Source organism: Mesorhizobium sp. CNPSo 4684, assembly GCF_057784315.1.
Genome location: NZ_JBWLUX010000020.1, coordinates 1 through 112,229, shown reverse-complemented (window position 1 = coordinate 112,229; position 112,229 = coordinate 1). Strand labels below are relative to the sequence as shown.

Genomic DNA, 112,229 nt, shown 5'->3' with positions numbered 1-112,229 from the left:
AAAAGCCTGGAAATGATGATTGGCGGGCTATTGGAAGCCACGCAGAACATGCAGCGCGACATCACCGAGATCCGTCGCGACATCAAGGACAGCGATGCGCGTGCCGCACTCAGCTATGAGCAATCGGAACAGCGCGCCGCAGCTAGTCGCTCAAAGATTTACGCCAAGACCGACCAACTCGTTGACCGCGTCACTGCGACCGAGACCGCAGTAAGCAAACTGAACGAGGACATGACCAGCGTTAAGGAGGTGACGGCCGAAGTGACGCGCTGGAAGTTGATGGGGCTTGGAGCTCTCGGCGTCACTGGCATGGCTGCGGCCGCACTTGCCTCCCTTGTCACGGCCTACTGGTCGGACATTTGGCGGTTGATTAGGGGTGGATAGTCACCAGAACAGCGGTTCCTGGCAAGGATCCGGCAGCCCCGGGCCGACTAGACTTTTGGCGACAAGCCGTTTTCATAGGATGGATTAAGTCGGGGAGGGTTGAGTGGCAAGAAAATGTAGGGCGAATGCTTATCTTATCGAGGTGCGCAGCCTATATGCAAAGTCAAATGAGAATTTGAAATTCGGGAAATTTGACGGCGCGACTGACCTGAGGGCCGCGATAGCGAAAATTCTCAATAAAATGACGACCTTCAGCAAAATCCCGCTGCATCAAAAGGTCTTCAGTATCGAGCCGAAATGGGGGAAAACCGGCCCCTTGATCGGCTTTCTCAACGCCGGCGATTACGGGTTCGCCTCGGACATCATCGATACTGACAGTGGTAAGGTCGCCTACAACAAAAAGAAAACTGAGTCGCTTCCAGACCCATTTTATTTTCATCTCGAGCTCCCCGAGAACGAGCGAAGGGGTATCCTCTGCATACAATCTTGGGGATTAAGTGGTGTCAGGAGTCTTTTTGAGACTGCTGTTACCGGGCAATTTGACAAGCTATATCCCGAGTTCCGGCTGCATATCCGGAGCCTGACTATCGCAGACGCTTTGTCGGACCTGCTGAAAACTGGTACGGTAGAGGAGATCATTGTGGAAAAGCACGAGATCCCCGCCGATATCGCTGACCGGTTTGGCGGAAACAAGACTGTGCAGCCCGGCAAGTTTGTCTATTCGATTCAGCCCGCTGACAAGGGCATGTTTAAGCGCGACGGTCTGATCGCCTTTGCAAAAGGTGAGAAAAAACTCGATGAGGTTTTTGATTTCGACGAAAACGGTTTCGACGTGGTCAAGACAAAAATCAAGGTCGGTGGCGAATTGAAAACCATTAACCTAACCAAGCCCGAAAGCCTTTCAACCTCGTATGACCTGACCGAGGACGTGAAGATCGGTCAAGACGGATTTCCAACCTTCGCGAGCCTGAAATCAGAGTTCGGGAAAATCGTAGAGGACATCGCGAAACGCGGAGGTATCGAGTTATGACGAGCAAAATCGATATTCGGATGATCGTCGAAGATCACTTCTCAACGTTCAAAGATGAGGGCACACAGAAGTATAGCTCAGAAGATTTTGCGATAATGGCCGGCGTTCCGTTGTTATTCGCCATCGCGGCATTTGCCTTTGGTCTTTCGGTTGGCGACACAAACATCGGCACGCTTATATCGGTGTTTGCAATTTTTTCGGGGCTACTGTTCAACGTTCTGGTGTTGATTTACAGCTTTTCAGACGGTAATTCAGACGGGAAAAAGAGCGTTCGGGATCGATTGCTCAGGCAAAGCTTTGCCAACATCTCTTATACCATTCTCGTTGCTCTGGTCGCGGTAATCGTCTTGACCGGATTGTTATTTGTCGATGGCCTAATTCAAAGGATATTGGAGGCCGTAGTTGTGCTCCTATCAACAAATTTTGTCCTATCGCTTCTTATGGTCCTAAAGCGAATTCATGTCCTCCTTCGCGATAAATTCCCTACCTGAGAACTCGCGCAACCAACATCCCCGCCGCTCGTTGACATTTGCTGGCTCGCTCCAGCTACTCCAGACCAATTGCCGGCTGGCTCGCGCCGGCGGGCTTTTTTATGCTCGCGCACCCAGAGAACGCCGCTGTTTCGGCCCGCCGCCCCATGGTTAACCCAATCTAAGGGAGATGCTGACAAGATTTACTGAACAAAGTGGGGATTTCCCGTGGTCAATCAACTGTGGTTCGGTGACAACCTCACCGTTTTACGGGAACAGGTAAAATCTCAGAGCGTGGATCTTGTCTATCTAGATCCGCCTTTCAATTCGAACGCCACGTACAACATCCTATACAAAACCCCTGTCGGCGGTGACGCTCAGGTCAAAGCGTTTGAAGACACATGGAGTTGGGAGGACGGCGCCTCGAAAGCTCTCGATGATCTGAGCCGTGAGGATATTACCACTTTTAATATGCTCCGCGCACTCCAGACTTTTCTTGGAAGAAGCGACATGATGGCTTACCTCGCCATGATGGCTGTCCGTCTGGTGGAGCTCCGCCGCATTCTTAAACCCACTGGGTCGATCTATCTGCACTGCGACCCGACAGCCTGTCACTATCTCAAGATATTGATGGATGCCGTTTTTAACGGCGAAGGGTTCGTCAACCACATCTCCTGGAAACGGTCGCATGCACATAGCGACGGGCGACAAGGGGCAAGGCATTTCGGCCGCAACTCCGATACCATCTTGTTCTATGCACGGTCGGCGGAACGCGTTTTCAATGTCCAACATATACCGTATTCAGCCGAGTATTTGGATCGCGACTATCGTCGGGTCGAAGAAGACGGTCGACGCTATCGGCTGGACAATATTCAGGGTCCAGGTGGGGCGGAGAACGGCAACCCGTTCTACGAGGTGATGGGGGTCGAGCGCTATTGGCGATACTCCAAAATCAAGATGGCCGCACTGATCAAAGAAGGAAGAATTGTCCAGACCAGGCCGGGGGCGGTTCCGCAGATCAAGCGATATCTCGATGAGATGCCAGGCGTCCCGGTCCAAGAGATTTGGACGGACATCCCAATTATTAGCAATCGATCGAAAGAGGCGCTCGGCTACCCAACACAGAAACCCCTGGCGCTGCTTGAAAGAATTGTCGCGACATCGTCGAACGAAGGCGATGTGGTGCTGGACCCGTTCTGTGGCTGTGGCACTGCCATTCATGCCGCTGAGAAACTAAAACGGCATTGGATCGGTATCGACATCACGTATTTGGCTATCCAGGTCATAGAGGATCGTTTCAAGACGTGGCTGCCTGGTGCATCGTACAAGTTGAACGGAATTCCGGCTGACGAAATGTCTGCCCGAAAGCTCGCATCACACGATCCGTACACATTTCAGCAATGGGCAGTTGGAAGAGTTGGCGGTCAGTCGCGGGGCAAGGGAGCTGACGGCGGAATAGATGGTGAAATTGTCTTTCAGACCGGTAGCCAGACCTACGGTAGAGGATTGGTGTCGGTTAAAGCTGGCCGCCATGTTGGCCCCGATATGATAAGGTCGCTCTGCGCCGTTGTTCAACGCGAGCAGGCAGAGATCGGCGTATTCGTCTGCCTCGATGAGCCGACTAGGGACATGAAATCTGAAGCTCACGGATTCGGACGAATCGACCTACCGGGCGGCGATCGACCGCGCATCCAGATCGTGACTGTTTATGATCTCGTTCGCGGCCCGAATTTGGGGATACTGACCGCGCTAAACATCGTTGCTTCTGCCGAAGCTGCCCGTGCGGTCGCACGGAAGAAGCCTCCAAAAAGACCGTCGCCCGAAGAACTGCGTACCCGGCCTGAGTTGCCACCAATGCCAATTTCGGGCGGACGGGTCGCAAAGGGGCAGCCGTCATTGCCTCTGGACGAGCCCTTGCTTTCACATCCGCAACCAACCCATCGGCGCAGCAGCAAGCGGATCTGAAAATCACTGGCCCGTAGCATCAGGGCAGGTGACCTTTGTCGTTTTGGGAACTATTTCAGCGCATGCTGATTTAATCCCCGGGTGGTGGGTGAGTTTCATGCGTCTGAAGTTCATCGAGCCTTTGTTGCCGACCCTTGTCGAGAAGCCTCCCGAAGGCGACGGATGGATTCACGAGGTGAAGTTCGACGGCTACCGCTCCCAGATCATCATCGACGACGGAGGCGTTCGCATCTTCACTCGGCGCGGGCTCGACTGGACATCGAAATATCGCGACTTGGCCAAGGCCGGTGGTGATCTTGGCGTCGAGAGCGCAATCATCGACGGCGAGATCATCGTCCTGAATGAGGCTGGCCTGTCCGAAAGGCGATCACCCGCCGGCAGCACGACCTGTATTTCGTGGCGTTCGATCTTCTCCACCTAAACAGCCACGACCTGCGGGACCTGCCGCTGGAGGACCGGCGCGAGATCCTGGCCGAGATGATCCCGAAAGGCAGTCGCATCCAATTCAGCGAAGCTCTGCCGGGCACCGGCGCCGGGGTCTTTCACCTTGTCGACCAAGCCGGACTCGAGGGCGTGGTGTCTAAACGAAAGGATAGCCGGTATCGCAGCGGAACGTCGACCAACTGGCTGAAGGCGAAGTGCCACGCGATCGGCGAGTTCGATCTGCTCGGCGTCGAGCGTGAACCAGGCAAGCCAGCCTTCGCGTTGCTGGCCGAGCGCGGAACTGGTCGCTATGTTGGCTCGGCCTTCATCACCCTGAACCGCGAAATGCGCGAACGGCTCTGGAAACGCGTCCAGGAGCACGCAGGGCCGGCGCCGTAGAGCATGAAGCGACCGGCAACGCAGTGGGTCAAGCCAGGGCTGATCAGCCGTGTGAAGCACTTGCGCGGCGAATGGTTTGTCCGTGTGGTCGAGGAAGACCAGGAACTTACCCGATCATTCGAGCTTCAAAGCTACGCGCTCGCCTTCGCTGAAGGCCAGCGGATGCGACTAGGACTCGCCGACTTCAAACGACTCTAAGGCTTCTTCACCATGCGCGCTTCGCGCAAGAGCGACGACCAGTTGTACGGGCCAAGGAAGCTAACAAGCTCTGTGGCTTGTGCAGGGGTGATACCGGTGTCAGTCACCAGACGCCGCGCGGCAATGCCGCTCGCTGTTTCGGGCGGCTTGCCCAACTCGTCAACCATGTTGGATGTCCCTTCCAACTGACCCTACGTCAGCCGGCAGGGAATGGTTCCGGAGGCGGGCGCGGCTAGCCACTTGCCGCCTGGCGCCCTGGTCAAGGGGAGGCTAATCTATCCTACGAAGGGGTTTGTAAGTTTGACAGACCCAGCCACAGGTAGGAATATCCGAGCGGGGTGGATATGGGGCATGGCCTTTCGTCGTCTAGGCGCGATTGCTTTTGGTGTGGCGTCCTTCTTCGGTAGCGCTCACGCCCAAGATTCCTGTGACCCTAACTACACCGGGGCCTGTGTTCCGATCGCCAGCGATGTGGATTGCTCCTCTGGAAAGGGAAATGGTCCGGCATATGTGCGCGGGCCGGTCACGGTCGTTGGCTCGGATATCTATGACCTCGACCGTGACGGCGACGGGATAGGCTGCGAAAACGGCTAGAGGTTACGCCGCCAGCCCTGGGGTGAGCACAAGATGCGCGAAACCTGAATTCTAAAGAGGGGCCATGAGCACCCGGCATTAACTTCCTCGACCGATGGATGGTTGAACACCTACCAGATGCCATCACAGATAATCCCGGTGCCATCACCGATCTCGCTGACCAGGCAATGCAAGCCGCCGACAAAGAAGGCATCGCGGCCGACGAGATCAGCGAAGAGGTCGGTAGCGTCTTTCAAGCGATGCAGAACCGCGCCGATGGCCTGGCGGGTTGACTTGCTCTCTCTCCGTTCCCCATGTTGGCCGTTCCCCGCCACCATGGAGCGGTTGCTGAAATGTGTGGACGAGTTTTCGTCAAATCGACAATCCCCGACATGGTGGAATTCGCGCATGCCGGCGATATCGAGCGGCTGGGCAATGGCTTTCCGATTTGGAATGGTGCGCCGAGCCTGATCTTTCCGATCATCATCCGCGAAGAGCTGTCCACCAGCATGGCCGGTTTTGTTTCGGCCAAATGGGGCCTGGTGCCTGGCTGGGCGCGCGACGGCGGCGGGATGGCTGCCGCGGTCGCGCAAAGCCGAAGCCCGTATCCTTGCCACAGCCGGGATGCTCGCATGCATGATTTTCGACGCGTCGTCCCTCGCGTGGGACAGGATATTGTACCGGGTTGCCTTGCCCAGCGTGTCGATCGGTTCATGCGCGCCTGAAGTTCGACTGCAGCCGATGCAAGCGGAATATCAAGATCACGCTGCTGGAAGTTCACCCTGAGCATCTGCCCAAGCGCCTGGTCATTCACAAGCCGATGAAAATTGACGGGAAGATCGTCTGGCACACTGAGAGGTTTCGCGCGTGAGAGGACCGTCATGACAGAACGGTTGGAGGTCGAAGAAACCGATGGCGGCTTCCGGGTGATCGATCAGGCGGGCATCGAGTTGGCTCATGCTTTCCGGCGCTCCGAGGCTTTCGCCTTCGCGCGCGATAGAGGGGCACGGGTGCACCTCAAGTGGGAGCGGACCGTTATCGGCGGACGCGAGGTTCCCCAAGACTTTTCGGCCCGTCACGGCGACCACGGAGCCGGGCGCATCATGCCCACGGTCAGCGGTGATAAACCCGGCAGCTGGGCATGGTTCGTCAACGGCACCGATCCCGACACGGGTCGAGGCTGCAGCTTGGGCGGACGAGAGAGTTCAAAAGACCAGGCAGTCGAGCAGCTGGAGGCGGCCTACACCGAATTTATTGCCGATGGCGACAAATATGGACGCCGGCTCAAGAATGGCTGACAGCATGGCAGCTTTGGCTAAACTGCTCGCCGACAATCCCGGACCTGTCTCGATCGCCGCCGGCATTACAGCATTGCGAGCGATCGGCGCCGCAGAACCTTACGACGATCTTCAAGCCGATAGGCAGTTACGCCGCCGAAGGGTGGCGCTCGATCCGCTTTGACCGCGTGGCGGCTGGAAGGGGAGCTGAAGCAGGTCCACGATCAAACCCTGTGGTTTCTTTAATTGCACGGCGTTTGCCGATCCAGGGCCGTGCCAGCCTCTCGGGGCGATCCTGATCTCGCCAACGTCGCGGCCATCGACGTCAATCGTCGCCAGCGTGCGGCTATGGCGATCCTTTTTGGCGATATATTTGACAGACCCGCAATCCGATATCGTTGACAAAGGAAGTATCACGGTGATACATGGACCTATGTGATTCACCCCGTCTCCCTAGGAGCACCGTGCTCCGGAAAGGAGGTGATGAGCATGAGCAGGAAGACGATTACGATTGGCCGCAGTGCGGTCTCGGGTCGGTTCACGACTGTTACGACTGCGGTTCGCAAGCCGAACACGCATATCGTGACGCACATCAAGAAGTGATAAATAGGGCGCCCTTACCTCCCAGGGCGCCCTTTTCTATCGTGGAAAGATTTTTTACCAAAATTACAAATTTTTAGGGAAAGGGACACTTTTAAAATGTATCATAGTGATATACCTAATATGAAACCAAGCGGGCATGGGGGCGTTGTAGTCCGTGGTTGTGATTGGCCAAAAGGACAAGCAACGGACGAAATACGCGCAATCGCGCGTTCGAAAGCGCTTACCATTTCCTATAAGCGCCACGCGATCGAGCGTATGGCCGAACGAAACATCATCATGGGGGACGTTTTGTACGTCCTCAAAAATGGCTTTGTGCATATGGAGCCAATGGAGAGTACGCGACCGGCGTACAAGAAATATGCGATGGAAGGTCTCTGTCCCAACGGCAATAGCCGAACTCTGAGAGTGATAGTCGTTCCTGAAAAGACCGGCACCTTCCTAAAAATTGTTAGTGTTATGTGGGTTGACGAGCCGTCTACCCGCGCAGGTTCGTTGAATGGAGAATACGATGAATAGCCACCACTACACCGAATGCGGACTGAAGAACGTTTTCATTAGCGGTCTTGATTTCGTGAACGACGATGAAGGTGACGAAATCATCACCATCCCGGCTGTTAATGAACTTCATCGTGTAATCGCTCTTGGCATTGTCTCACACGAGCATGGGATTAGCCCTGACGAGCTTCGTTTTCTAAGAACAGAGATGGGGTATACTCAAGCTGAGCTTGCAGTGCTTGTTCACCATGACAAGCAGTCGGTAGGACGATGGGAACGAGGCGAGTTTGTGATCGACGGGTCGGCGGAGACAATCATCCGGCGCCTGGCGATTGAAAAACTTGATCTAGCTTCCGGAGCTGGCATGGATGAGCTGTCGCGTCGGAGCGTGCACACCCTGAAGCCGCAACCGATCAAAATTCAGCACAGCAATGATGACGGGTACCAGCTTCTGGCTGCCGCATAATTAGCGGGGGTCGGCTCTCCACTCAGTGGAGAGCCGACGAATCGCTACCATCAAGGATCTTGGAGGTGCGCTCAGGTAAGCGCCGCGAGTAGACGGGCACAAGCGGCACGTTGGCGGTAACGGATGTGAATGAAATCAAAAGGTTACTGTTAAGGGCGGGTTAAGTCGGAAAAATTCAAGGCGATTGATAATCAAATGCCTAGGGTCCGGCAGTGATCGCGCTGTTCGAGCCCCTGATTTTGGCGCTGGCAAGCAGTCGCGCCCGCCGCGAAGGAACAATCCTCGCATGGCATTTTGTCCGGGCGGCAAGGCCCAAGCCATTCTCAGCCGCGATCAGGCAGTCGCGGACATGTTCCGGGTTGGGGCGCGATCGCAAATGGTCGCAGCTTCGCGTTCGACCGCGCCCCAAAATCACCCGTCACCAGGTAATCACCTGGTGGACATGCGTCAGCCGATCGCCGCACGAACCGAGAGCGCTGCCCTGGACGATTGCATAACCTCGCCGACATGGCAGTAGCAGACGATCTCGTGCAGTTGGTGGTCGGTCAGCTCGAAGAAGCGCTTGGCTTCGCCATAGCTGTCGTCTTTCAGACCTTCGTCGTGCAATATGGGGTCCGTGAAGGCAACCGCTATCGGCGAGCCGTCGCCTCGCATGACATCGCGCTCCGGCGGGGCACGGTATTCAGTCCCGGCGAGCGCGGTCAGGAGCCGGCTGGGCTCACGTTCAAGAAGCTCGGCCCAACGTACGAGACGTTGGGTTCGGCTCATTACCGGCTGTGTGTTGACCTCGGCCACTGCATGCAGTTGGTCCAGTGTTTGGTGTTTCATGGCAACCTCCTAGTAATAGGTTGGTTGACCCCAAACGCCCTGTATCGACATCATAGCGCCGAAGCGTCGATCCGTCATTCGAATTCCATGTCGGGGCAATCGCGGGAGACCTCGCCAATGCCTTTTTACATGCAGCCAGCCGACGCCCGCCGCCGTCGACGGCAGGCTCAGTTCTGCTGGATCGAAATGCCCTTGTCGTCGATCTTGAGCTCGACGCCTTTTGGCTTGGTCTGTTCGTGATAGACATACGCACCGAGCGCGATGACCACGACAACGAGCGCGCCAATAATGAGATAGAGCGTGTTCTGCTTCATGGCGCGCCCTTTGTCGTCTTGAGCCTCATGCTCGCTTCAGGACCTTGACCAGCACCAGAAGAATGACGGCGCCGATCGTGGCGTTGATGATGGCAGCGAGAATGCCGCCGCCGATGGCAAAGCCGAGCCTTGGGAAAAGCCAGCCGGCGATCAAGGCGCCGATAATGCCGACGACGATGTTGCCGATCAGGCCGAAGCCGAAGCCCGAGACGATGAGGCCAGCGAGCCAGCCGGCAATGGCGCCGATGATCAGGAAGATGAGAAGGCTTTCGATGCCCATGGCGAGTCCCTCCAGAATGAGAGGCGGCTGCGGAGCGGACGGCCCCGAATCGGCCTCATTTTCAACGGCTTCACGCTATGCGAAAGCACATCAACCCGCCAGCGGGCTCACGGGTCGTCGTCATCGTCACTGGAGGCAGGCCGCCAGCTCGTCGGCTCGACCTTTTTCTGGGTATCGCTGTCGGTGTAGACCCACCAGGCGCCGTCGCGGTACTGCCCGACGGATTCGCTGACGACACCGGCGCCGTCCTTCCACAGGACAGTGACCTTGGACCCGTCCGTCGGGGCGGTTGCTATCGGCTTTCGGTCTGCCATGTCATCCCCTCTCGTCGCACTTCCATCCGGAATGCGCAGAACAACGCCGCCACCCCCATCCGGTTCCAGCGGAACGAAGGGCCCGAACCATCAGCTGTGCGCAAAAATATCCTCTTCGCCCCAACCCATCAGATCGAGCTTGGCACGCGTCGGTAGGAAGCGGAAGCAGGCGTCGGCTTCCTTGGTACGCCCGTCCCGCGCCAACCGCCCGGCCAGCACATCGCGCAGCCGGTGCAGATAGAGCACGTCGGACGCGGCATATTCGAGCTGTTCGGGCGACAAGGTGTCGGCCGCCCAATCCGACGATTGCTGCACTTTGGAAAGTCCGACGCCGAGCAGTTCGAAGCAGATGTCTTTCAGCCCGTGCCGGTCGGTATAGGTGCGGGTCAGCCGCGAGGCGATCTTGGTGCAGAACACCGGCTCCGGCATGACGCCGAAGGCATTGTGGAGCACGGCGAGGTCGAAACGGCCGTAGTGGAACAGTTTGGTGATGCCGCGGTTCCTGAGCAGGCTGACAAGGTTCGGCGCCTTCTTCTGGCCGGGCGCGATCTGGATCACGTCGGCGGAGCCATCGCCCGGCGAGATCTGCACCACGCAGAGCCGGTCGCGGTGCGGGTTCAGCCCCAGCGTCTCGGTGTCGATGGCCACTGCGTCGACATTGTAATGGGACAGGTCGGGCAGATCGTTCTTGTGGAAGCGGATGTCGCTCATTGTCTTCTCCGGATCGCGGCCTGCAGCGCCGCGCATCTCTTGAGATGCGCAAAGGACGCTGCAGCATATTAAACTTGTCGGTCGTCCTCGCCGCGATCCGCTGAAAAATCAACCAGAAACTGGTTTCCCGCTGCTTCAGCGCGTCAGCGCATCGAGAATGCGCGCCCAGGAGCGCTGGCCCTTGTGGAAGGAGGTCAGCTCGTATTTCTCGTTGGGCGAGTGGATGCGGTCGTCGTCGAGGCCGAACCCGACAAGCAGCGATTCCATGCCGAGATAGGTCTGGAAATCACCGACGACAGGAATGGAGCCGCCGGCGCCCGTGGTTACCGCCGGCTTCGGCCATTCATCCGACAGCGCGTTCTTGGCCTTGGCCAGGAATGGCGAATCATAGGAGAGCTGGATCGCCGGCGAACCGCCATGGGGATGGAACTCGACCGAACAGTCCCCAGGAATCCGCTCCCTGACGAATTTCTGGAACGCCGCGCGGATCGTCTCGGGATTCTGCTTGTGGACGAGGCGGAAGGAGATTTTCGCCGACGCCTCCGCCGCGATCACCGTCTTGAACCCTTTGCCCGTATAACCGCCGATAATGCCGTTGAATTCGGCGGTCGGCCGCGCCCAGGTCAGCTCCAGCACGGAGCGGCCTTTTTCGCCTGATGGGATCGACAGGCCGATAGGCCCGAGGAAGGTCTCGGCGGTTTCGCCCAGCGTCTCCCACGATTTCAGGATCTGCGACGGCGTCTCCTCGACTCCGTCATAGAAGCCGGGAATGGTGATGTGGCCATTCTCGTCATGGATGTCGGCGAGGATTTTCGCCAGGATGCGGATCGGATTGGCGGCAGAACCGCCATAGGCGCCCGAATGCAGGTCGCGGTTGGCCGCCTTGACGGTGACCTCCTCGCCGACCATGCCGCGCAGCGACACGCAGATCGACGGCGTCTCGCGGTCCCACATGCCGGTATCGCAGACCAGCGCGAAATCCGCCTTCAGCTCGTCGGCGTTCGCCTCCAGGAACGGTTTCAGTGACGGCGAGCCTGACTCCTCCTCGCCTTCGAACAGGATGGTGACGCGGCACGGCAGATTGCCATGCACCTGCTTCCACGCCCGGCATGCCTCGACGAAGGTCATCAACTGTCCCTTGTCGTCTGCCGAGCCGCGGCCGGTGATCACCTTGTGGCCGGGCTCGATCTCCTTAACCGCCGGCGCGAACGGATCGTTCTCCCAAAGCTCGATCGGGTCGACCGGCTGCACGTCGTAATGGCCGTAAAACAACACATGCGGCGAACCCGCCGGCCCCTCATGATGCGCCACCACCATCGGATGCCCGGGCGTGTCGCGCACGGAGGCGTCGAAGCCGATCAGCTTGAGTTCGGCCACCAGCCATTCGGCAGCCTTGCGGCAGTCGGCGGCATAGTCGGAATCGGTGGAGATCGACTTGATGCGGAGCAGGCCGAACAGGCGCTCCAGACTCTGGTCGAGATTTTTATCGATACGGTCGAGGACGGGGGAAATGGTGGACATTATTGCGGGCCTTTCTTTTCGGTGCCGGGACCGTAAGGGCAGCGCATCAAAACGAAAAGCCCGCGATCATTAGACCACGGGCTGGAATTTGCTTGTTGAAAGGCAAAAAAGAGCCGCCGTGGTGGAGGGGAAACCACGGCGGCCTTTACTCGAAACGTTGCGGCAGCCCGGAGAGGGGGGATAGGCTGCCGCAGTTGTCCGGGATAGGCGGGGGACGGGCCTTGCTCCGGACTCGGCGAAAACTGCCGATGACATGTATTTGTGTCTTCGAACGTGGCGTTTCAAGGGCACGAAAATTACACTTTTGTAACATGGTTGTGAGCGGCCGAGGTCCATAACGAGGCATTCACAGGCAGCCTCTGTCAGGATGGCCCCGCAACGCCTGTTGGAAGCGTGCCTTTGCCATGGACCGCGCCGCCCTGCCGCGCTATCCCTGCCGGCATGAAAAAAGGCGATCATCTCTTCCTCATCGACGGCTCCGGCTACATTTTTCGTGCCTATCACGCACTGCCGCCGCTGACCCGCAAATCCGACGGCCTGCCGGTCGGCGCCGTTTCCGGCTTCTGCAACATGTTGTGGAAGCTGATGCAGGACGCCCGCAACACCGATGTAGGCATTGTGCCGACGCATTTCGCGGTCATTTTCGATTATTCGTCGAAAACCTTCCGCAACGAGCTCTACCCGGAGTACAAGGCCAACCGCAACGCGCCGCCCGAAGACCTGATCCCGCAATTCGGCCTGATCCGCCAGGCTACCGTCGCCTTCAACCTGCCCTGCATCGAGATGGAAGGGTTCGAGGCCGACGACCTCATCGCCACCTATTGCAAGCTTGCCTGCGAGGCCGGCGGCGACACCACCATCATCTCCTCGGACAAGGATTTGATGCAGCTGGTCGGCCCCACGGTAGGCATGTACGACCCGATGAAGGATCGCCAGATCGGCATCCCCGAAGTCATCGAGAAATGGGGCGTGCCGCCGGAAAAGATGATCGACCTGCAGGCGCTCACCGGCGACTCCGTCGACAATGTTCCGGGTGTGCCCGGCATCGGGCCGAAGACGGCAGCGCAATTGCTGGAACAGTTCGGCGACCTCGACGGGCTGCTCGCCCGTGCCAGCGAGATCAAGCAGGACAAAAGGCGCGAATCCATCATCGCCAATGCTGACAAGGCGCGCATTTCGCGTCAGCTGGTGACGCTGAAGAACGACGTGCCGGTGACCGACGGGCTCGACGATTTCGTGCTGCACGCACCGGACGGGCCGAAGCTGATCGGCTTCCTCAAGACCATGGAATTCACCTCGCTGACCCGCCGCGTGGCCGAGGCGACCAGCACCGAAGCCGGCGATGTCCAGGCCGTCGCTGTCACCGTCGAGCGCGCCGACACCGCGCATGGCCCCGATGTCGGGTCGGGCGCACCAGCAGTTGCTCGGGGCGGCGGAACCAACGAAGCAGCACAAGCTGAAGCCAAGGCCGATACCGCCAAGGCTGGCGATACCCCTTCTTTGCTTTCAGCACTTCGTCTCGAAGCGGCATCCGCCGCCAGGATCGACCCGGCCGCCTATGTCGCGATCCGCGACACGGCAATGCTCAAGACATGGCTGGCCCAGGCCAAGGAGACCGGCATCGTCGCTTTCGACACCGAGACCACGTCGTCGGACCCGATGCTGGCCGACCTCATCGGTTTCTCGCTGGCGGTTGGCCCCGGCCGCGCCGCCTATGTGCCGCTCGCCCACAGAACCGGCGCAGGCGACCTGCTCGGCGGCGGCGCGCTGGAGAACCAGATTCCGGTCCGCGAGGCGCTGGCGCTGCTGAAGCCGCTGCTTGAGGACAAATCGGTGCTCAAGATCGCCCAGGACGCCAAATACGACATCGTCGTGATGAGCCGCCACGGCATCGACATCGCGCCCTTCGACGACACCATGCTGATCTCCTATGTGCTCGACGCCGGCACAGGCCACCACACTTTGTCGTCGCTTGCCGACAAATGGCTTGGCCATGCGACGACCCCGCTCAAGGATCTCGCCGGTTCCGGCAGAAGCTCCGTTGGTTTCGAGCAGGTCGATATCGACAGGGCGACCGCCTACGCCGCTGGCCATGCCGATGTGGCGTTCAGGCTATGGCAGGTGCTGAAGCCGCGGTTGGCCGCCAAGGGCCTGGTCTCGGTCTATGAGCGGCTGGAGCGGCCGCTGGTGCCGGTTCTGGCCCGCATGGAACAACGCGGCATCTCGGTCGACCGCCAGATCCTGTCCCGTCTTTCCGGCGAGCTGGCGCAGGGTGCGGCGCGGCTGGAAGAAGAAATCTACGGGCTTATCGGCGAACGCATCAACATCGGTTCACCAAAGCAGCTCGGCGACATCCTGTTCGGCCGCATGGGCCTGCCCGGCGGCTCCAAGACCAAGACCGGACAATGGTCGACCTCGGCGCAGCTTCTCGAAGACCTTGCCGCCGAAGGCCACGAACTGCCGCGCAAGATCGTCGATTGGCGCCAGCTGACCAAGCTGAAATCGACCTACACCGACGCCCTGCCCGGCTTCATCCACCCGGACACCAAGCGCGTGCACACCTCCTATGCGCTGGCGGCGACGACGACGGGCCGGCTGTCTTCGTCCGATCCCAATCTGCAGAACATCCCGGTGCGCACCGCCGAAGGACGCAAGATCCGGACCGCCTTCATCGCCGACAAGGGCCAGAAACTGGTCTCGGCCGACTACAGCCAGATTGAATTGCGCGTGCTCGCCCATGTCGCCGAGATACCGCAGCTGACGCAAGCTTTTGCCGACGGCGTCGACATCCATGCCGTCACCGCCTCGGAAATGTTTTCCGTTCCGGTCGAAGGCATGCCTTCGGAAGTGCGCCGCCGCGCCAAGGCGATCAATTTCGGCATCATCTACGGCATTTCGGCCTTTGGCCTCGCCAACCAGCTGTCGATCCCGCGTGAGGAAGCCGGCGCCTACATCAAGAAGTATTTCGAGCGCTTCCCCGGCATTCGCGACTATATCGAGGCGACCAAGGCCTATGCGCGCGAACATGGCTTCGTCGAAACCATCTTCGGCCGCCGCATCCACTATCCGGAGATCAGGTCGTCAAACCCGTCGATCCGCGCCTTCAACGAGCGCGCCTCGATCAACGCCAGGCTGCAAGGCACCGCCGCCGACATTATCCGCCGCGCCATGGTGCATATGGACGAAGCGCTGGAAAAGGCCGGCCTGTCCGCCCGCATGCTCCTACAGGTGCATGACGAACTGATCTTCGAGACGGTTGAAGCGGAAGTCGAGGCGACGATCCCCGTGGTGCGCCGCGTGATGGAAAACGCGCCGATGCCGGCAATCTCGATGTCGGTGCCGCTGCATGTCGACGCGCGGGCGGCCAACAATTGGGACGAGGCGCATTAGCGTCTCGCCGTAGGTGCGTGCCTAGGCAGCCTCAGCCCTACACTTCGCACACGTCCCGCGAAACTCGATCACCGCCTTCTTGGCGGCAAACCCCGTAGAGCGCACCCACTCATCCAGCCGGTGGTCGACATCATGGTCCGACATCTCCGTCACCTGCCCGCAGGTGTCGCAGATGGCAAAAGCGGTCATCGAATGGCTGTGGTCATGCGGCTCGGCGCAGGCGACGAAGGAGTTGAGGCTTTCCAGCCGGTGCACGAAGCCTGACTTCACCAGGCTGTCGAGCGCCCGGTAGACCTGCAGCGGCGCGCGGAAACCGCGCTCGCGCAGCTGGTCGAGCAGCGTATAGGCGCTGAGTGGTCCGCTGGCGGCCTCGAGCTTCTCGAGCACGCTCAGCTGATTCTTCGTCAGCACATCCCTTGCCGCCATGATCCTGTTTCCGATCTTTCCGCACCGCCTGCACGGCATGCGGCGGTCTCAATTCCCTTGAGATAGCGATGAACCGGGCTTTTTGCCACTGTTTCCGTTATCGCCATCGACACGTCGACCGCCACCGCCGGTTGACGGCACTAACCACATTCAAAATACTGACAAAATTCTCAACGAGGGGTAGCGCACTTGGAAATTCGATCGGGCTTGGGGAAGCAATCATGATCAAATTGACACGACGGACGCTGCTCGTCGGCACGTCGGCGCTTGTGGCCGCCGGTACGGTTTCGTTCCGCACCCTCGCCGCCTCGCGCACCTATCATGCGCTGCTGGTTGCCTGCACCGACTATCCGAACCTGCCGCAGAAGAACTGGCTGATCGGACCCAAGAACGATGCCGGCCTGGTCCGCGACTATCTCTTGAAGAACACGCCCGATCCGGTGAAATTCTCGGCCGAGAACATCACCTTGCTCGCCAAGGATGTCGAAGGCGCCAACGGTCCGCCGACCCATGCGGCGATCAAGGCCGCCCTTGCCGATCTCGCCGGCAAGGTGCAACGCGACGATTTCGTCTATCTGCATTTGTCGGGCCACGGCGCCCAGCAGCCGCAAGCCAAGGCCGGCGACGAGACAGATGGCCTCGACGAGATTTTCCTGCCCTCCGACATCGACAAATGGATCAACCGCGAGGAAGGCGTGCCCAACGCGCTGGTCGACAACGAGGTCGGCACCGCGCTCGACGCCATCCGCGACAAGGGCGCCTTTGTCTGGGTCGTGTTCGATTGCTGCCATTCCGGCACTGCAACGCGTGCCGCGGAAGTTGATGACGAACTGGACCGCAAGGTTGAATTCGCCGATCTCGTCGGCGGCGACGATGCGGCCAGGGCTGCAGCCGTGAAGGCCTATGATGACATCACGGTCAGCGCATCGCGCGGTTTCGACGAGAATGGCGGCCGCAAGCCGGCCTTCAACCTGACGCCGACCGGCGCCGAGCCGGTCGCCAGGGGTAAGCTGGTTGCCTTCTATGCCGCGCAGACGGTCGAAACGACGCCGGAAATGCCGCTGCCCAAGGGTACGCCCGACGCGCCGCGCTTTGGCCTGTTCACCTTCACCATCCTGTCGAAGCTGGCCGAGAACCCCAACGTCACCTATCGCCAGCTCGGCCAGGCCGTTCTGCAGCAATATTCGGCTGACGGCCGCACAAGGCCGACGCCCTTGTTCGAGGGCGAGCTCGACGCCCGCGTGTTCGGCACCGACAAGACCGACGCAATCATGCAATGGCCAATTGCCGTCAAGGATGGCGATGTCGCGATCGGCGCAGGGCTGCTGCAGGGGCTTACCCCCGGCAGCAAGCTCGCCATCCTGCCTTCGGCGCTGTCGAAACTGTCCGACGCGGTCGGCTATCTGGAAGTGCAATCGGCGAGGAACCTGGAAAGCAACCTCAAGCCGGTCGAGTTCGACGGCAAGCCGGCGCTTGCGCCGACGGCGGTACCCGCCGGCGCCTATGCACGCGTTGCCGAACTTGCCGTCGACTACAAGCTGCTGGTGGCAAAGCCGGCGCCGACCGCGGGGCTCGAAAAGGAAACCGGGCTGGTCAATTCGGTTCTGGATGAACTGGCGGCGAAGCCGAATTCCGGCTTCCACATCGCGCTGGTCGAGCCCGGCAAGAGCGCCGATTTGCGGCTGGCGGTTCTGCGCGAAAAGTCCATTGCCGGCGCTGCCGCCGACGCCAGCGATGAGCCGGCGCTATGGTTCCTGCCGGCGTCGGGCGACATCAGCCTGAAGGACGGCAGCAAGCCGCCGCGCATCGTCATCCATCAGGATGGGCGCGACAAACTCGCGGAAAACACCGCCAAGAACCTGACCACGATCTTCCGCGCCACCGGCCTGTCGCGGCTCGCCGCTGCTTCCGACTACCGGCCGGACGAAGTCAGCGTCCAGTTCCTGATCAAGCGCCAGGACAGCGGCGCGATGGAGCCGATCGAATCCTCGACCGTGCCGCGCGTTTCGCCGGGCGACCAGGTGCACATTGCGGCCAGGAACGAGTCCGACGAGTTCGTCGACATCAACGTGCTCTATATCGGCAGCGACTATTCGATCACTCACATCGTCTCCGAGCGGTTGGCGCCGATCAACCAGCAGGCAGACCAGGGCCTGAAGGAAGGACTGCTTGCCTTCACCGACACCAGCTTCGGCATGGAGCGGATGATTGCCGTGCTGACCGAGGCGCCGCCGCAGAGCGAAAAAGAGGATCTGAGTTTCCTTGCCCAGGACGGCGTCCGTGCCGTGACGCGGGCTGCCTCGGGGACGCCGGGCTTCTCAGACATGCTCGCAGACATCGGCATGGCGCCGGCGACGCGCTCGGTGATGCGGCTTGCCGACAAAAGCGGACCAAGGGGCGCGGTGATGATCTTCCCGATGGAGACGGTGCCGCGCGCCTGAGCTGCAACGGACCGACATCCTTTGTCGGCTCTTGCGCCAAGGCCGTGATATATGAACATTTCCCGGTTCGAAGCGCCTCGATGTGCCGAAGCGGAACGCAACAGATGAGGACATCAGTGACTATCCCCGTGCTTTCCTGGCGTGCAGCGATCACCGGCCTTGCCGCCGGCTTGTTGCTGGTTGCCAGTGCCTCGGCGGACGAAACCTGCGGCTTGTGCGTCAAGCAGGTCGTCACCAATTCCGAGCTCGCCACCTGCTTTCTCGACCAGTATGACCAGATCGCCAAGACCGGCAGCACGGCCGTCGTCGTCGATCTCTCCAGCTGCGCCTCGCGCGGCGTGGTCGAGCCCTTGCCGTCACCCAACAAGGCGGCTGTCGAACCGGACGTGCAGTTCATGATTTCGCGCACGCAGCTCGATTGCCTGAAAAAGAAACTGGAGGCGCCCGGCATCGTGCTCGATCCCTCCGCCACCATCCAACTGGACAGCTGCGGATGAAAAAGCCGGGGGGCACTGCAACACAAAAACGGCCGGCCCTGCCGGTGCCGGCATCGAACAAGAAGCCGGAGACCTTGCCGGAAACCACCGAAGGTTTTCCGTGGCCGAGCAGCCACGAGATCAAGAAGGAATCCAACCCGTTCACCGACCGCGACTGGCGCATGCTGGCCTATGCCTGGTCGGGCCTCGCCGTGCGGCTGGCGATCATCTTCACCCTCGCCTTCTCGGTCTTCCAGTTTCTGGCAAACCAGGAACAGAAGCGCGTCGAGCAGACGATGTCGCTGGTCGAGCTCTGGGAAAGCAAGGATTTTCAGCAGGCACAACGCGCGCTCAAGGAGCGGCTGGCGGCGCTCAACGCCAAATATGACAATCTGCTCAGCGCCACGCCGTCGCCGACCGAGGAACAGGTGTTCCGGCAACGCATCGGCATCGAGGCAATGACGGCCGGGGGCGGCACCATGCCGATCGCCGATTTCAACGACAATTTCGACCGCATCGTCTATTTCCTCAACCGTCTCTCCATCTGTGTCGAGGGAAAGCTCTGCTCGCGCGATGTTGCCGACGCCTATTTCCGCGACTATGCGGTGTCGTTCTGGAGCTACTTTGCCGGCTACATAGAAAAGGAGCGCAAGACCGGTTCCGCGAACTATGCCCAGGCGATCGAGAACTATGTACGCCACGGCTCGCCTCCCGCTGACTCCAAATAGCGGCGCAATGAAGGTGCCGGGCAGCTCTTATCCCTTGCGTGCTTTCCGGTGACTGATCGTGGTCGGTCTTCTGGCGCTGGCGTCGATCGCGCGTGCCGAAGACCTCGATTTCCATCTCGATCTCAACACCGGTGGTCACAGTGCGAGGGTGACCGACCTTGCCTTCACGCCGGACGGCCAGGAACTGGTCTCGTCGTCGGACGACAAGACCATCCGAATCTGGGACTGGCAGAGTGGGGTAACGCTGCGCACCATTCGCGGCTATCTCGGCAACGGCAATGCCCCACCTTGATCGGCCATAGCGGAAAAACATGTCAGTGCGGCCAGCATGGATACGGCCGCCATCACCCTGACCCCGAAGATCATTCCTGCCCGCGCCATCCTTCCCAACCCTTGGATCGCCTGGCGTAAGCGCCGCCGCAAAACTGTGCAAGGGAGCGATTTCGATGCAAAAAACGGCGACGGGAAGGGTCCCGTCGCCGGTTTGGTACTGCCGGTTCTCGCCGCTGTTTGCCGGCGAAAGATCGGGTCTTATTTGTACAGGCTGTTGATCCACTGCACGTTGGCGGCGTTCAGGCGCACGGCGGTGTTGGCATTCGGGCTTTCAGCCACGTTTACGCCGGTGACGACGCGCTGCTTGGCGCCATTGTCATAGGCGTAGACCGAGCTGCCGCTCGACCCCGGATAGGTGTCGCAGTCGTATTGGAAATACTCCATACCGATGTTTTCGGCGTGCACCTCGCAGGTCGCCTTCCACATCGTGCCCATCGGCTTGTCACCGGGATAGCCGATGATGTTGGCGGTGAAATCGCCGAGATCCTCATAGTTGGCATAGCCCAGCCAGCCGAGATTGGTGCCGATATCCTGCTTCAGCGTGATGATGCCGAGGTCCCACGGAATGACCGAGCCGTAGTAGCCCTGATAATTGTCGATGAAGCCCTGAAGGATGTAGACGCTCTCATAGGAGAAAGCGCCGAACGGTGCATCGTCTGCGGTGTTGCCGTTGAGCGACGGCACGAAGATGACGTCGTCGAGCCAGGCCTTGTCTTCATTGCTGTAGAGGCAATGCGCGGCGGTGAGCACCGTGCGCGGACCGATCAAGGTCCCGGAGCAGCTGCCATAACCGCTCTTGGCTTTGCCTTCGATATAGCCGATCGCGGTGAACGGGTAGGTCTTGGTGTTCTTGATCTGCTCGCGGTCGTCTGCCCCGAACACCTGGCGGCCGGCTTCGTCGCCGCCCGTCAGCCCCGTCTTGTCGGCATTCGGTGCGTTGGCCGGCGCATTCAGTTCCTTGATGACAAGGTCCTTCAGCGTCTCGCCGGCATCGATCTTGATGTCCTTGCCATCCGAGGAACGGCCGACGATGCCATAGGATTTGACCGCCGTTGCCTCGTCGGTCAGCGGCGCTGCCCGGCTGGCTTCGTCTTCGGTCAGCTTCGGCGGCGCGATCGGTTTTGCCCGGCCAGGCTGGTAGTCGCCCGTCCCGACATCGCGCATGCTTTCGCCGTTGCCGGCATTCGCGGAGCCGGGATCGGCGGCGAAGGCGGGCATCGCCCACAGTGCGGTGGATAGCAATGCGGACGCAATGATAGTGCTTGTCAGTTTTGTCATGGTGAGACTCTCCCAAAAGTCAGCAAGGAGTGGATCAAAATACAGAAATATTGTCGAGATCGTGGTGGCGTTAAAAAGTCAGTTTGGTTACCCGCCCGTGTCGGATCATCGTTCCGAACGGCCTCGTTAAAGTCCTCCGCCAAACACATCCGCGTCGATATACTGCCTAAAATAATCCAACATTGGCAATGACAAATCGCTCCCACGTAGCCCGTGGGGGGCTATAGGGTTTGGGTGGGCTCTGCCCGACGGGCACGATTAGCAAAAGTGGTGTTTCGGTTTTATGACCGCTCGCGCGCCGTTCGATATGGCGCAAGATGCGAGCGGCGTACCGGTTCGCCCAGGCTGATTTTGCGCTAGCTTGGCATCGCCCGCCAATTTTCATTCAGGAGGTTTCAAGGTGAACATTTTCCATCGGTTCAGGCCGCTCGCCGCTGCATCGCTGTTGGGCATCGCGGCTGCTTTTCCCGCCGTCAACGCGCTGCAGGCGGCTGACGCCGCGGTCAGGCCGGAAGCGGCGGTCTCGCCGATGCAACGCGTCGCCGAAGCCAGGGACAAGGCCAAGGCTGAGAACCCCGACGGCGCCGACCGCGTCTATGGCGGCAAGGAAGCCGACAAGGGCGCCTATCCATTCCAGGTCGCGCTGCTGACCACCGCCCGGCTGGATCCCAGCCCGGCCTCACAGCCGAATGCGCAATTCTGCGGCGGCAGCCTGATCGCGCCGCAATGGGTGCTGACAGCGGCGCACTGCCTCAACGACAAGGGCCGGCCGATTTCGCCCGAGACGGTGACCGTGCTAACCGGCGCCACCGATCTCACCGAAGGCAAGCGCTACAAGGTGGTCGAGGTCATCGTCAACGAGAACTACAGCGAACAGACACTGGACAATGATCTCGGCCTGCTCCGGCTGGCCGAGCCGGCTGACGCACCGGTCATCAAGATCACCAATGAGCCGACGCCTGACAGCGGCAAGACCACTGTGATCGGCTGGGGCAAGATGCAGGACGGGACTTTCCCGACCGCGCTGATGGTCGCCGATCTCGATCTCGAGCCGAGCGCTGCCTGCAACAGCGGCATCAAGTCGATCTATGCACGCGACCTCAAGGCGGCGCTCAGCGACCTCTCGCACCGCATGCGTTATTCGGAAAAGGGCATCGATGCCGCTGCCGATGCGATTGCCGCCGACATGTCGGATCCGCTGACCAACAACATGATCTGCGCCGGCACCGACAGCGGCGAACGCGACGCCTGCAACGGCGACAGCGGCGGGCCGCTGTTCATGACCGGCGCCGACGGTCCGGTCCAGGTCGGCGTCGTCAGCTGGGGCGAAGGTCCGTCCGACGGCACCGCCGCCTGCGGCCACAAGAACGCCTACGGCATCTACACGCGGCTGGCCAACTACACCGGCTGGATCGAAGCCAAGATGAAGACCCTCGCTCCGGCCCCCGCGGCAGCGCCCAAGGCTGGTCTCGGCACCGCCAAGAAGCCCTGAGGCAAGAACGGTTCATCGTCTCATGAAAATGCAAAACGGCGGGATCCTCCCGCCGTTTTGATTCGTATCGTTTGCCGGCTGTGCTTACTTCCTCGGCGGGCCTTTGCGCTCCGCCGAAGCCGCCCACAGATTGATGTCGGACTCGCGCGCGTAAGTGTCGATCTCGGCGAGCTCGGCGTCGCTGAACTCGAGCACCTTGAGCGCACCGACGCAGTCCTCGACCTGTTCAGGCCGGCTGGCGCCGATCAGCGCCGAGGTCACCCGGCCCTTGCGCAGCACCCAGGCCAGCGCCATTTGCGCCAGCGTCTGGCCACGCTTGCCGGCGATCGCGTTCAGCGCCTTGATGTTGGCGATGGTCTTGTCGTTGATGAAGGCGGGACGCAGCGACTTGCCTTGGGCAGCGCGGCTGCCCTCGGGGATGCCGCCGAGATATTTGTCGGTCAGCATGCCTTGCGCCAGCGGCGAGAACACGATCGAGCCGACGCCGAGCCCTTCCAGCGTATCGAGCAGCCCGTCCTCTTCGACCCAGCGGTTGAGCATTGAATAGCTCGGCTGATGGATGATGCAGGGCGTGCCGAGCTGCTTCAAGATGTCGGCCGCCTCGCGCGTGCGCTGCGAATTGTAGGACGAGATGCCGGCATAGAGCGCCTTGCCCGAACGCACCGCATGATCGAGCGCGCCCATCGTTTCTTCCAGCGGCGTATCCGGGTCGAAGCGATGCGAATAGAAGATGTCGACATAGTCGAGCCCCATCCGCTTCAGGCTCTGGTCGAGGCTGGCCAGCACATATTTTCGGCTGCCCCATTCGCCGTAAGGACCGGCCCACATCTCGTAACCCGCCTTGGTCGAGATGATCAGCTCGTCGCGATAGCCGGCGAAATCGGTGCGCAATATGTCGCCGAAGGCGATCTCGGCCGAGCCGGGCGGCGGGCCGTAATTGTTGGCGAGATCGAAATGGGTGATGCCGAGATCGAAGGCCTTGCGCGCAATCGCCTGCTTGGTCTTGTGCGGCGTGTCGTTGCCGAAATTGTGCCACAGGCCGAGCGAGATCGCCGGCAGCTTCAGGCCGGATCGCCCGCACCTGTTATAGACCATTTTCTCATAGCGGTTTTCAGCCGGCTGCCAGCGCATGGGTACATATCCTGGATTGAATGGGTGTCGGCGCGAGCGCGCCGACACCCTTCTACCTCATTTCTTCTTCGCCAACAGCCCTTTTGCGTCCTTGACGCCGAGTGCAGCCGGCCGCTCGCAGGTCGTCTGCATGGCGACGAACTTGCCGGTCTCGCCCGACCGCAACAGCCCGGTCATGACGTCGACCGCATGCAGTGCCAGTTCCATCGAGCAGCGGTGCGGCCGGCCCTCGGCGATTGCCAGCGCCATGTCGGCAAGGCCTGCGGTGCGGTAATTGGCCATCATGCCCTGCCCGTGCATTTCGTTCGGCACGCCGAACGGATGCTTCCATTTCGGCAGTTTCTTCACCGGCTTGGTAGCCTCGGTGATGCGCACGTCGCCGCCGAAGAAATTCGGATCCGGCACATAGACCGTACCCGCCTCGCCATAGAGTTCCATCGGCGCATGACCGTGGGCCCAAACGTCCCAACTGGTGTTGAGCGTGATCACCGCGCCATTCTCGAACTCGAGCAGGCCGTGGATGGTCGTCGGCGTGTTGACCGGGATCCTTTCTCCCGCACGCGGCTTTGAGCTGATGGTGCGTTCCTTGGCAGGGGTCGTCGCAACGGCCGCCACCTGTTTTACCGGGCCGATCAACTGGATCAGGTTGGTGATGTAATACGGTCCGATGTCGAGCACCGGACCCGCACCCGGCTGGAAGAAGAAATCCGGATTGGGGTGCCAGTGCTCCATGCCGTGACCCATGACGTGGCAGGTGCCGCTGGTGATCTTGCCCAGCGTGCCATTGTCGATGAGGTTGCGCGCCAGCTGGTGCGCGCCGCCGAGGAAAGTGTCCGGGGCCGAGCCGATGCGCAGACCCTTCTTCTCGGCGCGGCTCTTCAGGTCGAGCCCTTCCTTGATCGACAGCACGAACGGCTTTTCCGAATAGACATGCTTGCCGGCGTCGAGGATCTGCTTCGACACCTCGTAATGCACCGCTGGGATGGTCAGGTTGACGATGATGTCGATCTCGTCGTCCTTGAGCAGTTCGTCGACAGTTTCGGCGCGCAGCTTGAACTCTTTCGCCCGTGCCTTCGCCGCGTCCATGTTGATGTCGGCGCAAGCGCGCATCTCGATGCCGCGAAACAGCGGCGCCAGCGAGAAATACGCCTTCGAGATGTTGCCGCAGCCGATGACGCCGATACCCAGTTTCTTTGCCATGATGATTGTTCCTAGTAAGCCTTGACGGAAGCGAGCGAGCGGCTGGCGAAGCGCTCGATGTCGTTGGGGTTGTCCTGTTCCATGACGTAATATTTGGCCGCGCTCTTGGCGCGCAGTGTCTTGATCAGGCCGGCCCAGTCAATGGTGCCGTGGCCGACATCGGCCCAACCATCCTCGTCAAGCCCTTCGCCTGCTTTGGCCATGTCCTTGACATGGACGGCGCTGATGCGTTTGCCGTGCTTTTCGATCCAGGGCAGCGGATCGACGCCGCCGCGGATCACCCAGGCGACGTCCATCTCCCAGCCAATGTCCGGTGCGGCCGACAGGATGTGGTCCTGCGGCACCGAACCGTCGGCGAGCTTCTTGAACTCGAAATCATGGTTGTGCCAGGCAAAGCCGTAACCGGCCTTTTTTGCGGTTTCGCCGACCTTGGCAAGGCGCTCGCCAAAGCCGCGCCAGCCGGCGGAATCGGCCGGCCGTTGTTCGGCCATGAGATAGGGGCAGATGACCAGCGTGATGCCGAGCGCGTCGGCCGTTTTGCGCACGCCGTCGAAATCGTTCTCCAGCGCATCGATCGAGAAATGCCCGGTCGGCATCGCAAGCCCGTTCTTGTCGAGCTCGGCGCGGAACGCCTTGGGGTCGTCATAGACGCCGCCGAAGCCTTCGACTTCCTTGTAGCCGACCTTGCCCAGCATTTTGAGGATGCCGTCCCAGGGCAGAAAATTGCGGGCGCTGTAGAGTTGGAATGACCAGTTCATCGTCTTTATCCGTTTCTTGGTTGGTTACGTCTTGGGGGATCGTTCTTGGGGGATGTGATTGGGATGATTTTCAAAAATTACAGCCGATTGCCGGTCGCCGCGTCGAACAGCGAGGCGCGCGCCGGATCGAAACCGAACTGGACCGGATCGCCGCTGCGCAGCGTCCGTTCCGCCTCGACGCGGAACGAAAGGTTGCGGCCGCCGAGCTTGGTCCACACCAGCGTGTCGGAACCCATCGGCTCGACGATCTCGACGGAACCGCTGGCGGAAAACGGCATCGACTTCGCCGCGTCACCGAAGGCGATGTGTTCGGGCCGGATGCCGAGCACGCAAGCGCCGGTGGGGCGCTCCGTACCGTCAAAGGCATAGCGCTCAAGCGGCACCGAAACACCGTCCGTCTTGAACGTCGGACCGGCCTCCAGTTCCCCTTCGAGGAAATTCATCGCCGGCGAGCCGAGAAAGCCGGCGACAAAGCGGTTGACCGGCCGGTTGTAGATCGTCTGCGGCGCGTCGAGCTGCTGAATGACGCCGCCGCGCATGACGGCGATGCGATCGGCCAAAGTCATCGCCTCGATCTGGTCGTGGGTGACATAGATCATCGTGTTCTGCAGCTTGCGGTGCAGAAGCTTGATTTCGACGCGCAGTTCCGAGCGCAGCTTGGCGTCTAGATTGGACAGCGGCTCGTCGAACAGGAAGACGTCGACGTCACGCACCAGCGCCCGCCCGATCGCCACGCGCTGGCGCTGGCCGCCGGACAATGCCGCCGGCTTGCGCTGCAGCAGCGGCTCGATCTGCAGGATCTCTGCGGCGCGCGCGATGCGCTTGGCGATCTCGTCCCTGGGCACGCCGGCAACGCGCAGGCCGAAGGACAGGTTCTTCTCCACCGTCATTTGCGGGTAGAGCGCATAGGACTGGAACACCATGCCGATGCCGCGGTCCTTTGGCTCTTCCCAGGTGACGTTCTTGCCCTTGATGAAGATGCGGCCATCGGAAATGTCGAGCAGCCCGGCGATGCAGTTGAGCAAGGTCGACTTGCCGCAGCCGGACGGGCCGAGCAGCACGACAAATTCCCCTTCGGCGACATCGAGATTCAGCGTGTGCAGCACGGACACCGCGCCGAAACTCAACGACAAATCCTGGATCGATACGCTGGTGCCGTTCTGCGCCATATCCACTAGCCTTTCACCGCGCCGGCGGCGATGCCGCGCACGAACCACCGTCCGGAGACGAAATAGATGATCAGAGGGACCGCCGCCGTCAGAATGGTGGCCGCCATGTTGACATTGTATTCCCTCACGCCCGTCGTGGTGTTGACGATGTTGTTGAGCTGCACCGTCATCGGCCAGTTGGGCCGCCCGGCAAACACGACACCGAACAGGAAGTCGTTCCAGATGCCGGTGACCTGCAGGATAACGGCGACGACAGTGATCGGCACCGACATCGGCAGCATGATGTAGAAGAAGATGCGCCAGAAACCCGCACCGTCGACGCGCGCTGCCTTGAACAGCTCGACCGGTATCGCCGCGTAGAAATTGCGGAACAGCAACGTCAGGATGGGCATTCCGAAGATCGTGTGCACGATGATTATACCAGGCAGCGACGCGAACAGCCCGACCGAGCTCAGGCCGATGATCAACGGATAGATCACCACCTGATAGGGCACGAAGGCGCCAAACACGAGCAGGCCGAAGAGCAGGTTGGCGCCCTTGTAAGGCCAGAAGGTCAGCGCGTAACCATTGATCGACGCGCAGATGATCGAGATGACCACGCTAGGCAGGGTGATCTTCACCGAATTGTAAAAGCCTGGGCTGAGACCGTTGCAGTCGCGGCCGGTGCAGGCATGCAGCCAGGCATCGGCCCAGGGCTGAAAGGTCGGCTCGCCCGGAAGGTTGAAAAGATGTCCCAGCCTGATCTCCGGCATCCCCTTCAGCGAGGTGACAATCATGATGTAGACCGGGATGAGGAAGAAGAGAGCCGCCACGACCAGGAAGGCATAAAGGCCGATGCGGCCGGCCGATATCTGTCGCGGTTTCGGCCCGAAGGGCTGCGCGGCCTGGTCCGCGGCTTCTTGCGTAGGCTGAATTGTGGTGATCTGGCCGGCGGTCATGTGATCGCTTCCCGATTTCGCCGCCATAGTATGATTCCGCCGAAGGCCAGCACGACCAGGACCGGCAGCAGCATCATCGTTGCCGCAGCCATGCCTTGGCCGACGTTCTGGCGCACAGTGATGAGCTGGATGACGTAGACTGCCGGCATGGACGTGGCGATGCCGGGACCGCCGCCGGTCATGGCGATCACCAGGTCGTAGACGCGCACCACGCTTACGCACTGGAGAACGAAGGCAGTGGCGAACGCGCCCTTCATCATCGGCGCCACGATGGAAAGGTGCGTGCGCCAGGTCGGGATGCCGTCGACCCTCGCCGCTTTCCAGATATCCTCGTCAACGCCGCGCAGGCCGGCAAGCAGGATCGCCATCGTCACGCCCGAGCCCTGCCAGATGCCCGCCACGACCAGCGCGTATATTGCGGTCTCGGCATCGACCAGCGGAGCGAAACTGAAGCTCGACCAGCCCAAATTGCGGAGCGCCGCCTGCAGGCCGAGGTTGGGGTCGAGCACCCATTGCCAAACCAGCCCGGTGACGATCAGCGACATGGCGAATGGATACAGGAAGATCGAGCGGAACAGGTCTTCCTGGCGGATGCGCTGGTCCATGAAAACGGCAAGCAGGTAGCCGAACACCATGTTGCAGGTGATGGACATCAGGCCGAAGAACCATATGTTGTTGACCGAGACGAGCCAGCGGCTATCGGCCCAAAGGCGCCTGTATTGCGCCAGACCAACGAAATCGTAGGTGGGGAAGAGCTTGGAGCTGGTGAACGACCATAGCACTGAGAAGCCGATTCCGATCACGAACACGCCGACGGCGACGAGAATCATCGGTATCGTCCCGATGACGGCGGGCAGGTGAAATCTGCGCCTCCAGCTCTTCTGCATCGTCATTCTTTCTCCGCTTCAGCCGACACTCGGGGGCAGTCTGCCGACGTGAACGTCAGCGCTGTCCGAACCACCGGGCTCGGACCACTGCTGCTTCCCGTCCTGCGATTGTCTGCCCGTAGGCCACAGAGGCGCCGCCGCAAAGGGCGGCGCCTCTGTGTACTGATCGGCTCCTAGTCGGAATTGCCGATGACGGTAGCGAACTTCGCAGTGGCGTCGTCAGCTGTCATGGAGTCGTCCGCGAAGTATTGCGCGACGAGCTCATTGATCTGCTGGTTCGTGTTCTCTGTGATGAACCGGTTCGTCGCCGTGACGATGTTGGCCGGGTCTTCCACCGCTTTCAGTGACTTCTGCATGCACGGGTCGGCCGTCGACATGTCGACATCGGCCCGCACGGGCATCGACCCCTTGGCGTTGTTGAAGGCGACCTGCACCTCCGGGCTGATGAGGAGCGCCGCAAGACGCTTCTGCGCGGCTTCGACGTCTGGATTGTTCTGCTTGAAGAAAACGATGATGTCGCCGTCGGTGCTGACCACCGGCTTGGCCTCGTTCAGGCCGATCATGCAGCCGAAATCCTTGACGCCGGTCATGCCGGCGGCCGCGAATTCGCCGCGCGCCCAGTCGCCCATCACCTGAAGTCCGGCCTTGCCGGTGATCACCAAATTGGTGGTGTCGTTCCAGTTGCGGTTGGCGTAGCCGTTGTCGGTGAACTGCTTCAGGGCCCTCAACTGCGTGAAGACGCCTTTCATCTCGGGGCTGCCGGCAATTTCGGCGCTCTTCTTGGTATACATCTCGTCACGCTTGGCGACACCGAGAGCCTCGGTAACCATGTCCTGGAAGAGCAACTGGATCTGCCAGCCGTTTCCATCGCCGCCGATGGCGAAGGGAATGAAGCCTGCCTCCTTGATCTTGGGCGCCGCCGCGATGAAATCGGCCATGTTCTTCGGCTCCGGCACACCCGCTTTCTCGAACACCGGCTTGGAGTACCAGGCCCAGTAGTTCGAATGAATGTTGACCGGAACGCACCACCAGTGACCGTCAACGAGGCAGGCGCTGCCGATCGCCTTCGGGCGAATGATCTGGTCCCATTTGCCGGCGGTCGCGACATCCGTGAGGTCGAGCAGTTTCCCGCCCGAGATCAGTTCCTCGTACTGCCGTCCGGGATTGAATTGAGCCGCACCAGGCGGATCGCCGCCGAGCACGCGCTGCATAACGGTCGAGCGGGCGGTTTCGCCCAGGGCAATCGCGCTGTCCACCCACTTGTCGCCATGGCCGTCATTGTCGAAGGCCTTTGCGAACTGCGAGACCGCCGCCGACTCGCCCTTCGACGTCCACCAGTGGATAACCTCCAGGTCCGCGGCCCTGGCCTGGCCGGCAAATTGCAACGCGGCCGTCGCGGCAAAGGCAGCGGTCAAAAGTTTATAGCGCATTTCGGTTCCTCCCAGAATCTGAAACGTTACAGATTTTCGATACGGCAATTGTGCGGTGCGCGCAACCCCTCGACGTAAGCTGGTTTGATATTTTTTCGAGACGCGAACAAATTCCTTGCGCGTAAGTCGGCAAATCCAGAACAAAACCCGCTGCTGCGCTGCAAAATCATGCTGCAGTGCAAGAAATTCACCCTAGGCCTCGTTTTCTCGCGTGGCTTCGGCCCGGTCCGAAAACACTACCGGCACCATGAATTAGGGGGCCTGCGGTGGCAAGATTGGCAATCTGTAACGTTTCAGTATACTGACGCTCAACGAGTGAACCGCCGTGCCACATCGTCATGGAAGCGATTGTCGGCAGAGCCGGCGGCTGCTATGCCCCTGACGGGGCGGGACGAATGGACAGGGACCAGACGGACAAGGACGACGAGGCGTCGGCGCATGAGCGCCCGACGTTGAAGACGCTTGCCTTCATGACCGGGCTCGGCGTCACCACCGTCTCGCGTGCGTTGAAGGATGCGCCCGAGATCGGCGCCGAGACCAGGCGGCGCGTCCAGCTCGTCGCCAGGCAGATCGGTTACCGGCCAAACCGTGCCGGCGTGCGCCTGCGGACCGGCAAGACCAATGTCATCAGCCTCGTGCTCAACACCGAGCGCGAGATCATGAGCTTTGTCTCGGACATAATCTACGGTGTCTCGGAGGTCATTGCCGACACGCCCTATCACCTGATCGTCACGCCCTATTCGCGCTCGCAGGATCCGCTGGATCCGGTGAAGTATCTGGTCGAGACGGGATCGGCCGACGGCGTCATCATTTCGCGCACGCAGCCCAATGACCCACGCGCCCGCTACATGCTGGAGCGCGGCATTCCCTTTGCCACGCATGGCCGCACCGATATGGGGCTCGTCCACCCCTATCATGACTTCGACAATTACGCCTTCGCCGCCGAGGCGGTTCGCCATCTGGCCGGCATCGGCCGGCGCCGGCTGGCGCTGGTGACACCGCCTGTGGGGCTCACCTATTACGGCCACACGGTGAACGGCTTTGTCGATGCGCTGGGCGAGGTCGACGCCAGCGAAGTGCCGTTCAACACCGTTTCAATCGACCAGTCGATCGATCAGATCAGGACGCGGACTGCCCAGCTGATGCGCCGGGAGGTCAGGCCGGACGGCTTCGTCAGCAGCGCCGCCGCCGCGACGCTGGCCGTCGTCGCCGGAATCGAGGATGCCGGCCTGAAACTCGGCCGCGACGTCGATGTGGTTTCGAAACAGTCGTCGGAACTGCTGCATTTGTTCCGCCGGGAGTTGCTGATCGTCAACGAAGACTTCCGCCTCGCGGGCACCGAGCTTGCCCGCGCCGTGCTGGGCTGGATAGGCGGCGCGGCACCGGGCTCTTTGCAGACCGTGGTCAAGCCAGGCGACGTGGTCGCCTATCAAAGCTGACTGGCACGACTCTACCCAGCAGCACCGCTGCCCCACGGTCCATGGAAAGCCCCCTGCTCGCCGATGCGCTCGAAGCCATGCGCACCGAAGAAATCGCGCTGCGCCTGGATCAGGTTTGAGGTACCGCGGCCCTGGCGGTAGCTGTCGAAATAGGCGAGCGCCGACGCCAGAGCCGGGACCGGCGAGCCGGCCTCGGAAGCCTTGGCGACGATGCGCCGGAGCGACGGATGCGCCTCCTGCATCATGGCGATGAAGGCCGGCGCCATCAGGAGGTTGGTGGCAGCGCCGCCGGAGCCGAAGGCTTCCGCCATCGTGTCGAGCATCTGCGAGCGGATGATGCAGCCGGCGCGCCAGATCTTGGCGATGGTCGGCATCGGCAGGTTCCAGTTAAACTCCTTCGAGGCGCCGCTCATCACCGCGAAACCTTGCGCATAGGCGGCGATCTTGCCGGCGAGCAACGCCAGCTCCAGGTCTTTCAGAAGTGCCGTCTTGTCGCCGGAGATCCTGGTCACGCCGATATTGCCATAGGCCTTTTCCGCAGCCTGGCGCTCATCCTTGATCGACGACAGCACGCGTGCCGCCACCGCTGCTTCGATCGCCGTCGCCGGAATGCCGAGCTGCTGCGCCTCGATGACCGACCATTTACCGGTGCCTTTCTGGCCGGCGCGGTCGAGGATGATGTCGACCACCGGCTTGCCGGTCTTCGGATCGTCGGCGGCCAGCACCTTGGCGGTGATCTCGATCAGGTACGAATCGAGCCGGCCCTTGTTCCAGTCTTCGAAGACCTTGTCGATCTCCTTCGGCCCCATGCCGAGGCCGTCACGCAAAATGCCGTAGATCTCGGCGATCATTTGCATGTCGGCGTATTCGATGCCGTTGTGGATGGTTTTCACGAAATGCCCGGCGCCATCAGTGCCGAGCCAGGCAGCGCACGGTTCGGCCTTGAATTTGGCCGAGATCGCGGTCAGCACGCTTTCGACGCGCTTCCAGGATTCTTCGGTGCCGCCGACCATGATCGACGGCCCGTGCCGCGCGCCTTCCTCGCCGCCGGACACACCCATGCCGATGAAGGTCAGGCCCGAGCCCGACAATTCGGAAAAGCGCCGCATCGTATCGCGGAAATTGGCGTTGCCGGCATCGATGACGATGTCGTTGGCCGACAGCACGCCGCGCAGCGCTTCGATCTGCTCGTCGACCGGCTTGCCGGCCAGCACCATGATGATGATCGGACGCGGCGGCCGGATGGCTTCGGCGAGTTCCTCGAGGCTGTAGCAGGGCACTACCATGTCCCTGAGTGCACCGGCGCTTTCGAGGAAGGCATCCGTGCGCGCCTTGGTGCGGTTGAAGACGGCGATGCGGTGCCCGTGCTCGGCAATGTTGAGCGCCAGGTTGGAGCCCATCGTGCCAAGGCCGATCAGGCCGATTTCGGCTTTTTCCATCGTTTCTTCCCTGTTTTCGAATTTTGTTTGTTTGAGCCCGCGATTTGCGGGGATGATTGACGGCCCTTTCGGGCCGCGTCAACCGCCTCGCCGATTTGTGTTGGGTGGATTGTCTCGCCCAACTCGCGCGGTGCCGTATGGCAGTCCGGCTTTACGGCCGGATATCGATCGGCGCCTCTATCTTCACGATGTCGAAGTCCGAAACCAAAATGTCGAGCCGCGCCGTCCAGCGGCCGGGTACCGGGATGACGAGATTGTCGACCCGCCAGGTGCCGTCGCCGGGTTTGGTTGCCGGCCGTTTTATCGGCTCGATGCTGGAATCGGGCTTGGACAGCACCAGCGTCACTTCCTTGGCGTCGAGCGGTCCGAAATCCCCGTCCATGATGACGATGGAGGCAGCAACCTGTCCGGCATGGCCGGGCGTGATGTCGATGTCGGCCATCGCCTTCAGCGTGTGGATATGGGTCGATGTCGGCTGCGCCGCGGCGATCGCCAGCGCCCGTGGCGGCGGCGTGAAGCGCCAGCCGGCGGCAACGCCGAAGATCAGGAGCACGATCAGCATTTCGACTGAGATCGAGCGGCTGAGCCGTCGCCGCACCTCCGTCGCTCCGGCCTCGGCCAAGGCGGTGAGCCGCCATCGATTGACCGCTGCCAGCGTGAACAGAAACACCAGTAGCGCCAGCTTGATCAGCAGCAGCCGGCCATAGGCGGTGTTGACCAGTGCCGCCGGAGTCTGCACCTGGATGATAGCGAGCACGATGCCGGCAACAGCCAGCACCGCCACCACAGGCATGATCGTGCGTGAAAACCGCCGCAGAAACACGCCGGCGTCGGCCGATTGTCGGTTCAGCGCCAGGCCGAGCGGCAGCAGCGCCCCGGCCCAGAAGGCGATGCCGGTGCCGTGCAGGAACATCATCGGCCGCGTCAGCCATTGCGGTTCGACCGCACTGGCATGGCCGCTGGCGGCAAGGGCTGCGCCGACACCCACAAGTCCGGCGAGCGCCAGCGGCCTGGCGCCGGCGCGCGGCCCGACCAGCGACAAAAGACCAAGCCCAAGCGCCGCCAGCGAAATCAGCACCGTCCAGCCGAAGCTGGTGCCGAGTCCGGTCCGCCAGACCACCGGTTGCGCCAGCCGGGCGAGCGGTGCGCCCAGCGCATTCAGCCCCTGGAACCCGAGCGACAGCGGGGCGGCTACCAGACCGCAGAGGATTGCGGCAATGACGAAACGCTGGCCTGAGTGCACACCTTGCGCCAGCCATGTCAGCGCGAAGGCGCCGCCGACGCCGAGGAAAAGCCCGATGTAGAGAAGAACCTTGCCGGTCCAGATCGCCGACCACAGATCCATGTCGACGGCCTCCGCCACTGCCGGCGCCGCGCTTGGCGCGCCGACGGAAAACAGCACCGAGCCCGCGACCGGATGGCCATCGGCGGAAATCACCCGCCAGCTCAAGACATGTGTGCCCGGCTCGAGTTTTTGCGGATTGTCGATCGCGACCGTCTGGTCGTTGAGCCGGAACGAGGTCAGCGCAACAGGCGTACCGTCGGGCCGGACTAGGGCCAGCACCAGCGGCGACACGGGCTCGCTGAAGGTCAGCGAAAATTGCGTCGGCGTTTGCGCAAGCACAGCGCCGTCGGACGGGTCGGCCTTGATCAGTGCCGCATGGGCAAAGGCCTGGTTTGGCGTGGCGAGGACGGCAAGAAGCAGGATCGTGGCCAGCAGGCCGAAGCACCTGCCGACTGTCCGTTCTATCCGCTGGAAACAGGCCACGCTCATGCCATCCACCAAAACAGTGGCGCGCCGCTTCGAAGCAGCGCGCCGCCAATGCATCACTTCTTGGGCAGCAGGTTGAGGCCGGGCGCCGGATCTTCCAGCGCATCTTCATCCTGGCCAGCAGCCGGAATCTCTATCCAACGCGTAGTGGCGCCATCGCATTCCTGCACCACCGGAAAATAGAGTTTTTGGCCGACCGGCAGATCGGCGGCCAGCGTGCCGCGGAAGACGAATTCGTCGTAAAATTCATCCGGCAGGCTGCCGCCGCTCCAGTCGACTTCCTTGACGCCCGACGTCACCGCCTCGCCATAGAGCTGATAGGATTTCTCGTATTTGCCGTTCTTGACCTGCAGCGTCCAGCCGGGCTTCGGCATCGGCTTCACCGCGATCACCCCTTCCGGGATCTGCACGCGCACGGCAATCGTCGCCTTGCCGTCGCAGCCATGCGGCACCCGCAGCACGGCCTTGTAGGTCGAGCCGACCGCGGCCTCCTGCGTTTCAAGCGTGATATGGGCGAAGGCGGCACTCGTCCCCAGGACAAGGAATACAGCGGCCGGCAAAAGATACTTGTTCATGATGGTCCCTCTCGAAAATCGGTTGGCAATAATTGGTCAGTCGTTGTCTTCCTGAGGCGGTGCGCTGCCTATGGCTTGCACGGCAAACTCGACAGTCACCGCTCCAGCTTTCTCGAAGGTCAGCGTGGCGGCAAACATCTGGCCCTCCTTGGGCGGCTGCTTCAGATCCATGAACATTATGTGGTAAGCGCCGGGTCCCAGCGTCACCTTGCCGCCCGCCGGGATGTCCAGGCCACCTTCGACCGGGCGCATGGTCATGACGCCATCCTTCACCCCCATTTCATGCAATTCGGCCTTTGCCGAAATGTCGGAGGCAATCGACAGCAGCCGGTCCGGCGCGCTGCCCTTGTTGACGATGGTGAAATAGCCGCCGGCGACCTTGGCGCCGGCCGGCGTGGCGCGCGACCAGGGATGCTCGATCTCGATGTCACCGACCTTGAACTCATGCGCGAAGGCGAAATGGGCGCCGCCTGCGAATACAAGTGCAAAGGCGAGCGCGGCGGCACGAAGAAAATGGGGCATGGGTAGGCTCCATGAATATGAGGTCGCGCCGTTTCCGGTCGCGAACGATATCGGTCATTGGATGATTGTCATTCGCGCAGGTTACGCGAGATGCCGCAGTTTCAGGCCGTAACCGGCGGCGCGCGCGGATTGGCCGGAGAACGCTCGCGTGTGAAATCGAGATGCCTGGTTATCGGAACGACAAAGGAAACAGTCTCGAAGGACAGGCTGACCTGGACCAGGCCGACATCGGGCGGCGGCGCATAGGCAACCGAGGCCATGCTGCAGCCAAGCATGCAGCATGCCGGCATATGCTGCTGGTGCGGATCGCCTCCGGGAAGCTGGACCGCTCCCTCATGGGTGCAGATGACGTTGCCGAAGGCGTCGAGCTGCGAGGCATCCGGCGCCGTGCCGAAGGCAAAGGCGCCGAGCGTCGACTGGAGCAGCAATACACAAGCCGCGACAAACGCGGCCGTCATGCTCCATCTTTGGCGCCGGATGTTCAAATACCTGCCTCTTCACGCAGCAACGGCAGATACCTAGCACGCGTTACGTGGCCGGAAAATCGCCAAATCATCGCTGCGGCAACGCGGCGCGTTAAGAAGCGATCCGACCGATTTCCGGAATCGAGGTCAGCAACGTGTTGCGCGCCGACTTCAGATGTTTGCGGCAGGCGGCATCGACCTTGCCGAGATCGCGCGATTTCAGGGCTACGATATAGGCCAGATGCTCGCCAACCGCGACTTCGTTGCGCTCGCGCTCCTGCGCCTTGTTCCACTGGTAGTGGTAGTGGAAGATCATGGCGATGACGTCGTAGAAATCGACGATGAAGCGATTGTGCGAGGCGCGGTGGATCAGCCGGTGAAAGCGCTCGTCAAGCTCCGAGAATTCGTTGAAGCGGGTGGCGATCTCGCTGGCCAGTAGCCGGTGCTCGTCCTCCAGGCGGTCGAGATCGGCCCACACCGGGCTGTCTTGCGGCAGCGCCGCAAAGGCCGCCGCCGAGCGTATCTCGAACATCTCGCGGATTTCGGTGAGTTCGAGCGCGAAGGCGCGCGTAAAGCCTTTCAGCACCCAATGGCTGTTGCGTCGCTTCTCGATCAGGCCGAAGCGGGAGAATCGGATCAGGAATTCGCGCACGCTGGTGGTGCCAACACCGATCTCGCGCGCCAGCTCTAGCTCGTTGATCTGCATGCCGGCCTCGGCGCCGCCGACGAGCAGCCTGCGCATGAACGAGCGCTCGATGATCTGAGCCAGCGTGTCGGTCTCTTCCTCGGGGAAGAAATCGTCAGGCTTCGGCGCCCTGAGCACCGTTTTGTTGCGCTTGTTCCAGGCGATCAGCCCGGTCTCTTCCATGCGCGCCAGGATGGTGCGCACCGTGGTGCGGCTGACCCCAAGCAAAGTGCCAAGCTCCGGCTCCGACGGCAGGCTCTGCGTTTCATCGAGCAGCCGCAGACCCCTGTTGTAAGCGTCCTTGTAGACGTTGTTGCTCTTCGACATCCCTGGCCCGTTGCGCGCCGGCGCTTGCTGTGGCTGGCTTGAAGCGCGATATCACTATGTCCTAGCGCATGACCCGGCAAAGCAAAACGCTTTGCGTGTCAGACGCGGCTCCCTACAAGCCACGCGTCCATCGGATGCATGGTCTCCTCCTGAAAAAACAATTGACGCACAAATGTTTTTTCCCGATAAAAGACATTATATGGAAACAGACGCGTGTCAATCCGCGCATCCCCCCAGGAACAGACCCAGGAAACTGCCCGTGAACGCCTCGAAAAGCATTCTTCTGTCCCCCGCCGACAATGTCGCGGTCGCCAATGGCCGCATCGAGATCGGCACCGCCCTGCCCGGCGGCGCCGTCGCCACGGCCTTGATTGAGCCCGGCCACAAGGTGGCGATCAAGCCTATCGCCGCCGGCGAGGCGGTGGTCAAGTATGCCCAGGCCATTGGCCGTGCCACGCAGGACATCGCGCCCGGCGACCATGTCCATTCGCACAATCTGGTTTTCGAGAGCGGCCGCCTGCCGGTGGTGCCGCCGAGCGAGGCCGTGCACGCGACGGAAGCCGATCGTGCCCGCACCTTCATGGGCTATCGCCGCGCCGACGGCCGCGCCGGCACCCGCAACTTCATCGGCATCATTGCCAGCGTCAATTGCTCGGCCACCGTCTGCCATGCCATTGCCGACGAAGCCAACCGCACGCTCTTGCCGAAATATCCGGGGATCGACGGCTTCGTACCGATCGTCCATGGCCAGGGCTGCGGTATGAGCGCCACCGGCGATGGCATGATGGTGTTGCATCGCACGCTCGCCGGCTATACCCGCCATCCGAATTTCGGCGGCGTGCTGATGGTCGGTCTCGGCTGCGAGGTCAACCAGCTCACCCTTTACGGCCAGAAGGGTGCGGCCGCCGGAAAACGCCATTTCAACATCCAGGACGCCGGCGGCTCGCGCAAATCGGTGGAGAAGGCGATGGGCGTGCTCGCCGAGATCGCCGAGGAAGTCGGCACATTGCAGCGTGAGCCGATCCCGGTCAGCGAGATCGTTGTCGGCCTGCAATGTGGTGGCTCCGACGGCATGTCGGGCATCACGGCCAATCCAGCACTTGGTGCGGCCGTCGACATCCTGGCCGGCGTCGGCGGCATCGGCATCCTGTCCGAGACGACGGAGATCTATGGCGCCGAGCATCTGCTCGCCTATCGCGCGGCAACGCCGGAGATCGCCAAGAAGCTCGACGGTTTCGTCAAATGGTGGGAGGACCACGTCGCCAAGCATGGTGCCTCGATCGACAACAACCCTTCGCCCGGCAACAAGCGCGGCGGCCTGACCACCATTCTGGAGAAGTCGCTGGGTGCGGTCGCCAAGGGCGGCCAGACGCCGCTCAACGGCGTCTTCGGCTATGCCGAGAAGGTCACCGGCAGCGGCCTGGTGTTCATGGACACGCCCGGCTACGATCCGGTCTCGGCGACCGGCCAAGTGGCGGGCGGCGCCAACATCATCGTCTTCACCACCGGCCGCGGCTCCTGCTTCGGCTGCCGGCCGACGCCGTCGATCAAGGTCGCCACCAACTCGACCATGTACCACCAGATGGAAGAGGACATGGACGTCAATTGCGGCGTCATCGCCTCGGGTGAAAAGACCATCGCCGGCATGGGCCGTGAGCTCTTCGAACTGATCGTCGAGACGGCGTCGGGCCGCAAGACCAAGAGCGAGGCGTTCGGCTACGGCGACAACGAATTCGTGCCGTGGCACCTCGGCGCAACACTCTAAAACACTGACCAAAAAACTACGGGCTGCAAAAGTGAGTCCGCAAGGGGAGGCTTTGGATGGACAAACGCCGCATCGGCACGACTGCGCTCGAGGTCACCGAGATAAGCTTCGGCGGGGCGGCGATCGGCGGCCTCTACCGGGCCTGCCCGCGCGAGGCGGCGATGGAGACGCTGCAGACCGCCTGGGAAGCCGGCTTGCGCTATTTCGACACCGCGCCCTTCTATGGCTTCGGCCTGTCGGAACGGCGGACCGGTGATTTCCTGCGCTACAAGCCGCGAGACTCCTATGTTCTGTCGACCAAGGTCGGGCGCCTGTTTCACCCCGTGCCGGAAGATCAGGTTCCCGATCATTCCTACGTCGACCCGCTGCCTTTCGCGCTCGACTACGACTATTCCTATGACGGCATCATGCGCTCGGTCGAGTTCTCCTATGCGCGGCTCGGGCTAAACCGGATAGACATCCTGTTTGTTCACGACATCGGCACCTACACGCATGGTGTCGAGAAGACGAAAGTGCATTTTCGCCAGCTGATGGATGGCGGCTTGAAGGCTCTGGAAGAGCTGAAATCGTCCGGCGTCATTTCCGCCTATGGGCTCGGCGTCAACGAGGTGCAAATCTGTCTCGACGTGCTGCGCGAAGCCCCGCTCGACTGCATCCTGCTCGCCAGCCGTTATTCGCTGCTCGATCGCTCGGCCGAGGCCGACCTTTTGCCGCTCTGCCGGCAGCGGCAGATTTCGCTGATCATAGGCGGCGTCTTCAACTCCGGCATCCTGGCGACCGGCCCCGTACATGGCGCGCATTTCGACTATGCGCCGGCGACGGAGGACATCTTGGAGCGCGTCGGCGCGATGGAGAAAATCGCCACCGAGGGTGGCTATCCGCTGGCGGCGGCCGCGCTGCAGTTCCCGTTGTACGAACCGGTCGTGGCCAGCGTACTGACCGGAACAGCCAAAGCCGCCAATCTGACACGCAATCTCGACCTGTTCGACATCGAGGTGCCGCAAACGGAATTCGCAAAATATGCTCCTTACACCGTCGTTCAGGAACTCGGATGACGACGATCGCGTGATTCTCAAGAAAGAATGAACATTCCATATTGACTAGATGATGGAATTAATATTCCATCAAGGAGGGTCGGGAGCGTCTGGACGTGGCATTGAGGATCGGCAAGGAGGCTTCTCCGCCGAGCCATGCGCAGGCTGATATGAAACACCGCTTGCGTCGACTGGATCGATGCACTATCAAAAAGCGGTAACTGTTTTTTATTGATAAAGTTCTGTTTGGGCCGCGCCTATCCGAATGGAGCTTCCGTAACCTTCACCGGGCGATCTAGGGAGGAACCCTCATGAAGTTTGTGACCAGCATTCTCAACCGCCGCTCACTCGTCGCGCTCGCTGCCGCCTCGATGCTTGCCGGTGCGCTGCACACGGCGCCGGCTTCGGCGGCGGATGTGACCATTCCGATCATCGTCAAGGACACCACGTCCTTCTATTGGCAGATCGTTCTGGCCGGCGCCCGCAAGGCCGGCAAGGACCTCGGCGTCAACGTGCCGGAACTCGGCGCCCAGGCTGAGACGGACGTCAACGGCCAGATCTCGATCCTCGAGAACGCCGTTGCCGGCAACCCGGCTGCCGTCGTCATCGCCCCGACCGAGGCCAAGGCGCTCGGCAAGCCGATCGACGAGGCCGCCACCAAGGTCAAGGTCATCGGCATCGACTCCGGCGCCGACTCCAAGGCCTTCACCTCGTTCCTGACCACCGACAACGTCCAGGGCGGCCGCGTCGCAGCTGACGGTCTTGCCGCTGCCATCGGCGCCGCCAATGGTGGCAAGGTCGAGGGCAAGGTTGCACTGATCACCGCACTGCCCGGCGCCGGCTCGCTCGAACAGCGCGCACAGGGCTTCAAGGAACAGCTCAAGGCCAAATATCCAGGCCTTGAACTGGTCGCCGACAAGTATGCCGACGGCCAGGCCACCACCGGCCTTAACATCGCCACCGACCTGATCACCGCCAATCCGGACCTCAAGGGCATCTTCGCGTCCAACCTGATTATGGCGCAGGGCGTCGGCCAGGCGATCGCCGAGAACAACCTTGCCGGTAAGGTGGGGCTGATCGGCTTCGACAGCGACGAGAAGCTGATCAAGTTCCTCAATGACGGCGTCATCTCCGGCCTCGTCGTCCAGGACCCCTACCGGATGGGCTATGACGGCATCAAGACCGCACTCGCCGCCTCGAAGGGCGAGAAGGTCGAAGCCAATGTCGACACCGGCGCCAATCTGGTGACCAAGGCCAACATGAAAGAGCCGAAGATCGACGCGCTGCTCAACCCGAAACTCTGAGCCGCATCCATCTCGAAAAATTGTTTCCGGGGCTCCTCGCGCGCCCCGGAAACATCCCGCAAGCTGCCATAACCGGCTTGGAAATTCATGCGCTTGGGCTAGGCTGTTTTTGAGGCGTGTCCATGCCACGCCACGTGCCAATCGCAAGGCCAATCTGGGAGGATTGTCATGACGTCGACGGCGCAGGAACTGCACCCGCACCCAACGCTGGAGCCCGGCAGGACAATCCTCGAACTGCACGGTCTGGAAAAGCGCTATCCTGGCACGCATGCCCTGAAGCCGGTCCACCTCGCCTTCAAGGCTGGCGAAATCCACGCCATCGTCGGCGAAAACGGCGCCGGCAAATCCACCCTGATCAAGCTTCTCACCGGCGTCATGCCGCGTACCTCCGGCGACGTCATCTGGGAAGGCAAGCCGGCGGCGCTCGCCACCCCGCACGAGGCGATGGCGCTCGGCATCAATGCCGTGCACCAGGAAGTCGTGCTTTGCCGCCACCTCACCGTCGCCGCCAACATGTTCCTCGGCGAGGAGGAGTCCCGTTTCGGCATCCTCCAGCAGCGCGCCATGGTCAAGGATGCGCAAAAGATCATAGACGGTCTCGGTTTCGACCTGCCGGCGCATGTCGTGCTCGGCGACCTCACCATCGGCCAGCAGCAGCTGATCGCCGCCGCCCGCGCCACGGTGCGCGGCACCAAGTTCCTGATCTTCGACGAGCCGACCGCCTACCTCACCCGCAAGGAGGCCGACCAGCTGTTCAAGCTGATCCGCCGCCTCAAGGGCGAAGGCGTCACCATCATCTACATCAGCCACCGCATGGAAGAGGTGTTCGAACTCGCCGACCGTGTCTCGGTGCTGCGCGACGGCACGCTGGTCGGCACCAGGAACATCGCTGAGACCAACGACGCCGAGCTGGTCAAGATGATGATCAACCGCTCGATCGAGCAGGTCTACCACAAGGAGCATTTCACGCCCGGCGCGATGATCGTCGAAGCGAGGAACCTGTCCGGCAAGGGCTTCGAAAACGTCTCGATGACCGTCCGCGCGGGCGAGATCGTCGGGCTCTACGGCCTGATCGGCGCCGGCCGCAGTGAGTTCGTCACCACGCTCTATGGCCGCCATCGCAAGTCGGCCGGCCAGATTCTCTGGGAAGGCAAGGAAGTCCAGGTCAACTCCGAGCACGACGCGATCAGGCTCGGCATGGCGCTGGCGCCTGAAAGCCGCCGCGACCAGGGCCTGTGCCTGAACCTGCCCGTAGGCCTCAACCTCAATCTGCCGATCTACAAGCGCATATCCAGGAACATGCTGATCTCCGGCGCAAAGGAGAAGGCCGAGGCCGATCGCCAGATCGCCGACCTCCGGATCAAGACGCCGACACGCGGCGCCCTCGCCTCCAGCCTGTCGGGCGGCAACCAGCAGAAGATCGTCATTGGCAAGTGGCTGGCGCACGGCGCCAAGCTGTTCATCTTCGACGAGCCGACGGTCGGCGTCGATGTCGGCACCAAGGCCGAGATCTACCGCCTGTTCGGCGCGCTTTTGTCCAAGGGCGCCGGCATCATCCTGATCTCGTCGTACCTGCCGGAAGTCTATGAGCTGGCCGACACGCTGCATGTGTTCCGGCGCGGCAAGCTGGTGGCCACGCACGGGTTCCGCAGCGCCGACCACGAGGAAATTCTCTCTCAGGCGCTCGCCGAGAAACAAGAAAAAAAGGGAGGTCAGACATGAGCACCGAGGCCATTGCCGCCGAAAAGCCGAAGCGCAACTACAACGCCCTGTTCGGGTTGACGCTGCTGGCGCTGCTGGTTCTGCTTTGGATCATCCTGTCGGTGTCGACGCAGAGCTTCGCCTCGGCCAACAACATCTCGAACCTGCTGCGCCAGGGCTCGATGATCGCTATCCTGGCGGTCGGCCAGACCTTCGTCATCATCACCGGCGGTATCGATCTATCCGTCGGCGCCGTGGTCGGCTTCGCCACCGTCATCGCCGCCATGCTGATCAACGCCGGCATGCCGGTTTTCCTCGCCATCCTGATCACGCTTCTGGTCGGCGTCGCCATCGGCATGTTCCACGGCTTCGGCATCGTCAAAATGGGCCTGCCGCCTTTCATCATCACGCTGGCGACGCTCACCTCGCTGCGCGGCATCGGCCTGTTGATGACCAACGGCAACTCGATCTCGATCAACAACGACGCCTTCCAGGAATTCTCGCGCAACTCCTTCCTCGGCGTCCCCAATCTGTTCTGGATGGTGATCTTGGTCGGCATTCCGGCCTATATCTTCCTCCACCACAGCCGCTGGGGCCGCTATCTCTTCTCGGTCGGTTCCAACGCCGAGGCCTCGCGCCTGTCGGGCGTCAATGTCCAGCGCACGATCTACATGGCCTACACGCTGTCGGGCCTGTGCGCCGCCTTTGTCGGCGTGCTGCTGGCCTCCCGCATTGGTATCGGCAACCCGACCCAGGCCGAGGGCTGGGAACTGCAGGCGATCGCCTCCTCGGTGATCGGCGGCACCTCGCTGTTCGGCGCCGTCGGCTCCGTGCACGGGCCGCTGCTTGGCGCCTTCATCCTCGCCACCATCAACAACGGCGCCAACCTCTTGAACGTCAACGCCTTCTGGCAGCGCATCATTACCGGCGCGCTGATCATCATCATCGTCTATTTCGACGGCCTGCGCCGTCGCGGCAAATAGTCCTCCCTGACCTTTTCGCCGGTCCGCTCGACGGACCGGCGCCTTTTTTGAACACTGGAATTGCTGAATGAAAGCCGTCGTTTGCCGCTCGCCTGGCGACCTTGTCCTGGAAGACCGCGCCGCACCAGGCGCACCACCTGCCGGCTGGGCGCTGGTCGCGGTCAGCCATATCGGCATATGCGGTACCGACTACCACATCTTCGAGGGCAAGCACCCGTTCCTTGCCTACCCCCGCATCATGGGCCACGAAGTGTCGGGCACGGTCATCGAGGCCGGCGAAGGGGTTGACCTCTCCGTCGGCGAGCCCGTCATCATCAACCCCTATCTCGCTTGCGGCAAATGCATCGCCTGCCGGCAGGGCAAGCCGAATTGCTGTGTGCGGATCGAAGTGCTCGGCGTGCATCGCGACGGCGCCATGGCCGAGCAGATCCTGGTGCCGGCGCAGAATCTTTATCCGGCAAACGGCCTGTCGCTGGCCGATGCCGCTGCCGTCGAATTTCTTGCGATCGGCGCGCATGCCGTGCGCCGTGCCCGCGCTGAACCAGGCGCCCGCACGCTGGTCATCGGCGCAGGGCCGATTGGGCTTGGCACGGCGATCTTCGCCCGCATTGCCGGGCTCGATGTCAGCCTGCTCGACATGAGCACGGAGCGGCTGGATTTTGCCAAAGGCGAAGTCGGCTTCGCCACGCTCGACGGCTCGCAAAAGGCGGCAGCCGAACTGGTGCGCGATGCAACCGGCGCCGAAGGCTTCGACGTGGTTTTCGACGCCACCGGCAACACCGCCTCGGTGCAATCTGCCTTCTCCCACGTCGCGCATGGCGGCACGCTGGTTCTGGTCAGCGTCGTCAAGGACGACATCGTCTTTTCCGACCCCGAATTCCACAAGCGCGAGATGACCTTGGTCGGCAGCCGCAATGCGCTCAGGGCCGACTTCGACCACGTCGCCGCCTCCATCCGCAACGGCGCCGTGCCGCTGGCGAAACTCGTCACCCATCGCACGACGCTGGCCGATACGCCGCACGATCTCGCCCGCTGGGCGCATGAGAAATCCGGGCTGATCAAGGCTGTGATCGAGATCGCGTAGGGCCAGCAGACGGGCTTACAGCGCCGACAGTTTCAGCTCCACCCGCTCCGCCGGAAACCGCGTTTCGGAGAACTGGACCGGTCGGCCATCCGTCGTGACGTTGACGGCGACGGCGACCAGCACGATGGCCCCCGGCTGCAGGTTGAGGTCGGCAAGGTCGGCGGCATCGGCATGGCGTGCCGACAGAACCGTCGATTGCCTGAGATAATCATCCACGCCGAAACGCCGGAGCGAGGCGGTGATCGAACCGGTCTCCGCCATCACGGCATCGATGCCTGCGAAACGCTTTGCCTCGTACCAGCTGGCGGCGCGCGACACCGGCCGGCCGTCGGCTTCGCCGCGCGTCTCCAGCCGGATCACCTCAGTGCCCCTCACAAGCCCAAGCCCGTCGGCGACGCGCTGGCTGGCCGGTTCGACCGCTGATGTGAGCAGCACGATATGGCGTTCCGACGTCTGCCCTTGCAGGCCCGTCGAAAACCGCGTGCGGGCGCCGATCGGGTAGGACAGCCGCTTGCGCGACAACACGAAGGTGCCGCGCCCCTGCTCGGCCCGCAGCACGCCTTCCTGAACCAGCGCCGATATGGCGCTGCGCACTGTGTGGCGGTTGACGCCGTAGCGCTCAGCCAGCGCCACTTCCGGCGGCAGCGCGGCATTCTCGGCAAAATCGCCGGCGGCGATCGAATGCAGGATCTGGTCGGCGATCTGCCGCCACAATGAGACGCCGCTGCGCCGTTCAATGCTGCTCGCCATCTGTTGCCCGGCCATTTTTGCCCGATCACGCCCATGTCATCCACCCGTCATGGACACGGGTTAGATAATAGGTATAATTTGTATAGTTGTCTATATCACTAGACAAATTTTACACATTCGGGGAGTTGCTGCATGCGAGGACAGGAAGCCCGCGACCAGGCCGAGCGCAAAGCCGTCATGGCGACGCTGGCGCAGGCGAGCGGCGACGACATCGCCCGCCTCTGGAACGAGGCCGGCCTGACCTCGGAAGCCGAGCTTTTGCGCGGGCCGGAAACCGGCCTGGTCACCGTACGCGGCCGCATCGGCGGCGGCGGCGCGCCCTTCAATGTCGGCGAGACCACGGTCACCCGCGCCACCGTGCGGCTGCCGACCGGGCAGGTCGGCCACAGTTACATGCTCGGCCGCGACCGGAAGAAGGCGAAGCTGGCGGCGATCGCCGACGCGCTCTGGCAGGACCCAGCCCAGCGTCAGACGGTCGAGACCGCGCTGGTGGCGCCGCTGCGGGCCGCCCAAGGCGAGGCACGAGAAAAGCGCCGCGCCGAGACGGCGGCAACGAAAGTGGATTTCTTCACCATGGTGCGCGGAGAAGACTGATGGACATCGCAGCCCAATCGATCGACGGTGGTTTCGCCGATCCGGTGTTCAACGCCCGGACCGTCTTCCGCGCCGTCATGGACGCCATGGCGCGGCCGGGCAGCGTTCAGCCTCTGCCGGCCTTCACCCGCCCGCCGGCGCCGCTGTCGGCCACCGCCGGCGCCATCGCGCTGGCGCTGTGCGACCACGACACCCCGCTCTGGCTCGACCCAGCTCTGCAGGCTTCGGCCGCGGTAAAAGCTTGGCTCGGTTTCCACGCCGGCGCCCCGCTTGCCAACACGCCGGCCGATGCGCATTTCGCCTTGATCGCCAACCCGGCGGAGATGGCGGCGCTCGACGGTTTTTCGCAAGGCACGCAGGACTACCCCGATCGCTCGACGACGCTGATCCTGCAAGTCGGCAATCTCGTCTCTGGCGCGCCGCTGCTGCTCGAAGGTCCCGGCATCGAAACCACCGCGACCATCGCGCCGGCGCAGATGCCGCGGCACTTCGTCGAACAGTGGAAGCAGAACATCAGCCGCTTTCCGCGCGGCGTCGATATCATCCTGGCGGTGCCTGACGGCGTCGCCTGCCTGCCGCGCACGACACGCATCAAGACGATGGAGGCGTAAAAATGTATGTCGCGGTAAAAGGCGGTGAAGCCGCAATTGCCAATGCCCACAGCCTGCTCGCCGACCGCCGGCGCGGCGACCGTTCGGTGCCGGCACTGCGCCTCGACCAGATCGTCGAGCAGCTGGCGCTCGGCGTCGACCGGGTGATGAGCGAAGGCTCGCTTTACGACCGTGAACTGGCCGCGCTCGCCATCGCCCAGGCGCGCGGCGACCTGATCGAAGCGATCTTCCTGGTTCGCGCTTACCGAACTACGTTGCCGCGCTTCGGCTACACCAACGCCATCGATACCGGGGCGATGCTGGTCGAGCGGCGCGTGTCGGCGACCTACAAGGACCTGCCCGGCGGCCAGTTGCTGGGACCCACCTTCGACTACACGCACCGGCTGCTCGACCCCGAGCTTGCCGCCGGTGCGGATGTCGCCGAGCCGCTGCAGCGCGAGACGGAAGCGCAGGCGATGCCGCGCGTTTCGGCGATCCTTGCCCGCGAAGGCCTAATCGAGCCGGACGGCGAGATGCCGCAGGACCATGTTCCCGGCGACATCACCCGTGAGCCGCTGGAATTTCCGATGGCGCGCGACATCCGTCTGCAGGCGCTGTCGCGTGGCGATGAGGGTTTCCTGCTGGCGCTCGGCTATTCCACCCAGCGCGGCTATGCCCGCAACCACCCGTTCGTCGGCGAGATCCGCATCGGCGAGGTCGAGCTGGAGCTCGACGTGCCGGAACTGCGCTTCGCCGTGCCGCTCGGCTCGGTCCGCGTCACCGAATGCCAGATGGTCAACCAGTTCAAGGGTTCGGCCAAGGCGCCGCCGCAATTTACGCGTGGCTATGGCTTGGTCTTCGGCCAGAGTGAGCGCAAGGCGATGGCCATGGCGCTGTGCGATCGCGCGCTGCGCGCAACGGAACTTGGCGAGGATGTCGTCGCCGCCGCGCAGGACGAGGAGTTCGTCATCTCGCACTCGGACAATGTCCAGGCGACTGGCTTCGTCGAGCACCTGAAGCTGCCGCATTATGTCGACTTCCAGGCCGAACTCGACCTCGTGCGCCGCATGCGCGCCGAATACGAAGCGCGAGAGAATCCCATCGCGATGGACGAAAAGAAGGAGGCCGCGGAATGAACGCCCAACCGACCGACATTGCCACCTACAACTTCGCCTATCTCGACGAACAGACCAAGAGGATGATCCGCCGCGCCATTCTCAAGGGCATCGCCATCCCCGGCTATCAGGTGCCGTTCGCCTCGCGCGAAATGCCGATGCCCTATGGCTGGGGCACTGGCGGCGTCCAGGTCACCGCCTCGATCATCGGCCCCGACGATGTGCTGAAGGTCATCGACCAGGGCGCCGACGACACCACCAATGCCGTCTCGATCCGTGCCTTCTTCAAGAAGGTCGCCAATGTCGCTGTCACTACCGACACTGCCAGCGCCTCGATCATCCAGACCCGCCACCGCATCCCCGAACATCCGCTCAGCGCCAGCCAAATTCTGGTCTATCAGGTGCCGATCCCCGAGCCATTGCGCTTCCTCGAGCCGCGCGAGACCGAGACCCGCAAAATGCATGCGCTTGAGGAATACGGCCTCATGCATGTGAAACTCTATGAGGACATCGCAAAGCACGGCCGCATCGCCACCACCTATGCCTATCCGGTCAAGGTCGAAGGCCGCTATGTCATGGACCCGTCGCCGACGCCGAAATTCGACAATCCCAAGATGCACCGCTCGCCGGCCTTGCAATTATTCGGCGCCGGCCGTGAAAAGCGCATCTATGCGGTGCCGCCCTTCACCGATGTCGTCAGTCTCGACTTTGAGGACCATCCGTTCGAGGTGCAGACCTTCGACCAGCCCTGTGCACTGTGTGCGGCCGAGAATGTCTATCTCGACGAGGTCATCCTCGACGATCATGGCGGCCACATGTTCGTCTGTTCCGACACCGACCATTGCGAGAAGCGGCGGGCAGACGGCCATCGCGGCCACCTTGCCCCCGAGCCCCATCTCGCCGCGGAAAAAATGGAGCCGGCGCAATGACCGACGAACCGCTGCTGCGCGTCTCGGCGCTGTCCAAATTCTATGGCTCTCGCGTCGGCTGCGAGAACGTCACCTTCGATCTCTGGCCAGGTGAAGTTCTGGCTGTCGTCGGCGAATCCGGCTCCGGCAAGACGACGCTGCTCAACTGCCTGTCGACGAGGCTGCTGCCCTCTTCCGGCACCGCCAGCTACCGCATGCGCGACGGCCAGTTCCGCGAGCTCTACCGCATGAGCGAGGCCGAACGCCGCTTCCTGATGCGCACCGACTGGGGCTTTGTTCATCAGAATCCCGCCGACGGCTTGCGCATGACGGTGTCTGCCGGCGCCAATGTCGGCGAGCGGCTGATGGCGGTCGGTGACCGCCATTACGGCAAGATCCGCGCCACCGCCGTCGACTGGCTGTCGCGCGTCGAGATCGACGAGGACCGCATCGACGACGAGCCGCGCGCCTTCTCCGGTGGCATGCGCCAGCGCCTGCAGATCGCCCGCAATCTGGTCACCGGCCCACGGCTGATGTTCATGGACGAGCCGACCGGCGGCCTCGACGTCTCGGTGCAAGCACGCCTGCTCGATCTGCTGCGCGGCCTGGTCACCGATCTCGGCCTCGCGGCGATCGTCGTCACCCACGATCTCGCTGTGGCGCGGCTTCTGTCGCAGCGCATGATGGTGATGAAGGACGGCCGCGTCGTCGAAAGCGGCCTCACCGATCGCGTCCTCGACGATCCGCGTGCGCCCTATACGCAATTGCTTGTTTCCTCGATCCTGCAGGTGTGAGAATGCCGACGCCCCTCGTTGTCTCCGACGTCGCCAAGAGCTTCACCATGCATCTGCGCGACGGCATCAAACTGCCGGTTGTCGCCGGGGTCTCATTCGCAATCAGAGCCGGCGAATGCGCCGTGCTCGGCGGCCCCTCGGGCGCCGGAAAGAGTTCGATCCTGAAAATGCTCTACGGCAATTACGCCGTCGATGAAGGCCAGATCATCGTCCAGCATGAGGGCGGCCTGATCGACCTCGCCACGGCCAGCCCGCGCACGGTGCTCTCGGTACGCCGCCAGACGATCGGCTATGTCAGCCAGTTCCTGCGCACGGTACCGCGCGTCTCGGCGCTGGACGTCGTGGCCGAGCCACTGGTCGAGCGCGGCGAGGAGCGCGAAGTCGCGCGAACGAAGGCGCGGTCGCTTTTGGCGCAGCTCAATCTGCCGGAAAAACTCTGGGCGCTGCCGCCGGCAACCTTCTCCGGCGGCGAACAGCAGCGCGTCAACATCGCGCGCGGTTTCATCACCGAGCATCCGGTCCTCCTGCTCGACGAGCCGACCGCCTCGCTCGATGCGAAAAACCGCGACGTGGTTGTTGCGCTGATCGCCGCCAAGAAGGCGGCGGGCGTCGCTTTGCTCGGCATCTTCCATGACCTGGATGTCCGTGATGCCGTCGCCGATCGCATCATCGACGTCACCTCTTTCGCCGCTGGAAGAATCGCCGCATGAGCAGGAAATTGTCGGAGGCGCCATTCGTCCACGAAACGGCGCAGGTCGAAAACTCGACATTGGGCCGTTGGACCGAGATCGCCGACCGCAGCCGGGTGTCCGAGAGCATCCTCGGCGACTATTCCTACATGATGCAGGACTGCGCCGTCTGGTGCGCGACGATTGCCAAGTTTTCCAACATCGCAGCAAGTGTGCGCATCAACGCCACCAACCACCCGACCTGGCGGCCGACACTGCATCACTTCACCTACCGCGCCTCCGACTATTGGGACGACGCCGAGCACGAAACGGAATTCTTCGCCCAGCGCCGTGCCAAGCGCGTCACCATCGGCCACGACACCTGGCTCGGCCACGGCTCGACCATCCTTCCCGGCGTGACTGTCGGCGACGGCGCCGCGGTCGGCGCCGGCGCTGTCGTGTCGAAGGATGTCGCCCCCTACACCATCGTCGGCGGTGTGCCGGCAAAGCCGATCCGCGAGCGCTTCGACCGCCGCACGGCGGAGCGCTACCAGGCGCTTGCCTGGTGGGATTGGGACCATACCAGGCTGCGCGCCGCGCTCGACGATTTTCGCGAGCTGTCGGCGGAGGCTTTCCTGGAGAAATATGGCGACTAGCCCCAACCGTTGCGCGTTTCGCCGATGTTCAGGAAAATGCGTTGATGCTAAAATACGGGATGTTTGAGGGTTTCATGCAGCCCTTGCGAAGGGACACTCCCGCACCTCCGGCCTCTGGCGTGAAGCCCGGAATCGTGACAGCCTTTGTCGTTCTGATCTTTTTCGGCATCCTTGCCGCGATCTGGCTTTAGTCCATCCCACGCGGGTTCCTGACCGTGCCGACCATTCGTCCCGCCACACCGGCCGACGCAGATGCGATCTGGTCAATTCTCGAACCCGTCCTGCGGGCCGGCGAAACTTATGCGCTGCCTCGCGACTGGAATCGCGACCAAGCGCTGGGCTACTGGTTTTCCGATGGGCACGACGTGTTCGTGGCGGAAGAAGCCGGCGATGTGATTGGCTGCTATTATCTTCATGCCAACCAACGCGGCGGCGGCGCGCACGTCGCCAATTGCGGCTACGTCACGTCGGCGGCTTCGAGCGGCCGCGGCGTCGCCACTGCGATGTGCGAGCATTCCTTGCAACGCGCTGCCGAGCGCGGCTTCCGCGCCATGCAGTTTAACTTTGTCATCAGCAGCAACGAGCGCGCGGTGAAGCTGTGGCTTCGGCTGGGCTTCGACATTGTCGGCACGATCCCGCAAGCATTCGACCATCCGCGGCTGGGCTATATCGACGCTTTCGTGATGCATCGCATGCTGTAGAGGCGTGCAGTTTCACACCCTTGACACATGACTCGGACAGGACGCCATCTCCCGAAGGAGATCGCCCATGCTCGCCACAGTCAGACCCTCGCTCGCCTCCTTCTTCGAAGGCGCCAATCCGACGCCACCCACCCATCTCGGCACCCGTTACGACGCGGCTGGCAATTTCCTCCTCGAGCCCGGCAATACGGTCGTCAGCCATCTCGTCAACGGGTCGCCTTCCGAAGCTGTTGTCATCGAGGTGCGCGAGCGCATGCGCGCCATGCCGGATGCCGACCGGCTGGCCTTCACGCCCATCTCCAGCCTGCACATGACGCTGTTCCAGGGCATTATCGAATATCGCCGCCGCCTGCCTTACTGGCCGCAGGACCTGCCGCTCGACACCAGCATCGACGCCATGACCAGCCTCTATCTGGAGCGCTTGAAAGGCTTCCGGGGCCGCGGCCCATTCAAGATCGAGGTGATCGAAGTCGTGCCGACCGGGCTCACCGTTGCCGGCGCGACGGAGGAGGACCGGCGCGTCATGAGCGCATGGCGCGACGCGCTGTCGGTGCCGTTCGGCTATCGCCACCCCGATCACGACGCTTACGCCTTCCACATCACCTTTGCCTACCAGATCCAGCGCCTCGCTGATGACAGGGCCGCCGCTTGGCAGGACCTCTTCGACGACAGTCTCGCCGAGTTCGCCCGCAGGGCGCCGGTGATCGAGTTGCAGCCGCCGGCCTTCTGCAACTTCAAGGACATGAAGCATTTCGAGGAGTTGCTGGTGCTGGGCTGACCACCGGCACCACCGGCGGCGCAGGGTCTGTGGGCGGTAACAAAACTGACATCAATCCGACACCGCAGGTTCATGCGGCTGCGCTAGCGAGGGTTAACACACCTTCAAACTGCGACCGGACTGAAAGTTACGCCATGTCAGCAACGCTCGAAATCCGCGGCGTGTCCCGCCGATTTGGCAAGAACACCGCCGTCAGCGCCATCGACCTGTCGATCCCGCAGGGCCAGATGGTCGGCATCATCGGTCGTTCCGGCGCCGGCAAGTCCACCCTTCTCCGCATGATCAACCGTCTCATCGACCCCAGCCAGGGGTCGATTTTTTTTGACGGCGCCGAGGTTTCCCAGCTGCGCGGCTCACCTTTGCGGCGCTGGCAACGCGACTGCGCCATGATCTTCCAGCAGTTCAACCTTGTGCCGCGCCTCGACGTCCTGACCAACGTGCTGCTTGGCCGGCTCAATCACCGTTCGACCGTCTCCAACCTGCTCGGCATGTTTACCCGCGCCGAATGCGCCGAGGCGGTCGCGGCGCTCGAACGCCTCGATATCGCCCGCACCGCACTTCAGCCCGCCGGCACGCTGTCCGGCGGCCAGCAGCAGCGTGTCGCCATTGCCCGCGCCATGATGCAGCAGCCCAAGGTGCTGCTCGCCGACGAGCCGATCGCCTCGCTCGACCCGCTCAACGCCAAGGTGGTGATGGACTCGTTGCAGGACATCAATCTGCGCGAGGGCATCACCGTCGTCACCAACCTGCACACGCTGGACACCGCGCGTGCCTATTGCAACCGCATCATCGGCATGGCCGCCGGCAAGGTCGTCTTCGACGGCGCGCCGGAAGAGCTCAACCGCGAAGCGGTGCGCCAGGTCTACGGCGCCGACAGCAATGGCGCTGAAATCTCCGAGGCCATCACCTCGACCAGCATCGCCTACAAGCAAAAGATCGAAGCATCCGCCAGCCCGCTCGAGCCGGCATTCCCGGGATACTGAGCGGCTGGGATCGTCAGCCCGCGTCAAGGGCATCTGTCAAATCAAGAACGCTGCCGGCGCGGGGCCGGAACCTACAGGAGAGATAAAATGTTCAGGAAGATGGTTTTCAGCGCCGTTTCGGTGCTCGCCATGGCGACCAGCACTGCTCATGCGGCCGACATGAAGGAATTCCGCGTCGGCATCCTCGGCGGCGAGAACGAAACCGACCGTCTGCGCAACTACCAGTGCCTGGCCGACCATCTGAAGACCGAATTCGGCTTCGAAAAAGTGTCGCTGTTCCCGGCCGCCGACTATGACGGCGTCATCCAGGGCCTGCTCGGTGGCACGCTCGACTTCGCCGAACTCGGCGCTTCCGGTTACGCCAGCGTCTACATCAAGGACCCGAAGGCGGTCACCCCGATCCTCACCACCCAGCAGACCGACGGCGCCACCGGCTATTATTCGATCGGCCTGGCGCTGAAGTCCTCGGGCATTACCGACATCAAGTCGGCCAAGGGCAAGAAGCTCGGCTACGCCGATCCGGATTCGACCTCGGGCTACCTGATCCCGCTGACCCAGATCCCGAAGGACACCGGTGCCTCGAACGACGCCTACTTCGCCTCTACCCAGTTCAATGGCGGTCATGAGAACAACATCCTCGCCGTGCGCGACGGCAAGGTCGACGTTGCGGTCGACGATTCCTCGGGCATTGGCGACTTCAAGAACGGCTACACCTCCGGCACCTTTCACAAGGTAACCGCCAAGGGCGCCGTCGACCCCAACGACTTCGTCGAAGTCTGGCGTTCCGGCCTGATCCCGAACGGCCCGCTGGTCGTGCGCACCGCGCTCGGCGACGACATGACCGCCAAGCTCACCGCGTTCTTCACCGACCTGCCGAAGAAGGACAAGGCCTGCTTCGAGGGCGTCGAAGGCGGCGACTTCACCGGTTACGTTCCGGTCAAGCCTGACTTCTACAACGTCATCGTCGAAGCCCGTAAGGCAGCCATCGGCGGCTAACGGCGAAATCGAAAGGGGCGGTGCTCAGCGCACCGCCCTTTTTGCATCTCCGATCATGACCCTTTCCGTGACAGCGCCCCAAGGCGTCACCCATCAGATGGCCGATGCCTGGCGGCGCCAGACATCGCTGCGTCGGCTCTACACCGTGCTCGGCGTCGGCCTGCTGCTTGCCGCGATGCTTTCCAGCATGTGGTTCGCCGACGAGGCCAACGCCGGCCACTTCTGGGACCGGCTGCCGCACATCCTCGATTTCCTCAGCTGGCTGATCCCCAAGGACTGGAACGACGTCTGGCGGGCGCTGTTCGACATCGCCTCGCCACATGACACCGGCACCCAGGAATTCAACTTCCCGCTCGGCCGCGTCTATGTCTGGGGCGGTTTCTACATCCCCGAATATTTCGAGCTGATGCTGACCACGGTCAACGTGGCGCTGGTCTCGACCTTCATCGGCTTCATCTTCGCCGTGCCGTTTTCTTTCATCGCCGCGCGCAACCTGACGCCGCATCCGGCGCTGCGGCTCGTCGTCAAGCGCTTCATGGAACTGCTGCGCGCCTTTCCGGAGATTGTCATTGCTGGCCTGTTCGCGGCCATCGTCTCGACAGGCCCGATCGCCGCCATCATCGCCATTGGCCTGCATTCGATCGGCGCGCTCGGCAAGCTGTTCTACGAGATCAACGAGAACATCGACATGCGCGCCGAGGAAGGCCTGAAAGCGGTCGGCGCCAACTGGTTCGAGCGGGTGCGTTTCGCCGACCTGCCGCAGGTACTGCCCAATTTCATGTCCTACACGCTGCTGCGCGTCGAAATTAACGTACGCGCCTCGACCATCATCGGCGCCGTCGGCGGCGGCGGCATCGGCGAGGAATTGAAGCTCTCCATCTCGCGCGGCTTCGGCGCCAAGACACTGGCGCTGGTGCTGTTGTTGTTCACGACCATCTTCATCATCGACCAGTTTTCCGCCTGGCTGCGCCGCAAGCTGGTGGGTGAGCACGCTTTCCTGATGGGCGGGGCCTGACTATGGCGATGACTGTCGACGAGATCAAAGCCATCGAGGACCGCTATCCGCACGTGTTCCATCGGCCTTTCCACCAGCGCTTCTGGCCGCTGTTCCTGGTCGCCGGCACCGTGCTTTACCTCATTTACGCCTTGTGGTTCTTCAACCTGCCGCAAGTGATGCGGGAATCGCATTGGGAGCGCCTGCCGCTCTTCCTGTCGCAATGGATCAGCTACGATCTGCAGCCGGAATTCCGCCTCGACCAGCCCGAGATCAGGCCGAAATACCCGCGCTTTTCCGCCCTTGGCGACAGCCCCAATCCCGACTGGGTCGTCAGGAACGCGGACGGCACCTTCACCGTCCTGATCGACGGCCAGGCCAAGTCCGTCACCTTCGACAAAACCAGGGCGACGATTGTCGCCAATGGCGAGACGGTGCCCGTCGCACTGACCAGCGGCAAGCCGGTGATATCGGGGCCGGTACCCGACTGGATCACCGCGCATGACGACGAGATCGTCGCGAAGATGGGCTTTGTCGGCGAAGTGCGCGTTACCGTCGACCGTGTGAAAGTCCGCAAGCGCTTCCTCGGTTGGGCGAATTTCGTCTTCGACACGCGCTCGCCCTTCTTCGGCAAATCGGCCGGTGAGGTGATCTCGCTGATCTGGTCCGGGCCTGAGCTGAAGCCAGGCACTTCCAACCTGGCGCTCGCCGGCGACAACATCTGGAACAATGCGCAGTGGCAGCATGGCGACGTCTGGACGAAACTTCTGCAGACCATCGTCATGGCGTTTCTCGGCACGCTGCTCGGCGGCCTCGTCGCCTTCCCGCTCGCCTTCTTCGCCGCCCGCAACATCACGCCGAGCGGATTGCTCGGCCAGGTACTCAAGCGCTTCTTCGATTTCATGCGCTCGGTCGACATGCTGATCTGGGCGCTGTTCTTCACCCGCGCCTTCGGCCCCGGACCGCTCGCAGGCAGTGCTGCCATCTTCTTCACCGAGATCGGCACGCTCGGCAAAACCTATTCGGAAAGCCTGGAAAACATCGACGACAAGCCGCGCGAAGGCATCAAGTCGACCGGCGCCAATGGCCTGCTGGTGCAGCGCTATGGCGTGATGCCGGAAGTGATCCCGGTCTTCATCAGCCAGACGCTCTACCAGTGGGAATCCAACACCAGAGGCGCCACCATCATCGGCGCCGTCGGCGCCGGCGGCATCGGCCTGAAACTCTGGGAAGCGATGCGCACCAATTCCAACTGGGCGAACGTCTTCTACATGGTGCTCTTGACGCTGGCCGTGGTGTTCGTCTTCGACAACATCTCGAATTTCCTGCGCCGAAGGCTCAGCCGGACGATCCACGATTACAACAGGATCCAGGCTGAGCAGGGGTAGCCTTGTGACGCCGAACACGGCGAGAGGTTGGCGGGACAGCGCCCCCCTCTGCCCTACCGGGCATCTCCCCCACTTGGGGGGAGATCAGCCGTCACCACAACCTTCGCCAATCTTCAACGCTGCAGAATTGAGCGAAGCGCGGAAGCTGCCAATCTCCCCCCTCGTGGGGGAGATGTCCGGTAGGACAGAGGGGGGCGCTGAGGATCGCCGGCGCTTGTTGAACGGCGCGCTTACGCCGCCTTCTTCCACCCATCCCTGATATGCCTGTACCCCTCCCGATAAACCGCCTCCGGGCTCTCCGAAAAATCCCTCCACACCTTGGTCGCCGCCGCCAAATCCTTGAGCGACCTGCCAAACGCCTCGATCGTCAACCAGTCGTCATAGCCGCTCTTGCGGATCGCCGAAAACGTCTCCTTCCACGGGATGTTGCCGCGTCCCGGCACGCCACGGTCATTCTCCGAGATATGGATATGCACGACGTTCCGCCGATGCTTCGTATAGGCGCCGATCGGGTCGGCCTCCTCAATATTGGCGTGGAAGGTATCGTACATCGCCTTGATGTGCGGCCGGTCGATCGTATCGATATGTTCCGACAGGTCGGCCATCGTGTTGAGCAGGTAGCACTCGAAACGGTTGAGCGCCTCCAGCCCGATGGTGACGTTCCTCTTGCCGGCATGGTCGCCAATGGCGCGCTGCGAGGCGACCGAACGTTTTTTCTCGGCCGCCGTCGGCCCACTGCCGGAAAAGGCGCCGAGCGTCGAATGCAGTGGTCCACTCAGCTTGTCGCAACCGAGTGCCACGCTGCAGTCGATGGCCCATTTCATATAGTCGATGCCAGCCTTGCGGGTCGCCGCATCCGGCGAGATCAGATTCATCCCCGGATCGCCCATCGCCGTGACAGCCGTGCGCTCCAGCCCGATGCGGTCGAGCAGCTCGCCAAGCATCTTGTAGTCGTCAGGAACACCGGCAAAGACGGGGATTTCGACGCCGTCGAAGCCTGTCGCCTTGATGTCCCTGAGCAGCGCCTCATGCTTCTTCGAGACGCTGGTCGTCCACAAGAACATACACATGCCGATTTTCATCGACATTCCCTCCCCATGTGACGGCGCGCGCTGGTTTCTGTCGCCAACTTCGCGCCATGCCCCCTCATCCGGCCGCTTCGCGGCCACCTTCTCCCCTAGGGGAGAAGAGACTTGGCGTCGGCGCCACCTCCTCCTCTCCCCTAGGGGGATAGGTCGGATTGTCCCGAATTGCCCTTTGCAATTCGGCTGGCAATCCGGGTGAGGGGGAGGCGCCGCCTAAAGCTTCGTCCACGCCCCATTCTTCTTCGACGACTTCACGCAGGCTTCGATAAACGCCATGCCTTCGACGCCGTCCTCGATGGTCGGGAACACCACATCCTTGCCCGGCTTGCCGCCCTTCTTGCGTGCAGCCCGGATCGCCCGCGCGGCTTCCTGATAAATGTTGGCGAAGCCTTCGAGATAGCCCTCGGGATGGCCCGACGGCACGCGGCTGACGCGGCCGGCGACCGGCAGCGCGCCGGCGCCATTGCGGGTCAGCAGCTGCTTGGGCTGGCCGAACGGCGTGTACCAGAGATAGTTCGGATCGGCCTGCACCCATTCCAGCCCGCCCTTCGAGCCGTAGATGCGCAGCTTCAGCCCATTCTCGTGGCCGGGCGCCACCTGGCTCGCCCAGATCATGCCTTTGGCCGGATGCGTCCTGCCGACCGGTTTGAAGCGCAGCATGACGTTGACATTGTCGTCGAGCTGCCGCCCCGGCACGAAAGCGTCGAGATCGGCCGACAGTGAATCGAGTTCCAGCCCGGAGACGAAGCGCGCGAGATTGTAGGCATGGGTGCCGATGTCGCCGAGCGCGCCGCCCGCCCCTGCCTGCTTGGGATCGGAGCGCCACGCCGCTTGCTTCTGGCCGGTGGCGGCAAGGTCTTCGGTCAGCCAGTCCTGCGGATATTCCGACTGCACGATGCGGATATCGCCAAGCTGGCCTTTGGCCACCATCTCGCGCCCCTGGCGGATCATCGGATAGGCGGTGTAGTTGTGCGTCAGCACGAATACCTTGCCGGTCTTTTCGACCAGCGCGGCAAGCTTCTTGGCCTCAGCCAAAGTCGTCGCCAACGGCTTGTCGCAGATCACGTGGATGCCGGCTTCGAGGAAAGCTTTCGCCGCCGGGACGTGCACATTGTTCGGGGTGACGATGGCCACCGCCTCGATGCCGTCCGGACGCTTGGCTTCGGCCTTGGCCATCTCGGCATAGGAGGCGTAGCTGCGCGCCGGGTCGAGACCGAGTTCGGCGGCGGAAGCCTTGGCGCGCTCGGGATTGGCCGACAGCGCGCCGGCCACCAACACGAAGTCATTGTCCATGCGCGCCGCGATCCGGTGCACGGCGCCGATGAAAGCGCCCTGGCCGCCACCGACCATGCCATAGCGGATCGGGCCGCCTCCCGTTTCAGCTTTCGATGCGCCGACCATGATCGTCTCCCTCGTCTTGTGCGTTCTGCTTTTGGCGTCTGCCACTGCCGGCGAAGCCGGTCAGATCCCCATCATCGCGCGCAGCATCTTCTTGTCGGTTGTGCCGCCGGCGAAATCGTCGAATGCCTTTTCCGTCACGCGGATGATGTGGTGCTGGATGAAGGGCGCGCCTTCGGCCGCGCCGTCTTCCGGATGCTTCAGGCAGCACTCCCATTCCAGCACCGCCCAGGAATCGTAGCCATACTGGGTGAGCTTGGAGAAGATGCCGCCGAAATCGACCTGTCCGTCGCCCAGCGAGCGGAAGCGGCCGGCGCGGTTGGTCCAGCTCTGGTAGCCGGAATAAACGCCTTGCCGTCCCGTCGGGTTGAACTCGGCATCCTTGGCGTGGAACGCTTTGATCCGCTCGTGATAGATGTCGATGAATTCGAGATAGTCGAGTTGCTGCAACAGGAAATGCGACGGGTCGTAATTGATGTTGCAGCGCTTGTGGCCGCCGACCGCGTCGAGGAACATTTCGAAAGTGGCGCCGTCGAAGATGTCTTCGCCGGGATGGATCTCATAGCCGACATCGACGCCATTCTCGTCATAGACGTCGAGGATCGGCTTCCAGCGTTTGCCAAGTTCGACGAAGGCTTCCTCGATCAACCCGGCCGGCCGCTGTGGCCAGGGATAGAGGTACGGAAAGGCCAGCGCCCCGGAAAACGTCACCGAAGCCTTCAGGCCCAGATTCTTCGACGCCTTGGCGCCGAACTCCATCTGCTCGACCGCCCATTTCTGCCGCGCCTTCGGGTTGTTGTGCACCGAGGCCGGGGCGAAACCGTCGAACTGCGCGTCATAGGCGGGATGCACCGCCACCAACTGCCCCTGAAGATGCGTCGACAGTTCGGTGATCTCGACGCCGGCATCGGCACAGATGCCTTTCACCTCATCGCAATAGGTCCTTGAAGACGCCGCCTTCTTGAGGTCGAACAGGCGTGCGTCCCAGGTCGGGATCTGTACGCCCTTGTAGCCGAGACCAGCCGCCCATTTGGTGATCGAAGCCAGCGAATTGAATGGCGCGGCATCGCCCGCGAACTGCGCCAGAAACAGCCCCGGACCTTTCATTGTCGACGGCATCGGCATCCTCCCAATTCATTTTTCCAGGGACCAAGCATAGCGCCTGATGAAAGCAGGGCCAGCCTCTTTGGTCTTTTGTGATGTGCATTCTCGACTTGCCATTCTGGTATTACCAAATAGCGGAAATGGGTCAAGCCATTTGACTCGCAAGTGCAGCCGGCGGCGCACCCCGAAATAGGGAACATATACAAGCATAATCAATACAGTAAAGGGATGCCGCGATCGCACGGCGGCAGTTCTTGCCGCGTGACAAAAATTGCTGTAGACCTCCATTCAGGCCCAATTGGTCGAACCAGTTTGCGTAAAAATGCTGGAGCGCCTTGGGGAGGAATCATGAAGCGCGCTTCAGTGAGGCGCATCGCAGGCGAACTGGCACAGACGAATTCTGGGAAGGATAGACCATGCATCTTTCGACGCACAACTGGATGCGCGCGGAGCCGTTGGAGGTGACGCTGAAGCGCATCAAGAAATTCGGCTACGAATCGATCGAGATTTCCGGCGAGCCCGAGCAATACAAGACCAAGGAGACCCGCGCGCTGCTGAAAGAACATGGCATACGCTGCTGGGGTGCGGTGACGCTGATGCTTGGCGAACGCAACCTCGCCGCCAGGGACCAGGGTCAGCGCGAACGCTCGGTGCAGTACGTCAAGGACGTGCTGACCATGATCAGCGAGCTCGACGGCGAGATCATCACGCTTGTGCCCGCCACCGTCGGCAAGGTGGTACCAGACGGCACCGAGGAGGAGGAGTGGAAGTGGGTGGTCGACGCCACCCGCGAATGCTTCACCCATGCCAAGAAAGTCGGCGTCAAGATCGCCGTCGAGCCGCTCAACCGCTTCGAGACCTATCTGTTCAACCGCGGCGCGCAGGCCCTCGCCCTGGCCGATGCGGTGAGCCCCGAATGCGGCGTCTGCCTCGACGCCTACCACATCCACATGGAAGAATTTAACGTCTATGACGCCATCCGCCAGGTCGGCAAACGCCTGTTCGATTTCCACGTCGCCGACAACAACCGCTTCGCCGCCGGCCTCGGCCAGATCGACTGGCCACGGATCGTGCAGACGCTGAAGGAAGTCGGCTATGATGGCGCGCTGACCAACGAGTTCGTCGCGCCTGTCGACCGCACGCCGGCCGCGCCCTATCCCGACATGGTCGAGCGCCACCCGGTCGACATCTCGCCGGAGCAGTTGAAGTTCATCCAGGATCACGGCTCCAGCGTGCTGACGGAGAAATTCTACACCGACCAGATGCGCATCACCGCCGAAACAATATTGCCGCTGATCAAGTAGCCGATCCGATTTGGAATGCGCCCTTCCGCCTGCCGGCGGCGGGGCCGGGGATGACCATGCGCATTAGAAACGTCCAGGCCTGGTGGGTCCGCATACCGATCGAAGCCGCGAAGCAGCATCGCAGCGACTTCGGCCAGGTGACGACCTTCGATGCCGCCATCCTGCGCATCGAGACCGATGACGGGCTGGTCGGCTGGGGCGAAGGCAAGAACGCCGCCGGCAGCGCCGGCAGCTATGGCGCGCTGGTCCACATGCTGAACCATGAGGTCGGGCCGCAGCTGATCGGCCGCGACCCCGCCGACATCGGCGTCATCTGGGAGATGCTCTACAATGGCGTGCGCCACGAGACAGCCGCGCATGCCGGCCACGCCATGCCGCAACTGGCGCGGCGCGGCATGAGCGTAGCGGCAATCAGCGCCGTCGACATTGCGTTGTGGGATATCCTCGGCAAGTCGCTGGGCCAGCCCGTGTGGCGACTTATCGGCGGCCGCAAGCTCGATCGCATGCAGGCCTACGCCTCCGGCGGCTGGGCTGCCGCCGACGCCATCGGCGAGCAACTCAAATCCTACATCGCCAAGGGCGGCTTCAAGGCGCTGAAGATGCGCGTCGGCGCCATGGACGGCGCCCCGCACATTTCCGCCGCCCGTGTCCGTGCCGCCCGGCAGGCGCTCGGCCCCGATGTCGAACTGATGGTCGATGCCCACGGCACCTATACGGTTGCCGAAGCCAAGCGTTTCATCCACCTCGCCGCCGATCTCGACCTCGCCTGGTTCGAGGAGCCGGTCATCGCCGACGACAAGGCTGGTATGGCAGAAGTACGCGCCTCGGGCTCGATCCCGATCGCCACCGGCGAAAGCGAAGCGACGCGCTACGCCTTCCGCGATCTCGCCGTGCTGAAATCGGCCGACATCTTCCAGCCGGATCCGGCCTTTTGCGGCGGCATCAGCGAAGCCATGAAGATCGGCACCATCGCCAGCGCCTTCAATTTGCGCTTTGCCCCGCATCTGTGGGCCGGCGCGCCATGCTTTTTTGCCGGCCTGCATGTCTGCGCTGCTTCGCCGGCCAGCTTCACCGTCGAATATTCGCTCGGCGCCAACCCGATGATCCACGATCTTGTCGAAGAGACTGTCGAAGCAAAAGACGGTATGATAGCGATCCCTGAAAAGCCGGGTCTGGGATTCACCATTTCGGAGCGGTTCCTGGAGGCGCACGCGCAACGCAGTTGACGATGAAAGAAAAGAACCTTCTCGCCGAACTCGCCGCCTATCTGTTCTCCCATTCGGACAAGGAGACCGGCCGCACGCCTTCGGAGCGCGAACTGGCGGAGCATTTCAGCGTCAGCCGCGGCCAGATCCGCGAGGCGCTGGCCATTCTCGAAGCCATGCGCATCGTCGAGCGCCGCGCCAAATCCGGCATCTATGTCGACACCAGGCAAGCCAGCGTAGAAGCCTTGGCCCTTTTCGCCCGCGCGGGCCTGCCGCTCGATCCGGTGCAGATCTACGAGACCGTCGAACTGCGCAAGATCCACGAGATCAAGGCCGCCGAACTCGCCTGTTCGCGCGCCACAGAGGAGAATTTCGAGCGCCTGCGCGAGATCCTGAAAGCCTCGGAGGAGCGCATCGCCGCCGGCGAGGGTCTCGCCAAGGAGGACCGCGAATTCCATCTCGAAATCGTGCGGGCGACCAAGAACGGCGTCTTCCACAACATCTGCAGCGTCTACTATCTGATGGGCGAGCTGCGCCTGCCGATCTACTTCAACGACCCCGAGCGCTCGGTGCGCTCGCATGCCGAGCACATCCAGATCTACGAGGCGCTGCTGCGCCGCGACGGCAATCTCGCCCAGGCGCTGATGAGCGCCCATCTGCAAGGCGCGGAAAGCTACTGGAAGGGGATCATCGAGGGCCGGGGCATGGAGCAGAAAAACTCCACGCTCGAAAAGGTCTAGAGCAATTCCAGGAAAAGTGTGAAACGGTTTTCCCGGGAAAAGCGCGCAGCGCCTTCCCTTGGGAATTGCGACTAAGAACGAGAGCTCCATGCCCAGAATCCTGTCGACGCACACGCTGCATCCGCGTGCCTCCGCCATGCTGGTCGGTGCCGGCGAACTCGTCGTCGCCTCCGCGCTTGACGCAGAAACACTGACCGCGGAAGCGAAGAACGCCGACGTCATCATCGTGCGCGCGCCGCTGCCGCCGGCGCTGTTCGAAAACGCAACGAAGCTTCGGGCAGCAGTCCGTCACGGCGCCGGCCTCGACATGGTGCCGATGGAGGCCGCCGCCGCGGCCGGCGTGCTGGTCGCCAATGTGCCGGCGGTCAATGCGCGCTCGGTCGCCGAATATGTGATGTTCGCAGCCCTTGCTTTGCTTCGCCGCTTCCGCTCGGTCGACCGCGACCTGCGCGCCAAGGGCTGGAATGCCGGCCGCGACCACGCCAGCCATGCCAGCGAGCTTGCCGGCAAGACGATCGGCATTATCGGCTTCGGCGCCATCGGCCAGGCGGTCGGCCATATCGCCGCGCACGGCTTCGGCCTCAACGTGGTGGCGACGACGCGCAGCATGCAGCCGGCTCCCGACAGGATCGGCTTCCTGTCGATCGACGCGCTGGTCGAACAGAGCGACATCATCGTGTTGTGCTGCCCGCTGACGCCGGAGACACGCGGCCTGATCAACCGCGAGCGCATCGCCCGCATGAAGCCCGACGCGCTTTTGATCAACATTTCGCGCGGGCCCGTGATCGATGACGACGCGCTGATCGAGGCCTTGCGCAAGGACCGCATTGGCGGCGCCGCGCTCGACGTCTTTGCCACGCAGCCGCTGCCGGCAAATCACCCCTATTTCGGCTTCGACAATGTCATTGTCACCCCGCATATGGCGGGCATTACCGAGCAGTCGATGATGCGCATGGGTGTGGGTGCTGCCGGCGAGACGCTGCTGGTGCTGGCCAACCGGCTGCCAGTCAATCTGCGCAATCCCGACGTGGTCGAACATTACCGCAGGCGGTTTCCGGCAGACACGTGAGCCGTATCGCGCTTTCGCCCCAATTCTCCGGGACGTTGAACCATGTCCAGTCTTCGCCCCGCCCTCCTCGCTATCGTCACATCTTCGATCACGGCATTGCCGTCGATCGCTCTGGCCGACAGCGGTTATGTCTATTGCAGCAATGGGATTGTCTGCATGATGGCGCCCTGCCCGTCGGGCAATGCGCTCGATCTGACCACCGGCAAGATCATTAAAGGCGTTTCTCTCAACACCACCGAATTGCCGCCACTGGACAGATCGGCACCTGACCTCTCGGACAAGCTCCATGCAGGAAAGCTCGTCGTTCGAGGATCGATCCAGCATCGCGGTGAGGCGAACGATCCGCCGATGCTGGTCGCTACCAACATCGAACGCGCTTCCAGGAAAACCGAGCGCAAGCGCTGCGCGGCGCGCTGACGCCAGTCACGACCCGAGCAGCCTTTCGACTTCAGCCGCGATGCGCAGCAAATGATGGTCATGGCCGTTGCGCGCCACCAGCATCAGCCCGGCCGGCAACGTCATATCAGGCATCGGCAGCGAGATGGCGCAAAGGTCGAACTGGTTGGCAACCTGGGTGTTGCGCAACAGCAGTCCCTCGCACTTGTTGCGCAGCGCTTCGTCGCTGGCCATTGTGGCGATCGAGGGCGCGACGATCGGCACGGTCGGCAGGGCAAGCACGTCGATCGACGCCAGCCGTTCGGCCATGGCGGCGGCTAGCTCGCCACGACGGCGGATGGTCCTGATATAGACCGAAGCAGGGATAGCGAGTGCTCGCGAAAGCGGCCCGCTGACATGCGGGTCCACCGGCACCGATGCTCCGACGGACAGCCAGTCGGCATGAACCTCGGCACCTTCCATCGACGCGATCGAGGCGCGTTTGGTCGCCGTGCGCATCTCGGCAATCAAGTCGTCGATCAACAGGTCGACGACGTGCACGCCGCTTTGCTCCAGCGCGCGCAAGCATCGCTCGAAGCCTGCCGCGACCTCCGGTTCCGTCTCGTCGAACAGTACACCGCGCGGGACGCCGACGCGGAGGCCGGCAATTGACAGCGGCAGATGCAGCGGCGGGAGTTCGTCCCCTGACATGACGGCGTCGGCGACCGCGCAGGCAGCGACGCTCAGCGCGAGCGGCCCAATCGAATCCAGCGTCGCTGACAGGGGATAGGCGCCGGTCAACGGCACCCGCCGCGCCGTCGGCTTGAAGCCGACGACGCCGTTCAGCGACGCCGGGATGCGCACCGAGCCGCCGGTGTCGGAGCCGATGGCGATGTCGCACGTGCCCTCGGCCACGGAAACGCCGGCGCCCGAGGACGAGCCGCCGGGAATGCGGCTGGCGTCGGCGGCATTGCCGGGTGTGCCATAGTGCAGATTGTCGCCGATCGCGGTGAAGGCGAATTCGGTCATGTTGGTCTTGCCGATGATGACAGCGCCGGCCTGCCGCAGCCGGTTGACGATTGCCGCGTCGTGCCGGCGAGGTGCGGTGTCCCTTAGCATCAGCGAGCCGGCCGTGGTCGGCTCGCCGGCGACATCGAACAGATCCTTGATCGAGACAACGGTGCCGTCGAGTGGCCCGAGGCTCACGCCGGCCCGTTTGCGAGCATCGCTGGCATCGGCCGCGGCCCGCGCGGCTCCGGCATAGACCTTGGTGTAGACCTTCTCTTCTGCCGCACGATTGGCAAGACGTGACAGGATGATTTCGAGATGATCGCGGATAGATTGCATGTCGATGTCGGACTCCGCCAGGATGCAACGTCTTTAAAGCAAGCACAGAGAGTTCAAGCGGCCGGTTGGGCCTGCGGAAGGGATAACCCGGCCAGCGTGCCTTTGCACCTGCCAGCGATAGGAAGAGACTGATGCTGTACAAAGGCAGCTGCCACTGCGGCAAGGTGGCGTTCGAATTCAAGGCAGAGCTGACCGGCGCCGTGCGGTGCAATTGTTCGATCTGCTCGCGCAAGGGCGCGCTTCTATGCGCTATCCCGCATGCCAGCCTGACCGTGCTGGCCTGGGGTGATGATCTCGGCACCTACACATTCGGCAATCATGCGATGGCGCATCGCTTCTGCCGCACCTGCGGCATCCATCCCTTTGCCGAGGATGTTCGCGAAGGCAGTGAACGCAGTGCCTATATCAACATCCACTGCGTCGCCGATATCGACCCATCCTCCCTGCCGGTCTTCGACTTCGACGGCCGCTCGGTCTGAACAGTCGGTAACCTCTCAACAACGGCCCGACAACCGTGATGGCTGTCGGCCGTTGCTTGAGACTGTGATGGATTTTGGCTGAGGTTATTGGGCACTTTTCGGGCCGCGCGCGAACACCAGGATCGCCGCCAGCAAGGTCGCAGCGCCGCAATAGGCGAAGGCGCTGGCCACACCGGCATTGTCGACCAGCAGGCCGCCGAAGACAGCGCCCAGCGCAATCGCCACCTGGAAGGTCGACACCATCAGCCCGCCCGCGCTTTCGGCCTGGTCGGGCGCCGCCCGCACCAGCCAGCTCTGCAGCCCGACCGGAACCGCGCCGAAGGCAAGGCCCCAGGCCATAACCGAAGCGGCAGCGATCGTCGGCGAAGCGCCGAAGACCAGCATCGAGGCTGCGGCCAGAGCAATCAGCAGCGGCGCGAGCGCCACAGCCGCCTTGAGGCTGCGCTCGGCCACGATGCCGCCGACGATGTTGCCGAAGAAGCCGCCAATACCATAGGCGAGCAGCACCAGCGAGATCGTTTCGATGTGCAGCACGGGAACCTTCTCAAGGAACGGGCGGACATAGGTGAAGCCGGCGAAGTGGCCGGAAGCGACGAGCAGAACGACCAGCAGCGCCACCCGGATCGACGGCCGCTCCAGCACTTCGAGCAAGGTGTGGAAGCTCGCCACCCCCACGGGCGGTAGCCGCGGGATCGTGACCAGCTGCACCAGCAGCGCCAGCCCGCCGACGATGGTCGCGATCATGAACGCCGTGCGCCAACCCCAGATGTCGCCGACATAGGCGCCGACCGGCGCGGCGGTGACGGTGGCCAGCGAAACGCCAGTCAGGATGATCGACATGGCGCGCGGCATCAGCCGCATCGGCACCAGGCGCAGCGCCATGGCCGCCGACATCGCCCAGAAGCCGCCAAGCGCAACGCCGAGTATGACGCGGGCGATAAGCAGCATGGGCAGCGACCAGGCAAAGGCCGCAAGAAGATTGGAGACGATCAGGAAGCTCGACAGCATCCACATCACCAGCCGGCGGTCCACTCGCCTGGTGATGATGGCCATGGTGGGTGCGGCGATGGCGCCGACGACAGCAGTCGCTGTCACCGCCTGTCCGGCCACGCCTTCGCTGACGCCGAGATCGGCAGCCATTGGCGTCAACAGGCTGGCGGGCAGGAATTCTGCTGTAACGAGGCCGAACACACCAAGCGCCAGCGAGACCACGGCGCCCCAGACAGGCTCGGTTCGTTCATGGGCTTCCGCGGGGTTCAGAAGCGTGGCGTCGATGACGCCTGTCGAGGAGTCGGCCATGGTCAGTCTCCGGTCTGTTTGCGGCGCAACATTTGGCTGCACTGCAACATAGGGAGTGACGGTCTGGAGTTTCCATGTTAGAAACACCGAAATGAACTACAATTCGTCCAAAGCCGTTTTACCCGCGTCCGGCGACCCGCTGACCGACATGCTGCGCGGCTTGCGCCTCGACGGCGTCGACTATGGCCGCTGCGTGCTTGGCGCGCCCTGGGCCGTATCCTTTCCCGCGCAGAAAGCGGCGCGGTTCCATTTCATTGGACAGCAAAGCTGCTGGCTGTTCTCGCCGTCGAAGGAGTGGATCGAACTGTCGGTCGGCGACGCGCTGCTAATCCCGCGCGGCGACGAGCATATTCTGGCCAGCGCGCCAGGCGTGCCACCCGTTCCGATCGGCCGCTACTCGATCGAACCGGTATGCGAGAACATCTACGACGTCTCCAACGGCTGCGATGGCTGCAAGACGTTGTTGTTCTGCGGCAGCATGCACTTCAACCTCGACGGCTCGCACCCGCTGCTCGACATGATGCCCAATCTGATGCAGGCGCATAAGCTCATGACCAACGCGCCGGGCATCCAGCATTTGCTCGATGCCATGGCCGGTGAAGTGACGATGGACCGGGTCGGCTCCGGCGGCATTCTGGCGCGTCTTGCTGACGTGCTCGCCGCCACCATCATCCGCTCCTGGGTGGAGAATGGCTGCGGCGATGCCTCCGGCTGGATTGCCGCCGTGCGCAATCCCGATGTCGGCAAGGTGCTCGCCGCCATTCACCTGCAGCCCGACCGCGACTGGACTGTCGAGGCGCTGGCAAGGCTGATGGGCGCCTCGCGCTCCGCCTTCGCCCAGCGCTTTGCCACCGTCGTCGGCGAAACGCCGGCCAAATATGTGCTGCGCGTGCGCATGCACCAGGCCCGGCAATGGCTTACTCGCGACGGTTTGAGAGTGTCGGTGGCAGCGGCGAAGCTGGGTTACGATTCGGAAGCTTCCTTCAGCCGCGCCTTCAAGCGGGTGATGGGCGTGGCGCCGAGCCATCTGCGCAACACCGGCGGCGGCGACATCCACCCGTAAGATTCGGGGACGTCTCGCCAGCCCCTCTGCGGCTGGAGAAATTGCCAAACCTTTTGGACGGCATGTCATTGCAGGCGAGACCAACCTCCATAGTCTGGCAGGCGGAGGAACCCACCATGTCCAGTCGCTCTGCGTTTCTAGCGCTCGCCATTCTGTGCATCTTTCCCGCTCGCGCCTTCGCCCTCGAGGACAGCTACCTGCCGGCCGACAAGATCCCCTATGTCGCCGAAGTGCCGGACCAGCCGCATCGCCTTGGCCCATTATGGGGCGAGCGGGCCAAGGGGCCGGCCGGCACCTTGCTGAAAGTTCCCGGCAACTGGCGCGCACCGGTCCATGCGCACACCGCCGACTACCGCGCGGTGGTCATCAAGGGGCTGTGGGCGCACTGGCAGATGGACAGCGGCGAAGCGACCAAGGTCGAACTGCCGCCAGGGTCCTACTGGACCCAAAAGGCCAATGAGATGCACGACGACGCCTGCCTGTCGGAGACGGAGTGCGTGATCCTGCTGATCAACGACACGCCCTACGAGACCTATTTCCAGAAATAGAAGGCGCCTGCAGATTTTCGCCAGCGGATTGGCGCCGGCTTAAGTCTGCAGGAGCCTAGCTGGCGTGGCGCAGGCTTACGCCGCTGCCCTTGTCGAACAGCACGACCTTGTCCGCATTCCACGCGAAGCGCACCGATTGCTCGATCGCCACATCGGTCCTGGCCGGCACGGTGGCGCGTAGCGTCGTGTCGCCGACCCGCAGCGTCAGGATCTTTTCCACGCCATGGTTCTCGACATCGTGGACGCGCGCCTCGACCGGTGCACCACTCTCCAGATAGACGTCTTCCGGACGGATGCCGAAGACGAGCGGGCGCCCTTCGGTCGCCGCGCCCGCTTTCGCCCCTCCAAAACCCTTGGCTCCCCCTGAAAGCGGCAGCTCGAAATTCATCGGCGCCATCACCGCGCGATTATCCACCAGCCGGCCGTCGATGAGGTTCATCGGCGGCGAGCCGACGAAGCTCGCCACATAGGTATCGCGCGGATTGTTGTAGATCTCGTGCGGCGTGCCGGTCTGGACGATGCGGCCGTGGTTCAACACCCCGACCTTGTCGCCCATCGACATCGCCTCGATCTGGTCGTGGGTGACGAACAGGAAGGTGGCGCCGAGCTGTATCTGCAGGTTCTTCAGTTCCGTGCGAAGTGCCTCACGCAATTTGGCATCGAGCGCCGACAGCGGCTCGTCCATCAGGAACACACGCGGCTTGCGCACGATGGCGCGGCCGATCGAGACGCGCTGCATCTCGCCGCCCGAGAGGCGATCGGTCTTGCGGTCGAGCAGATGTTCGATCCGCAGTGTCTTGGCGGCTCGCGCAACGCGGTCCTTGATCTCGGCATCGGGCAGCCGGCGGATCTTCGGCTTCAGCGGGAATTCCAGGTTCTCGCGCACGGTATAGCGCGGGTAGAGCGAATATTGCTGTAGCACAAGCGCCACGTCGCGCTCGGCCGCACCCCAGTCGGCGACATCGACGCCGTCGATGAACACCTGGCCTTCGCTCGGCTTTTCGAGGCCGGCGACCATGCGCAGCGTCGTCGTCTTGCCGGCTCCCGTCTCGCCGAGCAGCACGAAGAACTCGCCATCGGCGATCTCGAGATTGAGCCCGGTCAACGCCGTGTGGTTGCCGAAGCTCTTCGAGATATTCTTGAGCTGGATATGCGCCATCAGAGCCTCACTCCAAGCGACTTGCCGCTTGCCGTGTCGAAGAAATGCGCCTGCGTCGGATCGATTCGGGCGAACACTTTCTCGCCAGGCCCGCCGACGAAGCCGCTCTTGGTGCGGGCGCGCAGCATCTTGGTGCCGACCTTGAGGTCGACAATGTCGAAGGAGCCGAGGGGCTCGACGATCTGCGTCTCGACCGGCAGGAAGCCCTCCGCCGCTTCATGGCGCACCAGCACGCCTTCAGGCCGGATGCCGAGTGCCAGCTGGCCACCGGCATGGCCGTTGAGCCTGGACAGAAGAGCCCGCGGGAATTCGAAACCGGCGGCAGCACCACCGACCGTGACCGAGGCCGAGGACGCTGTTTCTGCGACCGACGCATCGGCGACATTCATCACCGGGCTGCCGACGAACTGCGCCACGAACAGATTGGCCGGATGCGAATAGACCTCGTCTGGCGAGCCGACCTGCTGCAGCACGCCCTCATGCATGATGACAATGCGATCGGCGAGGCTCATCGCCTCGATCTGGTCATGCGTGACATAGATGGTGGTCGAGCCCTGCTTGATGTGCAGCCGCTTGATCTCGGCGCGCATCTCCTCGCGCAATTTGGCGTCGAGCGCGCCGATCGGTTCGTCCATCAGCATCGCCTTCGGGCGCCGCACCAGCGCCCTGCCGATAGCGACGCGCTGCATGTCGCCGCCTGACAGAGCCGACGGCTTCTTGGCCAGGAGGTCAGTGATCTGCAGCGTCTTGGCGACCGAGCGCACTTCCTGGTCGATCTCAGCCTTGCTCTTTCGCGTTGCCCTGAGTGGGAAAGCAACATTCTCGTAGACGCTCATATGCGGATAGAGCGAGAAGGACTGGAACACCATGGCGATGTCGCGGTCGGCGGCCTTGAGATGCTGCACCGGCTTGCCGTCGATAAGGATATCGCCGCCATCGATCGTCTCCAGCCCGGCAATGGCGCGCAACGTCGTCGTCTTGCCGCAGCCTGACTGGCCGAGCAACACGATGAATTCGTTGTCGTCGATTTTGAGGTTGAGGTCCTTGATGACCTGGACGGCGCCGAAGAATTTCTGAACGCCACGAAGCTCGATCTGGGTCAATGCGGTGCTCCCGGATTTCGCGCCGGCTCGTCCGCGCCGTGGCCAGTGCCGGCCTTCTCTTCCGGCGCGATCTTCGAGGTGATGTTGAAGCCGATCAGGCCGATCAGGATGATGGTCAGGCCGTATGAGTGCAGCAGCATGTTCCAGGGCTGGCAGAGCGCGACGATGCCGAGCACCATCAGGATCTGCGAGCCGGGTTCGAGATATTTCTGGTTGATGGTGCGAAAGCTCATTTGCGGATCGCTCCGAACGACATGCCGCGCAACAAATGATTGCGGAGCAGGAAGGTGAAGATCGCGACCGGCAGCAGGAACAGGAAAGTGCCTGCCGCAATCACCGTCCAGTCCGGCAGGCCGGAGCCGACCTGGCTGGGGATGAAGGGCGGTGCTGTCTGGGCACGGCGGCTGGTCATGATCAGTGCGAAGGCATATTCGTTCCACGCCGTGATAAAGCAGAACACGGCGGTGGCGGCGATGCCGGTTGCGGCCTCGGGCAGCACGATCTTGAAGAAGGCTTCCATGCGCGTGTAGCCGTCGACCAGGGCGGCCTCCTCGTATTCCTTCGGGATCTCGTCCATGAAGCCTTTCATCAGCCAGACCGAGAAGGACAGGTTGAAAGCGGTGTAGAGGATGATCAGGCCGAGGTGGGAATCGTTGAGGCCGACCGCCCGGTACATCAGGAACATGGGGATGGCGACGACCACCGGCGGCAGCATGCGCGTCGACAGGATGAAGAAGAGCAGATCCGCCTCCCCCTTCACCTTGAAGCGCGAGAAGCCGTAAGCGGTGAAGGTGCCCATGCCAACCGCCAGCACCGTCGAGGTTATGGCCACGATCAACGAGTTCATGAAGCGGCTCGGATAGCCGGACCACTGCACCTGGCCCTTGCCGTCACGCACGATCTTTTCGCCGCCGTCGAAGACGACGCGCTCCCACCAGGGAGCGGCTGCATACTCCTCCGGCGACGCCGGGTTGCGTAGCTGCGAGCGCTTGGTGAACAGTTTGACGAAGGGTGATATTTCCGGCTGGAAGACGACCGTCGGGGGGATGGTGGTGGCGAGATTGCGCGGCTTGAACGCCGTCGAGGCAATCCAGTAGATCGGCGCCAGGAAGATGATCGTCACCAACAGGACGGCGACAATTGCAACGCGATTGAAGCCGATTTCGGACGAAGTGCGCACGGCGGCCATCTCAGCGCTCCTTCACCTTGTTGAGGTATTTGACGTAGATATTGGTGATGGCCAGCACCATGATCAGCACGATGTAGGCGAGTGCGCAGGAGCGCCCGGTCTGCCATTCCTGGAACGCCATCTTGTAAAGCCGGATCGAGATAAGTTCGGCCGTCGGCTGGCTGGTCAGGATGTAGGCGAGATCGAATGTTTTGAATGCCTCCATGGTGCGGAAGATGACTGCGATCATCAGGATCGGCGCGACCAAAGGCAGCGTGATGCGAAAGAAGGTGTAGAACGGCCCGGCGCGGTCGATCGCGGCGGCTTCGTAGAGATGCTTCGGCACCGCCGAGAGACCGGCCAGCGAAAGCAGCATGACGAAGGGCGACCACATCCAGATGTCGGTAAGCGCCACCGCATAGAGCGCCATTTTCGGATTCGATAGCCATTCGAAGGTGCCGAGGCCGAGCGCATAGTTGATGATGCCGAAAGACGGATCGTAGAGAAGTTTCCAGAACAGGCCGACGACCGCCATCGACAGCATCATCGGCAACAGAAGCAGCGTCGTCAGCAAGCCCTTCAGCGGAATGTCGCGGTTGAGCAGCATGGCGACGCCAAAGCCGACCAGCAGCTGACCGGCGACCGAGATGATGACGTATTTCGCGGTGATGGCGAAATTGGACCACACATAGGGGTCGTCGAGCAGGTCGCGGTAGTTCTGCAGCCCAACGAAATTCGCCGCCGCATTGGTCGACGCGCGGAAATCGGTGAAGGAATAGCCCAGCGAATAGATCAGCGGGAAAATGTTGAAGACGATCAGGAACAGGATCGTCGGAATGATGAAGAGATTGCGGATCGACATGTCGCTGAGGCCGCGTGCGGCGGCTCGCGAGGATCTGTCTAGCGTGGTGATCATCGTGGTCGCCAAGACCCTGCTCCCGTTTCAAAAAGAAAACGGAGGAGGCACAAAGACCCCCTCCGTGAGGCATATTGTCTATTGGCCGCGGCCGTACTTTTTGAACGTCGCGTTCCAGTCGCCTGCGAGGGCGTCCAGCGTCTCCTTGGCGGTGCCTTCACCGCCGATCATGTAGGGATAGACGCGCTGGTTGAGCTGCTGCAGCAGTTCGGCATATTCCGGCACCGCCCAGAAATCCTTCACCTTGAACATGGTCTCGTAGAAGGCCTTGTTGTACGGCGTGGCGTTCTGGAATTCCTCCGACTTGAGCACGGCGGCACTGCAGGTGTAGCCGCCGAGCGCTGCCCACTTCTTCTGGGTCTCGTCCTTGATGAACCATTCAAGGAACTTCGTCGCCTCTTCCTGCTTCTTGGAGTAGGAAACGATGGAGATGCCCTGACCGCCAAGTGCGGCGAACTGGTCGCCGCCGGGGCCGGCAGGATTGGCGAAGAAGCCGGTGTTCTTGGCGTTCGGGTTGGACGCCTCGTTGATCAGCGAGGGGAAGAACGCGAAGTAGTTCATACTCATCGCGGCCAGATTTTCAGTGATCGCCTGGTTGTCTTCGACGAAGAACGACTTGGCCCAGCCCGGAGGCGTGAACTTGTAGAGTTCCTTGTAGGCGTCGAGCGCCGCGATCGCCTTGTCGGAGTTGATGAAGCCATCGACCTTGTAGGTCTTATAGTCACCCAACTCGCCGCCAAAGGAGAACAACGCGTTCTCAAAACCCATCGCCATCGCGTCATAGGAATTGTCGGTATAGATGGCGATGCCGTATCTCTTCTGATCCGGCCGGTGGAAGAATTCGGCGATGTCGCGCATCGCCTTGAAATCCTTCGGCACGTCGAGATCGTAGCCATACTTGGCCTTGAAGGCTTCCTTTTCCTTGGGGTCTTCGAACCAGTCCTTGCGATAGGACCAGCCGACGGCGTCGCCTTCGAGCGGAATGGCCCAGTACTTGCTGCTGCCGCCCGGATATTCGGCGTAGTATTTCACCGTCGCCGGCGCCATCACTTCGCCAACCTTGTGCTTGTTGAAGAAGTCGGTCAGGTCGACATAGTGGCCGCCGGTGGAGCCGGCGCCGAGCCATTGCGAGTCGCCGACGACCATATCATAGGCATCGCCATGGGCGTTGAACTCGGTGAAGGCCTTGGTCTGGAAGTCGGGCCACGGTGTGGTTTCCACCGTAATCTTGACGCCGGTTTCCTTCTCGTACTCGTTGCCGAGTTCCTGCAGGTAATTGGCCGGATCCCATTCCGCCCAGAAGATGGTGAGCGATTTATCCTGCGCGTAAACGGACGTTCCGCAGGCAAGCACTAAGCCGATACCAGCAAGCAGGCTGGTCATTGTCTTGCGCATAATGTTTCCTCCCTTGTGCGCATTCTACCGTATCATGCGAGCCGGCAACGGGGCCGGCCCTGGTAGTTCCCGAGATCGCACCTTTCCGGTTCCAAGCCTCCGTGCTTTGCCGGAAAATGGACCGCAGCTCTCACTTTCGATCCGCTTTTTCTGTCCTGATCTGGTATTACCAATTTTGGATAGCCGTCAAGCTCTTTCTTGGACCACGGCCGGAGCTTGCATAACCGGATTTATCATGTATCTGCCTGTTTTCCCTTAATTTTCCTACTCCTTGATATAGGAGAGCCTTGTTTCGGTACCCACATCCAGGTTAACATCGGTAGTGGTCGCTCAAATCTGGTCGAACCAGATTGGCGCTATTTCGCCGCTGCCGCCGGCCGCGCCGTATCCGCTTCTGTCATCGATTCCGCCATCGCGGCGCGCACCAAGGCGCCCGCCGCCCATTGCGCGACCGAGCGCATTCCGCGGCTGTCGAGCCCCCATATGTCCTTCAGCACGATCAGCACTTCGACGCCGAACATCATCGACAGCGCCTGCGCCAGGCGCTTGAATTCGCGCGGCGGCAGCTGCCCCTTGAGCGGCGCGATTGCATCCTTCAGCAGCTGGACGCGATGGCCGCGTGTGAACTGCGGCTCGCCCCCCAGCGTGCCCGCCTGGTGCTGCGCCCACTGGTCGAGCGACAGTTTCAGCGCTGCCTTGAAGGTTGCCTCGAAAGCCTCGATGCGCGGCATGGCCGTGTCGAACAATTCGGCGACGCGGCGTTGCGGATCTTTCGAAGCCGATTGCCAGGTCAGGATCGGCCCGAGCCCCTCGTCGACCACGGCATGCACCAGGGCTGCCTGGCTCGGGAAATAGCGATAAGCCGTGGCGCGCGAGACTTCAGCCGCCTCCGCGACTTCGCTGACCGAGGGCGTGACGCCCGCCTGCATCAGCCGCGTCGCCGTCTCCAGCATCAGCCGCCTCGTGCGGGCGCGCGGGCCGCGTTCGGCAGCCTCTTTGGCGTCGTCGCCTGTTGCAGCTTGTTGACGTGAGACATCCATGTCAATACGATACGCGCGTCTCAAAAAATTGCAATGGCCTTCGTTCAACGAAGGGCCGGGCAAGTGAGCGGCGGGCGGCTCAACGCGGGGTCAGCCGGCGATGGGAGAACGCGATGAAACGCATCTATGTGGTGGGCACAGCCGACACCAAGGGCGAAGAACTTGCCTTCCTGGCCGATACGATTGCCGCCACCGGCAGTTCGGTAGCCCGCGTCGACATCGGCACGCGCGGCGCCACCGTGCCGGTCGATATTCCAGCCAGCGAGGTCGCCGCGCATCACCCGGGCGGAGCTAGCGCCGTGCTCGGCATCGACGACCGCGGTACCGCGGTGGCCGGAATGGGCGCCGCCTTCACCAGCTTCATCCTGTCCCGCGACGACGTAGCCGGCATTATCGGCATCGGTGGCGGCGGCGGTACCTCGATCGTCACCTCAGGCATGCGCGCGCTGCCGCTGGGCGTCCCGAAGATCATGGTCTCGACACTCGCCTCCGGCGACACAGCGCCCTATGTCGACGTCTCCGACATCATCATGATGCCCTCGGTGACCGATATGGCGGGACTGAACCGGCTCTCCCGCACGGTGTTGCACAATGCGGCGCAGGCCATCGCGGGCATGGCGTCGAAACCCGCGCCGGCTGCAACCGGCAAGCCGGCGCTCGGGCTGACCATGTTCGGCGTCACCACCCCTTGCGTGACGGCCATCGCCGACCAGCTCCGGGTAAACTACGACTGCATGGTCTTCCACGCCACCGGCACCGGTGGCCGCTCGATGGAGAAGCTCGCCGACAGTGGCCTGCTCTCCGGCGTCATCGACATCACCACGACGGAGGTCTGCGACCTGCTGTTCGGCGGCGTGTTGCCGGCGACGGAAGATCGCTTCGGCGCCATTGCTCGCACCAAGCTCCCCTATGTCGGTTCTGTCGGCGCGCTCGACATGGTCAATTTCTGGGCGCCACCGACCATTCCCGAGAAATATCGCGGCCGGCTGTTTTACGAGCACAATCCCAACGTCACGCTGATGCGCACGACGGCAGACGAATGCCGCAAGATCGGCGAATGGATCGGCGAGAAGCTGAGCCGCTGCGAGGGACCGGTGCATTTCCTGATCCCGGAAAAAGGCGTATCGGCGCTCGACATCGAGGGCGGCGCCTTCTTCGATCCGCAAGCTGACGCCATCCTGTTCGACGCCATCGAGCGAACCATCCAGCCGAATGCCACGCGCCGCGTCACGCGGCTGCCGCTGCACATCAACGACCCGAAATTTGCCAAGGCCGCAATCGCGGCCTTCCTCGACATCGCCAGACAGTGAGAGCCCAGACATGGCCGCCATACCGCGCAAGGACATACTGAAGAAGTTCAAGGCGATGATCGCCGACGGCGTGCCCATCGTCGGCGGCGGCGCCGGCACCGGCCTGTCGGCCAAGGCCGAGGAAGCCGGCGGCATCGACCTGATCATCATCTACAATTCCGGCCGCTACCGCATGGCCGGACGCGGCTCGGCCGCCGGCCTGCTCGCCTACGGCAATGCCAACGAGATCGTCAAGGAAATGGCTTATGAGGTGCTGCCGGTGGTGAAGAAGACGCCGGTTCTAGCCGGCGTCAACGGCACCGATCCCTTCGTCATCATGCCGCTGCTTCTCACCGAGCTGAAGACGATGGGCTTTTCCGGCGTGCAGAATTTTCCAACGATCGGCCTGTTCGACGGCAGCATGCGGCAAAGTTTTGAAGAAACCGGTATGGGCTTCGGCCTCGAGGTCGACATGATCGCCGAGGCGCACAAGCTCGACCTGTTGACCACGCCCTATGTCTTCAACCCGGACGAGGCTCGCGCCATGGCACGAGCCGGCGCCGACATCATCGTCGCCCATATGGGCGTGACGACCGGTGGCTCGATTGGCGCGACATCGGCCAAGTCGCTCGACGACTGCGTTGTCCAGATCGACGCCATCGCCAACGCCGCGCGTTCGGTGCGCAAGGACGTCATCCTGCTTTGCCATGGCGGACCGATCTCGATGCCGGACGACGCCCGCTACATTCTCGATCGCTGCAAAGGCCTGCACGGCTTCTATGGCGCAAGCTCGATGGAACGGCTGCCGGCGGAAGCCGCGATCGCCAGGCAGACGGCGGATTTCAAAGCCGTCACGCTGCACGACCAGAAGAAAAGAAGGGATGAGAGATGACCGACAAGAGCAAGGTGTTTGTCTACCCGAAGGACGTCAGCGCCTTCGGCTTCGACTGGGGCAAGCTGGCGCTGACGGTCGCTCCGGAAGTGAATGGCGCGACGCGCTTTTCCGGCGGCGTCGTCGACCTGCCCTCAGGCAAGGGCCACACCCGCCACAATCATCCCGGCGCGGAAGAGATCATCTTCGTCATCTCAGGCAATGGCGAGCAGATGGTCGAGGACGAGAACGGCAACCCGGTGGTGGCGAGAGTCGGGCCCGGCTGCACCATCTATGTGCCGGAAAGCCGGTTTCATTCGACGCTGAATACGGGTGACGGGCCGATGCAGCTCTTCGTCGTTTACTCGCCGGCCGGGCCGGAACTGGTGCTGCGGGAGCTGCCGGATTTCAGGCTGATCCCGGCGGGTGGGAAATAGCCTTATAGGGCAGCGCCGCCCCTCATTGTCCTGCCGGACATTTCTCCCCGTATAGTGACGGGGAGAAAGACACTGTCATCAACGATTTCGCAAATCGCCGAAGCTGCCCTCTTCTCCGCGTTCTACGGGGAGAAGGTGCCGGCAGGCGGATGAGGGGCGGCGCCTACTTTTCGGCCCTTGAAATCCCACCCCTGTTCCACCCCCTGGCCCGATCCCCGAATATCACATACCCCGTATCCGTCACCGCCAGCGTATCCTCCAACTTGATGAACCCTCGCGTCGGGTGGAGCATGGTCGTCTCCACCGACAGCACCATGTTCGTTTCCAGCGGCTTGGCGGCGTAAGTGCCTTCGTACGTCACCGGATGGTTGGTCATCAGGAACGGCGCTTCATGCGTGATCAGCCCCATGCCGTGGGCGAAGAAATCCGTATAGGGCGCAACCTTGGAGGCCTTCAGCACCCCCTCGGCATGCGAAATCATGTCGCCGCCGATGGTGCCTGCCTTGACCTTGGAGAAGGCCGCCTGCTGCACCGTCTCGACCTCGGCCAGCAGATCTTCCAGTTCGGCATCGGGTTCACCGAGAATGCCCATGCGGCAGAGATCGCCAATATAGCCATGGTAATTGCCGCCGGAATCGATCGACAGCACCTCGCCCTTCTTCCACGCCTGCGGTGACGCCGCCCGATTGTGGCTGGAGCCGAGCGTCAGCAGGCAATATTCGAAATGCGCGCCGCGATTGGTTTCCTCGCGCCGCAGATGCTCGATAATATCGGCCTTGGTGGTGCCTTCGCGCGCCCATTGGATGGTCGCCAGCATGGAATCGGTGATCAGCTCGGAAGCGATGCGCAGCTTTTCCAGTTCGGCCTCTGTCTTGATGGCACGCATGCGCTCCAGCATGTCGGTCGCGTCGATCAGCTTGGCGTCCGGCAACGCCTTGCGGATCAGCGCATAGGCGTCCGATGGCAGGAAGGCCGGCTCGATGCCGATGCGCGCGCCCGCCTTGCCGATCTTGCTGATATGCTCCACCGCAAGATTGGCGGCGTCGAGCGTGCCCCAGCAAGCTGTATGCAGCGTCGGCGTCCAGAACGGGTTGTTCTGGTGCTCGGCGCCCTCCATGCGGTTGCCGATATACGCCGCATGCTCCGGCCCGCCCTTCTCGTAGACGACAACGGGCAGATAGCGGCTGTGGCCGATCGCATCCATGGCGGCAAAGAAGATGAACTTGTAGCCGCCGAGCAGGTACTGCGTGTTGTGCTTGGACGTCGCCAGCAGCACATCGATGCCGGCTTCCTCCATCAGCCGGTCGACCCGTACCTGGTCGAACGGGATATTGCTGACGGCATTCTTGCCCGGAGCAATGTTCATATCTCTCTCCCTGATTGCTTGAGATCGTCGGTCGCGTTGCGCCTGATCCCTTGGCTCGATCAAATCTGCACCATTTTGCTCACTCTGGTCCAGCCAGAAACAGGGAAATGGCGTAACCGAGCCGGTCACCAAGTCGTCATTCGTCGGCTACCCAGCCTATCTGGTCCTACCAGGATGATCGGTTGGAGCCACTGCTTCTAACTGGTCCAGCGGATGAAAATTTCAAAGCCAAGCAAGGATGCGCCAACTCCGTCTCTGGCGAAACCCCGGACAAGGCCCATAATCGGCGCTACAAGGAGGCTGGCGGACCCGCTGGTATCCGAGAGGGATTGGCGCGCCCGGCAGGGTCGCGGAGAGGACGGAGTTCGATCATGTCAGATATTTCCAGACGCACGCTGCTTTCGGGCTCAGCCCTGTTGCTTGCCTCCACCGCCATGCCGTCGATTGGCTGGGCGCAGACGCCGAAGAAGGGCGGCCGCCTCGTGCTCGCCGCCGATTCCGAACCGCGCAATCTCAATCCGGCGATTGTCGCCTCCAACGGCGTTTTCTTCATCTCCAGCAAGATCGTCGAGACCTTGGCCGAGGCCTCGTTTGACGGCAAGGATGGGCTCGAGCCGCGTCTGGCGCTCTCCTGGGAAGGCGCCGCCGATGGGCTCTCCGTGACATTCAAACTACGCGAGGGCGTCAAATGGCATGACGGCAAGCCGTTCACCTCGGCCGACGTCGCCTTCTCGGCGCTGCAGATCTGGAAGCCGCTGCAAAATCTCGGCCGCACCGTGTTCAAGGATCTGGCCAGCGTCGATACCCCGGACGACTTCACCGCCGTACTCAAATTCGCCAAGCCGACTCCGTTCCAGCTCATCCGCAACGCCTTGCCGGCGCTGTCGAGCGTGGTGCCAAAGCATGTCTATGAGGTCGGCAAGATCGAGGACAACCCGGCCAACAATGAGCCCATCGGCACCGGCCCGTTCAAGTTCGGCGAGTACAAGCCCGGCCAGTATTACAAGCTGACCAGGAATGCCGACTACTGGGGCAAGGACGAGCCCTATCTCGACGAGATCATCTATCAGGTGCTGCCCGACCGCACCTCGGCCGCGGCCGCGCTCGAGGCCGAGGAGATCCAGCTCGCCGCCTTCTCCGCGGTGCCGCTGGCCGACCTCGACCGCATCTCCAAGGTGCCGGGCCTGAAGGTCATCTCCAAGGGCTATGAGGGGCTAACCTACCAACTCATCGTCGAGATCAACCACCGCCGCAAGGAACTGGCCGACGTGAAGGTGCGCCAGGCCATCGCGCATGCCATCGACAAGGACTTCGTCGTCAAGACGGTGTTCCTCGGCTATGCCGCGACCGCCACCGGCCCGGTGCCGAAGAACGATCCGCAATTCTACACCGCCGACGTGCCGACCTATCCATTCGACGTCGCCAAGGCCAACGCACTACTCGACGAGGCCGGCTACGCCAAAGCCGATGATGGCAAGCGCTTTGCGCTCAAACTCCTGCCGGCGCCCTATTTCAACGAGACCAAACAATTCGGCGACTATCTGCGCCAGGCGCTGGCTGCGATCGGCATCGACGCCGAGATCGTCAACAACGATGCGCCCGCGCACATCAAGGCGGTCTACACCGACCACGCCTTCGACCTCGCCGTCGGCCCGCCAGTGTTCCGCGGCGACCCGGCGATCTCGACCACCATCCTGGTGCAGAGCGGCATTCCGGACGGCGTGCCGTTCTCCAACCAGGGCGGCTACAAGAACGATGCGCTCGATGCGCTGATCGCCAAGGCATCGGAAACGCTCGACACCGCAGCGCGCACCGATCTGTACAAGGAATTCCAGAAGGAGGTGGCCGCCGACCTGCCGCTGATCAACGTTGCGGAGTGGAGTTTTATCAGCGTCGCGCGCGACACTGTGGGGAATATCGCCAACAATCCGCGCTGGGCGGTTTCGAACTGGGCGGACACGTATCTGGCGGGCTAGCGCGATCCGCACGCGATGCTTGCGCATCGTTTGAGCGAGTGCTCATCATCAGGGATGAGAGTTCCTTCGCGCCCCCCTCTGTCCTGCCGGACATCTCCCCCACGAGGGGGTAGATTGGCAGTTTCTGCCGCCCGCTCAGTCCTGCAACGTTGGAGATTGGCGAAGGCAGCGATGACAGCTGATCTCCCCCCTTGTGGGGGAGATGTCCGGCAGGACAGAGGGGGGCGCCGTAGAGCGCAACTTCAAATGCTTGCGGGCGGCGCCATTTCGCCATGACCCGCGCCCTCACCCTCATTCGCCGCCGTCTCGTCGGCAGCATCTTCGTGCTGCTGATCGTCATCATCGGCACCTTCCTTTTGCTCGAAGCCGCGCCCGGTGACGCCGTCGACGCGTATATCGTCTCGACCGGTGGCGATGCCGGCATGATCGAATTGCTGCGTCATCGCTGGGGCCTCGACCAGTCGGAACTGACACGGCTCGCCAACTATCTCTGGGCGCTGCTGCATCTCGACCTCGGCCAGTCAGTCACCTTCTCGCGACCGATCCGCGAAGTCATCCTCGAGCGCCTGCCGACGACATTGCTTCTGATGGTCAGCGCCACCGCGCTCTCCTTTGGCTTGGGCTCGGCACTTGGCATCTATGCCGGCGCCAGACCCGGCAGTTTTCGCGACCGCTTCCTGTCCGTCGGCTCGCTGGCGCTCTATGCCGTGCCTGGCTTCTGGCTCGGCCTGGTGCTGATCGTCGTCTTCGCCGTCGATTTGCGCTGGCTGCCGATCGGTGGCATCGAGAGCCTGGCCTCCGACAAGACCGGCTTCGCCCGCGCCGCCGACATTGCCGTCCATCTCGTACTGCCGGTTTCCGCGCTCGGCTTCATCTATCTCGCGCTGTATCTGCGCATGATGCGCGCCGGCATGGCCGAGGCCTGGCGGCAGGATTTTGTCCTCGCCGCCCGCGCCAGGGGGCTGTCGCGCCGCCGCATCGTGTTGGCCCACGTCGCCCGCAATGCGCTCTTGCCGCTGGTCACCATGCTCGGCCTGCAATCGGCGCAGATGCTGGGCGGCAGCGTCGTCATCGAGAGCGTCTTTGCCGTGCCCGGGCTCGGCCGGCTGGCGCAGGAAGCGGTGGCTTCGCGCGACACGCCGCTGCTGCTCGGCATCATTCTCACCAGCGCCGTCCTGGTCATCGCCATCAACCTTGCCGTCGACATCGCCTACGCCTTTCTCGACCCGCGCGTCGGCGCCAGCGAGGCCGGCGCGTGAGCCCGCTCAACCGGCTCCTGCGCCGGCCGGAAGCGGTCGCCGGCGCGATCATTCTGGCGGTGCTTTTCGCCATGGCGCTGTCTGCGTCGCTGCTTTTCCCCGGCGACCCTCAAGCCATCGCCGGTCCGGCCCTGCTGCCGCCGTTTCAGGACTGGTCGCTGCCGCTCGGCACCGACCGGCTCGGCCGCGATGTGCTGGCCGAATTGTTCCACGGCGCCCGCACCTCGCTGGCGGTCGGGCTGGCGGCGGCAGCGGCGGCGCTTTTCATCGGCGCGGTCATCGGCACGCTGGCCGGCTTTGCCGGCGGCCTCGTCGACGAGGTGCTGATGCGGATCACCGATGCCTTCCAGACCGTGCCGAGTTTTCTCCTGGCGCTGGCTTTCGTCAGCGTCGTCGGCCCGTCGCTCGGCATCGTCGTCGCGGCCATCGCACTTGGCGCCTGGACCGGACCGGCGCGTGTGGCGCGCGCCGAAGTACTGTCGATCCGCGAACGCGACTACGTCGCCGGCGCCCGCGTCCTCGGCATGCACCCGCTTGCAATCGCTTTCCGCGAAGTGCTGCCCAACGCTCTGCCGCCGGTGCTGGCGCTGTCCTCGGTGATCGTCGCCGCCGCGATCCTCACCGAAGCAGCACTTTCCTTCCTCGGCCTCGGCGACCCCAATCGCGTCACCTGGGGCGGCATGATCGCCGAGGGCCGCACCGTTCTGCGCACCGCGCCCTTCCTGTCGATCGTTCCAGGTATCGCACTCGTGCTGACCGTGCTCGGTATCTATCTCGCCGGCGAAGGCGTGGTCGAGACGACGGCCGTGCGGAGGAGCCTGTCGTGACCGCGCTGGCTGAGATCTGCGATCTCTCGGTGCACTATCGGCGGGATGGGACCGAGGTGACGGCGCTGAAAGGCATCGGCCTTGATGTTTTTGCAGGAGAGCGCCTGGCGATCATCGGCGAGAGCGGTTCCGGCAAGAGCACACTGGCGCTGGCGATTGCGGGGTTGCTGCCGGGGAGCGCCAGGATTGAGGGTACCATCGATTGGCACAAATCGGAATCGTCTCATTCCTTCGCGCCCCCCTCTGTCCTGCCGGACATCTCCCCAACGAGGGGGGAGATTAGGCTGTCATCTCCGCTTTCGCCAATCGCTGACCTTGCAGAAAGGGAGCCGACGGCGACGCCGCTAATCTCCCCCCTCGTGGGGGAGATGTCCGGCAGGACAGAGGGGGGCGCCGTAGAGAACCGACCTTCCCATCTTCACAGTAGAGCGCCCCTCCCCGGCCGCGACATCGGCTTCGTCTTCCAGGATCCCTCGGCCAGCCTCGATCCAGTGATGACGATCGGCAAGCAAATCGCCGAAGTCGCCCGTACCCATCTCGGCCTTGACTGGCCACAAGCTTACGCCAGGGCAAAGCACCTGCTCGAACGCGTCCGCTTGCCCGACCCGGCCTCCGCCATACGCGCCTTTCCTCATCAGCTCTCCGGCGGCCAGAAGCAGCGCGTAGCGATCGCCTCCGCGATTGCGGCCGGACCCAAACTGCTGATCGCCGATGAGGCGACAAGCGCGCTCGACACCATCGTGCAAGCCGAGATCGTCGCGCTGATCCGGCAACTGGTCATCGAGGATGGCATGACGTTGTTGTTCATCAGCCACGACATCGCGCTGGCCGCCGAACTCGCCGAGCGCATCGCCGTCTTCCGGTATGGGGGACTGGTCGAGATCGGCGCGACGGAGCAGATCGTCAATGCCCCGAGCCACGCCTATACGCGCGCGCTGCTCGACGCCCATCTTGGGCTCGACGCCTCGCCGCTGCTGCGACGGACGCCGGCATGAGCTTGCTCGCCGTCTCCGACCTAACCAAGCGCTATCGCCGCGGCGGCAAGACCATCGCCGCCGTCGACGGCGTTTCCTTCGCCGTCGAACCTGGCGAGACGCTGGCGCTGGCCGGCCCCTCCGGCAGCGGCAAGTCGACGATCGCACGGCTGGTGCTCAGGCTGATCGAACCGGATGCCGGAAATATACAATTCGAAGGCGATGACTTCCTTACCTTGAACGGCGCTGCCCTGCGTGCCCGGCGAGCCCACCTGCAAATGGTGTTTCAGGATCCGCTCGCCGCCTTCAACCCGCGCGCCACGGTGGCGCGCGTGCTTGACGATCCCTTGCGCATCCATGCCATCGCTTCCCGCGCCGAGCGTCCGGCCCGCATCGCTGCCTTGCTCGAGCGTGTTGGGCTGACGGCCGATCTCGCTCCACGCGCCATCCATGAGATCTCCGGCGGCCAGCGCCAGCGCGTGGCGATTGCCCGCGCCATCGCAACGAACCCGTCGCTGATTGTACTCGACGAGGCGGTGTCGGCGCTCGACGTCTCCGTGCGCGGACAGATTCTTGAGCTGCTGCTCGACCTGCAGGCCAGGGAACGGATCGCCTATATCTTCATTTCGCATGATCTCGGCGTTGTTCGTGCGATCGCCCACCGCGTCGTCCTTCTCGACGCCGGGCGGATCGCTGAGCGCGGCGACGCCCGCGCCGTTATCGACGCGCCGCAATCGGCGATTGGCAAGGCACTGGTGGCGGCGGCACCAAGACTGAATCGAACACATCTACAGGACGCATCATGACAGACGCCCGAGCCGAAAAACTCTCACGAGAACTCGATTCCGCCTTCCGCAACCGGGCCGATCTCTACCGTCTGTTTCTCGACGAGTTGACCGGCGAACTGGGCGCGGAAAGGGCCGAGGCGATCATGGTCCGCACCATCGAGCAGCGCGGCAAGGAGGTGGCGGCAGCAGCCTTCGCCCGCTTCGGGCCCAACGACGCAGCGGCCATCGGCGAAGCGTTCCTGGCCGTCAGCCCGGATGGCGGCCTGATGTATCCGACCGATGTCGAGCGCGGGCCGGACCATATCGCCTTCAAGGTGAAACGCTGCCCACTGAAGGAGGCCTGGATCGAGGCGGGTGTCGGCGATGAAAAGCTCGCCACGCTCTGCCGCATCGCCGGGGCTTTCGACCGAGGCCTGTTCGAGGCGACGGGCGTGCGCTTCGACAATGTCACCTGGACGCCGGGCCACGGCTCAGGCTGCTGCCACATCGCGCTGACCAACCGGGATGCTGCCGGATAGCCAGCGGCGCCGCCCAATCAGTCGCCGGCAAACACATGCAGCTCCGTGCCCGCCTGTTCGGCAGCAGTGCGCAGGTCGGCCTTGGGTTCGCTGTCGGTGACGATATCGGCAATGTCGTCAAGTCCGCAGATGCGCTCCAGGCTGGAGCGGCCGAACTTGTCGTGGGTCACCACCAGCACCGTCGACAGTGAACGCGATATCATCGCGCGCTTGACTGCCGCGGCGCCGGAGATCATGTCGCTCGGGCCGTCGGCACTTAGTCCCGACGCCCCGATGATGGCGACATCGGCGTTGTAGCGGCGCACGAACTCGACCGTATCTTCGCCCAGCACGCTGCCTTCCCTGCTGTCATAGGTCCCGGGGCAAAGCAGCACGCGGAAGGTCGGATTGGCGCCAGCCACCGAGGCCACGCCGGTGGAATTGGTGATGATGGTCAGGTCGCGCTTCAGCTGCGAAAGGTTGCGTGCCACCTCATAAGTGGTCGAACCGCCATCGATCATCACGATCTGGCCCTTCTCGATCAGGCCGGCCGCGCCGCGGCCGATGCGGGCGCGCTCGTCGACCAGGGTCAGGCCGCGCTCGGAAATCACCGGTTCGGTCGTCACCAGCGAGATCGTCGCGCCGCCATAGGTGCGGTTGATCAGCCCGGCATCGCCGAGTTCGATGAGATCGCGGCGGATGGTCTCGCCTGCGACCCCGATTCGCCGGGCGAGCTTGGAGATGCGAATGGACGCCGACCGGCGCACTTCCGAAAGGATAAGCGCGTGCCGCTCCTTCTTCGTCAGTCGGCCTTGATCCATGACACTTCCGTTCCCTTTGCAGCAATCAACGCGTCGGCAAGCTCGGCAAATCCTTGCGCGCCGCGCCCGCTTGTGACGAAGGCAGGAGATGCCGGAAGTTCGCCGGCGAAGTCCAGCACATTAGCGACGCCGACGCTGTTGGGGAAGAAGCCGAACATTGGTGCATCGTTTGGACTATCGCCGACGAAGGCAATGCTGTCCTTGTCGTGGTCGATATCTATACCGAAACAGTCCTGCAAGAATAGCCGGCTTGTCGACAGTTTGTCGTATTTGCCGAACCATCCATTGACATGGATGGACGAAATTTTCGCCGTCGCGCCATAGCGCTGGAAGATACCAACGACCTTCAGCACTTCGGTTTTTGGCAGCGGCGCGACATCCTCGCAAAAGTCGATCGCCAGATCGGCCTCGCGATAGGGCTGGTCGGCGGCGACCGCCGCACCCGGAACCTCACGCAGCACGGTGTGCTCGATTTCGCGCAGACGTGCGGCATCGGCCTGCCGTTCGGCAGCGCTTTTGGCGTAGTGGCGAACAATCCGCTTGGCAGCGTCGTCGTAGCGAAAATAGAACGCGCCGTTCTCGCCGATCACACCATCCACCGGCCATTGCCGCGCGATCAGGTCGCACCAGCCAGCCGGGCGGCCGGTGACCGGCGCGACGATGAACCCAGCCTGCTTCAGCCGCTCCAGCGCCGCATAGGCTTTTGCCGGCAATCGTCCCCTGTCGGTCAAGGTGTCGTCTATGTCGGTCAGCACGACGGCGATCTTGCGCCGGTCCAGGGTGGTGAAGTCGGCAAGCGGGCGCAGCACCCGTTCAGGCTCCCGCCGCGACCGTTTCGAGCGAGACGGCCGCGACGTCGAGCATGGTGAACCTGTCGCGGATCAGCCGGGCATTGGCGACTGCTTCGTCGTAGAAGGCAGCCGGTATGGCGACCTCCTGCGGCGTGGTCGGCGCACCGGCGGCACGCAGTGCCGCCGCGATCTCGCGCGCCGGACGGGCCACGCGGGAAAGCCTTTCGCGATACGAACGCCATTGCTCGGCCAGCATGGTGTTGATGGCGGTCGCCCGCTCGTGGTCGAGCAGCTTGGGCTTGAACGCTGCCCAGCAGGAGCGTCCAAGCGTTTCGCCAAAGATCTCGATGAAGCGGTCCGGTGTATCGGCGGACGGCGCAAGCTGCAGCTCCGGCAATGCCAGCACACCTTCCTGCAGCCGCGCCATTGTCAACGTCGTCACCGCTATGTGTTCGCCGTGATGCGCCTCGGGCAGGCCCTGGCCGCGCATATCGATGTAGTGGGCGATCAGATGTTCGCCCTGGCTGGCAGGATAGGAGCCGCCGCACAAAGTCATGCCGAGGCCGGACATGACCAGCGTGCGCACCAGCACTTCCATTGCCTCAAGGTCCCCTGTCCTGAGTTCGCCGGCCTTGGCGATCAGCGTCTTCTCGTCCTCGGCCAGAAGCATGAACGGCGCCTGCCTGTAGGGCGTGCCGAGCAACAGATGCGCCATCAGCCAGTCCGTCTGGGCGGTCGGTCGCGCCATCGAGTCGCCGAAGCCGGCGGCGATCAGCCGGTACGGCGCCCGCGCCATCACGTCGAGGTCGAGGAATACCCCGACCGGCAGGCTTGCCGTCAGCGATTTCTTCAGCCCGTCCTCGGTGATCGCCGCCGACACCGAGGTATAGCCGTTCATCGAAGGCGCGGTGCCGAACACCGCATAGGGTTTTTGGGTGAGATGCGCGGCATATTTGGTGATGTCGTTGATCGAGCCCGATCCGACCGCGACCAGGCCGCTGGCGTCTTTCGTGCGGGCGATCACCGATCGCACGGCGTCCATGTCCGGATGCGGATGGCGCGGCAGGATGATCTTGTCGACATCGCTGGAGCCGCGCAGCGCGATCGACACCCTCTCGCCCAGCGCCAGGCGCGTGTCGGGATCCATCACCACGGCGAGCTTGCGGCCGAGCGGCAGCGGCTTGACCAGCGCATCGGCCTCATCGCCGAGACCGCGCCCGATGACGATGGTCTTCAGCGGCACCGATAGCATGCCCTCGCTATCCGGGTCAGGCAGCGTGCCGGCAATGAGACTATCGAGCATTTCTTTGGACATCGGGATGCCGTCCAATCAGTCAGCATGGAGCGGGGTCAGGGCATCGAACAGGGTCCGATACCGGCGGTAACTTCTGTCGTAGGCGGCCTTGGCCGACGGGTTGGGGTCGATCGTCTCGATGCCACCGCTCAGCCTTTCGGCCGCCTGCTGTACTGAGGACGAAAGGCCGATGGCGGTGGCGGCAAGGATTGCCGCGCCGATCGGCGAGGCGTCGGCGGCGCTTGCTATCTCGACCGGCCTGCCACTGACATCGGCGCGGATCTGCGCCCACACCCGGCTGCGGGCGCCGCCGCCCGACAGCCTGATGCGCCCGGTGGCGATGCCAAGTTCGTCCAGCCGGTCGACAACGTCGCGCATGGCGAAAGCGCAGCCCTCCAACACCGCGCGCGCGCAGGCCGCTTTGCCGTGGAAGGATGTCAGGCCGTAGAAAGCGCCCCGCGCCTCGGCGATCCATCGCGGCGCCATGGCGCCGGACAGTGCCGGGACGAACAGCAAATCGTCGCTGCCGGCAACGACCATCGCCGCCAACTCCGATATTGCCGCCGGAGAATCGACGCCGAAGGTGGACAGGAACCAGGTCACTGCACCGCCCGAGAGCCATCCGGGATTGGAGACGAAATAGCGGTCGTCGAGAAAACTATGCGTCTCGACCAGGCCGCCGGTGTCGAGGCGGAGCGTGTCGGATACCGCGCCGACCACTTCCGCCGTACCGAGATTGCAGGTAACGACACCGGGCACGACAACGCCGGCGCCGATGGCTGCGGAAAAATCGTCGCCAGTGCCGACTGCCAGCGGCGTGCCCACAGGCAGGCCTGTCAGATCGGCGCCGGCAGCAGTCAAGGCGCCGGCGACCGCCGATGCATCGTCGATGCCGGGCAATTTATCTGCATCGATGTCGAAGGCGGCGAGCAGATCGCCGGCATAGAAGCGCTCCTTCAGCCCATAGAGCATGGTCGTCGAGGCCAGCGCGTGGTCGATGACGGCACGGCCGCACAAAGCCGCGACCACGAACGATACCGGCTGGTGCCAGAGTGCTACTCGGCGCGCTTCGGGCAGGTTGCGCGTTGCCCAGCGGATTTTCGCCGCCATATGCGTTGCGTCCAGAACGAGACCGGTGCGCTCGCGGATGAAGTCCGGGTCGATGCCGGCAATTTCTCCCGATGCGCGCCGGTCCATCCAGATGATGCATGGCGCCAGCGCCTGACCGCTGCTATCGACAGCGACACAGCCGTCGAGCTGTCCGGCAATGGCGATTCCTTTGATGTCGGATGGCGCCAGCCCGGCCTTGTCGAGCGTGTCGGCAATCGCCGGCTTCAGCGCCGCCAGCCACAGCGCCGGATTCTGTTCGGCCCATCCCGGCGCCGGAAAGGCCGGCTGGTAAAGCACGCCGGCCTCGCCACGCAGCCGCAACTCGTCATCGACGACAACCGCCTTAAGGCTCTGGGTGCCGAGATCGATGCCGATAACCGCCATTAGACACGCTCGCAATCCGCGAGGACATCCCGCAGTTGCGAGAGGATAGAACCTTTCGTCGGCGAATAGGAACCGTCGAAAACCGCTGTGCCAATGGTAAAAGCGTCTGCGCCAGCCTGCTTGATTGCCTTGATCCGATCGGCCGAAGCCACCGCGCCGGCTACGATCAGATGCCGCAACGGACCAAGGCCGCGTCGGGCGGCGCGAACCAGTTCGGCCGGGTCGGCCTCGGTGGCGCGATAGGCGAGGATGTCGCATCCCGCACAACCCTTTTCCGCAAAGGATCGGCAGTCGGCCTCGACATCTCCCGGGGAGCCGCCGAGCTTGGTCGGATGGCCGACCGGCCGTCCCGGAAAAGGGTAGTATTCGGTGTCGCTCCCCTCCAGCAGCGCCATGATCTCGTCGACCTGGGTGCCGCCAAGCAGGCGCTGGATGCCGAGATCGCGGGCAATGCGCGCGGAGTTGAGGCACGCCTCCGCTGTCGTCGAGACGACTTCCATATAAGTGGTGGCGCCTGTCCGGCGAATGGCGCCGGCGAGCTTGCGCAGCACATCGGGCGCAACGCCAATATCCTTGAAGCCGACATGCTTCAGACCGACCGGCTCGATCAGCTCGACCAGGTCGAGACAGTCCTCGACCGTGCGATCGTTTCGCGTCAGCATGAAGATGAAGTCCATCCGAAAGGTCCCTCGCCTGGTCGGGAAAGCCGGGTTACCGCCGGCCTGTTAACATCTCCCAATCATTTGTTGCAAGGTGCCACATTTTAATTTGCAGTACCACATATTTTATGACAGAACGGGCGCCGGCCCGCCAGGCACGACTTCTAGGGAGAGGGAAGAATGCTCAAGCCGCTGATACGTGGGAGCACCGCATCCGGACTCCTCGTTCTCGCCGCCCTTATGTGGCAAATCACACAGGCCGCCGCGTGGGATCTGAAAGAGGCGTCGAAGCCTTATAGCGGCCAAACCATCCGCATGGTCGGCGAGGCGCTACCGCCGCTCGAAGCGTTGAAGAAGATGGCGCCGGAGTTTGAAAAGCAGACCGGCATCCATGTCGAAGTCGAGATGTACGAGCATTCCGAAGCCGTCAACAAGGTGCAGCTCGATCTCAATTCGCACCGCGGCCGCTACGACGTCATCATCCAGCCGCATCGCGAACTCGGCAAATTCGCCACCAACAACCATCTGGTCGAAATCGCCAAGATGATGGCCGATCCGGCTTTGCGCGATCCGACCTTCGAGCCGGAGAAGCAGCTCTACCAGACCGCCTGGCACGAAATCTCCTGGTATGATGGCAAGGAGTACGGTTTCCCCTTCACCGTGCTCAACATGTTCATGTGGTATCGCTCGGACCTGCTCGCCGATCCCAAGGAGCAGGCGGGCTTCAAAGCCAAGTATGGCTACGACCTCGCTCCCGCCAAGGACTGGAAGCAGTATCGCGACATCGCTGAATGGTTCTACCGCCCCGACCAAGGCTTTTACGGCACCGCCCTGCAGGGCAAGCGTCACGAGGCGCTGTGGTATGAGTGGCTCAACTTCCTTTATTCCTTCGGCGGCGACGTGCTCGACGTGAAGAGCGGCTCGGCCTGCGGCCCAGTCATTGTCAACAGCCCCAAGGCCGTCGCCTCGCTCGAATACTACAAGAGCCTGCTGCAATTCTCGCCGCCGGACAGCCTCAACTATTTCTGGGACGACGTCATGGCACTGATGCAGCAGGCCAAGGTCGCCGAGCTGATCATGTGGAACGATGCCACCTATGCCGTGTCGGTCGACACCACGGCTTCCACCGTCGTCGGCAAGGTCGGCTTCGACCTCGTACCGCAAGGCGACGGCGGCAAGATCGGCCAGGTCGAGGGCTGGACCTACCTGATCCCCGTCTATTCGAAGAACCAGCAGGCGGCCTTCCTCTTCGTCCAGTGGATGATGGGCTATGATCGCCAGCTCGAACAGCATCTCAATGGCGGCGCCTCGGGCCGGCCCGATGTCTATGCCTCGGCGGAGGTGCAGAAACTGCCCTACGCCAAGGCCTCGATGGAGGCCAACGAGCATGCGGTGCCGAAGGCGACGCTGCCGCAATCGGCCGAGATGACCGACATATTGGTGCGCGAGCTGTCGTCCTACCTCGCCGGTGAGAAGGAAGCGCAGGCTGCCCTCGACACCGCCGCCACCGACATCTCGACATTGCTCGGTTCTTGCGCACCCATGACCTATCCGGCACGATAGGCCTTGAGATGTCGCGCAGAGGCTACCCGCACAAGCGGGTAGCCATTCTTGTCCGCAGGAAACGCCCGTGACGAACCGCACTCCATCGCTGCGCGGAATGCCGCTTCTCGACCGTGGAGTGGGACCGCTGCTGATGCTGCCGGCGACGCTGCTCGTCGTCGTCTTCCTGGTCGGCCCGTTCTACTACATGGTCTATACCGCGCTGACCGACCTCAGCTTTGCCGATGCCAGCCATGCGGGCGCCTTTGTCGGCTTCGACAATTTCCGCAAGCTGATGCGTAACGATCCGTTCTTCTGGGCGTCGTTCCTGCTCACGCTGAAATTCGTCGTCATCGCCGTGGGCCTCGAATTCCTGCTCGGCTTCGCGCTCGCCTTCCTGATCTTCCGCTTCGTCGCCAGCCAGCGGCTTTTGACCACGCTGCTGCTCATCCCGATGATGATCGCGCCGGTCGCCGTCGGGCTGATCTGGCGCCTGCTTTTGCAGGGCGATTTCGGCATGCTCACCTTCTACATGCGCAAGGTCGGCCTGCTGGCGCAGAATGCTGCCGTGCTTTCGGCACCCGACCTTGTTTTCCCGACCATCGTCGCCATCGACGTCTGGCAGTGGACGCCTTTCGTCACCCTGATCCTGCTGGCCGGCATGATGAGCCTGCCCCGCGCGCCGTTCGAGGCCGCGATGATGGACGGCGCCAAACCGTTCCAGATCTTTCGCGACGTCATGCTGCCGCTGCTCAGACCCGTCATCGCGCTGGTGCTGCTCTTGCGCGGCATCGACGCCTTCAAGGAATTCGACAAGGTCTTTCTGATGACCGGCGGCGGTCCGGGAACGCTGACCGAGCTTGTCTCGATCTATGCCTACCGCGTCAACTTCCGCAACTGGGACCTCGGCTACGGCGCGGCCGTCGCCTTCATGATCTATCTTGTGGTGCTGATCCTGTGCTCGGTCTTCTACAAGGCCGTCTACTGGTCGAGCCGCAAGCCGGCGGCCGCGTTTTGAGGGCGCGGCGATGATTGACCAATCCACAAACCGCGCCTGGAAAAGCTTTGCCTGGGCCGTGCTGCTGGTCGCCGTGGTGGTCGCCTTGACGCCTTACATCTGGATGGTGCTGGCCTCGTTCAAGAACCGCGTCGACCTGTTGTCGTCGGTGCCGAAATGGAGCTTCGCGCCGACGCTCGCCAACTATCCCGCCGTTTTCATCGACAAGGAATACTGGCCGCTGGCGATCAATTCGGTGCTGATCTCGGTGTCCTCAACTGTGCTGTGCATCGTCATCGGCGCACCGGCCGCCTATGGCTTTGCCCGCTCGGATTTTCCCGGCAAGGAAGACCTGTTCTTCTTCTTCCTGACCACCCGCATGGCGCCGCCGATCTCGATTGCCGTGCCGCTGTTTCTGTTCTTCACCTCGCTTGGCCTGATCGACACCATCTACGCCGTGGTCATCGCCCACACCTCCTTCAACCTCTCGCTCGTCGTCTGGATGATGCGCGGCTTCTTCGCCGAAATCCCCAGGGAGATCGACGAAGCCGCGATGATGGACGGCCGCTCGCGGCTCGGCGCGTTCTTCTTCGTCGTCGCGCCACTGGCCGCACCCGGCATAGGCGCCACCGCCGTGCTCTGCTTTATCCTGTCGTGGAACGAGTTCCTCTATGCCTTCATCCTCGTCGCCTTCGACGGGCGCCCGCTGACTGTCGGCATACCCGGACTGGTGACGCCGCATGGCACGCTGTGGGGACAGGTTGCGGCGGTCGCCATCGTGGCGACGCTGCCGATCGTGCTTTTCACGTTCCTTGTCCAGAAACAGCTGGTTCGCGGCCTCACCTTCGGCGCGGTCAAGGGTTGAAGGGATCTCGCATGGCAATTGTTTTCGACGGCGTCACCAAGGCCTTCCCGGACGGGACGGTGGCGCTGGAGGCGCTCGACCTTGCTTTCGAGCCCGGAGAATTCCTTGTCCTGCTCGGCCCCTCGGGCTCCGGCAAGACGACAGCCTGCCGGCTGCTTGCCGGCCTCGAACGTCCGACCGCTGGCCGCATCCTAGTCGAAGGCCGCGACGTCACCGATCTGCCCCCGCGGCTGCGCGGCATGGGCATGGTGTTCCAGAACTATGCGCTCTACAGCCACAAGAGCGTCTACGAGAATATCGCCTATCCCTTGCGTATCCGGAAGATGCCGGCCGCCGAACTCGACCGCTGCGTGCGCGCCATGGCCGAGTTGCTCGAAATCACCCGCTATCTCGACCGCCGGCCCTCGCAATTGTCAGGCGGCCAGGCGCAGCGCGTCGCCATCGCCCGCGCCTTGGTCTGGCAGCCGAGCCTGTGCCTGATGGACGAGCCGCTGTCCAATCTCGACGCCTTGCTGCGGCTGCACATGCGCACCGAGCTGAAGCGGCTGCATCGCGAGCTGAAGAAGACCTTCGTCTTCGTCACCCACGACCAGGAAGAGGCGATGACGTTGGCGACGCGGGTCGCGGTGCTGCGCGAAGGCGCGCTGATCCAGTATGACGATCCGCGCGAGATCTATCGGCGGCCGGCCAACCGCTTCATCGCCGAATTCATCGGCCGTCCGGCGATGAACACTTTCGACGGCGATGTCCGCGGCGGCGTCTTCCACGCCAACGGCTTTAGCTGCCCGCTGCCGGGAAAGCCTGACGGTCCCATCGTGCTCGGCATCCGCCCCGAGCAGATCCAGCTTGTCGACGCGTCTGCCGGCGATGCGATCCGGTTTGCCATCGACGTCGTCGAAGCGGTCGAACCCGATGTGCTGATCTTCGCCAAGAGCGAGGCAAACGCGCTGATCGTCAGGACAGTGAATGACGATCGCGCCTACGACCCCGGCCAACCGCTGCACCTGCGCTTCCCACCGGCAGCGCTGCACACGTTCGATGCGGTGTCGGGAGCGCGGCTGCCGTGATCACGCTGCTCGCCCTCATGCCGCTGGCCGCCGCAGCGCTAATCTGGCGGCTATTCTATGTTTTCAACAAGTCGAGGCGCTGGTTCTCGACCGGCGAGCTCATCTTCTGGGACGCCATCGCACTGGTCATCCTGCAGCTTGTCTGGCTGATCTGGTTCTGAATCCGCGCCGAGATCAGTAGCCGATCGCGCAACCGTCCTTACGTGGATACGATGTTGCCGCCATCGCTTCCGTGGCACGAACCGGCGAGCGGCCGGGGAACTGAAAATCACGCATGCAATCGCCTCCGATGATCCCCGCCCGCCAGCAGTAACTCAGTGCTTGATGCGGTCGCGCATGGCGTACCACAACATGCCGAGCACATAGAGCGGACCACGCAGCGCCGTGCCGCCAGGGAACGGCACCGGCGTCAGCGTCGAGAACAGATCGAGTCGTGAGGCATCGCCGGTGATCGCTTCGGCCAAGAGCTTGCCCGACAGCGTCGACAGGATGACGCCCTTGCCGGAATAGCCATGCGCGAAATAGACCTCGCCATAGTGCCCGACATGCGGCAGCCGCGACGTCGTCACTGAGACCAGCCCGCCCCAGGCATGGTCAATGCGGCAGCTCTTCAGTAGCGGGAAAGTGGCCTCCATATGCGGCCGCACGAAGCCGGCAATGTCGGCCGGCGGCGACGGCGTGTAGCGCTCGCCACCACCGAACAGCAGGCGTCCGTCTGCCGACATGCGGTAATAGTTGACGACGAAACGCGTGTCGGACACAGCAACATTGGCCGGGATGACGTTGCGCTTGCCCTCCAGCGGCTCGGTGGCGACGATGTAGTTGCCGACCGGCATGATGCGGCTGTTGACGCGCGGCTCCAGCCCGTGCAGCAACGCATCGCCGGCCAAGACGACATGTTTGGCCCGCACCGAGCCTTTCGATGTCGAGACCCGGATCGAAGGCTCGCGCTCCAGCTTCACCGCCACCGAATTCTCATGGATGACGACACCTGCCGCCACAGCGGCACGGGCAAGCCCGAGCGTGTAGTTCAGCGGATGCATGTGGCCGCCAAGCGGCTCATACATGGCCCCGTGGTAAGGCGTGTCGACCTTGGCCCGCGCGTCCGCCGCCGACAGAATCTCGACGTCGCGAAACTTCATCACGCTCTCAAGGCATTTCGCCTCTTCTTCGAGATCCCTAAGATCGGAGCCGTTGACCGCGCCGACCAGATGGCCGGTCAGTCTCAGGTCGCAATCGATGGTATGGCGCTCGATGATGTCGAGCACCAGGCCGCGCGCTTCGAAGGCAAGGTCGAACAGCGCCTTCGCCCGCTCGGGGCCATAAAGCTTGACCAGCCCCTTTGCGCCCTTGCGCAGACCGGGGATCATCTGGCCGCCATTGCGGCCCGATGCACCCCAGCCGATCTTGCCGCCTTCGAGCAGCACCACCTTCAGGCCGCGCTCGGCGGCATGAAGGGCAGCCGACAGGCCGGTGCAGCCGCCGCCGACCACCACCAGGTCGGCCTCGACATCTCCCACCAGCGCCGGATGGTCCGGCGCCGGGTTGGCGGTGGCGACATAGTAGGATTTGCCGATATCGAGACCGGAATTGAAACCCGTTGAGCTGGAGGCCATGATCACACCTTCAGCAACAAATGGTCGCGTTCCCAGCTCGTCACCACGCTCTGGAACAGGTCGAGTTCAACGCTCTTGACGCGCAGATAGGTCTGGAAGAAATCCTCACCCAGCAACGCCCGCACCGGCTCGCAAGCGGTGAAGCGGTCGAGCGCCTCCTCCATGGTTTTCGGTAGCGTGCTTTTGATCTTGTAGGCATTACCCGATGCTTCTACCGAGCGCGCCAGTTTCTGCTCGACGCCGAGATAGCCGGCGAGCAGCGAGCCGGCGATCGCCAGATAGGGATTGCAATCCGCACCCGGCAAGCGGTTCTCCACCCGTCTTGCGGCACGGCCGCCGGCCGGCACGCGCAGGCCGCAGGAACGGTTGTCATGCGACCATTCGATGTTGGCCGGCGCGCTGTGGTTCGGTCGGATGCGGCGGAACGAATTCACGTTCGGCGCAAACAGCGGCATGATCTCAGGCACGTACTTCTGCAGGCCGCCGATGAAATGGTCGAACATTTCGGTGTCGGCATCATCAGCGCTGGCAAACAGCGCCGCGCCCGTCTTCTCGTCGACGACGGACATGTGCAGATGCATCGAGCTTCCCGCCTGCGCGGCGATCGGCTTGGCCATGAAGGTGGCATGCATGCCGCTCTGTTGCGCGGCCTGGCGCGTCAGCCGCTTGAACAGCAGCACCTGGTCGGCTAGCGGCACCGCATCGCCATGGAGCAGATTGATCTCCAACTGCGCGGTGCCCGATTCGTGGATCAGCGTGTCAAGCGGCAGACCGGCCGCCGCGGCATAGTCATAGACGCGCCGGATCACCGGCTCGAATTCTTCCAGCGCCACCATGTCATAGGGATGCTGTGAGCCTTCGGCGCGGCCATTGGCGCCGACCGGCGCGGTCAGCGGCTGATCTGGATTGGGATTGGGCGCGGTCAGATAGAATTCCACCTCCGGCGCCACCACCGCCCGCCAGCCGCGCTGGCGATAGAGATCGAGCACGGCTCGCAGCACGTGCCGCGGCGAGGCCATCCATGGTCTGCCGTCCATGTGGAAGGCGTCGGCGAAGACATAGGCTTTGCCGGCATCGCCGCCTGGCGCCAGGCACAGCGTCGAGACGTCGGGCACCATGCGCATGTCCGGATCCTGATAGGCAAAGCCTTCATCGATCGAGCCGGAATAGCGGCCATCAATGCTGACCAGGAAAGCGCTGCTCGGCAGATAAAGCGCGCGGTCTTCCAGCGCCTTGAGAAACTTCGCCGCCGGCAGCGCCTTGCCGCGCAGCACGCCGTTCATGTCTGGCACCAGGCACTCGACTTCGGTGATGCCGTGCTGAGCGAGCCAGCTCTTGGGATCGTTGCCGGTGAAGAGAGTGGTGTTGGTATTTTTGTCCTGCATTTTGGTTCACGTACCTATGAGAGAGAGTATGGCTTGCGCGGCCACATCCGTTCCAGGGGTCAGCGCCATCCGGGCTGCATTCTCCCTGAGGCGGGCGCGCATCACATCGTCGGCCAGCAGACCGAGAATGGCTCTCTCCAATCCCCCTTCGGTCCAGGCGTCGCGGCCGATATGGTCGCCGACGCCCGTCTCTCCCGCGCGTTGCGCATTGTCATGTCCGTCCCAGCAATAGGGCATAATCAGCGACGGCACGCCGAAGCGCAGCGCCTCGCAAAAGCTGTTGTTGCCGCCGTGATGGATGAACAGGTCCGACTTCGCCACCACAGAAGGCTGCGGAAACCAGGCGTCGAGATAGACATTGTCCGGCACCGCGCGATAGGCGTCGCGCAGTCCGCCGGCATTGACGATGAAGCGCGCCGGCATCCTGTCGAAGACGGCAAGCATGCGCTCGATCAGCCCGACATCCATGGCGCCAAGGCTGCCGAAGCTGACATAGACCAGCGGCCCGCCATTGCGCGGAAACACCGGCACCTCGAACGGCCCTTCCGAGCGCACGCAGCCTTCGAGATAAATGAAGCGTTCGGGGTCGAGCGGCTCGGCACGCTCGCGCCGTACGATCGTCGGCGTCAGCAGCAGGTTGAGATCGGGCGACGTCTCGAGAAAAAGGCCTTTGGGCAGCGGCGCCAGGCCGGAATCCGCGCGAAAACGGTTGAAGCGGTCATGTGCCGGCGCCGAGGCCGACAGATAGCGCGCCTCGAACGCCTCGCGCTGCGGGTCGTCGGCAGCCATCCCTGAGAGATAAGGCGGCACTTCGGCATCAGGCAGTTCCGTCTCGGCGCAGGAGACGACACGCACCCACGGACAGCCTGCGGCGGCAATCGCCGGGAACATGATGACATTGTCGAGCACCACGGCATCCGGCTTCAGACGCGCCAGCAATTGGCGCAAGGGCGCCTCGGCATTGACCGCCGTGTCGACGATCGCCTGCCAGGTCGGCGCGACATAGGTTTCGAGCTGGTCGATCGGGCTCAGCCGGAAATGCGGCAAATGCCGGCGCACGAACGCCTGCCAATAGCTCTGGCGGTCACTGTCGCTTAGCGGCTCGTCGGTCGGCAGCTGGTATTCCTGGAACCCGTAGTCGGCAAAGACACCGGAGAAACCGGCATGGCAGATGAAGACGGGCCGGGCGCCCCGTGCGCGCAATGCCTGTGCGATACCGACGCAATTCAACGCGGCGCCGAAACTGGCTTCGGGAAACAGCGCGATGGTCGGGCTGGCTTTACGCGTCAATTATTCCTCTTCAGTCCGGCCGGCTGATCATGCCGAACAGTGCGGGAGCTCCGCGGCTGGCCGCTTGCGGTCGCTGGTTGCGGGAGAGCCGCAGGTGGATGCGAAGCAGATCGGCAGCCACCTCATACTGCCGGCTTTCAAGATAGTCGAGTATGCCTAAGTGTTCGCGCAGCGATTGCCGCAGCCGGAAGACGTTGACGCCGGCATAGATGCCAGGCAACCGACGCAGGCGGAGATGATCGGCCAGCGCATCCGACACAAAGCGGTTGGCGCAGCCCTCGGCGATCATGCCATGAAAATCCATGTCCAGCCGCTGGAACTCGCGCGTGTCCAGGGTCGCGTCCGGCAATGCCGAGAGCGCTTCCATGCCCTGGCGCAATGCTGCCGCCCGGGCACCGTCCAGCCGGAAGCCGGGCGCCAGGATCGCAGCCGGCTCCAGCAGCAGGCGGAATTCATAGCTCTCGCCTTGCGCCTCCGGATCGTCCGGCGCACGCCGGAACAGCCAGGACTGGCCGGGCGCACGATCAAGCAGATTCTCGTCAGTCAGTTTGTTAAGCGCTTTTAGTACCGTCTTGCGATCAGCATCGTACCGCCGCATCAACCCCGCGACGGTCACCGTCTGGTCAAGCCTTCGCGCCGAGCGATCGCGCAGGATCGCTTCGGCAAGCTCGTCTTCTTCAGCACTGGGAAGCACGGCGGCAATGGCCGGCTGCGCGGCGAGATCGACCGTCAGGTGGTAACCCGTGTCGGCCTCCCAGCGCACTACGCCCTGCCCGGCAAGCAGGCTGAGCGCCGCGCGCACCGGCGTGCGTGAGACATTACAGAGCGAGGCGATCTGCTGTTCGGGCAGGCGCGCGCCGGGCTCAAAACCGCGCTGGCGCGCGACATCGAGGATGCGCTGCGCCAGATCGAGATGGTTGGTGCGAGGTCGTCGGGCTGCGGCTTGCATGACTGGTCTCGGCGGACGGAAGTGACGGATTGGTTTGGCCGATCGCCGGAACGGACGCAATCGGCCAGATTCCTCGGTCGGTTGGCAAATTATGGATTGACGTACTTTTTTCTGCAATAGTACTGTCAGCACAATCGGCGAGAAAAGACCGAGGGAACAGGAGCGAGGCATCGGCGCGGGTCGCCGGCTTTGGTCCGGCAAATGATTTCGACGATCAAACCGAATGGGAGTCTGCCATGACCGCTACCAGCCTGCGGCGCCGTGCGCTCAATATATCTTCAATCGCTCTCGGCCTTGCTCTGGCGCTGTCGGCGCCGGCTGCCGCCGCCGACCTCGTCATCTCCAACTGGGACGGCTACATGGCGCCCGACGCCATGGCCGCCTTCAAGACCGCCACCGGCGTCTCCGGCGAAGTGGTGGTGCACGCCACCAATGAAGAGATTATGGGCAAGCTGATTGCCGCCGGCGGCAAGGGCTATGACGTGGTTTTCGTCTCCTCACCCTTCGCCGAAGTGTTGAACAAGCTCGGCCTGACCGAACCGGTCGATCACGCCAAGATCCCCAACCTCGCCAACCTCTATCCCGAGGCGACCAAGCTGCCGCACGATGTTGGCAACGCTTTCTCCGTCCCCTACACCTGGGGCACGACGGGCCTCTGCTATCGGTCGGACCTGGTCAAGACAGCGCCGACCAGCTGGAGCGACTTGCTCGCGCCTTCCGATGAGCTGAAGGGCAAGACCACCATGCTGGCGACCGACCGCTGGTTGCTGGCCGCCGGCCAGCTCGACAAGGGCTATTCTGTCAACGAGACCGACCCGGCCAAGATGGCCGAGGTCAAGGACCTGTTGATCTCGGCCAAGAAAACCCTGCTCGCCTATGACGACACCACCTTCTATTCGAAGCTGGTTTCCGGCGAGGCGCTGATGGTGCAGGCCTGGGACGGCTGGTGCAATTACGGCATCGCCGACAAGCCCGAGATCAAATACGTCATCCCGAAAGAGGGCTCGGACCTGTGGGTCGACACGATGGTCGTGATGAAGGCGTCCGAGCACAAGGACGACGCCTTCAAGTTCATCAACTTCATGCTCGACGCCAAGAATCACGCCTGGGCGGCGCAGAACATCGATTACAAGGTGCCGAACAAGCCGGCGATGGAAAGCCTGCCGGCCGACTTCCTGGCCAAATTCTCCAACATGGCGATGCCGGTGGCTGACCTCGTCAAGTTCGAGCAGCTGCGTGACGTAGGCGAGGCCCAGCGCGACTATTCCAAGATCGTCAGCGAGATCAAGGCCGCGCAGTAAAATCGATTGCTGGAAGCAAGCTTGCGTTCCCTCGCGCCCCCCTCTGGCCTGCCCGTCCTCCGCAGCAGCTGCGCTGCAGCTGCGGAGGGTGGACCGGCCATCTCCCCTTTGACGGGGGATATTCGCCGGCTTGCAGCTTTTCGCCAATCGGCGGCGCAGCGCCCCCTCATCCGGCCGCTTCGCGGCCACCTTCTCCCCGCTGGGGAGAAGAGGAAGGTGCCAGCGCTGGCCATCTCCTCTCCCCTCGGGGAGAGGTCGGATTGCCCCGAATTGGCCTTCGCAATTCGGCTGGCAATCCGGGTGAGGGGGCAGCTACCGAGACACCATTTCGATGCAGTTGAGATGATCGGCAGGGGTGTGGCGTGACGCGGACCTCCCGCTCCTCCCTGTTGATGGCTCCGGCGCTGGTCTGGCTGACCGCGTTGATGGTGGTTCCATGCGCATTGGTGCTGGCGCTCGCCTTCTTCCGGCGCGGCATCTATGGCGGCATCGACTACACGTTCACGCTGGAGAATTTCGGGCTGGTCTTCGACCCGCTCTACGCCGGCATCTTCCTGAAATCGGCGCGCATCGCCGGCACCGCGACGCTGATCGCGGTGGTGATCGGTTATGCCGCCGCCTATGCGATTGCGGCCGCCCCGCGCCGGTGGCAGCCGGTGTTCCTGTTCTTCGCCGTGCTGCCGTTCTGGTCCAACTATCTGATCCGCACCTATGCCTGGATCGTGCTGCTCAACCGCGAAGGGCTGATCACGCAGCTCTTGCGCTGGTTTGGTTACACAGGCGAGCCGCCGTCGATGCTCTACACCGAAGGCGCCGTCATCGCCGGCCTGGTCTACAACTATCTGCCCTTTGTCATCCTCGCCTGCTACGCGCCGCTGTCACGCCTCAACCCGGAGCTCGCCGAGGCCTCGCGCGACCTCGGCGCTTCGGCCGCCACGACATTTCGCCGTGTCATCCTGCCGCTCACCGTGCCGGGCATCGCTGCCGGTGCGGTCTTCGTCTTCGTGCTGTCGATCGGCAATTTCGTCACCCCGGCGCTTCTTGGCGGTGGCCGTTTCCAGATGATCGGCAACCTCGTCTACGACCAGTTCCTGACCGCCAATGACTGGCCGTTCGGCGCCGCACTTGCCATGGCGCTGATCGCCATCATGCTTCTGGTGCTGATGGCGCAGGCGCTGGCCGCCGATCGCGCCGCGGGGCGTGCGGCTGAGGTAAAAGCCGATGGCTGAGCGCGGCGCGATCCTCACCTTCTCCCCGTTCACGGGGAGAAGGTGCCCCGAAGGGGCGGATGAGGGGCGACGCCAGCGCCTGCAAGGTTGGGCGCTGCCCCTCATCTGCCTGCCGGCATCTTCTCCCCGTGAACGGGGAGAAGGACACAGTTCGTTCACGCGGCTCCAAACTATTGGAGGCTCGCGATGAACCAATCCTTCACCCGCACTCTCGGCATGCGGACGACCCTCGTTCTCGTCTTCGCCTTCCTCTACATCCCCATCGCCGTGCTAGTGGCGCTGTCCTTCAACGAAGGCGGCTTGCCGACGGCATGGTCGGGTTTTTCGCTGAAATGGTATGCCTCGCTGGCCGGCAATTCCGCCATCCTCTCCGCCGCGCTCAACACGCTGATCGTAGCGCTGGTCTCGACCGCCATCGCCACGCTGCTCGGCACGCTGCTGGCGATCGGCGTCGAGATGCGCCGGCAATACGGCAAGGGCCTGGAGGCGCTGATCTTCGCGCCGATGATCATTCCCGACATCGTGCTGGCGATCGCGCTGCTGTCGTTCTTTTCCATGCTGAACCTGACCATGGGCCTGCACACCATCATCCTCGCCCATGTCGTCTTCAACCTCGCCTTCGTCTGTTCGGTGGTGCGCGCCAGGCTGAAGAACTTCGACTGGTCGATCGTCGAGGCCTCCGCCGATCTCGGCGCCTCCGCCATCACCACCTTCAGGCGGGTAACCTTGCCGGTCATCCTGCCGGCGGTGATCGCCGGTGCACTGCTTGCCTTCACGCTGTCGGTCGACGAATTCATCATCGCATTCTTCACCGCCGGCGCCGGCCGCGCCTCGACCACGCTGCCGATGCAGATCTATGCCATGATCCGCTTCGGCATCACGCCGGAGATCAACGCGCTGGCGACCATCGTCATGGCTGTAAGCATCACCGCGCTGACCCTGTCGCAACGGCTCAACCGTGGGATCATCGGCCAATGAGCGAACCACGCACGCTGTTGGCCATCGACAATGTGTCGAAGAAGTTCGGCCGCGTCACCGCTGTCGACGGCATCTCGCTCGACATCAGGGAGAACGAGTTCTTCGCCCTGCTCGGCCCCTCCGGCTGCGGGAAGACCACGTTGCTGCGCATGTTGGCTGGCTTCGAGACACCCACGGACGGACGTATCCTGCTCGACAACAGAGACATCGCCCGGACGCCGCCCAACAAGCGGCCCGTCAATCTGATGTTCCAGTCCTACGCGCTGTTCCCGCATATGAGCGTCTGCGCCAACGTCTCCTACGGCCTTGAGATGGAGCGTCTGCCGCCGGCTGAAATTCGCTCCCGCGTCGACGCCATCCTGGCCACGACCGAACTCGTCCCGTTCGCCGACCGCAAGCCGGAGCAACTGTCGGGCGGCCAGAAGCAACGCGTGGCGCTGGCTCGCGCGCTGGTCAAGCGGCCCCGGCTGCTGCTGCTCGATGAGCCGCTCGGTGCGCTCGACAAGAAACTGCGCGGCGCCATGCAACTGGAACTGAAGCGCCTGCAGCACGAGGTCGGCATCACCTTCGTCATCGTTACCCATGACCAAGAGGAATCGCTGGTCATGGCCGATCGCATGGCCGTGTTGAAGGACGGCAAGCTGCTGCAATGCGATACACCGCACGCCATCTACGAGCATCCCGCCGATCGCTTCGTCGCCGACTTCATCGGCGTGATGAATTTCGTGCCGGGCAAGGTATCAGCCGATGGCGTGATAGCGGCGAACGGCGTGCGCATCGCCGGCAAGGTACCCGCCACGCTTGCGCCTGGCGCTTCCGCCGTCGCTTCGGTGCGGCCCGAACGCATCCGGCTGTTCCCGTCAACCGAGACCGCCAACCGCACCACCGGCACGGTCGAGGCGCTCGCCTATCACGGGCTCGATTTGCAGCTGCATGTCCGCACGCCCTTGTCGCCGAAACCCTTCCTGGTGCGCGTCACCGCCGATGCCGCCGACCGTCGGCCGGTCTCGTCGGGCGACCAGGTCGAGCTCGGCTGGGACGCCGCCGATGTCAGAATTTTCGCAGAATAGGAGAAGCCTGATGGCGCAGAAGACGATCGCGTTTTTTCCGGAAGCCGCCTACGGCCCGGCGCTCAATTCCGTCGGCATCGCGCAAGCCGTCGAGGCGCGCGGACACAAGGCTGTGTTCCTGTCCGACCCCGGCTTCGTCGATGTCTACAAGGGCTACGGCTTCGAGGCGCATCCGGTGAACCTGTCGGAACCGATGCCACCCGAGCAGATGGCCAAATTCTGGGAGGATTTCATCAACGGCCACATCCCGAACTTCCGCAAATCGCCCTACGATCAGGTCGACAATTATGTGAAGGATTGCTGGACCGCGATCGTCGATAGCGCCAAGTGGGCGCAGAAGGATCTGCCGCGCGTTCTGGCCGCCATCGAGCCGGACGTGATCTGCGTCGACAACGTCATCCTCTTCCCGGCCATCAAGCAGTTCGGCAAGCCCTGGGTGCGCGTCATCTCCTGCTCGGAAAACGAGATCGAGGATGAGGACATCCCGCCGCATCTCTCCGGCTGCGGCGAGAACGACCATGTCGGCCACCAGCGCTACCGCGATCATTTCAACGCGGTGATCAAGCCGATCCATGACGACTTCAACGCCTTCCTCACGGCCAATAAGGAGACGCCCTACCCGATCGGCCAGTTCTTCGAGGCCTCGCCCTATCTCAATCTGCTGCTCTATCCCGAAGCGGCGAAATTCAAGCGCCGCCATCCGCTCGACCCCAAAAAATTCCAGTATCTCGAAGGCTGCGTGCGGCAGGAGAAACCCTACACGGTACCGACCTTCGCCGAGAACAATGACGGCCCGCTGCTCTACGTCTCGTTCGGCAGCCTCGGCGCCGGCGATGTCGATTTGCTGAAGCGCATCATCGCGACGCTGGGCAAGACCCGTTACCGCGCGCTGGTCAATGTCGGCGGCTACAAGGACCAGTATACGGATGTACCCGGCAACGTCATCGTCGAGAGCTGGTTTCCGCAGCCTTCCGTCATCCCGCAGGTCGATGCCGTCATCCACCATGGCGGCAACAACTCGTTCACCGAGTGCCTCTATTTCGGCAAGCCGGCGATCATCATGCCCTATGTCTGGGACGGCCACGACAATGCCACCCGGGTCCAGGAAACCGGCCACGGCTTCGGCATGCCGCGCTACGACTGGATCGACGCCCAGCTGGTCAGCAAGATCGAAACCTGCCTGACCGACCCGAAGATGAAGGCCAAGCTGGCGAAGACCTCGGCGCAGATGCAGGCGCAGAACGGCCCGGAGAAGGCTGCCGGCTTGCTGGAGGCGCTGCTGTGACTTCCTCCGCCCCGCACCTCTACCAGGCCTCGACCCGCACCGATCTCGTCGACTGGGGCGTCCAGCCGGATGCGCTGGACGGTGCTTCGCACTCGACCGGCAAACTTGTCCACAAAGGGCCGAACAACCAGCCGGAATCCGGCATCTGGGTGTGCACGCCCGGCCGCTGGCGCCTCTCGATCCCGCGCGACGAATTGTGCCATTTCGTCGCCGGCCGCGCGACCTACCGGTCGGATGTCGGCGAGGTGATAGAAGTCGCGGCCGGGACCGTGGTCATGTTCCCCGCCGGCTGGACGGGCGAATGCACCGTGTATGAGACCATGCGCAACGTCTACATGCTGGCCTGAACAGCAACGGAGCTTCACGACATGCCGACACCGCACTGGCCAAAAGTCTCGACCGTGGAACTGGAGGATTGGGGCGCGGGCAGCAACACGCTGGCCGGCTCGCCGCGCGCTTCGGGCAGGATCCTGTCGCAGAACCCTGACGGTTCGAGCGAATGCGGCCTGTGGTCGTGCACGCCGGGCTCGCGAAAAGTCACCTTTGCCGCCGACGAGTTCTGCCATTTCCTGTCGGGCCACGGCACTTATGTCCACGAGAACGGCGAAGAAATCCCGGCCGAGGCCGGCACGCTGGTGTTCTTTCCCGCCGGCTGGACCGGCACCTCCATCGTTACCCAAACGCTGACCAAAGCCTTCATGTGCCGCTGAGCACTTTTCAAGGAAATCGCTATGACCACGCCCATCATGCAATCCCCGCTCACCATTACCGAACTCGTCGACTGGGGCGTCATCCCGACGATGATCGAGGGTGAGTCCCACACCTCGGGCAAGCTGCTCTACAAAGGGCCGGAAGGCCGCTCCGAATGCGGCCTGTGGGTCTGCACCCCCGGCAAGTGGCATTGCCACGTCACCCGTGACGAGTTCTGCCACTTCCTCGAGGGACGCTGCACCTATGTCCATGAATCCGGCGAGGTCATCGAGATCGAACCGGACACGGCAGCGTTCTTTCCGCAGGACTGGAAGGGCATCTGCACCGTCCATGAGACGATCAAGAAGGTCTACATGATTCGCTGAGCGGATCTGAGAGGATGTCCATGGATTTCTCCGCTGACCGGCCGGCGTTCTTTGTCAATCCGGACTACCGATCGATGACCGGCGCGAAAAAACCGGTAATCGATCCGGCGACGCTCGAAACCGTCGGCACGATCTCCGCCGCGACCGATGGCGAGATCGACGCCGCGTTGACTGCGGCGACCACAGCGCAGGCCGCCTGGAAAAAACTCGACGCCAAGAGCCGGGCAAAACACCTGCATGCGGTCGCCAATGCCATCGAGGCGGCCGACTTCACCCGATGCGCCGAACTGATGGTGCGCGAAATGGGCAAGCCTTATCCGGAGGCGATCGGCGAGATCGCCAATTGTGCGCCGATCTTCCGCTACTATGCCGAGATGGCGCGTGATGATGCCGGTAAGGTGGCCGGCACGACGCAGGCCGGCTCGTTCCAGTATGCACGCTACGAGCCCTACGGCGTCTCCGTCCACATCATGCCCTACAATTTCCCGATCCTGCTGATGTGCTGGACAGTGGCGGCTTCGCTTGCCGCCGGCAATGCCTGCGTCATCAAGCCGGCCGAGGCGACGACGCTGTCGACGCTCGACTACATGACCGTGTTCCGTTCGCTGCCGGAGGGCCTTGTCTCCTGCCTGCCCGGCGCAGCCGCCACCGCCCAGGTGCTGATCGCCTCCGACCGCACCCATGCGGTGGCCTTCACCGGCTCGGTCGCCGCCGGCAAGGCCGTGGCGGTCGCCTGCGCCGGCCGCATGAAGCCTTGCGTCATCGAGGCCGGCGGCAGCGATCCACTAATCATCAGCCAGCACGCCCCGCTGGAGGTAGCGGCCGCCGGCAGCGTCACCGCCGCTTTCCACCTCACCGGCCAGGTCTGCACGTCGGCCGAGCGCTTCTTCGTCGTCGATTCGGTGCATGACCGCTTTGTCGAACTGTTCGCCGAGAAGACGCGTGCCCTGCGCATCGGCAATGGCATGGACAAAACCGAGATCGGTCCACTGGTCAGCGAGGCCGCGAGGGCAAAAGTGATGCGGCTGGTCGACGACGCCATTGCGCGCGGCGCCAGGGCCGTCACTGGCGGCCGTATCCCGCCGGCGCACAACACCGGCTGGTTCTACGAACCAACGATCCTGACCGGCGTCACTCCCGATATGGCGATCGTACGCGAAGAGTGTTTCGGGCCGGTCGCCGCGATCTGCCGCGTCAAGGATTTCGACGAGGCGATCCGGCTTGCCAATGACAGCCCGTTCGGCCTCGGCGCCTCGGTCTTCACCACCGATCTTGCCGAGGCACATGAAGCGGCCGAGCGGCTCGAAGCCGGCATGGTCTGGGTCAACAATCCGCTGATCGACAATGACGCGTTGCCCTTCGGCGGTTGGAAGGCCTCAGGCCTTGGCCGCGAGCTCGGCCGCCAGGGGCTCGACGCTTTCCGCCGCTCCAAGATGGTCATCATCGACCACAAGCCGGCAATCCAGGACTGGTGGTACCCCTACCCCGACAGCTGGTTCCGCGAGACAGGCGGCCGCAAGCACGTATGAGATGATCCGGCAGATGCCATGCCGCTCGCTCGCCTTGAATTGCCTGCCTTGCCAGCCAATCACGGGCCACGTTCGCGCGGCGGTTTGCGCGACTGATTGGAGAGCCATCGCTGGCCTTGTCGCGCGATGGCGGATGAATCTCGCAGCCAAGGCGTTCAGGGAAACCAATCGCACTATTGACGAGATCGGACGAGCGGTCGGCTATGAATCGGCGCCTTCGTTCTCGCAGGCTTTCACCCGGCTGATCGGCCAGGCTCCCGGTCGCTATCGCCGAAGTTTGCAGCCGCTTGGCCCGACGACCTGAGTACCTGACCCTCCGATATCAGCTGGCTGGGCCGGCAGATCTCGCTGATCGCACCAAATTTCATCGAGAGAGTAGACCGACCCGATCTCGGTCGAGAAATCAGGGTTCCGGGATCGGTTGGCGGCTTGGCTCGTCCTTGCTTAGCCGACGACCGCGATCGCATCGATCTCTATCAGGTAGCCGGGAGACATCACAGCTATCCCGACCACGACGTTTGCTGGCTTGTGATCCCCGAACAGCTCGATCTGGGCCTGTTCAATGATCGGCACGTGTTCGTCACGTTTGTAGTCGACGATGTAAATTGTGATCTTGCAGACTTCCTCGGGCCGAGCGCCGGCGGCAGCAAGCGCACGGCCAAGATTCCCGAATGCCAGGCGCGCCTGGGCTGCGAAATCACCATGGCCAACGAGCTTGCCGTGTATGTCTTCCGGCTGCTGGCCTGAGACGAACACCAGCTTGCTTCCTGTTGCGACGACGACCTGGCTGTACATTTCTGGAACGGGCAGATCGTGGGGATTTATGCACTCGAGCGGCATTGAATAGGTCTCCTGCTATGACTGACGGAAACTGGCTGCTTCACGGATCAAAATGCCAGGGACTATTTGCGGGTCTACGACACTGTCGCCGAAGCGGGCGCTTCCCCTCGCAATTACAACCGCAAGCATCCGCATGTGAGCATCGCCGTGCACTGAACCGCTTCGGGCTCGCCGGCGGCTCCGAGGGTTGGGTTAGGCTCCCATGCGCGCCTCGTCGAGCATGGCGTAATATCGTCGGCCTCGGCGGGCGGAATGTTGCCGAAAGGCTCGAGCAGGCCGAGCCGGCTGCCGCATACAAAAAAGCCCGCACGGGGCGGGCTTTTTGATTTGGTTGCGGGGACAGGATTTGAACCTGTGACCTTCAGGTTATGAGCCTGACGAGCTACCGGGCTGCTCCACCCCGCGTCAACCTTAGAGGTAAGCCGAAGCTTACTGGATTAGAAGAGCCGCCAAATGAAAGGGCCGCTTTCGCGGCCCGTCGTCCCGTTGGCGGGCCTCAATGCATGTCGCCCAAAGGTGTTGAGCGGTTTTGGGATAACGACATGCATCAACATAATCGTAGTGAGAAGATTCCACTCACATCCAATTTGGATCGAGAGTTCAACGTGCGTTTGGCAGACCTGGCAGCGACCTACTCTCCCGCGTCTTGAGACGAAGTACCATCAGCGCTGGAGCGTTTCACGGCCGAGTTCGGAATGGGATCGGGTGCAGCCGCTCCGCCATAACCACCAGGT

The 112,229-nt window shown here is 62.8% G+C and carries 114 protein-coding genes, 1 tRNA gene, 1 rRNA gene and 1 pseudogene (1 of these 117 running past the window's edge); 68 read left to right on the top strand and 49 right to left on the bottom strand.

Annotation, left to right across the window (positions count from 1 at the left end):
* From AC04SG_RS19965 to AC04SG_RS19945, 5 genes and pseudogenes are all read left to right on the top strand, one after another.
* On the top strand, window positions 1–384 hold the 3' portion of the coding sequence (locus AC04SG_RS19965) for a DUF1515 family protein (protein ID WP_488552443.1). 18 nt of this gene lie to the left of the window's left edge; only the last 384 of its 402 coding nucleotides appear in the window; the start codon falls outside the window, past its left edge; its stop codon occupies window positions 382–384.
* A gap of 103 nt (window positions 385–487) precedes the next feature.
* Window positions 488–1,414 (top strand): hypothetical protein, encoded by a 927-nt coding sequence (locus tag AC04SG_RS19960; protein WP_488552442.1) that lies wholly within the window; start codon window positions 488–490, stop codon window positions 1,412–1,414.
* Window positions 1,411–1,905, top strand: coding sequence for a hypothetical protein (locus tag AC04SG_RS19955; RefSeq protein ID WP_488552441.1), 495 nt, complete (start codon window positions 1,411–1,413; stop codon window positions 1,903–1,905). The genes AC04SG_RS19960 and AC04SG_RS19955 overlap by 4 nt, the downstream gene beginning before the upstream one ends.
* Window positions 1,906–2,112: 207 nt before the next feature.
* Complete coding sequence (locus AC04SG_RS19950) at window positions 2,113–3,849, top strand: DNA methyltransferase (RefSeq protein ID WP_488552440.1); 1,737 nt, start codon at window positions 2,113–2,115, stop codon at window positions 3,847–3,849.
* A 97-nt stretch (window positions 3,850–3,946) separates the two neighbouring features.
* Window positions 3,947–4,743 (top strand): annotated as a pseudogene (locus AC04SG_RS19945) (ATP-dependent DNA ligase); the annotation flags it as partial.
* A gap of 122 nt (window positions 4,744–4,865) precedes the next feature.
* Here AC04SG_RS19945 and AC04SG_RS19940 read toward each other — a convergent pair.
* Window positions 4,866–5,036 carry a hypothetical protein gene (locus AC04SG_RS19940; protein WP_488552439.1) on the bottom strand — a complete coding sequence of 57 codons (171 nt, stop codon included), beginning with the start codon at window positions 5,034–5,036 and terminating at the stop codon, window positions 4,866–4,868.
* A gap of 184 nt (window positions 5,037–5,220) precedes the next feature.
* Here AC04SG_RS19940 and AC04SG_RS19935 point away from each other — a divergent pair, with 184 nt between their 5' ends.
* A complete protein-coding gene (locus AC04SG_RS19935) occupies window positions 5,221–5,463 on the top strand; it encodes a hypothetical protein (RefSeq protein ID WP_488552438.1) in 243 nt (80 codons plus the stop codon).
* A 110-nt stretch (window positions 5,464–5,573) separates the two neighbouring features.
* Here the strand turns inward: AC04SG_RS19935 and AC04SG_RS19930 are convergent, their stop codons facing one another.
* A complete protein-coding gene (locus AC04SG_RS19930; protein ID WP_488552437.1) occupies window positions 5,574–6,080 on the bottom strand; it encodes a hypothetical protein in 507 nt (168 codons plus the stop codon).
* A gap of 243 nt (window positions 6,081–6,323) precedes the next feature.
* Between AC04SG_RS19930 and AC04SG_RS19925 the strand changes: the two genes are divergently transcribed.
* From AC04SG_RS19925 to AC04SG_RS19910, 4 genes are all read left to right on the top strand, one after another.
* Window positions 6,324–6,740, top strand: coding sequence for a hypothetical protein (locus AC04SG_RS19925; protein WP_488552436.1), 417 nt, complete (start codon window positions 6,324–6,326; stop codon window positions 6,738–6,740).
* Window positions 6,733–6,903: a hypothetical protein gene (locus tag AC04SG_RS19920; RefSeq protein WP_488552435.1), complete on the top strand. Its 171-nt coding sequence runs from the start codon at window positions 6,733–6,735 to the stop codon at window positions 6,901–6,903. The genes AC04SG_RS19925 and AC04SG_RS19920 overlap by 8 nt, the downstream gene beginning before the upstream one ends.
* Before the next feature lie 515 nt (window positions 6,904–7,418).
* A complete protein-coding gene (locus tag AC04SG_RS19915; protein ID WP_488552434.1) occupies window positions 7,419–7,838 on the top strand; it encodes a DUF4258 domain-containing protein in 420 nt (139 codons plus the stop codon).
* A complete protein-coding gene (locus AC04SG_RS19910; protein WP_488552433.1) occupies window positions 7,831–8,283 on the top strand; it encodes a helix-turn-helix domain-containing protein in 453 nt (150 codons plus the stop codon). Before AC04SG_RS19915 ends, AC04SG_RS19910 begins: the two co-directional genes overlap by 8 nt.
* A gap of 447 nt (window positions 8,284–8,730) precedes the next feature.
* On the opposite strand, the gene AC04SG_RS19905 is transcribed toward AC04SG_RS19910, so the two are convergent.
* The 6 genes from AC04SG_RS19905 to AC04SG_RS19880 all read right to left on the bottom strand — a co-directional run bounded on the left by AC04SG_RS19905 (window position 8,731) and on the right by AC04SG_RS19880 (window position 12,251).
* Complete coding sequence (locus tag AC04SG_RS19905) at window positions 8,731–9,111, bottom strand: hypothetical protein (RefSeq protein WP_112562746.1); 381 nt, start codon at window positions 9,109–9,111, stop codon at window positions 8,731–8,733.
* A 167-nt stretch (window positions 9,112–9,278) separates the two neighbouring features.
* Window positions 9,279–9,425, bottom strand: coding sequence for a hypothetical protein (locus AC04SG_RS19900; RefSeq protein WP_488552432.1), 147 nt, complete (start codon window positions 9,423–9,425; stop codon window positions 9,279–9,281).
* Window positions 9,426–9,450: 25 nt separating this feature from the next.
* Window positions 9,451–9,705: a GlsB/YeaQ/YmgE family stress response membrane protein gene (locus tag AC04SG_RS19895; protein ID WP_112562748.1), complete on the bottom strand. Its 255-nt coding sequence runs from the start codon at window positions 9,703–9,705 to the stop codon at window positions 9,451–9,453.
* A 107-nt stretch (window positions 9,706–9,812) separates the two neighbouring features.
* Window positions 9,813–10,019, bottom strand: coding sequence for a hypothetical protein (locus tag AC04SG_RS19890; protein WP_192259188.1), 207 nt, complete (start codon window positions 10,017–10,019; stop codon window positions 9,813–9,815).
* 90 nt (window positions 10,020–10,109) lie between these two features.
* Window positions 10,110–10,730: a ribonuclease D gene (locus tag AC04SG_RS19885; RefSeq protein WP_488552431.1), complete on the bottom strand. Its 621-nt coding sequence runs from the start codon at window positions 10,728–10,730 to the stop codon at window positions 10,110–10,112.
* A 135-nt stretch (window positions 10,731–10,865) separates the two neighbouring features.
* The gene (locus tag AC04SG_RS19880) at window positions 10,866–12,251 is read right to left on the bottom strand and encodes a M20/M25/M40 family metallo-hydrolase (protein ID WP_488552430.1); all 1,386 of its coding nucleotides are present in this window, start codon (window positions 12,249–12,251) and stop codon (window positions 10,866–10,868) included.
* 441 nt (window positions 12,252–12,692) lie between these two features.
* Between AC04SG_RS19880 and polA the strand changes: the two genes are divergently transcribed.
* Window positions 12,693–15,641, top strand: coding sequence for a DNA polymerase I (polA, locus tag AC04SG_RS19875; protein WP_488552429.1), 2,949 nt, complete (start codon window positions 12,693–12,695; stop codon window positions 15,639–15,641).
* Window positions 15,642–15,662: 21 nt separating this feature from the next.
* Here the strand turns inward: polA and AC04SG_RS19870 are convergent, their stop codons facing one another.
* Complete coding sequence (locus AC04SG_RS19870) at window positions 15,663–16,067, bottom strand: Fur family transcriptional regulator (RefSeq protein WP_112562754.1); 405 nt, start codon at window positions 16,065–16,067, stop codon at window positions 15,663–15,665.
* A gap of 221 nt (window positions 16,068–16,288) precedes the next feature.
* On the opposite strand from AC04SG_RS19870, the gene AC04SG_RS19865 reads away from it, so the two are divergent.
* The 4 genes from AC04SG_RS19865 (at window position 16,289) to AC04SG_RS19850 (ending at window position 20,004) form a co-directional block, all read left to right on the top strand.
* Window positions 16,289–18,508, top strand: a complete 2,220-nt coding sequence (locus AC04SG_RS19865) for a caspase family protein (RefSeq protein ID WP_488552428.1) — start codon at window positions 16,289–16,291, stop codon at window positions 18,506–18,508.
* A 104-nt stretch (window positions 18,509–18,612) separates the two neighbouring features.
* On the top strand, window positions 18,613–19,005 hold the full coding sequence (locus tag AC04SG_RS19860; RefSeq protein ID WP_436261408.1) for a hypothetical protein: 393 nt from the start codon (window positions 18,613–18,615) through the stop codon (window positions 19,003–19,005).
* A complete protein-coding gene (locus AC04SG_RS19855) occupies window positions 19,002–19,712 on the top strand; it encodes a DUF4760 domain-containing protein (RefSeq protein WP_192259194.1) in 711 nt (236 codons plus the stop codon). Before AC04SG_RS19860 ends, AC04SG_RS19855 begins: the two co-directional genes overlap by 4 nt.
* A gap of 58 nt (window positions 19,713–19,770) precedes the next feature.
* On the top strand, window positions 19,771–20,004 hold the full coding sequence (locus tag AC04SG_RS19850; protein ID WP_488552427.1) for a WD40 repeat domain-containing protein: 234 nt from the start codon (window positions 19,771–19,773) through the stop codon (window positions 20,002–20,004).
* A gap of 239 nt (window positions 20,005–20,243) precedes the next feature.
* On the opposite strand, the gene AC04SG_RS19845 is transcribed toward AC04SG_RS19850, so the two are convergent.
* Window positions 20,244–21,323, bottom strand: coding sequence for a trypsin-like serine peptidase (locus AC04SG_RS19845; RefSeq protein ID WP_488552426.1), 1,080 nt, complete (start codon window positions 21,321–21,323; stop codon window positions 20,244–20,246).
* 400 nt (window positions 21,324–21,723) lie between these two features.
* Between AC04SG_RS19845 and AC04SG_RS19840 the strand changes: the two genes are divergently transcribed.
* Window positions 21,724–22,815: a S1 family serine peptidase gene (locus tag AC04SG_RS19840; protein WP_488552425.1), complete on the top strand. Its 1,092-nt coding sequence runs from the start codon at window positions 21,724–21,726 to the stop codon at window positions 22,813–22,815.
* A gap of 84 nt (window positions 22,816–22,899) precedes the next feature.
* On the opposite strand, the gene mgrA is transcribed toward AC04SG_RS19840, so the two are convergent.
* The 7 genes from mgrA to AC04SG_RS19805 form a co-directional block, all read right to left on the bottom strand.
* Complete coding sequence (mgrA, locus tag AC04SG_RS19835) at window positions 22,900–23,946, bottom strand: L-glyceraldehyde 3-phosphate reductase (protein ID WP_352585650.1); 1,047 nt, start codon at window positions 23,944–23,946, stop codon at window positions 22,900–22,902.
* Window positions 23,947–24,003: 57 nt separating this feature from the next.
* Window positions 24,004–25,146 carry a Gfo/Idh/MocA family protein gene (locus AC04SG_RS19830; RefSeq protein ID WP_488552424.1) on the bottom strand — a complete coding sequence of 381 codons (1,143 nt, stop codon included), beginning with the start codon at window positions 25,144–25,146 and terminating at the stop codon, window positions 24,004–24,006.
* A gap of 11 nt (window positions 25,147–25,157) precedes the next feature.
* Window positions 25,158–25,904 (bottom strand): sugar phosphate isomerase/epimerase family protein, encoded by a 747-nt coding sequence (locus tag AC04SG_RS19825; protein ID WP_488552423.1) that lies wholly within the window; start codon window positions 25,902–25,904, stop codon window positions 25,158–25,160.
* Between the two features lie 77 nt (window positions 25,905–25,981).
* A complete protein-coding gene (locus AC04SG_RS19820; RefSeq protein ID WP_352559707.1) occupies window positions 25,982–27,073 on the bottom strand; it encodes an ABC transporter ATP-binding protein in 1,092 nt (363 codons plus the stop codon).
* Window positions 27,074–27,078: 5 nt separating this feature from the next.
* Window positions 27,079–28,011, bottom strand: coding sequence for a carbohydrate ABC transporter permease (locus tag AC04SG_RS19815; protein ID WP_488552422.1), 933 nt, complete (start codon window positions 28,009–28,011; stop codon window positions 27,079–27,081).
* Entirely contained in the window at window positions 28,008–28,898 is an 891-nt protein-coding gene (locus tag AC04SG_RS19810; protein WP_488552449.1) for a carbohydrate ABC transporter permease, read from the bottom strand. The genes AC04SG_RS19815 and AC04SG_RS19810 overlap by 4 nt, the downstream gene beginning before the upstream one ends.
* 173 nt (window positions 28,899–29,071) lie before the next feature.
* Entirely contained in the window at window positions 29,072–30,328 is a 1,257-nt protein-coding gene (locus AC04SG_RS19805) for an ABC transporter substrate-binding protein (RefSeq protein ID WP_488552421.1), read from the bottom strand.
* Between the two features lie 395 nt (window positions 30,329–30,723).
* On the opposite strand from AC04SG_RS19805, the gene AC04SG_RS19800 reads away from it, so the two are divergent.
* Entirely contained in the window at window positions 30,724–31,767 is a 1,044-nt protein-coding gene (locus tag AC04SG_RS19800; protein ID WP_477343848.1) for a LacI family transcriptional regulator, read from the top strand.
* Between the two features lie 11 nt (window positions 31,768–31,778).
* On the opposite strand, the gene gndA is transcribed toward AC04SG_RS19800, so the two are convergent.
* From gndA to AC04SG_RS19770, 6 genes are all read right to left on the bottom strand, one after another.
* The gene (gndA, locus tag AC04SG_RS19795) at window positions 31,779–33,206 is read right to left on the bottom strand and encodes an NADP-dependent phosphogluconate dehydrogenase (RefSeq protein WP_488552420.1); all 1,428 of its coding nucleotides are present in this window, start codon (window positions 33,204–33,206) and stop codon (window positions 31,779–31,781) included.
* Window positions 33,207–33,357: 151 nt separating this feature from the next.
* Entirely contained in the window at window positions 33,358–34,980 is a 1,623-nt protein-coding gene (locus AC04SG_RS19790) for a copper resistance CopC/CopD family protein (RefSeq protein WP_488552419.1), read from the bottom strand.
* A 53-nt stretch (window positions 34,981–35,033) separates the two neighbouring features.
* Complete coding sequence (locus AC04SG_RS19785; protein WP_488552418.1) at window positions 35,034–35,552, bottom strand: YcnI family copper-binding membrane protein; 519 nt, start codon at window positions 35,550–35,552, stop codon at window positions 35,034–35,036.
* A gap of 36 nt (window positions 35,553–35,588) precedes the next feature.
* Window positions 35,589–36,074: a copper chaperone PCu(A)C gene (locus tag AC04SG_RS19780; RefSeq protein ID WP_488552417.1), complete on the bottom strand. Its 486-nt coding sequence runs from the start codon at window positions 36,072–36,074 to the stop codon at window positions 35,589–35,591.
* 101 nt (window positions 36,075–36,175) lie between these two features.
* The gene (locus AC04SG_RS19775) at window positions 36,176–36,532 is read right to left on the bottom strand and encodes a DUF2946 family protein (protein WP_488552416.1); all 357 of its coding nucleotides are present in this window, start codon (window positions 36,530–36,532) and stop codon (window positions 36,176–36,178) included.
* Window positions 36,533–36,650: 118 nt separating this feature from the next.
* On the bottom strand, window positions 36,651–37,550 hold the full coding sequence (locus tag AC04SG_RS19770) for a GntR family transcriptional regulator (RefSeq protein WP_488552415.1): 900 nt from the start codon (window positions 37,548–37,550) through the stop codon (window positions 36,651–36,653).
* Window positions 37,551–37,809: 259 nt separating this feature from the next.
* On the opposite strand from AC04SG_RS19770, the gene AC04SG_RS19765 reads away from it, so the two are divergent.
* The 6 genes from AC04SG_RS19765 (at window position 37,810) to AC04SG_RS19740 (ending at window position 45,421) form a co-directional block, all read left to right on the top strand.
* A complete protein-coding gene (locus tag AC04SG_RS19765) occupies window positions 37,810–39,315 on the top strand; it encodes a UxaA family hydrolase (protein ID WP_488552414.1) in 1,506 nt (501 codons plus the stop codon).
* 56 nt (window positions 39,316–39,371) lie between these two features.
* Window positions 39,372–40,370: an aldo/keto reductase gene (locus tag AC04SG_RS19760; protein ID WP_488552413.1), complete on the top strand. Its 999-nt coding sequence runs from the start codon at window positions 39,372–39,374 to the stop codon at window positions 40,368–40,370.
* Window positions 40,371–40,660: 290 nt separating this feature from the next.
* Window positions 40,661–41,653 carry an ABC transporter substrate-binding protein gene (locus tag AC04SG_RS19755; protein WP_192259213.1) on the top strand — a complete coding sequence of 331 codons (993 nt, stop codon included), beginning with the start codon at window positions 40,661–40,663 and terminating at the stop codon, window positions 41,651–41,653.
* Between the two features lie 168 nt (window positions 41,654–41,821).
* Complete coding sequence (locus AC04SG_RS19750; protein ID WP_488552412.1) at window positions 41,822–43,375, top strand: sugar ABC transporter ATP-binding protein; 1,554 nt, start codon at window positions 41,822–41,824, stop codon at window positions 43,373–43,375.
* Entirely contained in the window at window positions 43,372–44,337 is a 966-nt protein-coding gene (locus tag AC04SG_RS19745; RefSeq protein WP_488552411.1) for an ABC transporter permease, read from the top strand. The genes AC04SG_RS19750 and AC04SG_RS19745 overlap by 4 nt, the downstream gene beginning before the upstream one ends.
* Window positions 44,338–44,404: 67 nt before the next feature.
* Entirely contained in the window at window positions 44,405–45,421 is a 1,017-nt protein-coding gene (locus AC04SG_RS19740) for a zinc-binding alcohol dehydrogenase family protein (protein ID WP_488552410.1), read from the top strand.
* A gap of 15 nt (window positions 45,422–45,436) precedes the next feature.
* Here the strand turns inward: AC04SG_RS19740 and phnF are convergent, their stop codons facing one another.
* Entirely contained in the window at window positions 45,437–46,186 is a 750-nt protein-coding gene (gene phnF, locus AC04SG_RS19735; RefSeq protein WP_112562942.1) for a phosphonate metabolism transcriptional regulator PhnF, read from the bottom strand.
* Window positions 46,187–46,303: 117 nt separating this feature from the next.
* On the opposite strand from phnF, the gene phnG reads away from it, so the two are divergent.
* From phnG to phnE (AC04SG_RS19670), 13 genes are all read left to right on the top strand, one after another.
* The gene (gene phnG, locus AC04SG_RS19730; protein ID WP_352561810.1) at window positions 46,304–46,765 is read left to right on the top strand and encodes a phosphonate C-P lyase system protein PhnG; all 462 of its coding nucleotides are present in this window, start codon (window positions 46,304–46,306) and stop codon (window positions 46,763–46,765) included.
* A complete protein-coding gene (gene phnH / locus AC04SG_RS19725; protein WP_488552409.1) occupies window positions 46,765–47,376 on the top strand; it encodes a phosphonate C-P lyase system protein PhnH in 612 nt (203 codons plus the stop codon). Before phnG ends, phnH begins: the two co-directional genes overlap by 1 nt.
* A gap of 2 nt (window positions 47,377–47,378) precedes the next feature.
* A complete protein-coding gene (locus tag AC04SG_RS19720) occupies window positions 47,379–48,491 on the top strand; it encodes a carbon-phosphorus lyase complex subunit (protein ID WP_488552408.1) in 1,113 nt (370 codons plus the stop codon).
* Window positions 48,488–49,399 (top strand): alpha-D-ribose 1-methylphosphonate 5-phosphate C-P-lyase PhnJ, encoded by a 912-nt coding sequence (locus AC04SG_RS19715; RefSeq protein WP_488552407.1) that lies wholly within the window; start codon window positions 48,488–48,490, stop codon window positions 49,397–49,399. The genes AC04SG_RS19720 and AC04SG_RS19715 overlap by 4 nt, the downstream gene beginning before the upstream one ends.
* Entirely contained in the window at window positions 49,396–50,172 is a 777-nt protein-coding gene (gene phnK, locus AC04SG_RS19710; RefSeq protein WP_488552406.1) for a phosphonate C-P lyase system protein PhnK, read from the top strand. The genes AC04SG_RS19715 and phnK overlap by 4 nt, the downstream gene beginning before the upstream one ends.
* A 2-nt stretch (window positions 50,173–50,174) precedes the next feature.
* Window positions 50,175–50,882, top strand: a complete 708-nt coding sequence (gene phnL / locus AC04SG_RS19705) for a phosphonate C-P lyase system protein PhnL (protein ID WP_488552405.1) — start codon at window positions 50,175–50,177, stop codon at window positions 50,880–50,882.
* Window positions 50,879–51,496, top strand: coding sequence for a DapH/DapD/GlmU-related protein (locus tag AC04SG_RS19700; protein WP_488552404.1), 618 nt, complete (start codon window positions 50,879–50,881; stop codon window positions 51,494–51,496). The genes phnL and AC04SG_RS19700 overlap by 4 nt, the downstream gene beginning before the upstream one ends.
* 209 nt (window positions 51,497–51,705) lie before the next feature.
* Window positions 51,706–52,197 carry a GNAT family N-acetyltransferase gene (locus AC04SG_RS19695; RefSeq protein ID WP_488552448.1) on the top strand — a complete coding sequence of 164 codons (492 nt, stop codon included), beginning with the start codon at window positions 51,706–51,708 and terminating at the stop codon, window positions 52,195–52,197.
* 67 nt (window positions 52,198–52,264) lie between these two features.
* Window positions 52,265–52,975, top strand: a complete 711-nt coding sequence (locus tag AC04SG_RS19690; protein WP_488552403.1) for a DUF1868 domain-containing protein — start codon at window positions 52,265–52,267, stop codon at window positions 52,973–52,975.
* A 134-nt stretch (window positions 52,976–53,109) separates the two neighbouring features.
* Window positions 53,110–53,958 carry a phosphonate ABC transporter ATP-binding protein gene (phnC, locus tag AC04SG_RS19685; RefSeq protein ID WP_436261435.1) on the top strand — a complete coding sequence of 283 codons (849 nt, stop codon included), beginning with the start codon at window positions 53,110–53,112 and terminating at the stop codon, window positions 53,956–53,958.
* An 87-nt stretch (window positions 53,959–54,045) separates the two neighbouring features.
* The gene (phnD, locus tag AC04SG_RS19680; protein ID WP_488552402.1) at window positions 54,046–54,954 is read left to right on the top strand and encodes a phosphonate ABC transporter substrate-binding protein; all 909 of its coding nucleotides are present in this window, start codon (window positions 54,046–54,048) and stop codon (window positions 54,952–54,954) included.
* Window positions 54,955–55,009: 55 nt separating this feature from the next.
* Window positions 55,010–55,969 carry a phosphonate ABC transporter, permease protein PhnE gene (gene phnE, locus AC04SG_RS19675; RefSeq protein WP_488552401.1) on the top strand — a complete coding sequence of 320 codons (960 nt, stop codon included), beginning with the start codon at window positions 55,010–55,012 and terminating at the stop codon, window positions 55,967–55,969.
* Window positions 55,970–55,971: 2 nt separating this feature from the next.
* Window positions 55,972–57,336: a phosphonate ABC transporter, permease protein PhnE gene (gene phnE / locus AC04SG_RS19670; RefSeq protein WP_488552400.1), complete on the top strand. Its 1,365-nt coding sequence runs from the start codon at window positions 55,972–55,974 to the stop codon at window positions 57,334–57,336.
* Between the two features lie 230 nt (window positions 57,337–57,566).
* Here the strand turns inward: phnE (AC04SG_RS19670) and AC04SG_RS19665 are convergent, their stop codons facing one another.
* From AC04SG_RS19665 to AC04SG_RS19655, 3 genes are all read right to left on the bottom strand, one after another.
* Entirely contained in the window at window positions 57,567–58,418 is an 852-nt protein-coding gene (locus AC04SG_RS19665) for a sugar phosphate isomerase/epimerase family protein (RefSeq protein WP_488552399.1), read from the bottom strand.
* Window positions 58,419–58,634: 216 nt separating this feature from the next.
* Window positions 58,635–59,822, bottom strand: a complete 1,188-nt coding sequence (locus AC04SG_RS19660) for a Gfo/Idh/MocA family protein (RefSeq protein WP_488552398.1) — start codon at window positions 59,820–59,822, stop codon at window positions 58,635–58,637.
* A 60-nt stretch (window positions 59,823–59,882) separates the two neighbouring features.
* Window positions 59,883–60,938, bottom strand: a complete 1,056-nt coding sequence (locus tag AC04SG_RS19655; protein ID WP_488552397.1) for a sugar phosphate isomerase/epimerase family protein — start codon at window positions 60,936–60,938, stop codon at window positions 59,883–59,885.
* Window positions 60,939–61,339: 401 nt separating this feature from the next.
* Here AC04SG_RS19655 and AC04SG_RS19650 point away from each other — a divergent pair, with 401 nt between their 5' ends.
* The 5 genes from AC04SG_RS19650 (at window position 61,340) to AC04SG_RS19630 (ending at window position 65,658) form a co-directional block, all read left to right on the top strand.
* Window positions 61,340–62,227, top strand: a complete 888-nt coding sequence (locus AC04SG_RS19650; protein WP_112562828.1) for a sugar phosphate isomerase/epimerase family protein — start codon at window positions 61,340–61,342, stop codon at window positions 62,225–62,227.
* 56 nt (window positions 62,228–62,283) lie between these two features.
* Window positions 62,284–63,453, top strand: a complete 1,170-nt coding sequence (locus AC04SG_RS19645; RefSeq protein ID WP_488552396.1) for a mandelate racemase/muconate lactonizing enzyme family protein — start codon at window positions 62,284–62,286, stop codon at window positions 63,451–63,453.
* 2 nt (window positions 63,454–63,455) lie between these two features.
* Window positions 63,456–64,172 carry a FadR/GntR family transcriptional regulator gene (locus AC04SG_RS19640; RefSeq protein ID WP_112562829.1) on the top strand — a complete coding sequence of 239 codons (717 nt, stop codon included), beginning with the start codon at window positions 63,456–63,458 and terminating at the stop codon, window positions 64,170–64,172.
* Window positions 64,173–64,260: 88 nt separating this feature from the next.
* Window positions 64,261–65,241, top strand: a complete 981-nt coding sequence (locus tag AC04SG_RS19635; RefSeq protein ID WP_477233355.1) for an NAD(P)-dependent oxidoreductase — start codon at window positions 64,261–64,263, stop codon at window positions 65,239–65,241.
* Between the two features lie 42 nt (window positions 65,242–65,283).
* Entirely contained in the window at window positions 65,284–65,658 is a 375-nt protein-coding gene (locus tag AC04SG_RS19630; RefSeq protein WP_488552395.1) for a hypothetical protein, read from the top strand.
* Window positions 65,659–65,664: 6 nt separating this feature from the next.
* Here the strand turns inward: AC04SG_RS19630 and AC04SG_RS19625 are convergent, their stop codons facing one another.
* Window positions 65,665–66,963, bottom strand: coding sequence for an amidase (locus AC04SG_RS19625; protein ID WP_488552394.1), 1,299 nt, complete (start codon window positions 66,961–66,963; stop codon window positions 65,665–65,667).
* 131 nt (window positions 66,964–67,094) lie between these two features.
* Between AC04SG_RS19625 and AC04SG_RS19620 the strand changes: the two genes are divergently transcribed.
* Window positions 67,095–67,442: a GFA family protein gene (locus tag AC04SG_RS19620; RefSeq protein WP_488552393.1), complete on the top strand. Its 348-nt coding sequence runs from the start codon at window positions 67,095–67,097 to the stop codon at window positions 67,440–67,442.
* Window positions 67,443–67,526: 84 nt separating this feature from the next.
* On the opposite strand, the gene AC04SG_RS19615 is transcribed toward AC04SG_RS19620, so the two are convergent.
* The gene (locus tag AC04SG_RS19615; RefSeq protein ID WP_488552392.1) at window positions 67,527–68,741 is read right to left on the bottom strand and encodes an MFS transporter; all 1,215 of its coding nucleotides are present in this window, start codon (window positions 68,739–68,741) and stop codon (window positions 67,527–67,529) included.
* 91 nt (window positions 68,742–68,832) lie between these two features.
* On the opposite strand from AC04SG_RS19615, the gene AC04SG_RS19610 reads away from it, so the two are divergent.
* Window positions 68,833–69,804, top strand: coding sequence for an AraC family transcriptional regulator (locus AC04SG_RS19610; protein WP_488552391.1), 972 nt, complete (start codon window positions 68,833–68,835; stop codon window positions 69,802–69,804).
* Window positions 69,805–69,920: 116 nt separating this feature from the next.
* Window positions 69,921–70,352: a DUF4437 domain-containing protein gene (locus AC04SG_RS19605; protein ID WP_488552390.1), complete on the top strand. Its 432-nt coding sequence runs from the start codon at window positions 69,921–69,923 to the stop codon at window positions 70,350–70,352.
* Between the two features lie 55 nt (window positions 70,353–70,407).
* Here the strand turns inward: AC04SG_RS19605 and AC04SG_RS19600 are convergent, their stop codons facing one another.
* The 7 genes from AC04SG_RS19600 to AC04SG_RS19570 form a co-directional block, all read right to left on the bottom strand.
* Window positions 70,408–71,511, bottom strand: a complete 1,104-nt coding sequence (locus AC04SG_RS19600; protein WP_488552389.1) for an ABC transporter ATP-binding protein — start codon at window positions 71,509–71,511, stop codon at window positions 70,408–70,410.
* Complete coding sequence (locus tag AC04SG_RS19595; protein WP_488552388.1) at window positions 71,511–72,614, bottom strand: ABC transporter ATP-binding protein; 1,104 nt, start codon at window positions 72,612–72,614, stop codon at window positions 71,511–71,513. The genes AC04SG_RS19600 and AC04SG_RS19595 overlap by 1 nt, the downstream gene beginning before the upstream one ends.
* On the bottom strand, window positions 72,611–72,847 hold the full coding sequence (locus tag AC04SG_RS19590) for a hypothetical protein (RefSeq protein WP_488552387.1): 237 nt from the start codon (window positions 72,845–72,847) through the stop codon (window positions 72,611–72,613). Before AC04SG_RS19590 ends, AC04SG_RS19595 begins: the two co-directional genes overlap by 4 nt.
* Window positions 72,844–73,803, bottom strand: a complete 960-nt coding sequence (locus AC04SG_RS19585) for a carbohydrate ABC transporter permease (protein WP_142867318.1) — start codon at window positions 73,801–73,803, stop codon at window positions 72,844–72,846. Before AC04SG_RS19585 ends, AC04SG_RS19590 begins: the two co-directional genes overlap by 4 nt.
* Window position 73,804: 1 nt before the next feature.
* Entirely contained in the window at window positions 73,805–74,710 is a 906-nt protein-coding gene (locus AC04SG_RS19580; protein WP_488552386.1) for a carbohydrate ABC transporter permease, read from the bottom strand.
* 66 nt (window positions 74,711–74,776) lie between these two features.
* Window positions 74,777–76,093: an ABC transporter substrate-binding protein gene (locus tag AC04SG_RS19575; RefSeq protein ID WP_488552385.1), complete on the bottom strand. Its 1,317-nt coding sequence runs from the start codon at window positions 76,091–76,093 to the stop codon at window positions 74,777–74,779.
* Window positions 76,094–76,449: 356 nt separating this feature from the next.
* Entirely contained in the window at window positions 76,450–77,133 is a 684-nt protein-coding gene (locus tag AC04SG_RS19570) for a TetR/AcrR family transcriptional regulator (RefSeq protein WP_488552384.1), read from the bottom strand.
* A 113-nt stretch (window positions 77,134–77,246) separates the two neighbouring features.
* Here AC04SG_RS19570 and AC04SG_RS19565 point away from each other — a divergent pair, with 113 nt between their 5' ends.
* Genes AC04SG_RS19565 through AC04SG_RS19555 form a run of 3 tightly spaced genes read left to right on the top strand, consistent with a single transcriptional unit; the run spans window position 77,247 to window position 79,730 of the window.
* A complete protein-coding gene (locus AC04SG_RS19565) occupies window positions 77,247–78,443 on the top strand; it encodes a Tm-1-like ATP-binding domain-containing protein (protein WP_488552383.1) in 1,197 nt (398 codons plus the stop codon).
* A 10-nt stretch (window positions 78,444–78,453) separates the two neighbouring features.
* On the top strand, window positions 78,454–79,314 hold the full coding sequence (locus AC04SG_RS19560; protein WP_203280441.1) for a phosphoenolpyruvate hydrolase family protein: 861 nt from the start codon (window positions 78,454–78,456) through the stop codon (window positions 79,312–79,314).
* Window positions 79,311–79,730 carry a cupin domain-containing protein gene (locus AC04SG_RS19555; protein WP_488552382.1) on the top strand — a complete coding sequence of 140 codons (420 nt, stop codon included), beginning with the start codon at window positions 79,311–79,313 and terminating at the stop codon, window positions 79,728–79,730. Before AC04SG_RS19560 ends, AC04SG_RS19555 begins: the two co-directional genes overlap by 4 nt.
* A 163-nt stretch (window positions 79,731–79,893) precedes the next feature.
* Here AC04SG_RS19555 and AC04SG_RS19550 read toward each other — a convergent pair whose 3' ends face one another.
* Complete coding sequence (locus tag AC04SG_RS19550) at window positions 79,894–81,096, bottom strand: M24 family metallopeptidase (protein WP_488552381.1); 1,203 nt, start codon at window positions 81,094–81,096, stop codon at window positions 79,894–79,896.
* A 371-nt stretch (window positions 81,097–81,467) separates the two neighbouring features.
* On the opposite strand from AC04SG_RS19550, the gene AC04SG_RS19545 reads away from it, so the two are divergent.
* From AC04SG_RS19545 to AC04SG_RS19520, 6 genes are all read left to right on the top strand, one after another.
* A complete protein-coding gene (locus AC04SG_RS19545; RefSeq protein WP_488552380.1) occupies window positions 81,468–83,072 on the top strand; it encodes an ABC transporter substrate-binding protein in 1,605 nt (534 codons plus the stop codon).
* 272 nt (window positions 83,073–83,344) lie between these two features.
* Window positions 83,345–84,331, top strand: a complete 987-nt coding sequence (locus tag AC04SG_RS19540; RefSeq protein WP_488552379.1) for an ABC transporter permease — start codon at window positions 83,345–83,347, stop codon at window positions 84,329–84,331.
* Window positions 84,328–85,158, top strand: a complete 831-nt coding sequence (locus AC04SG_RS19535) for an ABC transporter permease (protein WP_488552378.1) — start codon at window positions 84,328–84,330, stop codon at window positions 85,156–85,158. Before AC04SG_RS19540 ends, AC04SG_RS19535 begins: the two co-directional genes overlap by 4 nt.
* Window positions 85,155–86,153: an ABC transporter ATP-binding protein gene (locus tag AC04SG_RS19530; protein WP_488552377.1), complete on the top strand. Its 999-nt coding sequence runs from the start codon at window positions 85,155–85,157 to the stop codon at window positions 86,151–86,153. Before AC04SG_RS19535 ends, AC04SG_RS19530 begins: the two co-directional genes overlap by 4 nt.
* On the top strand, window positions 86,150–86,938 hold the full coding sequence (locus AC04SG_RS19525) for an ATP-binding cassette domain-containing protein (protein ID WP_488552376.1): 789 nt from the start codon (window positions 86,150–86,152) through the stop codon (window positions 86,936–86,938). Before AC04SG_RS19530 ends, AC04SG_RS19525 begins: the two co-directional genes overlap by 4 nt.
* Complete coding sequence (locus AC04SG_RS19520; protein WP_488552375.1) at window positions 86,935–87,438, top strand: L-2-amino-thiazoline-4-carboxylic acid hydrolase; 504 nt, start codon at window positions 86,935–86,937, stop codon at window positions 87,436–87,438. Before AC04SG_RS19525 ends, AC04SG_RS19520 begins: the two co-directional genes overlap by 4 nt.
* A 17-nt stretch (window positions 87,439–87,455) precedes the next feature.
* On the opposite strand, the gene AC04SG_RS19515 is transcribed toward AC04SG_RS19520, so the two are convergent.
* The 5 genes from AC04SG_RS19515 to AC04SG_RS19495 are packed head-to-tail and all read right to left on the bottom strand — an operon-like array spanning window position 87,456 to window position 92,494.
* Window positions 87,456–88,238, bottom strand: a complete 783-nt coding sequence (locus AC04SG_RS19515; RefSeq protein WP_112562870.1) for a DeoR/GlpR family DNA-binding transcription regulator — start codon at window positions 88,236–88,238, stop codon at window positions 87,456–87,458.
* Window positions 88,220–89,044 (bottom strand): HAD-IIB family hydrolase, encoded by an 825-nt coding sequence (locus AC04SG_RS19510; RefSeq protein WP_488552447.1) that lies wholly within the window; start codon window positions 89,042–89,044, stop codon window positions 88,220–88,222. Before AC04SG_RS19510 ends, AC04SG_RS19515 begins: the two co-directional genes overlap by 19 nt.
* Before the next feature lie 7 nt (window positions 89,045–89,051).
* Window positions 89,052–90,344 (bottom strand): iron-containing alcohol dehydrogenase, encoded by a 1,293-nt coding sequence (locus AC04SG_RS19505; protein WP_488552374.1) that lies wholly within the window; start codon window positions 90,342–90,344, stop codon window positions 89,052–89,054.
* A gap of 15 nt (window positions 90,345–90,359) precedes the next feature.
* Window positions 90,360–91,817 carry a xylulokinase gene (locus AC04SG_RS19500; protein ID WP_488552373.1) on the bottom strand — a complete coding sequence of 486 codons (1,458 nt, stop codon included), beginning with the start codon at window positions 91,815–91,817 and terminating at the stop codon, window positions 90,360–90,362.
* Window positions 91,817–92,494, bottom strand: coding sequence for a beta/alpha barrel domain-containing protein (locus AC04SG_RS19495; protein WP_192255520.1), 678 nt, complete (start codon window positions 92,492–92,494; stop codon window positions 91,817–91,819). The genes AC04SG_RS19500 and AC04SG_RS19495 overlap by 1 nt, the downstream gene beginning before the upstream one ends.
* Window positions 92,495–92,656: 162 nt before the next feature.
* On the opposite strand from AC04SG_RS19495, the gene AC04SG_RS19490 reads away from it, so the two are divergent.
* From AC04SG_RS19490 to AC04SG_RS19470, 5 genes are all read left to right on the top strand, one after another.
* Window positions 92,657–94,039: an ABC transporter substrate-binding protein gene (locus AC04SG_RS19490; protein ID WP_488552372.1), complete on the top strand. Its 1,383-nt coding sequence runs from the start codon at window positions 92,657–92,659 to the stop codon at window positions 94,037–94,039.
* Between the two features lie 67 nt (window positions 94,040–94,106).
* Window positions 94,107–95,036, top strand: coding sequence for a carbohydrate ABC transporter permease (locus tag AC04SG_RS19485; RefSeq protein WP_488552371.1), 930 nt, complete (start codon window positions 94,107–94,109; stop codon window positions 95,034–95,036).
* 10 nt (window positions 95,037–95,046) lie between these two features.
* On the top strand, window positions 95,047–95,880 hold the full coding sequence (locus AC04SG_RS19480) for a carbohydrate ABC transporter permease (RefSeq protein ID WP_112562882.1): 834 nt from the start codon (window positions 95,047–95,049) through the stop codon (window positions 95,878–95,880).
* Window positions 95,881–95,891: 11 nt separating this feature from the next.
* Complete coding sequence (locus AC04SG_RS19475; RefSeq protein WP_488552370.1) at window positions 95,892–96,947, top strand: ABC transporter ATP-binding protein; 1,056 nt, start codon at window positions 95,892–95,894, stop codon at window positions 96,945–96,947.
* Window positions 96,944–97,108, top strand: a complete 165-nt coding sequence (locus AC04SG_RS19470) for a hypothetical protein (protein WP_488552369.1) — start codon at window positions 96,944–96,946, stop codon at window positions 97,106–97,108. Before AC04SG_RS19475 ends, AC04SG_RS19470 begins: the two co-directional genes overlap by 4 nt.
* Window positions 97,109–97,261: 153 nt before the next feature.
* Here the strand turns inward: AC04SG_RS19470 and AC04SG_RS19465 are convergent, their stop codons facing one another.
* The 4 genes from AC04SG_RS19465 to AC04SG_RS19450 are packed head-to-tail and all read right to left on the bottom strand — an operon-like array spanning window position 97,262 to window position 102,358.
* Window positions 97,262–98,563 carry an NAD(P)/FAD-dependent oxidoreductase gene (locus AC04SG_RS19465; RefSeq protein WP_488552368.1) on the bottom strand — a complete coding sequence of 434 codons (1,302 nt, stop codon included), beginning with the start codon at window positions 98,561–98,563 and terminating at the stop codon, window positions 97,262–97,264.
* Between the two features lie 2 nt (window positions 98,564–98,565).
* On the bottom strand, window positions 98,566–99,948 hold the full coding sequence (locus AC04SG_RS19460; RefSeq protein ID WP_488552367.1) for a glutamine synthetase family protein: 1,383 nt from the start codon (window positions 99,946–99,948) through the stop codon (window positions 98,566–98,568).
* 6 nt (window positions 99,949–99,954) lie between these two features.
* Window positions 99,955–101,238, bottom strand: coding sequence for a glycosyltransferase (locus tag AC04SG_RS19455; RefSeq protein WP_488552366.1), 1,284 nt, complete (start codon window positions 101,236–101,238; stop codon window positions 99,955–99,957).
* 10 nt (window positions 101,239–101,248) lie between these two features.
* Window positions 101,249–102,358 carry a GntR family transcriptional regulator gene (locus AC04SG_RS19450; RefSeq protein ID WP_488552365.1) on the bottom strand — a complete coding sequence of 370 codons (1,110 nt, stop codon included), beginning with the start codon at window positions 102,356–102,358 and terminating at the stop codon, window positions 101,249–101,251.
* A 65-nt stretch (window positions 102,359–102,423) separates the two neighbouring features.
* Between AC04SG_RS19450 and AC04SG_RS19445 the strand changes: the two genes are divergently transcribed.
* The 10 genes from AC04SG_RS19445 (at window position 102,424) to AC04SG_RS19400 (ending at window position 110,959) form a co-directional block, all read left to right on the top strand.
* The gene (locus tag AC04SG_RS19445; protein ID WP_488552364.1) at window positions 102,424–103,488 is read left to right on the top strand and encodes a polyamine ABC transporter substrate-binding protein; all 1,065 of its coding nucleotides are present in this window, start codon (window positions 102,424–102,426) and stop codon (window positions 103,486–103,488) included.
* 392 nt (window positions 103,489–103,880) lie between these two features.
* A complete protein-coding gene (locus AC04SG_RS19440) occupies window positions 103,881–104,717 on the top strand; it encodes an ABC transporter permease (RefSeq protein WP_112562896.1) in 837 nt (278 codons plus the stop codon).
* 186 nt (window positions 104,718–104,903) lie between these two features.
* Entirely contained in the window at window positions 104,904–105,695 is a 792-nt protein-coding gene (locus AC04SG_RS19435) for an ABC transporter permease (protein ID WP_488552363.1), read from the top strand.
* Window positions 105,692–106,765 (top strand): ABC transporter ATP-binding protein, encoded by a 1,074-nt coding sequence (locus tag AC04SG_RS19430; RefSeq protein WP_488552362.1) that lies wholly within the window; start codon window positions 105,692–105,694, stop codon window positions 106,763–106,765. The genes AC04SG_RS19435 and AC04SG_RS19430 overlap by 4 nt, the downstream gene beginning before the upstream one ends.
* Window positions 106,766–106,775: 10 nt before the next feature.
* Entirely contained in the window at window positions 106,776–108,050 is a 1,275-nt protein-coding gene (locus AC04SG_RS19425) for a glycosyltransferase (RefSeq protein ID WP_488552361.1), read from the top strand.
* A complete protein-coding gene (locus AC04SG_RS19420; RefSeq protein WP_488552360.1) occupies window positions 108,047–108,397 on the top strand; it encodes a cupin domain-containing protein in 351 nt (116 codons plus the stop codon). Before AC04SG_RS19425 ends, AC04SG_RS19420 begins: the two co-directional genes overlap by 4 nt.
* A 21-nt stretch (window positions 108,398–108,418) precedes the next feature.
* The gene (locus tag AC04SG_RS19415) at window positions 108,419–108,760 is read left to right on the top strand and encodes a cupin domain-containing protein (RefSeq protein ID WP_488552359.1); all 342 of its coding nucleotides are present in this window, start codon (window positions 108,419–108,421) and stop codon (window positions 108,758–108,760) included.
* 21 nt (window positions 108,761–108,781) lie between these two features.
* Complete coding sequence (locus tag AC04SG_RS19410; RefSeq protein WP_203280460.1) at window positions 108,782–109,126, top strand: cupin domain-containing protein; 345 nt, start codon at window positions 108,782–108,784, stop codon at window positions 109,124–109,126.
* 20 nt (window positions 109,127–109,146) lie between these two features.
* Window positions 109,147–110,655, top strand: coding sequence for an aldehyde dehydrogenase family protein (locus AC04SG_RS19405; RefSeq protein WP_488552358.1), 1,509 nt, complete (start codon window positions 109,147–109,149; stop codon window positions 110,653–110,655).
* 1 nt (window position 110,656) lies between these two features.
* Window positions 110,657–110,959, top strand: a complete 303-nt coding sequence (locus AC04SG_RS19400) for a helix-turn-helix domain-containing protein (RefSeq protein WP_488552357.1) — start codon at window positions 110,657–110,659, stop codon at window positions 110,957–110,959.
* Window positions 110,960–111,099: 140 nt separating this feature from the next.
* On the opposite strand, the gene AC04SG_RS19395 is transcribed toward AC04SG_RS19400, so the two are convergent.
* From AC04SG_RS19395 to rrf, 3 genes are all read right to left on the bottom strand, one after another.
* On the bottom strand, window positions 111,100–111,495 hold the full coding sequence (locus tag AC04SG_RS19395) for a RidA family protein (protein ID WP_203280463.1): 396 nt from the start codon (window positions 111,493–111,495) through the stop codon (window positions 111,100–111,102).
* Between the two features lie 328 nt (window positions 111,496–111,823).
* Window positions 111,824–111,900, bottom strand: a tRNA-Met gene (locus AC04SG_RS19390).
* A gap of 213 nt (window positions 111,901–112,113) precedes the next feature.
* A 5S ribosomal RNA gene (gene rrf / locus AC04SG_RS19385) occupies window positions 112,114–112,228 on the bottom strand.
* Between the last annotated feature and the right edge of the window lies 1 nt (window position 112,229).

Bases quoted from the DNA above. Each gene is read 5' to 3' on its own strand.
- AC04SG_RS19955 (WP_488552441.1), top strand. From the start codon at position 1,411: ATGACGAGCAAAATCGATATTCGGATGATCGTCGAAGATCACTTCTCA.
- AC04SG_RS19940 (WP_488552439.1), bottom strand. From the start codon at position 5,036: ATGGTTGACGAGTTGGGCAAGCCGCCCGAAACAGCGAGCGGCATTGCC.
- AC04SG_RS19935 (WP_488552438.1), top strand. From the start codon at position 5,221: ATGGCCTTTCGTCGTCTAGGCGCGATTGCTTTTGGTGTGGCGTCCTTC.
- AC04SG_RS19930 (WP_488552437.1), bottom strand. From the start codon at position 6,080: ATGCATGCGAGCATCCCGGCTGTGGCAAGGATACGGGCTTCGGCTTTG.
- AC04SG_RS19925 (WP_488552436.1), top strand. From the start codon at position 6,324: ATGACAGAACGGTTGGAGGTCGAAGAAACCGATGGCGGCTTCCGGGTG.
- AC04SG_RS19920 (WP_488552435.1), top strand. From the start codon at position 6,733: ATGGCTGACAGCATGGCAGCTTTGGCTAAACTGCTCGCCGACAATCCC.
- AC04SG_RS19915 (WP_488552434.1), top strand. From the start codon at position 7,419: ATGTATCATAGTGATATACCTAATATGAAACCAAGCGGGCATGGGGGC.
- AC04SG_RS19910 (WP_488552433.1), top strand. From the start codon at position 7,831: ATGAATAGCCACCACTACACCGAATGCGGACTGAAGAACGTTTTCATT.
- AC04SG_RS19905 (WP_112562746.1), bottom strand. From the start codon at position 9,111: ATGAAACACCAAACACTGGACCAACTGCATGCAGTGGCCGAGGTCAAC.
- AC04SG_RS19900 (WP_488552432.1), bottom strand. From the start codon at position 9,425: ATGAAGCAGAACACGCTCTATCTCATTATTGGCGCGCTCGTTGTCGTG.
- AC04SG_RS19895 (WP_112562748.1), bottom strand. From the start codon at position 9,705: ATGGGCATCGAAAGCCTTCTCATCTTCCTGATCATCGGCGCCATTGCC.
- AC04SG_RS19890 (WP_192259188.1), bottom strand. From the start codon at position 10,019: ATGGCAGACCGAAAGCCGATAGCAACCGCCCCGACGGACGGGTCCAAG.
- AC04SG_RS19885 (WP_488552431.1), bottom strand. From the start codon at position 10,730: ATGAGCGACATCCGCTTCCACAAGAACGATCTGCCCGACCTGTCCCAT.
- AC04SG_RS19880 (WP_488552430.1), bottom strand. From the start codon at position 12,251: ATGTCCACCATTTCCCCCGTCCTCGACCGTATCGATAAAAATCTCGAC.
- polA (WP_488552429.1), top strand. From the start codon at position 12,693: ATGAAAAAAGGCGATCATCTCTTCCTCATCGACGGCTCCGGCTACATT.
- AC04SG_RS19870 (WP_112562754.1), bottom strand. From the start codon at position 16,067: ATGGCGGCAAGGGATGTGCTGACGAAGAATCAGCTGAGCGTGCTCGAG.
- AC04SG_RS19865 (WP_488552428.1), top strand. From the start codon at position 16,289: ATGATCAAATTGACACGACGGACGCTGCTCGTCGGCACGTCGGCGCTT.
- AC04SG_RS19860 (WP_436261408.1), top strand. From the start codon at position 18,613: ATGAGGACATCAGTGACTATCCCCGTGCTTTCCTGGCGTGCAGCGATC.
- AC04SG_RS19855 (WP_192259194.1), top strand. From the start codon at position 19,002: ATGAAAAAGCCGGGGGGCACTGCAACACAAAAACGGCCGGCCCTGCCG.
- AC04SG_RS19845 (WP_488552426.1), bottom strand. From the start codon at position 21,323: ATGACAAAACTGACAAGCACTATCATTGCGTCCGCATTGCTATCCACC.
- mgrA (WP_352585650.1), bottom strand. From the start codon at position 23,946: ATGCGCTGGCAGCCGGCTGAAAACCGCTATGAGAAAATGGTCTATAAC.
- AC04SG_RS19830 (WP_488552424.1), bottom strand. From the start codon at position 25,146: ATGGCAAAGAAACTGGGTATCGGCGTCATCGGCTGCGGCAACATCTCG.
- AC04SG_RS19825 (WP_488552423.1), bottom strand. From the start codon at position 25,904: ATGAACTGGTCATTCCAACTCTACAGCGCCCGCAATTTTCTGCCCTGG.
- AC04SG_RS19820 (WP_352559707.1), bottom strand. From the start codon at position 27,073: ATGGCGCAGAACGGCACCAGCGTATCGATCCAGGATTTGTCGTTGAGT.
- AC04SG_RS19815 (WP_488552422.1), bottom strand. From the start codon at position 28,011: ATGACCGCCGGCCAGATCACCACAATTCAGCCTACGCAAGAAGCCGCG.
- AC04SG_RS19810 (WP_488552449.1), bottom strand. From the start codon at position 28,898: ATGCAGAAGAGCTGGAGGCGCAGATTTCACCTGCCCGCCGTCATCGGG.
- AC04SG_RS19805 (WP_488552421.1), bottom strand. From the start codon at position 30,328: ATGCGCTATAAACTTTTGACCGCTGCCTTTGCCGCGACGGCCGCGTTG.
- AC04SG_RS19800 (WP_477343848.1), top strand. From the start codon at position 30,724: ATGGACAGGGACCAGACGGACAAGGACGACGAGGCGTCGGCGCATGAG.
- gndA (WP_488552420.1), bottom strand. From the start codon at position 33,206: ATGGAAAAAGCCGAAATCGGCCTGATCGGCCTTGGCACGATGGGCTCC.
- AC04SG_RS19790 (WP_488552419.1), bottom strand. From the start codon at position 34,980: ATGAGCGTGGCCTGTTTCCAGCGGATAGAACGGACAGTCGGCAGGTGC.
- AC04SG_RS19785 (WP_488552418.1), bottom strand. From the start codon at position 35,552: ATGAACAAGTATCTTTTGCCGGCCGCTGTATTCCTTGTCCTGGGGACG.
- AC04SG_RS19780 (WP_488552417.1), bottom strand. From the start codon at position 36,074: ATGCCCCATTTTCTTCGTGCCGCCGCGCTCGCCTTTGCACTTGTATTC.
- AC04SG_RS19775 (WP_488552416.1), bottom strand. From the start codon at position 36,532: ATGACGGCCGCGTTTGTCGCGGCTTGTGTATTGCTGCTCCAGTCGACG.
- AC04SG_RS19770 (WP_488552415.1), bottom strand. From the start codon at position 37,550: ATGTCGAAGAGCAACAACGTCTACAAGGACGCTTACAACAGGGGTCTG.
- AC04SG_RS19760 (WP_488552413.1), top strand. From the start codon at position 39,372: ATGGACAAACGCCGCATCGGCACGACTGCGCTCGAGGTCACCGAGATA.
- AC04SG_RS19755 (WP_192259213.1), top strand. From the start codon at position 40,661: ATGAAGTTTGTGACCAGCATTCTCAACCGCCGCTCACTCGTCGCGCTC.
- AC04SG_RS19750 (WP_488552412.1), top strand. From the start codon at position 41,822: ATGACGTCGACGGCGCAGGAACTGCACCCGCACCCAACGCTGGAGCCC.
- AC04SG_RS19745 (WP_488552411.1), top strand. From the start codon at position 43,372: ATGAGCACCGAGGCCATTGCCGCCGAAAAGCCGAAGCGCAACTACAAC.
- AC04SG_RS19740 (WP_488552410.1), top strand. From the start codon at position 44,405: ATGAAAGCCGTCGTTTGCCGCTCGCCTGGCGACCTTGTCCTGGAAGAC.
- phnF (WP_112562942.1), bottom strand. From the start codon at position 46,186: ATGGCCGGGCAACAGATGGCGAGCAGCATTGAACGGCGCAGCGGCGTC.
- phnG (WP_352561810.1), top strand. From the start codon at position 46,304: ATGCGAGGACAGGAAGCCCGCGACCAGGCCGAGCGCAAAGCCGTCATG.
- phnH (WP_488552409.1), top strand. From the start codon at position 46,765: ATGGACATCGCAGCCCAATCGATCGACGGTGGTTTCGCCGATCCGGTG.
- AC04SG_RS19720 (WP_488552408.1), top strand. From the start codon at position 47,379: ATGTATGTCGCGGTAAAAGGCGGTGAAGCCGCAATTGCCAATGCCCAC.
- AC04SG_RS19715 (WP_488552407.1), top strand. From the start codon at position 48,488: ATGAACGCCCAACCGACCGACATTGCCACCTACAACTTCGCCTATCTC.
- phnK (WP_488552406.1), top strand. From the start codon at position 49,396: ATGACCGACGAACCGCTGCTGCGCGTCTCGGCGCTGTCCAAATTCTAT.
- phnL (WP_488552405.1), top strand. From the start codon at position 50,175: ATGCCGACGCCCCTCGTTGTCTCCGACGTCGCCAAGAGCTTCACCATG.
- AC04SG_RS19700 (WP_488552404.1), top strand. From the start codon at position 50,879: ATGAGCAGGAAATTGTCGGAGGCGCCATTCGTCCACGAAACGGCGCAG.
- AC04SG_RS19690 (WP_488552403.1), top strand. From the start codon at position 52,265: ATGCTCGCCACAGTCAGACCCTCGCTCGCCTCCTTCTTCGAAGGCGCC.
- phnC (WP_436261435.1), top strand. From the start codon at position 53,110: ATGTCAGCAACGCTCGAAATCCGCGGCGTGTCCCGCCGATTTGGCAAG.
- phnD (WP_488552402.1), top strand. From the start codon at position 54,046: ATGTTCAGGAAGATGGTTTTCAGCGCCGTTTCGGTGCTCGCCATGGCG.
- phnE (WP_488552401.1), top strand. From the start codon at position 55,010: ATGACCCTTTCCGTGACAGCGCCCCAAGGCGTCACCCATCAGATGGCC.
- phnE (WP_488552400.1), top strand. From the start codon at position 55,972: ATGGCGATGACTGTCGACGAGATCAAAGCCATCGAGGACCGCTATCCG.
- AC04SG_RS19665 (WP_488552399.1), bottom strand. From the start codon at position 58,418: ATGAAAATCGGCATGTGTATGTTCTTGTGGACGACCAGCGTCTCGAAG.
- AC04SG_RS19660 (WP_488552398.1), bottom strand. From the start codon at position 59,822: ATGGTCGGCGCATCGAAAGCTGAAACGGGAGGCGGCCCGATCCGCTAT.
- AC04SG_RS19655 (WP_488552397.1), bottom strand. From the start codon at position 60,938: ATGCCGTCGACAATGAAAGGTCCGGGGCTGTTTCTGGCGCAGTTCGCG.
- AC04SG_RS19650 (WP_112562828.1), top strand. From the start codon at position 61,340: ATGCATCTTTCGACGCACAACTGGATGCGCGCGGAGCCGTTGGAGGTG.
- AC04SG_RS19645 (WP_488552396.1), top strand. From the start codon at position 62,284: ATGCGCATTAGAAACGTCCAGGCCTGGTGGGTCCGCATACCGATCGAA.
- AC04SG_RS19640 (WP_112562829.1), top strand. From the start codon at position 63,456: ATGAAAGAAAAGAACCTTCTCGCCGAACTCGCCGCCTATCTGTTCTCC.
- AC04SG_RS19635 (WP_477233355.1), top strand. From the start codon at position 64,261: ATGCCCAGAATCCTGTCGACGCACACGCTGCATCCGCGTGCCTCCGCC.
- AC04SG_RS19630 (WP_488552395.1), top strand. From the start codon at position 65,284: ATGTCCAGTCTTCGCCCCGCCCTCCTCGCTATCGTCACATCTTCGATC.
- AC04SG_RS19625 (WP_488552394.1), bottom strand. From the start codon at position 66,963: ATGCAATCTATCCGCGATCATCTCGAAATCATCCTGTCACGTCTTGCC.
- AC04SG_RS19620 (WP_488552393.1), top strand. From the start codon at position 67,095: ATGCTGTACAAAGGCAGCTGCCACTGCGGCAAGGTGGCGTTCGAATTC.
- AC04SG_RS19615 (WP_488552392.1), bottom strand. From the start codon at position 68,741: ATGGCCGACTCCTCGACAGGCGTCATCGACGCCACGCTTCTGAACCCC.
- AC04SG_RS19610 (WP_488552391.1), top strand. From the start codon at position 68,833: ATGAACTACAATTCGTCCAAAGCCGTTTTACCCGCGTCCGGCGACCCG.
- AC04SG_RS19605 (WP_488552390.1), top strand. From the start codon at position 69,921: ATGTCCAGTCGCTCTGCGTTTCTAGCGCTCGCCATTCTGTGCATCTTT.
- AC04SG_RS19600 (WP_488552389.1), bottom strand. From the start codon at position 71,511: ATGGCGCATATCCAGCTCAAGAATATCTCGAAGAGCTTCGGCAACCAC.
- AC04SG_RS19590 (WP_488552387.1), bottom strand. From the start codon at position 72,847: ATGAGCTTTCGCACCATCAACCAGAAATATCTCGAACCCGGCTCGCAG.
- AC04SG_RS19585 (WP_142867318.1), bottom strand. From the start codon at position 73,803: ATGGCCGCCGTGCGCACTTCGTCCGAAATCGGCTTCAATCGCGTTGCA.
- AC04SG_RS19575 (WP_488552385.1), bottom strand. From the start codon at position 76,093: ATGCGCAAGACAATGACCAGCCTGCTTGCTGGTATCGGCTTAGTGCTT.
- AC04SG_RS19570 (WP_488552384.1), bottom strand. From the start codon at position 77,133: ATGGATGTCTCACGTCAACAAGCTGCAACAGGCGACGACGCCAAAGAG.
- AC04SG_RS19565 (WP_488552383.1), top strand. From the start codon at position 77,247: ATGAAACGCATCTATGTGGTGGGCACAGCCGACACCAAGGGCGAAGAA.
- AC04SG_RS19560 (WP_203280441.1), top strand. From the start codon at position 78,454: ATGGCCGCCATACCGCGCAAGGACATACTGAAGAAGTTCAAGGCGATG.
- AC04SG_RS19555 (WP_488552382.1), top strand. From the start codon at position 79,311: ATGACCGACAAGAGCAAGGTGTTTGTCTACCCGAAGGACGTCAGCGCC.
- AC04SG_RS19550 (WP_488552381.1), bottom strand. From the start codon at position 81,096: ATGAACATTGCTCCGGGCAAGAATGCCGTCAGCAATATCCCGTTCGAC.
- AC04SG_RS19545 (WP_488552380.1), top strand. From the start codon at position 81,468: ATGTCAGATATTTCCAGACGCACGCTGCTTTCGGGCTCAGCCCTGTTG.
- AC04SG_RS19540 (WP_488552379.1), top strand. From the start codon at position 83,345: ATGACCCGCGCCCTCACCCTCATTCGCCGCCGTCTCGTCGGCAGCATC.
- AC04SG_RS19525 (WP_488552376.1), top strand. From the start codon at position 86,150: ATGAGCTTGCTCGCCGTCTCCGACCTAACCAAGCGCTATCGCCGCGGC.
- AC04SG_RS19520 (WP_488552375.1), top strand. From the start codon at position 86,935: ATGACAGACGCCCGAGCCGAAAAACTCTCACGAGAACTCGATTCCGCC.
- AC04SG_RS19515 (WP_112562870.1), bottom strand. From the start codon at position 88,238: ATGGATCAAGGCCGACTGACGAAGAAGGAGCGGCACGCGCTTATCCTT.
- AC04SG_RS19505 (WP_488552374.1), bottom strand. From the start codon at position 90,344: ATGTCCAAAGAAATGCTCGATAGTCTCATTGCCGGCACGCTGCCTGAC.
- AC04SG_RS19500 (WP_488552373.1), bottom strand. From the start codon at position 91,817: ATGGCGGTTATCGGCATCGATCTCGGCACCCAGAGCCTTAAGGCGGTT.
- AC04SG_RS19495 (WP_192255520.1), bottom strand. From the start codon at position 92,494: ATGGACTTCATCTTCATGCTGACGCGAAACGATCGCACGGTCGAGGAC.
- AC04SG_RS19490 (WP_488552372.1), top strand. From the start codon at position 92,657: ATGCTCAAGCCGCTGATACGTGGGAGCACCGCATCCGGACTCCTCGTT.
- AC04SG_RS19480 (WP_112562882.1), top strand. From the start codon at position 95,047: ATGATTGACCAATCCACAAACCGCGCCTGGAAAAGCTTTGCCTGGGCC.
- AC04SG_RS19475 (WP_488552370.1), top strand. From the start codon at position 95,892: ATGGCAATTGTTTTCGACGGCGTCACCAAGGCCTTCCCGGACGGGACG.
- AC04SG_RS19465 (WP_488552368.1), bottom strand. From the start codon at position 98,563: ATGGCCTCCAGCTCAACGGGTTTCAATTCCGGTCTCGATATCGGCAAA.
- AC04SG_RS19460 (WP_488552367.1), bottom strand. From the start codon at position 99,948: ATGCAGGACAAAAATACCAACACCACTCTCTTCACCGGCAACGATCCC.
- AC04SG_RS19450 (WP_488552365.1), bottom strand. From the start codon at position 102,358: ATGCCTCGCTCCTGTTCCCTCGGTCTTTTCTCGCCGATTGTGCTGACA.
- AC04SG_RS19445 (WP_488552364.1), top strand. From the start codon at position 102,424: ATGACCGCTACCAGCCTGCGGCGCCGTGCGCTCAATATATCTTCAATC.
- AC04SG_RS19440 (WP_112562896.1), top strand. From the start codon at position 103,881: ATGGCTCCGGCGCTGGTCTGGCTGACCGCGTTGATGGTGGTTCCATGC.
- AC04SG_RS19435 (WP_488552363.1), top strand. From the start codon at position 104,904: ATGAACCAATCCTTCACCCGCACTCTCGGCATGCGGACGACCCTCGTT.
- AC04SG_RS19430 (WP_488552362.1), top strand. From the start codon at position 105,692: ATGAGCGAACCACGCACGCTGTTGGCCATCGACAATGTGTCGAAGAAG.
- AC04SG_RS19425 (WP_488552361.1), top strand. From the start codon at position 106,776: ATGGCGCAGAAGACGATCGCGTTTTTTCCGGAAGCCGCCTACGGCCCG.
- AC04SG_RS19415 (WP_488552359.1), top strand. From the start codon at position 108,419: ATGCCGACACCGCACTGGCCAAAAGTCTCGACCGTGGAACTGGAGGAT.
- AC04SG_RS19410 (WP_203280460.1), top strand. From the start codon at position 108,782: ATGACCACGCCCATCATGCAATCCCCGCTCACCATTACCGAACTCGTC.
- AC04SG_RS19405 (WP_488552358.1), top strand. From the start codon at position 109,147: ATGGATTTCTCCGCTGACCGGCCGGCGTTCTTTGTCAATCCGGACTAC.
- AC04SG_RS19400 (WP_488552357.1), top strand. From the start codon at position 110,657: ATGATCCGGCAGATGCCATGCCGCTCGCTCGCCTTGAATTGCCTGCCT.
- AC04SG_RS19395 (WP_203280463.1), bottom strand. From the start codon at position 111,495: ATGCCGCTCGAGTGCATAAATCCCCACGATCTGCCCGTTCCAGAAATG.